This is a genomic window from Microbispora sp. NPDC046933 (assembly GCF_040644635.1).
Lineage (GTDB): Bacteria > Actinomycetota > Actinomycetes > Streptosporangiales > Streptosporangiaceae > Microbispora.
The window spans coordinates 1-114,457 of record NZ_JBEYWW010000025.1 but is presented as its reverse complement, the minus strand read 5'-3'; the positions used below and the strand labels follow the sequence as shown (position 1 = coordinate 114,457).

Below are 114,457 nucleotides of genomic sequence, written 5' to 3'. Positions count from 1 at the left end.
CCACGGCCCTGCGGGACGCCGGGTACAACTGCGGGCTCATCGGCAAGTGGCACGTCGGGCACCACCGGCGGGCGGCCGACTTCGGGTTCGACGGGCCGGACCTGCCGGGGTGGCACAACCCCGTGGACCACCCCGACTACCTGGACTACCTCAAGGCGAACGACCTGCCGCCTTACGAGATCCACGACCGCATCCGCGGCACGCTGCCGAACGGCGGGCCGGGCAACCTGCTCGCCGCGCGGCTGCGCCAGCCGGTCGAGGCGACGTTCGAGCACTACCTCGCCACCCGGGCGATCGAGATGCTGGAGCGGTACGCCGCCGAGCCGAAGCCGTTCTTCCTGCAGCTCAACTTCTTCGGCCCGCACCTGCCGTACATCGTGCCGGACGAGTACTTCGACATGTTCGACCCCGAGCTGGTCGAGCTGCCCAAGTCGATCGCCGAGACCTTCGCCGGCAAGCCGCCGGTGCAGGCCAACTACAGCGCGCACTGGACGTTCGACACCATGCCGCTGGAGGTGACGCGCAAGCTCATCGCGGTCTACTGGGGCTACGTCGCGCTCATCGACATGGAGATCGGCCGGGTCATGGACGCCATGCGGCGCCTCGGCCTGAACGACGACACGGCCGTGTTCTTCACCTGCGACCACGGCGAGTTCACCGGTGCCCACCGGCTGCACGACAAGGGCCCGGCGATGTACGAGGACATCTACCGCACGCCCGGCCTGCTGCGGATCCCCGGCCAGGAGCCCGGGGTCGTCCGGACGGAGTTCGTCAGCCTGCTGGACTGCACGGCGACCATCCTGGAGCTGGCCGGGATCGACCCCGCGCCCGCGGTCGACTCGCGCAGCCTCGTGCCGCTCGCCTCCACCCACGAGGTGCCGTGGGAGCAGGACATCGTCTGCGAGTTCCACGGGCACCACTTCCCGTACCCGCAGCGGATGATCAGGACGGACCGCTACAAGCTGGTCGTCAACCCCGACTCGACCAACGAGCTGTACGACCTGTTCACCGACCCGGACGAGCTGCTCAACGTCTACGGCCACCCCGAGATGGCGGAGGTGCGCGGACGGCTGATGCGGCGGCTCTACCAGGTGCTTCGCGACCGGGGCGACAACTTCTACCACTGGATGACCTCGATGTACGACGTCGGCGACGTGTCGTACGACCCGACGCTGAGCGGACTGGACGAGGCGACCTACCGGTGAGCAGGCGTCCGAACATCGTCATGATCCTGACCGACGACCACGCGTCGCACGCGGTCGGCGCGTACGGCTCGGTCGTCAACCGGACGCCGCGGATCGACGAGATCGCGGACCTCGGCGTCCGGTTCGACAACTGCTTCGCCACCAACGCGCTGTGCTCGCCCAGCAGGGCCAGCATCCTGACCGGCACGTACTCGCACGTGAACGGCGTGTCGACGCTGGTCACGCCGATCGACGCGGCGCAGCCGACGTTCGTGAGCCAGTTGAAGGCGGCCGGATATCGCACCGCGATCGTCGGCAAGTGGCACATGGGGGACGGCCCGGGGCACGACCCTCAGGGGTTCGACTACTGGGACGTGCTGATCGAGCAGGGGGAGTACTTCGACCCCTCGTTCCTGTCGGAGGAGGGCCTTCGCACCGTCCCCGGCTACGCCACCGACCTCATCACGGACATGGCGCTGAGCTGGGCCGACTCGCTCGACGGCGACGATCCGTACTGCCTGCTGATCTATCACAAGGCGCCGCACCGCCCGTGGGAGCCGGACGACAAGCACGCGGGGATGTACACCGACCCCATCCCCGTTCCCTCGACGTTCGACGACGACTACGCCACGCGCTCGTCGTCGGCCCGGCGGGCCGCCATGCGGATCGCCGAGCACCTCAACGCCGAGGACCTCAAGCAGGACCCGCCCGAGGGGCTGTCGTACGAGGAACTGGCGCTGTGGAAGTACCAGCGCTACATGGAGGACTACCTGGCCGTCGTGGCGTCGGTGGACGACAACGTCGGCCGGGTGGTCGACTGGCTGCGCGACCGTGGGGACCTCGACGACACGTTGCTGATGTACTGCTCCGACCAGGGCTTCTTCCTGGGCGACCACGGGTGGTTCGACAAGCGGTTCATGTACGAGGAGTCGCTGCGGATGCCGCTCGTGCTGAGCTATCCGCGGCGCATCCCGCCCGGTCAGGTGCACACCGGGATCGTCACGAACGTCGACTTCGCGCAGACCGTGCTGGACGCGGCCGGGGTGCCGCACCACCCCCGGATGCAGGGCCGCAGCTTCCTGGGCGACCTGACCGGCGAGCCGGGCCCGCCCCCGGCCGAGGGCATGTACTACCGCTACTGGGAGCACGACGACGTCTTCCACAAGGCGCCGGCCCACTACGGCTACCGGACGTCGCGCTACAAGATCATTTACTTCTACAACGACGGCATGGGCATCCCCGGCACGGGCGCGTTCACCTACCCGGGCGAGTGGGAGCTGTACGACCTGGAGGCCGACCCGGAGGAGCTGCGCAACGTCTACGACGACCCGGCCTACCGCGAGGTCCGCGAGGAGATGAAGGTCCGCATGTGGCGCGCGCAGGCGGCCCTCGGTGACGAGCCGCACCCGAGCCAGCCGGTGCCCCGATCGCTGGAAAGCACGGGAATCTGACCATGTCGGGGAGCTGCTGCACGCCCGCTTCGCCGGGAGAGCCGCTGGAGCCCGTGCGCTTCACCGCGCACGGTGTCCACGGGATCGAGCAGGTGCGCCTGCCCGGCGGGGAGTTCCGGATGGGCGACGCCACCGGCGACGGTAACCCGGGCGACGGCGAGACGCCCGTCCACGCCGTCACCGTGGCGCCGTTCTCGATCGACGCCACGACCGTGACGGTCGCGGACTTCGCCGCCTTCGCCGAGGCGACCGGCTACCGCACCGAGGCGGAGGAGTACGGCTTCTCCGCCGTCTTCCACCTGGTGATGCGCGCCCACCCCGACGACGTGATGGGGCCGGTGCCCGGCACCCCCTGGTGGGTGGGCGTGCGCGGCGCCGACTGGCGCCACCCCGCCGGGCGGCTGTCGGAGGCCGAGCCCGACCACCCGGTGGTCCATGTGAGCTGGAACGACGCGATGGCGTACTGCTCGTGGGCGGGCCGGCGGCTGCCCACCGAGGCCGAGTGGGAGTACGCGTCCCGGGGCGGCCTCGACGGCGCCCGCTACCCCTGGGGAGACGACCTGCACGGTGACCTTCCCGGGGACGAGTGGCGGGTGAACATCTGGCAGGGCGTGTTCCCCACGGAGAACACCCTGGACGACGGCTATCTCACGACCGCCCCGGTTCGCACGTTCGCGCCCAACGCGTACGGGCTGTGGCAGACGGTGGGGAACGTCTGGGAGTGGTGCGCGGACTGGTACGCGCCCGACTACTACGTCTACTCGCCCTCGGACAACCCGCGCGGTCCGCTGCGCGGCAGGGCCCGCGTGCTGCGCGGCGGCTCGTTCCTGTGCCACGACTCCTACTGCAACCGCTACCGCAACTCGGCGCGGTCGTCGAACACCCCCGACTCCTCCATGGCCAACGCCGGGTTCCGCACCGTCGCCCTGTGATCAGGGGTTCGTGAACCTTTCAGCGGCGTCCCGACAGGCGGGCAGGTGGGGACCGGTGCCTCCCGGCGCTCTCTGGCCGCCGCCGGTCCCCGATGCGATAGTGCGGGTGCCGCTCGCCCTGTGGGCGTCTATCCCGGGAGGATCGCATGCGTACGGTACGGGCTCTACTCGTCTCCGCGGCCCTGGCCGCCGGCCTGGTGTCCGTCGGCACGGCGCCGGCGCACGCGGAAAGCATCCGGTACGCCTACTACTACCAGGCGGACTGCTACAACGGCGGCAACCTCGGCATCCAGTGGGGGTGGTGGACCTCCTTCCGCTGCGAATGGGGAACCGGCGGGGGCAACTTCTGGTTCCTCTACGCCTGACGACTCGGTGGACGCCCCGCACCCCCGAGTGCGGGGCGTCCACGCGTTCCCGGAGGCGTCAGGGCAGGGTGGCGAGGAACGGCTTGACGGCCCTGGAGAAGTTCCAGTTGTTCGCGGCGTCCCAGTTGATCGACCAGGTCATCGCGCCTCGGATGTCCGGGTAGGTCCGCGAGGGGACGTACGAGCCGCAGTTGGTGCGCCGCGCCAGGCAGTTGAGCGCGCTGGTGACCGCGCTCGGGGAGACGACGCCGCCGCCCGCCGCGCCGGGGCCCGCCGGCAGGCCGAGGCCGACCTGGTCGGGCCGCAGGCCGTTCTCCAGCTGGATGCAGGCCAGTGCGGTCATGAAGTCCACCGACCCCTGGCTGTAGACCTTCTGGTCGCAGCCGAGCATCGCGCCGGAGTTGTAGTACTGCATGTTGACGACGGTGAGGATGTCCTTGACGCTCAGCGCGAGCTTGAAATACTCCATGCCGGTCGACTGCATGTCGATGGTCTGCGGGGCCATCATGATGATCAACCCGGAGCCCGCCTTCGCCCGCAGGTCGCGCAGGGCCTGGGCCATGTAGGTGGCGTTGAGGCCGTTCTCCAGGTCGATGTCGACGCCGTCGAACCCGTAGGTCTGCATGATCGAGTAGACCGAGTTCGCGAACGCCGTGGCCGCCCCTGAGCTCGCCACCTGCACGTGGCCCGCCTCGCCGCCGACGCTCAGGATGACCTTCTGGCCGCGCTGCCTGAGCGCCTGCACGTCGGCCTTGAACTGGGCCTCGGTGTATCCGCCCAGAGCGGTGGACAGGCCGGAGTCGAGGGCGAACGTCACCTGGCCCGGCGTGGTGGTCGCCTCTCCGAACGCGATCGCGACCACGTCGTAGTCCTGCGGCACCTGCGACAGCTTGAGCTCGACGGCGGGGTTGACGAAGTTGTGCCAGTAGCCGGTGAGGATGTGCTTGGGCAGCCCGCCGCCGGAGGAGCACCCGGTGGTCGTGCCGGTGACCGCGGCGCTCGCCGCGGACTCGCCCGCGGAGTTGTACGCCCTGACGGTGTAGGTGTGGGTGGTGCAGGCGCCGAGCGAGCCGATGGTCGCGGTGGTGCCGGTGACCTGGGCCCGCTGGGTCGTGCCCTCGTAGACGCGGTAGCCGGTCACGGTGCCGCTGGAGGCGGTCCATGACAGCGAGATCGACGTGTCGGTGCCGCCGGTCACCCGCAGGCCGGCCGGGACGCCGGGGGCCGCCGGGTCGCCGCCCCCGCTCCCGAGCGCCTTCCACAGCGCGGGGACGTTGGGCGGCTCCCACCCCGTCAGCGACGTGTGCGCCTGGATGCACTCGTAGTCGACGCCGTTGTAGGTCACCCGCGTCCCTGTGGCGTAGTAGGTGTTGGGCGCCCAGGCCGCGTACGCGAGCACCGCGCCGGCCTCCGTCCTCGCCGCCGACGCGGGGGCGACCCCCGACAGACAGAGACCCAGCGCGAGCAACAGCGCGCCGAGGAGCCGTTTCTTCATCAATGCCGTCCTTCCGGGGTGCCGATCGGCGTCCGCGAGGAGGCGTCGGGTGACACGACGGCCGGTCGCGTGGCCTTCCTTCCTTAGGAAAGTTTCCTAATAGTTTTGGCGTGAGCGTAGCCCCCGAAAGACGGCCGTACAAGACCCAAGTTCACCCGCGGTCGTGCTCTCCGGGGCGGACGAGCCCGCTCTCGTAGGCGAAGACGACCGCCTGGACGCGTGTGGTCAGACCGAGCTTCGTGAGGACCCGGGACAGGTGGGTTTTGACCGTCGCCTCCGCCAGGTGAAGCCGCGCTGCGATCTGCGTCTTGGACCCTGGGCGAGCATCCTCAGCACATCGGTCTCCCGGCCGGTGAGTGAGGCCAGCTCGGCGGTCCTGCCCCCGGTGCTCGCGAGATCCGGCTGGTCGGCGAACGAGGCGATCACCCGCAGGGTCACCGCCGGATCGAACCGCCAGGACCACCGAGATCGTCACGCTGCTCTTCCTGTCATGTGCGGGGGATGGGGAACCGGGCGCGGACCGCGAATCCGCCGTCCGGCTCGGGACCGGCCTGCAGGCTGCCGCGCACCATCGCCAGCCGTTCCCGCATGCCGACCAGCCCGTGGCCGCCGGGCCGGACGGGCGGGACCACGGTCCGCCCCCCCGGCTTCCCGTTGCGTACGTCCAGCGTGAGCGCGTGTTCGGTGCAGCCGATGGCGACCGAGGTGGGCACCTTGCCGGCGTGCCGCAGCACGTTGGTCAGGGCTTCCTGGAGCACCCGGTAGGCGGTGAGGTCCAGGATCGGCGGGAGCTTCGGCATCTCGGCGGGGGCGTCCACGGTGACCTCCAGACCCGCGGCGCGGACATCGGAGATCAGCTCACCGACCTGGGCCAGCGAGGGCGCCGGCGCGGGCCGCTCGCCGTCGACGCGCTCGCGCAGGAGGCCGACCAGGCCGCGCATCCCCTCCACCGTCTGCCGGCCGAGACGTTCGAGCCCGGCCACGACCTCCTGCTCGGCCGGCCGGTCGGCCAGCAACCGGCGCAGGCCCCCGAGCTGCAGGGTCATCACGCTGACTGAGTGGGCGACAGCGTCGTGCACCTCGCGGGCGATCCGCGTGCGCTCCTGGGCCACCGCGGTCTGGGCGTTCGCCTCGCGTTCCGCGTCGAGGGCCGCGGCCAGCTCGGCGAGCTCGACCGCCCGTTCGCCGCTGCGCCGGGCCAGCACTCCCATGAACCAGCCCGGCAGCAGGATCGCCGCGACGAAGAACAACTCCCACGGCGTCTGGCCGCTTGCCAGCGAGGTGCCCGCGAAGGACACCCCCGCGACGCACAAGGCCACGGCCGAACGCCGCGGCGGCTCGCGCCAGCCGGCCCAGGCGACCACGGCGATCAGCCCGATCAGCGCGGCACCGCCGATGCTCGGCACTCCGAACACCACCACGGGCAGCGATAGGCAGGCGGCCGCGACGACCGCGCCGGCCAGCGGGTGCCAGGCGGCGATCAGCACGCCCAGGCCCAGCATCACCCCGGAGATCCAGATGATCGTGGCATCGGCGCCGAAGAAGTCGTCGAGCCAGGTCTCCAGAACGGCCATGGCGCCGATCAGCGGCCCGAAGAGCAGTGGAACGAGGCGCACATCCCTCAGCCGCGTGGTCGTCATGGTCACTGATCGTAAGTAAAAGGGACGCCGCGGACATCCGCTGAACGACGGACCTTCGCCGTGTGCGGCTCCACTGCGAGGCGGAGTCGAGCCGGGTGTCGCGTCCGCCGAATCGGGGAGCCGTCACGATATGCGATGGCGGACGTCGTGAAGGGTGGCACGGCGCGAGACTTCCGGGCGACCGATCGCTCCCCGGACCTGTGGGAGCACCGACAACGACATGGAGCCAGGAGATGACCTCCCTCGCACCCGACACGACCGCCGGCGCGGGCGCGCCCGTCGACCGCCCCCTGTGGCGCGCGGCGGGCGTCGCCCTGATCGTCGGCCCTCTGCAGCCGTGCGCGACGACCTGACCTACCTCGCGGGTGCCGTGTTCGCCGTCCTGTTCCTCCCACTCGCGATCGCCGGTGTGCTCATTTGCCGAAACCGGCGGTCAGGCCGCTGAGCAGCTGGCGGCGGCCGACCGTGTAGAGGATCAGCATCGGCAGGATGGTCAGCACGACGGAGGCCAGTACGGCGGGCACGTTCACGCCGTACGGCCCGCCCTGGAACGCCGCCAGCGCCAGCGGGAGCGTGCGCTTGTCGGGGCTCTGGGTGAGGATCAGCGGCAGCAGGAAGCCGTTCCAGACCTGCAACGCGTTGTAGATCGACACCGTCACCACGGCCGGCCGCGTGAGCGGGAAGGCCAGGCCCCACAGCGTCTTCCACTCGGTCGCGCCGTCCATCCGCATCGACTCGAACAGTTCCTTGGGCACGTCCCTGATGAAGTTGGCCAGCACCAGCACCGACAGCGGGATCGCGAAGGCGACCGACGGCAGGATCAGCGCCGTCAGCGAGTCGTAGAGGTGCAGCTTGATGATCAGCAGGTAGACCGGGATGACGGTCGCCTGCAGCGGGATGGCCAGGCCCATGAGGAACAGCGAGTTCACCCCGCGGAGGAAGCGGCTGGCGCCGCCGCTCCGGACGATCGCGTACGCCGCCATGAACGCGAACAGGACCGACGGGATGACCGTGCCGACGGCGACGAGGAGGCTGTTCAGGAAGTACAGCGGGAAGTCCAGGTCGAGCACGAGCCGGTAGTTGTCCAGGGTCGGATCGCTGGGCGGCAGCAGCGGGTTGGTGATGTAGTAGTTGGACTGGGTCTTGAAGCTGGTGATCACGATCCAGTAGATCGGGATGATCACCACGGCCAGCCACAGCCAGCCCATCAGCCCGGCCACCCAGTTGGGGCGCTGGGAGGTCGATTTCGGCCGACGGCGTCCGTGCGCCCCTGGCGCCGCGGTGCGCTGGGCCGCCCTCGAGGTGTGGGTCGCGGTCACGGTCAGGCCCCTTCCAGCTGGCTGGCGTTGGGGTTGCGGCCGCCCAGCCGGCGCAGCAGCAGCGCCAGAGCGAGGCCCACGATGACGAGGATGACACCGATCACACAGGCCGCTCCCATGAGGTTCGCCTGGAAACCACGCTTGTACATGTCCAGGGCGAGCGCGCGGGTGGCGTCGCCGGGACCGCCCTCGGTCAGCACGAAGATCAGGTCGAAGAAGGTCAGGGAGCCGACGACCATCAGCGTGGACGACGTGATGGCGGTGTACTTGAGCTGCGGCAACGTGATGTTGAAGAACATGCGGACCCGCCCCGCGCCGTCCAGCTCCGCGGCCTCGTAGAGCGAGCGCGGGATCTGCCGAACACCGCCCTGGTAGAGCAGCGCGTGGAACGGGATGAACTGCCAGGACACGATGAAGATCACGACGCCCATGGCGAGACCGGGCTCGCCGAGCCAGTCCTGGTTGAGCAGGTCGATGTGCAGCCCCGCGCCGAGCCCGAAGTTCGGGTCGAGCAGCGCCTTGAAGGTGATCGCGATGGCCGCCGAGCTGAGCAGCAGCGGGATGAAGTACAGCACCGCGAGCAGTTCCCGGTAGCGCTGACGGCCCGCCAGGAACACCCCGATCAGGATGCTGGCCGGTGTCTGGACCGCCCAGGAGAGCGCCGTGATCAGGAACGTCACCCACAGCGCGTGCGGCAGGCCGGGGTCGGTGAGCACCGACCGCCAGCTTTCGAACCCGGTCAGCTTGATCTCGCCCAGCGTGTCCCAGGACGTGAAGCTGAGCAGCAGGACCCCGATCAGCGGAATCAGCGCGAAGGCCACGAAGGCCAGCAGCGCCGGCGTGGCCAGCCACGGCAGGACGGCGCCGCCGCGCGCCTTGGGCGCGACGGCGGGCGACGTCCTTCTTGCGTTGATAGCGGACATGCTCACTTACCGATGACCGCGTTCATGTTCGTCGCGAACTGCTGCGGCGAGATCGACAGCTGGAACAGCTTGGCGATGTTGTCCAGCAGCACCTCGGCCGCGGTCGGGCTGAGCGCCTGGTCCCACGACTGGGCGAACACCTTGGCGCTGCTGGCGACGCCGTAGATGAAGTTCAGGAACTCGGCGTCCTTGGAGCCGGCGAACAGCTTGTCGGAGCCCTTGACGATCGGCACGCCACCGGTGCCGACCCAGTCCTTCTGCTCCTGGTCGTCGAGCACGCCGGTGGCGAAGAACTTCTTGGCGATCTCCTTCTGCTCGGGCGTCGCCTTGGAGGAGATCGACAGGTACTGGCCGGGGTTGCCGACGGTGTCGCTCGGGTCGCCCTTGCCGCCGTCGACCCCCGGGAAGTTCATCCAGCCGAGACCGCCGCTGGGAACGATGTCGCCGCCCTGCGCCTGCTGGATGCCGTACGACCAGCTGCCGTGCAGCATCATCGCGGCCTTGCCGGTGTAGAGCAGCGCCTGGTCGGCGTTGGAGTCGGCGGTGACGGAGGAGAAGCCCTTGATGAACGCGTTGGCCTTGATGAGCTCCTGCATCTTGGTCAGGGCCTCGATGGAGGCGGGGTTGTTCCAGGCGTCCTTCTCGCCGTCGAAGACGGCCTGGAACACCTCGGGACCGCCGATGCGGTCGAAGAGGAACTCCAGCCACATCATGTTCGTCCAGCGCGACTGGCCGGCCAGGGAGAACGGCGCGATCCCCGCCGCGTTGAACTTCTTGACCAGGTCGAGGATGTCGCCGTACGACTGCGGAGGCTGGGCCCCGACCTTCTCGAAGACCTTCTTGTTGTAGAACAGGACGATCGGCTGCACGGTCTCGCACGGCATCGCGTAGATCTTGCCGTCGATCGTCGCGGCGCCGAAGGAGGAGGGGAACAGCCGGTCCTTCACGGCGGCGTTCTGCTCGAACCACGAGGTGAGGTCCTCGACCTGGCCGGCCTGCACGTAGCTGCGCAGGCCGCCGCCGCCCCAGCCCCAGATGATGGTGGGCGCCTGGTTCGCGCCGATCGCTGTCTTGATCTTCGTCTTGTACGCGTCGTTCTGGATGGTGGTGATCGCGATCTGGCCGTTGGCGTTGGCCTTGTTGAACCGCTCCACCGCCGCGGTGCGGGGGGCCTCGCCGGGCGGGCCCTGGAGGAACCAGTAGGTGGCCTTGCCCCCGCCGCCGCCGTTGCCGCCTGCGGCGCCGCCGCTCGCGCCCCCGCCGGACGGGGCCGGGCCGGATGTGCCGCAGGCCGCCAACGCGGCACCCAGGGGGAGGCCCATGGAAAGGCTGAGGAAAGTGCGGCGGGATGGTGTCCTGGACTCCACGCTGATCTCCGTACGTCGAATGCCGAGGCTGGCCGCGGCTCGTTGAAAACATCGGATGCGGCGGGGGCGACGTGGATCGGCACCCCGGTGCCACTGTCACTCCGTTCTTGAAGTCAGCTCGTTCGAAACATTTCGAGACAAGCCGCGTGGCACGCCAATTTAGATTTGCGTTACCTGACTGTCAAGAGCGCTCTCACGACCCCTCCAGCTCCGCGTGAGGCGTGTGTAAAGTACCGACGAGCAGGCGTCTACCTGGTGGTCTGGGTCGGCAGAAAGGTTTACGACGAAACTGCCACAGACGCCGAAATGTTTCGAAACTTTTTGAGGAGAGCAGATGACGGCCCCAGATCGGACGCACACGGCGGACGGGACGCTCCGGGCGTGGCAGGACCCGGCACTCCCCGTGGCCGACCGGGTCGAGGCCCTCCTCGCGGAGATGACGCTTGAGGAGAAGATCGGCCAGCTCGGCAGCCGGTGGATCGGCAACGACATGCAGGCCCCCGAGGAGGTGGAGCCCGACAACGCGCACAACGTGGCCCCCATGCAGGACGTCTTCGCCGCCTCGGGGACGGTGCCCATCGAGGAGGCCGTGCGCCATGGGCTCGGCCACCTGACGCGGGTGTTCGGCAGCGCTCCGGTGACGGCGGTGGAGGGCGCGGCGGAGGTGGTACGGCTGCAGCGCGAGGTGGTGAAGCACTCCCGGCTCGGCATCCCCGCGCTGGTCCACGAGGAATGCCTGACCGGTTTCACCACCTACGGCGCGACCGTCTACCCGGCGGCCATCGCCTGGGGGGCGACGTTCGACCCCGAGCTGGTGGAGCGGATGGCCGCCGCCATCGGCAGGGACATGCGCGCCGTGGGCGCCCACCAGGGCCTGTCGCCGGTGCTGGACGTGGTGCGCGACTACCGCTGGGGCCGGGTCGAGGAGACCATGGGCGAGGACCCGTACCTCGTCGCGACGCTCGGCGCCGCCTACGTGCGGGGCCTGGAGAACGCCGGGGTCATCGCCACGCTCAAGCACTTCGCCGGCTACTCCGCGTCGCGGGCGGCCCGCAACCACGGCCCGGTCCCGATGGGCCGGCGCGAGCTGATGGACGTGATCCTGCCGACGTTCGAGACCGCCATCGCCGAAGGCGGCGCGCGCTCGGTCATGAACTCCTACTCCGACGTGGACGGCGTGCCCGCCGCCGCCGACCCGTGGCTGCTGACCGAGCTGCTGCGCGACGAATGGGGGTTCACCGGGACGGTCGTGTCGGACTACTGGGCGGTTCCGTTCCTCGCGACCATGCACCAGGTCGCGGCCGACACCGACGAGGCCGGGGTGCAGGCGCTGACCGCCGGCATCGACGTCGAGCTGCCCGACACGCTCGGCTTCGGCCAGCACCTGGCCGAGCGGGTGCGGCGGGGCGAGCTGCCCGAGGAACTGGTGGACCGGGCCGCGCGCCGCCTGCTCACCCAGAAGGTGCAGCTCGGGCTGCTGGACCCGGACTGGACGCCGGAGGGGGCGGTGGCCGGCGCGGACACCGTCGACCTCGACTCTCCCGGCAACCGGGCGCTGGCCCGCGAGCTGGCCGAGCGGTCGATCGTGCTGCTCGACGCGGGCGACGCGCTGCCGCTGCTCCGGGAGGGGCGTCCGGGACCACGCCGGGTCGCGGTGGTCGGGCCCTGCGCGGACGACCCGCGCACGTTCATGGGCTGCTACGCCTTCCCCAACCACGTGCTGCCCCGCCACCCGAAGCTCGGGCTCGGCGTGGAGGCGCCCGCCCTGCTCGACGCGCTGCGGGCCGAGCTGCCGGACGCCGAGATCGTCCACGAACGGGGCTGCGACTGGCGGGACGAGGACCGCTCCGGGTTCGCCGCCGCGCTCGCCGCCGCCCGCGAGTCCGACCTGTGCGTGGCCGTCGTCGGCGACCTGGCCGGGCTGTTCGGGCAGGGCACCTCGGGCGAGGGCTGCGACGCCGAGGACCTGCGGCTGCCCGGGGTCCAGGAGGACCTGCTGGTCGCACTGGCCTCCACCGGCACGCCGGTCGTGGTGGTCGTGGTGTCGGGCCGGCCGTACGCGCTGGGGCGGGTGCGTGACCGGGCCGCCGCGCTCGTCCAGGCGTTCATGCCGGGCGAGGAGGGCGGGGCGGCCATCGCCGGCGTCCTGTCCGGCCGGGTGCAGCCCAGCGGGAAGCTGCCGGTGCAGATCCCGCGGACCCCGGGCGGGCAGCCGGGCACCTACCTGCAGCCGCCGCTGGGCTCCGACAGCCACGGCATCAGCAACCTCGACCCGACCCCGCTGTTCCCGTTCGGCCACGGCGCGTCCTACACCACCTTCGAGGTCGGCGACCTGGAGATCAGCGACTCGGAGGTGCCCACCGACGGGGAGTTCACCGTGTCGGTGCGCGTGCGCAACACCGGGGGCCGGACGGGCGAGGAGGTCGTCCAGCTCTACCTGCACGACGTGCTGGCCCAGGTGACCAGGCCGGTGCGGCAGCTCGCCGGGTTCGCCCGGGTGCGGCTGGAGCCCGGCGAGAGCGCGCGGGCGACCTTCGCCGTGCACGCGGACAGGACCGCTTTCACCGGCCGCGACCTGCGGCGGATCGTCGAGCCGGGAGACATCGAGGTGTTCGTCGGCACCTCCGCGTCGGACCTGCCGTGCCGGGGCCGCGTACGGCTGACCGGCCCGCTGCGTCACGTCGGCCGCGGCCGGCGGCTGGTCACCCCTGTGGAGGTGCGACCTGCGGCGGGCCCCGAGCGGGGAGGAACAGATGCCGCCCAGTCGTAGGCGGGCCACTCTCGCCACGGTCGCGGCGTCGGCGGGGGTGTCGGTCGCGACCGTGTCGAAGGTGCTCAACGGCCGCAGCGACGTCGCGCCGGAGACGCGTTCCCTGGTGCTGTCGCTGCTGGAGCAGCACGACTACGTCGCGCCGCCGCAGCGCCGCGGCGAGGCGGCGCCCGACACGATCGAGGTGGAGTTCGACGCGGACCTCAACGCGTACTCCACCGAGATCGTCCAGGGCGCGGTGCAGGCCGGCGCCGATCTCGACGTGGCGGTCGTGGTGAGCATCCGGCGCGACGCCGACCGCACCGCGGGGTGGGCGCGCGAGCTGGTCGCGGCCGGGCGGCGGGCGCTGGTCGCCGTCACCGGCGAACTGACCTCCGGGCAGCTCACCGCCCTGGCCCGGGCGCGGCTGCCCCTGGTCGTGATCGACCCGCTGAACCTGCCGCGGGCCCGGGTGACCAGCGTCGGCTCGACGAACTTCGCCGGTGGCATGGCCGCGACGCAGCACCTGCTCGCGCTCGGCCACCGGCGCGTCGCCTACCTCGGCGGCCCGGCCACCGCGGCCTGCAACCAGGCCCGGCTGCACGGCTACCGGGCCGCCATGGAGACGGGGGAGGCTCCCGTCCTGCCCGGGTACGTGCGGACCGGGCACTTCCACTACCACGATGGTGTGGCGGGCGGGGCGGCCCTGCTCGACCTGCCCGAGGCGCCGACGGCGATCTTCGCGGGCTGCGACGACATCGCGCTCGGCGTGCTGGAGGCGGCCAGGGCGCGGGGGTTGCGCGTGCCCGAGGACCTCAGCGTCGTGGGCTTCGACGACACTCAGGTCGCCCGGATGGCCTCGCCGCCCCTGACCACCGTGCGGCAGCCGCTGCGGGAGATGGGCGCCGTCGCGGTGCGTACGGCGCTGCGCCTGGCGGCCGGGGAGCGGGTCGAGTCCCACCACGTCGAACTCGCCACCGAGCTCGTGGTGCGCGGGTCGACCGCCCCCGTCGCGCACACTGGATGGTGAGGCCCCTCGCGGGGAAGCGATCCGCCGGGAAAAACGTTGCATAATGCAATGGTCCGGCGAAAGGCGGTGGTCCCGATGACCGTCCGAGCAAAGGCACTGATCACGCTCCTGCCCTCCGACCAGGGCGGTTTGCCGCACGAACTGCCCTTCCGTACGCAGTCGCTGGTGGTCTGCGCCTGCGCGGGGGAGCACGGAGTGGGGCCCAGCCGGCCGTTCCAGGTGGCGATCACCGCGGACGACGAGGAGCCGCTGGTCCCCGGAGACTGGCTGCACGTGGTGACCATCGCGACCACTGACGACGACGCGGTCGCGTATCTGCGCCCCGGGGAGCGCTTCCGCCTCTGGTGCGGCCACGACGTCGGCAGCGGCATCGTCTCCCGCCGCCTGATCTGACCCGTCCGGCCCGGTCCTCGCGGTGGCCGTGTTCCGCCCGCAGGGCCGCGCGCATAGGCTTGTGTCGCGCCCGCTACCTGCGGGAACGGGGGGCCTGCCCGCGTGGGGAGGCGATGATGGCCGAAGAACCGCTACCACTGGCCGCGTATCGGCGGCTGCGTACGAACGACGTCGACGAGGCTCGTACGAGGGTCGGGGACGCCCTCGGCGACCACGGGCTGCGCCCGGTGAACTCGGAGATCCGGCTCGACGTCCGGATGAACGGGACGACGTTCGACGGAGTCGGGCTGTACTCGCTCGGTTACGGCACGGAGGTGCTGATCACGCCGCAGCCGCTGGACAGCTACCTGCTCGTCGAGATCCCGCTGACCGGCGCCGCGGAGGTGTCCCACGGCCGCGAACGGATCGTGGCGACGCCCGAGCTCGCCTCCGTGCTGTCGCTGACGCGGCCCATGTCCATGCGGTGGGTCCCCGGGCACGCGTCGCTGATCGCCCGCTTCGACCGCGCCGCGCTCGAAGCCCACCTCGCCAAGCTCATGGGGCGCACGCCGCGCAGGCCGCTCACCTTCTCCCTCGGCATGGACCTGACCCGGCCCCCCGTCCGATCGTGGCTGTCGGTCGTCGACCTGCTCAGGCGGGAGGCGGAGACCGGCGGCGCCCTGCTGGAGCAGCCCATCGCGCTCAGGCAGCTGGAGGGGCTGCTGATGACGCAGTTGCTGCTGGCCCAGCCCAGCAACTACAGCGACGCGCTGTCCGGCGGGCAGCCGCGTGTCGCGCCGACGGCGGTGGAACGGGCCGTGGACCTGATCGAGGCGCACGCGGCGGAACCGCTCACCGTGGAGGAGATCGCCGAGGGAGTGGGCGTCGGCGCGCGGGCGCTTCAGGAGGGGTTCCGGCGTCAGCTGGACACGACGCCCATGAGCTACCTGCGGGAGGTACGCCTCGACCGGGTGCGCGCCGAACTCACGGTCCGCGATCCGGGCGCCACCACGGTCACCGACGTCGCCTACCGCTGGGGGTTCGTCCATCTGGGGCGGTTCGCCCTCGCCTACCGCCGGCGTTTCGGGGAGTCCCCGTCGGAGACCCTGCGCCGCTGAGCCCGGGCGTACGGCTGCCCCTGTCGTGGTCAGCGGGCCGGCAGGTCCGCCCACCAGGTGGTCAAGCCCGAAGGACGGCTCAGGGAGCCGTGCCGCATGGCGAGGGCCTCGACGACGGCGGCGCCGCGCCCGCTCTCGTCCGGGCACGTCCCGGTCCCCGGCCACACCGGTGCCGCCCCGGCGTCGGTGACCTCGACCCGGATGATGTCGTGATCTCCCTCCGAGCACAGGAGGAGCCGTAGCTCGGCCGGCGGCAGGGCGTGGAGCACGGCGTTGGTAACCATCTCGGAGATCACCAGCACGGCCTCCTGCGCGGCGGCTCCCGGCGTTCCCCAGGACGCCAGCACACCGAGCGCGCGGTGTCGTACGCCGCTGACCGCCTGAGGAGAGTGCGGCACCGGACACGTGTATACGGCGATGACCGCTTCTGCCGTGCAGACGTCGGCGCGGTCCATGGTCTGCGAGTTCATGGTGTCGTGCTCCTTGGTCACCAGCGGGCGGGACTCACGTGGAGAAGCGCCCCGGACGCCCCGTACACGGCGCGTCATACGGTCGGAAAGAGCGTCACTTATCGCAGATTAGGCAGGCCATACGAAGGCGTGCTATCCCCAAGGCGAGGGCGGGTATCCGCATAACGAACCATTACCCGTACGCCGGAGCGGGCGGCGGTTCTGCCGGGGCGACCGGGGCGAGTGAGGCGGATGGGTCGGCGAGTTCGTGGGCGGACCGGGCCAGCCAGATCACCCACAGGGCGATCGAGCGCTCACCCTAACGAGCCGTCACCATAAAAGGAAACAGACCTATGCTTTTCCCGCTATGGTGCGAGTTCTGGTATTGGGCCACATCGGCGCGGAGGTGGCGGGCCGTCCTGTCGAGCTCGGCACGTCACTCCACCGGGCCGTGCTGGCCCGGCTGGTCTGCGCACAGGGCCACATCGTGTCCACCGACCGGTTCATCGACGACCTGTGGAAGGGCCAGCCGCCGCCGAAGGCGCTCGGCGCCCTGCAGGTGTACGTCTCGAACCTGCGCCGCGTCCTGGAGCCCGAGCGGGCGCCGCGGGCCGCCGCCCGGGTGCTGGTGAGCGCGCCGCCCGGATATCGTCTCGCGCTCGGCACCGAGGACGTGGACGCCTGGCGCTTCCCCAAGCTGGTCGACGCCGCGGCCGGCCTCCTCGCGCGGCGCGCACCCGCCGACGCCTTCGAGACGATCGGCGAGGCGCTGTCGCTGTGGACGGGCCAGGCGTACGCGGAGTTCGCCGACCAGGAGTGGGCCGCGCCCGAGGTGGGCCACCTGCTGGAGCTGCGGGCGGTCGCGGTCGAGTACCGCGCGGAGGCGGGCCTGGCGCTCGGCCGCCACGCCGAACTGGTCCCCGAGCTGGAACGGCATGTCACCGCCCACCCGCTGCGGGAGAACGCCGTCCGGTTGCTCGCGCTCTCGCACTATCGGGCCGGTCGTCAGGGGGACGCTCTGGCGGTCCTGCGCCGGACTCGTGCCCTGCTGGCGGAAGAGCTCGGCGTTGACCCCGGGCCCGCGCTGCGCAGCCTGGAGTCGGACATCCTCGCCCAGGCCCCCTCCCTCGACCTGATCGCCGGCGAGCCCGCGCCCGCGCCGCTGGTCGTGCCGCCCGACCGGCCGCGCCCGCCCGCGCCCGGCAGGATGGTCGGCCGTACGAGGGAGTTGTCCCGCCTCGTGGCGGCCGCCGAGCAGGCCGGGGGCGGGTTCCGGATCGCGTGGCTCGGCGGGGAGGCCGGGCTGGGCAAGAGCACCCTGGCCGACGCCCTGGTGCGGCACCTGTCGTCGCAGGGCTGGCGGACCGTCGTCGGCCGGTGCCCGGAGACGACGGGAGGAGTGCCGCCCGCGTGGGCGTGGAGCGAGGTGCTGCGCGACCTCGCGGCGACCGCGCCGCCCCCGCCGGAGATCGCCGCGCGGCTTGCGCCGCTGCTGACCGACGACGCCGCGCCGGTCGGCCAGTTCTGGCTGGCCAGGGCCGTGGGCGACTATCTGGACGGCGTGCCGGGGCCGCTGCTGATCGTGATCGAGGACGTCCACCGGGCCGACGAGGAGACGCTTCAGCTGCTGCGCCATCTGGCCGTCCGGCTGGCCGCGACACCTGTCCTCGTCCTGCTCACGCACCGGCCCGGGGAGTCGGGCGCCGACCTGATGGCGACCGCCGCGGCACTCGCCGTCCAGACCGTGGAGAATCTGGAACTGAGCGGTCTCGGACCGGACGAGGTCGCCCGGCTGCTCGCCGAGCGGTCCGGCATGGACGTGGATCAGGCCACCGTACGGAAGGTCAGCGAGCGCACCGGCGGCAACCCGTTGTTCGTGAGCGAGACGGCGCGGCTGCTCGCGGTCGACGGCCCCTCGGCGGTGAACGTGCTGCCGCCCGGGGTGCGGGACCTGATCAGGCGGCGGGTGGCCCGCCTCCCCGGCGCGGTCCAGGTGACGTTGCGCAACGCCGCGGTGCTCGGCAGAGAGGTCGACGCCGACGTGCTCATCGCGATGCCGGGAGGCGACGAGGAGACCGTGCTCGACGGGCTGGAGGCGGGGGTGCTGGCCGGGCTGCTGGACGAGCCCCGGCCGGGCCGGGTCCGCTTCGCCCACGTGCTGGTCCGCGAGACCCTCTACGAGGACATCCCCCGGCTGCGCCGCGCCCGGATGCACCGCAAGGTCGTGACGGCCCTGGAGACCGTGCGGCCCGGGGACGTCGGAGCCCTGGGGCACCACGCCCTCGCCGCCGCGACCACGGCCACCGCGCCGACCGCGGCGGAGTACGCGTCGCGGGCGGCGGCCCAGGCGTCCGCGCTGTACGCCCACCGGGACGCGGCGGCCTTCCTGGAGGGCGCGCTGGGCGCGCTCGATCTGGCGTCCGACCCGCCCGAGGCGCTGCGACTCGACCTGACGTGCCGCCTGGTGTCCGCGCTGGCGCACGCGGGCGAGGTGGAAAGGGCGCTCGACGCCCGGGCGAAGGCGCTGGCCGCCGCACGGAGAACCGCCGATCCGAAGGCCGTCGCCCGGGCCGCGGTGGCCTTCGACGCGCCCGTCATCTGGACCATCCAGCCGGAGCGGAGGCTCGATCGCGATCTGGTGCACGCCATCGAGGACGCGCTCCCCCGGGAGACGGGCGAGCTGCGCTGCCGTCTCCTGGTCACGCTGTGCCACGTCGTCGAGGGACACGACCCCGCCCGGGTGGAGACGGCGAGCACGGAGGCGGTGGCCATCGCCCGCGGCATCGATGACCCGCACCTGCTGTGCATGGCGCTGAACGCCCGATACTGGGCCTGTCACGCCCCGGACAGGCGCGAGGAGCTGGAGAGCCTGGGGCAGGAGCTGGTGCGGGTCTCCACGGCGGCCGGGTTGCTCGGCTACCAGACGCTCGGTCACGCGGCGCTCTGCATGGTCGCGCTGGGCCGCAACGACTGGGCCGCCGCCCGGCGCCACGCCGACCAGGCGGCGGAGCACTCGACGAGCGGCCAGCTCGGCCACGCCCTCGGCATCCTCGCGTTCCTCGACGCCCTGCACCTGCTCGTGCGGGGAGAGTTCGACGAGGCGGAGAGGGCGTACACGACGCTGGGCGACCGGATGGCGGAGTCAGGGGCGTCGATATCGTCCCTCATGGGCGCCGTAGGCAGTTTTGTGGTCCGTCTCGTGACGGGACGCGTCGACGAGTGCCTGGAGGCGATCACCCCGCTGTGGGAGCGGATTCCCGGTGACGCCGGAGAGGCGTACGCCCTCGCCCTCGCGCTGTCCGGCCGCCTGGAGGAGGCCAGGGCCGTGTGGCCGGCGGCCCTTCCACGCCGTGACTACTCCTGGCTGTTCATGATGGCGGCGCGGTCGGCGACCGCGATCGCGTTGGCCGACCGCGAGGCGGCCGGGGAGTGCTACCGCCTGCTCCTTCCCGTGGAGGGGGAGATGGCCGGGCTCAACAGCGCCTCCGTCACGCTCGGGCCGATCGCCCACACGCTCGGCGACCTCGCGGTGTTCCTCGGCAGGCCGGAGGCGGCGGCCGGACACTACGGCCGGGCGGTGGAGGTCGCCCGGCAGGTCGGCTCTCCCCACTGGGAGAAGGCGGCCCGTGACGCGCTCGCGCGCCTGTGATCGGCGAGGACGCCGGGGCACGGGAACGGGCTGCCGCGCCGCGCGGCCTCCCGTTCGAGCCGCGGCGCCAGAGCGCGCGCGGTCCGCGACATCCGGCTCCGGCCATCCCGGAGCGCCGGTTCCCGTGGGGGCGGGGTCCGACGGCGGCGCGGTCACGTCCGGGGCCGCGTTCCATCGCAGGGGAGGCGCGTCGAGCCGCCCATGCGGCCACCACAGCACGCGCAGCGGGGTGACCTCGATCCATATCCGCCCGGGGATCGCGTCCGGCCCGTTCGGCCTCGGACGGATAGGTCAGGCCCGTTATCCGGGGGGAACCTCGGAATTCCTTACGCCGGTGAATTTAGGCGGCCCGGCTTAGGCGGCACTTGGGATGAACTTGTCCGCGCGAGGCCGATCAGTAGGTGCTGGGCCCTGGTTTCTCCACGTTCCACGTCACCGTGCCGTCCGGCTGGACGCACCGTCGGCGGACCCGGGTGACCAGTTGCGTCGGCAGCTGGAGCGCCGCCACCCAGGATCCGTTCCTGCTCCGCTCGAAACAGATGTTCTCGCCGTTGACGACGACGCGGTCGGCGGTGAGGGTGCGCTGGAACCCGCTGTACATCCTGACGCGGTAGACGGACATCGTCCTCCTCTCCACGTGCGGTCTCCGGTGTCGGCGGGCCCGCCGCGGAGGAGTCTCCCGTGCGGGCCGGCCCTCGTGGGCGGCGGGGCCGCCCTGGATCCCTGGTTTCCCGGCGGTCGCGACGCGGGGTGCGGGGATGTCGCGGGACGGCTGCGCGTCGGCCGGGAGAACCACGTGAACAGAATCACCCTACTCTGACGTCAGGGGAGGCGGATCTCGAGGGTGACCCCTGTGACCGATGCCGGGGCACGCCTCAGGGGTCCGAATCGGTGGCTCCGCTACCGCTTCCGGCCGACCGCGTCCGCGGGCGTTCGGCCCTCCAAGGCGTCCGTCATCCGCTCCAGGTGGCCCAGCAGGAGGTCGGCCTGCTCCACGTCAAGGTGGGCGGTCATCCGCTGTTCGATCTCGAGCACGTCGCCCCGCGCGGCGACGAGCCGGGCCCTGCCCTCCGCCGTCAGGGTGGTGGGCAGCGCTCTGCCCTGCGGCGCCGACGCCGGCCGCTCGACCAGCCCGGCGTCCTCGAGATTGCGGAGCAACACGTTCATCGACTGGCGGGTCACGAAGGCGCCCCTGGCCAGTTCGGCGTTGGACAGCCCCGGCCGCTGGTCGAGCAGTTCCAGGCACACGTACTGCGGAGTGGTCAGGTCGTGGCGGCGCAGCGTGGCGTCCATGGCCGAGCGCAGGGCCGCCTGGACTCTCTTCAGCTGGTAGCCCACCAGGCGGCCGAGGTCCGCGCCGGTGCTCAGTTGCTTCATGTCAACATTCTGACATACGATCCCTCATGTCAAAGCTCTGACATAGGAGGAAATCGTGACCGTCACCGGAGTGGATTTCGTGGCGTTGCAGGTGCGTGACCTGGAGGCAGCGGCCGCGTTCTACGAGAAGCGCCTCGGGCTGCGGCGGGACCCGGCCGGGCCGCCGCACGCCGTGGTGTTCGCCACCGCGCCCATCCCGTTCGCGGTCCGCGAGCCGCTGCCCGGCGTCGACCTGGGGGCGGCCCCGCGTCCGGGCCTCGGGGTGGCGCTGTGGTTCAAGGCCGACGACGCCCAGCGGCTCCACGACGAGCTCGCCGCGGCCGGGGTGCCGATCCTGTCCGAGCCGGTCGACGGGCCGTTCGGCCGGACGTTCTCCTTCAGCGACCCCGACGGGTACGTGGTCACCGTCCACGACAGGTGAGCGGGGCCCGTGCGGGGGTGACGGACGACCTGTCCGCCGCCGCCCCGCACGGGCCCCGTGGCGCACTCTCCCGCTTGCGCGTACCCCGGGAATCCGGCCTCATGCGGGAACCGTCGAAGGTCAGTCGGTCAGCAGGCCGACGCCGAGAGTCAGCACGCCCGCCGCCAGGCAGAGCGCGCCGATCCAGAGCAGGACGATCAGCCGGTTCGGCCGGGTCACGTCCCGTCCGAGGGACGACAGGAAGAATCCGGCCGACATCAGCGCGGCGGCGGCCGGCACGCCGAGCCGGGCGGTCCACAGGGCGACGCCGTCGAGGCCGGTGGCGTCGACGAAAAGGAGGCACACCAGCCCGAGGGTGACCAGCACCCCCGCGTGCGCGTGCCCGGCGCGGGCGAACGTCTGCTGGAAGGGCGTCATCGGCACCTGACCGCGGACGATCCGGGTGAGGAACCACCCGCCGAACTCGATGGTCACGACGGTCAGCAGAACGGCTCCGGCGATCAACTGGGTCGGCTGGCTGAGCTGCAGGGGGGTCATCGGGCACTCCTGTGAGGTAGCGGTGGGGGGACGTCAGCGGCCGGTGCTCAGGGCGGCCTCGGGAAGGCCGAGCATCCGCGCGAGGTCGGCCAGCTCAGCCTCGAACAACTCGCCCGTCTCGTCGCCGATCACCCGCGGGAGGCCGAGTGACTCCAGGCAGACCATTCCGTACAGCCGCGTCCAGCAGCGGGTGAAGGCGACCGCGGCGGGGGCGGAGGGCATCACGATCTCCAGCATCCGGACGAGCCGCTCGGCCAGTGGCTCGATCCGCGGCTCGCCGGGCCAGGGAGCGGGGGAGGCGCTGCCGTGGTCGCGCCAGACCTCGGCGAAGATCTCCCCGAACAGCTTGCCCACCTGGCGTCGCGCCTGGCCGACCGCCTGGCTCTCCTCCTCCGGCGGGGACACGACCAGGGAGAGGTGGAACTCCCGGGGATGCTCGACCCCCCAGCACCGCAGTGCCCTGCTGGCGACGACGAGCCTGCCCGCCGTGTCCGTCTCGTCCACCTCGCCGACCCTGGCGGAGATGTGTTCGGTCAGCTCGTCCAGGATCGCCACGATCACCGCGTCGAGGAGGGCGCGGTGGCTGTCGAAGTAGCGGTAGACCCCGGGCGGGGTCATCCCCATCTCCCGGGCGACCGCCCGGATCGTCAGCGCTTCGACACCCTGGCTCGTCAGGATTTCGCGGCTCACCGCGATCAGCTCGCGCAGCGTCGCGTCACGCACCCTCTGGCGTCGTGAAGGACCGGTCGCCGAGGACCCCTCCATCGGTCTGTCTCCCCTCTCAGTTGTCACATGTTAACTTTAGCGTATTGCATTAGCTGACGCGCTCATGCGATGCTGAAGTTATCCGCGTTCGCGCGGTCGTCGTCCGCCCGACCCTGGAGGCCCCCCGTGAACATCGACTCCGGCGCCGCGCCGGGCTCCAGGCCCGCCGACGCCCCGGCCACAGCGCCCCGCGTCGGCGCCGCCGAGCGCGACCGTGCCGTCGAGCTGCTCGGCGACGCGTTCGGCGCCGGCTACCTGACCAAAGAGGAGTTCGACGAGCGCCTCGACGTCGCCACGCGAGCGCGGCACCGCACCGAGCTCGACGCCCTCCTCGCCGACCTGCCGGCCAGGCTGCGTACGTCGAGGGACCGGGCGCTGCGCCGGGCCCGCAAGGCCAGGGCGGCCAGGCTCGGAGTGCGCATCCATGCCGGCGTCTACGCGGGCACGTCACTTCTCCTGGTGGCCGTCTGGCTCGTCGTCGGGCGGGCGACGGGCTTCTGGTATCCGTGGCCGATCTGGCCCATCCTGGGCTGGGGAGCCGGAGTCCTGGGCCACGCCGTACCCGTGACCCTGGCGGTCCGCGCCCGCGAGCACCGGGAGATTCGTCACAGGACCTTTGAATCAGTCGCTTGACTTGGTTGATCGGCGCGGGTTCAGTGAACCCGACCGCCACGGCGCCGAAGGCGCCCCCACGCCCAGGCCCAGCTGGCCCGGCACGGCGACCGGGCTGATCGACGCGCTCGTCGGGCTGTGGCTGGCACCCGTCACCCACGACTCGTGAGTGTTCACCCTGCCGGACGTATGCCGGCCTCGTCCTCACCGCAGCCGAGGACGCCGCGCAACCACTGCCCGGCCGCGGCCAGCCGGGCCCGGACCCCGTCGCGCAGCAGCAGCCAGGAGACCCAGCCGACGGCGAGCCGGCTCCCTCCTGATCCGCGGCGCGGACGCCTGTGCCGAGAGCCACCGGCGGGTGACCGCCCAGGTCGTACGGGTGCTCCGGACCCCTGTCGTCGCGGCCCGGTCCGCTCCTTGGACCGGCCGGAACGGCCGTCCCCACATGGGCAGGACGGTGGCGGCCTCCGGGCACCAGGCAGGGGACCGGCTGGCCCTCTGGGTCGGCGCCGGGGAGGAACCCGGCCCAGGCCCTGCGCCTCAGCACCCCAGCGGGCCATCACATCCAGGTCGGCCGATCACAATCTATAGTGATCGGCTTCATGACAGGAACCTACTCCTCTGGACTGAAGAGGCGCTCTTGGCGTGCGCGGCGATAGCGCACATGCATACTCTTGGGGCTGTCGCCGAGAAATTCGATGGTGCCTTCTTCGCGCATGATCTTCAGCCATCGTCGGACGGTTTGGTCGCTCAGGCCGGTTCGTGCGACCAACTCGGCACGCGACAGGCTCTCGTCGCTCAGGGCGGCGAGCAACTGTGGTCTGCGGTCCGCGCGGGAGACTGAGCCTTTGGCCGTGGGATGTCGCTGGGACAGTTCGTATCTGGCCCAGCGGCGGGTTCCGGCCTGTGTGATGAGTTCGCGTGCGACGAGATCCTGGAGTTCGTTGGTGGCTACGCGAGAGTCGACGCCGGTCGCATTGCGGTAGGCGCGGTTGTCGAGGGCTCCTTCGTCGCGCAAGAGGGCGAGGGCGATGCATTGGCTGTCTGTCAGCCCGTGCTCGCCCAGGCTCTGGATCCAGTTGACGGTTTCTCCGCTCAGGAGAGTGTGATTGGGGAAGGTGACGAGGAACGAGGAGATCTTGTCGGCGAACTGAGGCGGGCTCATGCCGGCGGTGAGTAGCGAGTCGAGCATCGCGCGGATACCTGAGCCGCGGTTCTCGCAGACGGTGCGAGTTTCGCCGGGAAGCGAGACGTCTTCGAGGAGTTTGATGAGGGTGGCGTTGCGGGCCGAGGAAATGCCTTCCTCGCCGAGGCTGTCGACGGTGACGGGGCCGAACAGGCCGCCGGGGTTTCGGATGACAAGCCGATCAGGATACATCTCGACCTGGACCTGAGTGCCTCGGGCGCCGCTGGATAGATCACGATGGGCCAGAGCGTTGACGACCGCTTCACGCAGAGCGGTCTCGGGATACTCCCAAACGTCCTGTCGGCCCGCACCACCGATGATCGCTCGCCGGGACATGTTCCGGCGGATGGCCGCCAACGTGTCCCGGACCATGACCGGGATAGGCCCCTCCAACGTCACGTTGTCCAGGAACCTCTCGGTGGACTGGGGACCGGTCTCGGTGGGGTAGTGGACAAAGGTGACCATGAGTTGGGGAAAGTGCTCCTGCGGAAATCTGCCCAGCGTCAGCAGCCCTGCCAGCGAGACCGCGTCCTCGCCGTCTTTCCCGCGTACCAGCACCTTGGCACGGCGCAGTACCGCAAGGCGGTCCAGATCCTTGAATGCGTACGGCCTGTTGGTTCTCAACCGGGCAATCAGCGCGTCGACACTGGCCGTATCAAGGTCGTCCAGTCCGATGCCGTGGACGGCTTGTTCGTCCTCGCGGGGCTGTCCGCGTGACGAGAGCATGACCTGGACCTCGTAGGCGGAAAGCCTGCGATCGCCGTCGCTGACTCTGATGTAGCTGCCTTTGGTGATGCCGGCACCGCGTGAGTGGCAGGGCCTCTGGGCGGGGTCGATCTCGGGGAGCTCGGCTACCAGGACCTGGACGCCCTCGAAGTTGTGGATCTTGATAAACGGCCGCAGTGGGGGTTCCATGTCCTCGGCACACATGGAACCTAGATCCGCCGCAACCTTCGCCGGATCGGGGAGTCCTGTGGCATTGAAGCCCTGCGTTTCGTCCAGACCCAGGATAATGACTCCGCCACGCGTGTTGGCGAACGCCGAGAGGGTCTCGCGCAGCGACTTGGGCAGGCCGCCCTGGGCTTTCCTCACCTCGACGTCGGCGATGTCCGCACCGATAGTACGTAGGTTTGCGACGATCTCTGCGAGTTCCGCGTCGAACATCTGATCTCCTCAATCGCAACCATGCTAGCTGGCATGCTAGTTGGCATGGTTGTGAGCAAGGTGGTATTCGGGCAGGTCGTTTCCTGCGCGACGCCTACGTGTTCGTTCCAGCCCGCTGGCGGTGCTACGCCTGGCCCGGTGACCGTCCTGCGGCGTCGCTATCGCAGACCTCGGAATCCGTCGCGCATCCGGCGGACGTCCTTCAGCCGAGCCTCGTAGGTGGCCCCGATCAGGACCAGCGCCATGCCTCCCGCCGCCACCGGAACCCAGCGAGGCACCGCCGTCACAAGCTGCGCGATCCATGGCGCGAGCTCGTGCACGGCGACGGCGGCCAGCGTGAACCCACCGAGCGCCACGGGCGCCTGGAGCCGTGATCTCGCACCAAGCAACAGGACCACGAACGACGCGACTCCCAGTGTCAATGGGCGGATCCAGCCCCCGAGCTGCGCATAGACCGCCAGGAGGCTCGGAAGGAAGGAGAAGGACAGGCCCGCGCCGTAGGCCGGCCACGACGATGACTCTCGTGCCCGCCGCCAGCCGATCGCGAGCAGCACCAGGGAGAACGGCACCGTGTAGGCCTCCACCAGCTCGACCCGCTCCGCCAGGAGCCGGGTCCAGCCGGCCAACAGCAGAAAGGCGGTTCCGACGTACCCGGCCACCCGCCGGTCCGGCCGTAGAGCCGTACCGGTCGCCAGGACGCCGGCCACAGCGCAGGCCAGGCTGAACATCGGCAGATCCACAGCCAGAAGCAGACCGGCCGACCCGAGCGCGTATCCCGTGATCTCCACCGCCACCCGCGGCCCGGCCTTGAGCAGCGCCGCGACGATCATGGCTACGCCGGCCATTCCGAGGAGGACGAAGGTGACGAATCGCGGCTGAAGGTCGGTGGCGACCCACAGCGCGACCGCTTCACCACCGATCAGCAGCGTCGCCGTCGCGGCGGCCCCGGTGCGTACGGCCGGCGCACGGGCGACGGGGGCGGTAACCGCGGCCGTGACGGCGAGGACCCCCAGCACGATCAACGTGGCCGGCTCGGACACGAGCGCCCACGCGCATGCTTCCAGCGCCGCCGCGAGCGCCAGAACGCTCACCAGGGCGGTCCTGGCCGAGATCGCGGCGAGACTGACAGCCGGCACCAGTTGTACGGCTATCGCCGCCGGATACGGCAGGCCGAGCGCGACAGGGCAGACGGCCACCGTCACCGAGGCGAAAGCCGACGCGACGACGACCAGCATACGAAGCCGGGCGCGCGAAACGGCGTCGTCCGTCCTGCCATGCCGCACGACGAGGAGCGCGAGGAACGCACAGACGAGTGCGAGCGCCGCGAGCACGACCAGGTCGGGCGGCCCGGCGATCGACTGCGCACCCAGTGCTTCACGGACTCCCGTCGTCCCGATGCCGCTCCAGACCCCGCCCTGGTCCGGTGATCCAGCCAGTGGTCCAGCCAGTGCGACGATCGCCGGCGTCGCCACGGGCGTCGAGAGCAGAGCTGTCGCGATCGCAGCCGTGACAGCGGCCGTGGCCGCCGCCTCGACGACCGCCGCCCTGAGCGGGGCCGCCCTGACCGCTGAAGCCGTACGGGGGGCCAGAACGGCGAGCACGGTCACGGCCAGCCCGGCGAGAGGCGCGGGCACGACCGCCCAAGGGCTCTCCAAAGCCATGCGCGTGGGGACCGCGAGCGCCGTGATCAGCGTGATCGACGACAACGCGGTGAGCGCCACCGACCACGGCCTCGTCGCGCGAACGGCGATGACCAGCCCTGCCGCCACGGCGACGATCAGAGCACCGGACAGTGGCCAGGCACTACGCGGTTCGTACGTTTCCAGCGACTCCGCGAGCCCGATCGCCACGGCGAGCGACCACGTGCACCCGAAGCAGACAGCCACCATTCCCCGCCGCTTGACCAGCCAGGCCGTCGCGTCGGCGCAAGCGGTGGCGAGCAAGGCCGCGACGAGCCAGATGGCGTCCTCGTCGAACGCCAGCACCGCGAGCGGAAGCTGCGCCAGCCCGACAGCCACAGGGATCGGCAACCTGAGCCGGGCAAGCCGGCCATAGGTCGCGAAGGCCACGGCGACGACCCCGGTGAGTCCGGCAGCGTAAGGCTGAGGACGGATCGCGTCGAGACCGGCCAGCCCGACCTGCCAGGCGGCGTAGCCGTCGAGGAACAGCAGCGCCAGACCGAGCATGGCCAGGGTCTCCGCCGTCGCGGCCAGGCCACGTCGCCGTAACGGGATCGGGGCCGCGAGGACGAGCCCGGTCAACCCGAGCAGAATCGCCGCCCGCCCCCCGATGCCGAGGTGCCCCCAGCTCACCGCCGTGAACACGATCGCGGAGACGACCAGCAGGAGCCCGCCGAGTGCCAGCAGCAGGTTCTGTACTGCCTTCACCGGCAGATCCCTCGGCCGTCCGGGGCTGAGCGCCGCTGACGACACGGCCCCGGAGTAATCCTCGGCCTGGTTGGTCCCGATGCGGGCGGCCCGCAACGCCGCGACGAGCTCGTTCCGCCTGGCCGTCAGCTGCGCCTCACGCGTCCTGAGGTCGGCGAGTGCCAGGTCGACCCGCCACAGTTCGCCCGCGACAGCGCCGCGCAGCGGCAGCGCGCAGGCCGGGCAGGTCGCGGGGGGACCGGTGAGAGGCTCAGCGCAGTCCGGACAGCGGGGATGTCCACCGGGTTGCATTCCAGCAGGATTTCCCATCCCGATCACCGCCGCCATGCGCCGGACTACTCAGTTACTCATAGGTAGGTGACACTGCCACCCAGCTCGTCGGCGCCTGACGACGGCCGAGTCGGTGAGAGGCTGAGTGCATGGCGCGGGTGCTTGTGGTGGAGGACGATCCGGTGATCGGGCCGGAGCTGGAGGCGGCGCTGACCGTCGCGGGCTATCGGACCGACCTCGCGACCACGGGGGCGAAGGCGATCGATCTGGGCAGGGCGGTCATGCCCGATCTGGTGCTGCTGGACTTGGGGCTGCCGGACGATGACGGTGTCACCGTGTGCCGCCGGTTGCGTGCGGTTGTGCCGCAGTCGGTGATCGTGGTGCTGACGGCGCGCACCGAGGAGTTCGAGGTGGTCGTGGCGCTCGACGCGGGAGCGGACGATTATCTGACCAAGCCGTTCCGGCTGACCGAGCTGCTGGCCAGGATTCGAGCCCACTTGCGTCGGCAGGCGACGCCCCGGGACGACGACCGGACCTTGAAGGTGGGGCGGCTCAGTCTCGACCTGCCGGCTCGCAGGGCGTACGTCGCGGGCGACGAGGTGGCGCTGCGGCCCAAGGAGTTCGACCTGCTGGCCGCGCTGGCGGCCCGCGCCGGTGAGGTCGTCTCCCGCGAGGAGTTGATGGACGAGGTGTGGGACGTCAACTGGTTCGGGCCGACCAAGACGCTCGACGTGCACGTGTTCGCGCTCCGCCGCAAACTCATCGATCACGGCGAGGATCCGCAGCGGATCGCTACGGTACGGGGACGGGGCTACCGTTACGAGCTGCCGGAGACAGCAGAAGGCTGAAGACCGGCGGAACGGTCCTGCGCAGGACCAGGCGGCCCGCCTCGGCCTCGGCCAGCGAGCGGGCCAGCGCCAGGCCGATGCCGTGCCCGTCGGCCGCGCGCCGCGCGAACACGTCCACACCCTCGGGGACTCCCGGCCCGCGGTCGGCGACCTCGATCGCGATGCCGTCGGCGAGGTCCGCCGCCTCGACGGTGACCTCGCCCTCACCGTGGACCAAGGCGTTGTCGAGCAGCACGCGCAGGATCTGCCGCACCGCCGCGGCGGAGGCGGCGACGGGGGGCAGGTCATCCGGCACGCTGACCGTCAGCCGGCGTCCCTGGGCGGCGAGCGGGCCCTGCCAGCACTCCCTGACTTCGTCGAGCACGGCGGGTACGTCGAGCGGCGCCGACCCGGTCCGGTTGTCACGAGTGAGCCGTACGAGGTCGTCGATCACGGTCTGCAGCCGCTCGCCTCGCCCGAGTGCGGTGTGAACGGCGTCGGCGAGGGCGGCGTCCGGGCGGGCCAGGGCCGCCTCCAGCCCGAGCATCATCCCGGTGAGCTGGGTGCGGAGCTGGTGGGAGACGTTGGCGCTGAAGGCGCGCTCGCGATCGAGTACGTCACCCAGCCTGCGGGCGGTGGCTTCCAGCGCGAGCCCGGCCTGGTCGGCCTCCCGCACATTGGATCGCGCTGCCCGGATGGTGAAGTCGCCGTCGCCGAGGGCCTGTGCGGAGCGCGTCAGATCCTCCAGCGGCGCGGCGAGCCTCGCCGACTGACGACGTGCGAAAGCGGCGGCCAACCCGATCACGAGTACGGCCAGCCCGGCCATGATGAGCCAAGCGATGTGCGTCTTGCCGGCCACCGTGTCGTACGAGGTGGCGATCCTCACCACTCTCGGCGTCTCGTCGGATGGGATGGGCGCGGTGGCGGTGAGGACGTCCCCCTCGACACCCTCCCTGAGCGGCGAGCGGGCAGGGCCCGATCCGAGGAGCCGCCGTCCGTCTGTGGTGTAGACGCCGATGGTCATATCGCGGGGAAGACCGGTGGGGAGCGAAACCGGGGCGGGGCCGGAGAAGGTGGAGGCCACCCACGTCGCCTCCATTTCCAGTGACTCGATCGCTCCGTCGTGGTAGAGCCGGGTGACGGCCACGGCCAGCGGCACCGCGAACAGGGAGACGGCCAGCACGGCCACGCCCGTGATCGTGGTGAGCAGACGGCTGCGCAACGACCTCATCCGCCCATGGTGGCCCCGCGAAGGTAAGCGGGACGCTAACCGAGCAATGAGTAGCCTGCTCGTCACCATGAGTGACATCAATCTCGTCCGGCTCCTGCTGACCAGCCAGTTCTCGATCAAGTTCGGCTTCACCCTGCTGATGCCCTACCTCGCGGGGCACCTCACGCACGGCCTCGGCCTGACCGCGTCGGCGGTGGGACTGATCCTCGGGATCCGCAACGCGAGCCAGCGCGGGCTGGCGCTGGTCGGCGGGCATCTGGCCGACCGGTTCGGGTGCCGAGCCGCCGTCGTGACCGGGTGCGCGCTGAGGTCCGCGGGGTTCGGGCTGCTCGCGTTCGCCGACAGGGTGCCGGCGCTGGTGCTGGCCTCGGCGGCGACCGGTTTCGCGGGCGCGCTGTTCGACCCGGGGATACGCACCATGCTGGCGACGGTCGCCGGTGACCGCAGGACCATCCTGTTCGGCCGTTTCAACGTGGCCGGGCAGGCCGGGCTGCTGCTCGGCCCGCTGGCCGGGCTGGCGCTGGCCGCGCTGGACTTCCGCCTGGTCGCGCTCGTCGCCGCCGCGGTGTTCGCCGTCCTCGCCATGGTCCAGGCGGTCGCGCTTCCCGCCGTCGCCGCCACGGCCCCCAGGGAGGACCGCGCCGGATGGCGGCGGGTCCTGCGGGACCGCCACTTCGTCGTGTTCTCCCTCGCCATGGCCGGGTCGTACCTGCTGCCGTTCCAGATCTACGTCACGGTGCCGCTGGTCATGGGCCGCACGCTCGGGCCCGAACAGGACTTCGGGATGGGCGAACTGTTCGCGCTGTCGGCGGTGCTGGCGATCGCGTTGCAGGAACGGGTGGGTGTGTGGGCGGCGAAGCGGTGGTCGCCGCCGCGCTGCCTGGCGGCCGGTCTCGTGGTGATGGCGCTGGCGTTCGTGCCTCTGGTCGCGTTTCCGCAGCCCGTCGTGCCCTCCGTCCTCAACGAGGAGGTGGCCGAACATCTCGCGATGCTGCCGATGTTGGCCGGCGCGGCCCTGCTGGCCGTGGGGACGATGCTGATCTGCCCGTTCGAGATGGACGTCATCGTACGGCTGTCGCGTGGACGTCTCGTCGCCACGCACTACGGCCTCTATTCGACCGTGTCCGGTGTCGCGACCGCCCTGGGCAACCTGCTCACCGGTCTGATGTGGGAATCCACGTACAGGTGGCTGCCGTGGACGGCCTTCGTGGCGCTGGGGTGCGGGTGTGCCCTGGGAGTGGCTCTCCTCGACCGCCGGCGACTGCCGGCGCCGGCCTGAACGGCACCCTTCGGGTAAGAACTCGGCTTATCTCGCGCTAAGCGGGCGTTAATCATCGCCCTCCTACCGTTGCCTCACCGGAGAAACACGAGGGGCTTCCACTCACTGGTCCCCTTTTCCTGTCTGGAGCGTGCGCATGGTAGCCACCTCTGCTCCCCGTCGGCTGCGACAAATGACGAACAAGGTGCCCCTGGTCACCGCGACCTTCTGGGTCATCAAGATCCTTTCGACGACGGTCGGGGAGACGTTCGCGGACTACCTGTCGGTCAATGTCGGGCTGGGCCCGGTGGTGACCGATGGTTTGGTGTTCGTCGTCCTGGCAGCGGCCCTGGTGCTGCAGGCCTCCACCCGCCGGTACACCCCGTGGATCTACTGGCTGTCCGTGGTGCTGGTGAGCATCTCGGGAACGCAGATCACCGACTTCCTCACCGACACCCTCGGGGTCAGTCTGTACGTCAGCACGGCGCTGTTCGCGGCGCTCCTCGCCGTGGTTTTCACCGTCTGGTACCGGCAGGAGATGACTCTGTCGATCACGGCGATCAACACGCCCCGGCGGGAGGCGTTCTACTGGGGCGCCATCCTGACCACCTTCGCGTTGGGCACCGCGGCCGGCGACCTGTCCACCGAGGCGTTGAGCCTCGGGTTCCGCAACGGTGCGCTGATCTTCGGCGGCGCCTTCCTCGTCACGCTGGTGCTGTGGCGGATCGAGGCCTGGCAGGTGGCCGCGTTCTGGGCCGCCTACATCCTGACCCGCCCGCTGGGCGCCGCGGTCGGTGATCTGCTCACCCAGGACCACTCGCTCGGTGGTGCGGGTCTCGGCGCCACCCGGACCAGCGTGTTGTTCTTCGCCGTCATCGTCGTGCTTGTCGCGCGCGAGCAGGCGGCCACAACCAGGGCCCGCCGCGCGGGCGCACACTCTGCGGATGCCGGGGGCAAGTCGGGCCGGGCGAGCCTGGGCCGGCCGTCGGACCTGATGTGGGCTGCCGCCGGCATCGCCGCCGTCGTCGGGATCGGCAGCTGGTTGTCGGTCGGAGCCGCCGGCCAGACTCCCGGGTCAGGCGTGGCGGTGACCGGATCCGCTGACTCCCCTGGCACGGCAGCAGGGGACTCGACAGCGGCGGGGGCTACGAAGGCACGGCAGGTGGTGTCGGCCACGCTTGGGGATCTGTCCTCTTTCGCGGTCATCATCGACGACGTCAACGCGTTGACCGTCAAGGGCGACCTCGTCGGCGCGAAAACGCGGATCAAAGACCTTGAGGTGGCCTGGGACGCCGCAGAGGCAGGCCTCAAGCCTCGCTCCCCGCGGGACTGGCACGCCTTGGACAACGCGATCGACGGGGCGCTGACCGCGCTGCGCGCCGGAAACCCGACCCGGGCACAGTGTGTCGCGGCGCTGCGAACCCTTGAGAAGACCTTGAACCAACAGCAGGGCTGAACCGCGCCGCCGCACTCAACCGGGCAGCGCCAGGTGGGGGAGGACGCCGGCCCGCCGGACAACGGTTCACCGGGCGACGGCCCGCCGCGGGCCGGCGAGTGGGCGCCGGCGTGGCTGGTGTGGTCACGCTGATAGCCATAAGGTGATGAATCGGCTGTGAGGAACCCTATACGATGATGAATCATTAGTAGAAAGCTGGCCCTGCAGAGGAATCGAGCGTTGGAGCTGTCGCGTCCTGCCGTCACGGCTCGCGAAGCGAACGTGGTCGCGAGGGACCTGTTCGGCATCGAAGGGCGCGCAACCGAGCTCGGCAGCCGACAGGACCAGAACTTCCATGGGTGGGAGAAGAAGGCGTGCTCGACCAGTTCGCAACCCGACCCGGCGACGCCGGCCCAGACCCCTGGGCGGAGCGTCCCGCCATGTCGTCAACCTTGATGCGAATGGAATAGAACATGATCGACACCATCGTGGTAGGTGCCGGTATCGCAGGTGTCGCCACGGCGCGCCTGCTGCACGGCGCGGGTCGGCGTGTGGTCGTCCTCGAGGCGCGTGATCGCGTCGGCGGACGGATGTGGACCGACCGGACTGCGGGCTTCTCGGTGGATCGCGGCGCGTCGTGGATCCACGGTCTGGTCGGAAATCCCCTGACGGAGCTCGTCGCCGCGGTCGGCATGAGGACGGTCGAGTCCACCGTCGGAAGCTTCCAGGCAGGCGGGCGTCCGATGGCGAACTACGACGAGCAGTACGGCTTGCTTGACGAGCAGGCCGCGAGCCGCTGGGTAGCCGATGTCGAAGCGGCTGACCGGCGGCTTCAGGCGGCTGTTGCGGCATCGGAACGTGGCGCGAACTACGCGCAGGCCACTGAGCGCGCACTCTCGGCACTCGAATGGGACCCGGAGCGCAAGGCGCGTGTCCGGGAGTTCTACCGGCATCGCATTGAGGAGCAGTGCGGAGCATTCATCGACGACGTCGCCGCCCACGGCCTCGACGAGGACACCATCGATGGGGACGAAGTCCTCTTCCCGGACGGGTACGACGCGCTCCCGCGTGCCCTTGCCGAGGGCCTGGACATACGCCTCGGGCATGCCGTGAAGGCCGTCAGCTGGTCGGCCTCAGGCGTGCGCGTCGAGACGGAAACCGAGTCGTTCGAAGCGGCGAACGCCGTGGTCACAGTGCCGCTGGGGGTGCTCAAGGCGGGGGCGATCACCTTTACGCCCGAGTTGCCAGAACCCGTGTCCTCCTCCGTCGACCGTATCGGGATGGGAGTGTTCAACAAGGTCTTCCTGCAGTTCCCCGAGCGGTTCTGGCCGGACGGTGTCTACGCGATTCGCCAGCTCGGCGCGGCGAGCGTTCCCTGGCACTCTTGGTACGACGTGTCCGCCCTCAGCGGCAGGCCCATGCTGTTGACGTTCGCCGGCGGCCGGTGGGGCCGGCGGATCGAGACGATGAGCGACGAGGAGATCGTCACCTCAGTGCTTGCGTCTCTTCGGCGGATCTACGGAGATGCGGTCCCCGAACCGGTCGGCCACTGGATCACTCGTTGGGGATCGGATGAGTTCGCTCGTGGCTCCTACTCCTACATCGCGGCGGGCGCCTCACACGCGGACCACGATGCGATGGCGACCCCGGTCGGGGGAGTGCTGCACCTCGCGGGGGAAGCGACCTGGAGCGTCGATCCGGCAACGGTGCACGGGGCACTTCTTTCCGGTCACCGCGCGGCTGAGCGGGTACTCGGCAGGCGCATGGCCCTCGGGAGCCTGCTCGACGTCGTTGCCCCGAGCGCAACGCCGGAATGAGTGCTCAGTCGGGTACGACGCCCCACGCGAAGCGGTGGGTGTGAATGCGGTAGTACATGAACGTCTCGACGGTCCGCACTCCGGGGATCGTCCGGAGCCGGCGGTTGATGATCTCGTAGAGCTCGTCTGAGCTGGTGGCGATCACTTCGACGAGCAGATCCACCGACCCTGCCGCCAGGATGACGTAGATGACCCCGTCGACCTCGCCGATCGCATCGGCTGTCGCGTCGATGTCACCCTCGACGTTGATCGCAAGCATCGCCATGTTCCGGTAGCCGAGCCGGAGCGGGTCGGTCACGCCGACGACCTGGAGGATGCCGTCTTCTTGCAACCTCAACACGCGTGCCCTCACGGCGCCGGCCGACAGCCCGGTTGTGTTCCCGAGCTCTGAGTACGCAAGGCGTCCGTCCTTCTGCAGCAGGGTCAGCAGTTGCCGATCGATCTCGTCGAGAACGTATTCGTGATCACGGGCGCCCGCGCGCTCAGCACTCATGGTGACCAGTATGAACCCTTGAGCGCGGGTGGGTGATGAATCAGCTGTAACGGACCATTTATGATGCTGAATCCGTAGTGTGGAACGGGGTTTGCAAATGAATCAAGCGTGGGAGCTTCCGCGTCCTGCCGTCACGGCCTCCGAAGCAAACATGATCGCGAGGGACCTGTTCGGCATCGAAGGGCACGCGACCGAGCTCGGCAGCCAACAGGACCGGAACTTCCTCATCGATGACGGCCATGGCGGGCGCTGGCTGCTCAAAGTCAGCAACTCGGCCTTCAGCGAGGCGGTGGTCGACGCCCAGAACGCAATCATGCGACGCCTCCGCGAACGTGGACTGAACGTTCCTCACCCCGTGCGGACCGCTGACGGCGGATACAAGGCACCGGTGGAGCTTCGGGACGGTCGGCATTTCGCGCGGCTTCTCACCTGGGTCGAAGGAAGGCCGTTGATCGAGAGGGCGCACCTGTCGGAGCGGACCCTCGAGAGCATCGGTGAGCTCGTCGCTGACGTCAGCCTCGCACTCGCGGGGTTCGCTCACCCGGGGTTGAACCGGTCCATCCAGTGGGACCTGCGCCGAGCCGGTGAAGTGATCTTCGGGCTGCTCGGCTTCGTACGCGACCACTCTCGGCGAACGACAGTCGAGAACGCGACGCTGCGCTCGCTCCAAGCGGTCAACGCAGTCGCCGACAAGCTTCCGGTGCAGACCGTGCATGGAGACTTGACGGACGACAACATCGTGATCGATGACGAGGGCCGAGTGAGCGGCATCATCGACTTCGGAGATGCCGTCGAGAGCTGGCGCATCGGTGAATTGGTGATCGCATGCAGTTTCGTCCTGCATCACGACCCGTCTCGACCGCTCGCCATCCTGCCGCTCATCGCCGCATTCGATCGGAAGATCAATCTCACGGAAGAGGAGATCGGAGTCATCTGGCCGCTGCTCGTGCTCCGAGGGGCGGCACTTGTCGTGAGCGGGCTGCAGCAGGTGAGTATCGACCCTGAGAACGACTACGCCCGCAACGCGCTGGAGCGCGAGTGGGCCGTGTTCGCGACAGCCTCCCATCACGACGCTGACGTGATGACGGCGGCCATCCGTGCCGCGATCCGCGCCGACTCCGCACCACGTGCGGGATGGCGCGACGCCTTGCCGTTCATCCACGATGTCCGCGAAATCCAGGAAGTGGTGCTCGGTTACGACAGCCGAACGCTTGAGAACGGCGAATGGCTGGGCGACGCCGAGCTTGTCGAGACCGCGCAACTCGAGGCCGCAAGCCGGAAGGGGATTGCTGTCACTCGATTCGCCGAGCCTCGCCTTACTCGCGCCGGCGTTCCCGGCCCGGAAGAACCGGTCAACGTCCCACTGTTCGTTGATGTCGCCTCGTCTTCACCGATCGAACTCATTGCTCCCGTATCGGGGCGCGTCGACGCAGACGGACGGGTCATCACACTCACAGCAGGCGACCTCGCACTCGTTATCGAGGGGGAGCCGCGGGGGATGATCCACCACGGCGAAGTCGAGGCCGGCCGGCGAATCGCGACCTTCGATGGACGGATCAAGGTCTGGTACGTCACCGCCGACCGAGCCGGATCGCCGCAGCGGCTTCCACGGTTCGTACGCTCGAGCGAAGCACCAGGATGGCGTAGCGTCTTCCTCGACCCGGCACAGCTCCTCACCCGAAGCAGCGAGCATCGGGAAGTCGACCCGAACGCCGAACTCGAGCGACGAGGCCGCGCGTACGCGCCGCTCCAGGGGCACTACTACCTGCGGCCGCCGCAGATTGAGCGGGGCTGGCGCGAGTACCTGATCGACACCAACGGCCGCCACTACCTCGACATGGTCAACAACGTGACCGCGCTCGGCCACGGTCACCCCAGGCTCGCGGCAGCGGTCGCGGACCAATGGCGCATGCTGAACACGAATTCGCGGTTCCACTATCGCTCCGTCGCCGAGTTCAGCGAGCGGCTGCTCGAGACGGTGCCGGCCCCGCTCGACACGGTGCTCCTGGTCAACAGCGGCACGGAGGCTGTCGACCTCGCCCTTCGCCTTGCCCGCGCGCACACGGGCCGGAAGGACGTGGCCTGCGTGAGCGAGTCCTACCACGGGTGGTCCGTCGCCGCCGACGCCGTCTCGACGAGCGTGTCGGACAACCCGCTTGCCGAACAGACAAGGCCGTCATGGGTCCACGTGCTCGAGGCGCCGAACGCCTACCGGGGGCGGTACCGTGGCGCCGGCGCGGGGATGCGCTACGCCCGCGACGCCGTTCGCCAGATCGAGGCGTGGTCGGCGGAGGGAACGCCCATCGGGGCGTTCATCGCGGAGCCCCGACACGGCAACGCGGGAGCCATCGAGGTGCCCGACGGCTATCTTCTCCATGTTTACGCGGCGATTCGAGCCAACGGTGGTCTGTGCATCGCCGACGAAGTGCAGGTCGGGTACGGCCGCCAGGGCGACGTCTTCTGGGGATTCGAACAGCATCCCGGAGTGGTCCCCGACATCATCACCGTGGCGAAGGCGATGGGCAACGGCCACCCGCTCGGGGCGGTGATCACACGCTCCGAGATCGCCCAGTCGCTCGCGGCGCAGGGAACCTTCTTCTCCTCCGCAGGCGGGAGCACCCTGAGCGCGAAGCTCGGCACCACTGTTCTGGACATCATCAGGGACGAAGGGCTCCAAGAAAACGCCCGCGTCATGGGGCAGCGACTCCTCGAAGGATTCGCCCGCCTTTCTGAACGCCACAGTCTCATCGGCGCAGCACACGGGCGCGGCCTCTATCTCGGGCTGGAACTCGTGCGCGACCGCATCACGCTGGAACCGGCCACAGCAGAGACCCGGGCACTGTGCGATCGGCTGCTCCAACTCGGCGTCATCGTGCAACCCACCGGTGACCGGCAGAACGTGCTGAAGATCAAACCGCCCCTGTGTGTGAGCACTGCCAGCGTCGATTACTTCCTCGATGCGCTCGACACGGCGCTTTCCGACGTGATCTAGTGCCCCGCCACGCGACCGTGGCCGGGTAACCGGTCCGGCTTCTGATCCGTCTTGGGGCTCCGCTCGGGCGCTGCGCCGGGTTCACTCACCTGGGCGCACCAGGCCCGTCTCGTACGCGTGGACGATCGCCTGGGCCCGATCGCGGAGGCCGAGTTTCGCCAGGATGCGGCCCACGTGGGTCTTCACCGTCTGCTCGGACAGGACGAGCCGTTCGGCGATCTCCTGGTTGGACAGGCCGTGGGCGACCAGGGTGAGCACCTCCGCCTCGCGTTCGGTGACCCCGTCCAGCGTGGCGCGGGGACGGCTCGGGCCGAGCCGGGCGAACTCGGAGATCAGCCGCCGGGTGACGGAGGGCGCGAGCAGGGCCTCGCCGGCCGCGACCACCCGGACCGCCTCGGCGAGCTGCCCGGCGGAGGCGTCCTTCAGCAGGAAGCCGCTGGCACCCGCCCGGAGCGCCTCGTACACGTAGTCGTCCAGGTCGAACGTGGTCAGGATCAGCACCTTGGGGGGATGGCCGCCCGAGGACAGGATCCGCCGGGTGGCCTGCAGGCCGTCCAGCACCGGCATCCTGACGTCCATGAGCACCACGTCGGGCGAGAGTTCCGCGACGCGGCGAACGGCCTCCTCGCCGTCGGCCGCCTCGCCCACCACCTCGATGTCCGGCTGCGCGCCCAGGAACACGGTGAACCCGGTCCGCACCATGCCCTGGTCGTCGGCGACGAGCACCCTGATCGTCATCCGGCGCCCCCTCCGATCGGCAGGGTCGCGGTCACCACGAACTCCGCGCCGACCCGGTCCGCCCGGAACGTGCCGCCGAGCATCTCCACCCGCTCCCGCATCCCGTCCAGCCCGTGGCCCGGCCGCTTTTCGGGGAGGCCCACCGGCGTGGCTCCGGGATCGGCGGGCACGTCGTTGACCACCCGGATTCGCAGCTCGTCGCCGTCGCGGACCAGCTCCGCGGTGACGTCCGATCCCGACCCGTGCCGCATCGCGTTGCTCAATGACTCCTGCACGATCCGATATGCCGTCAGCCCCACGGTGCCCGGCAGGTCGCGCAGCTCGCCCGAGCCGGACACCCTCAAGGACACCCCGGCGCGGGACGCGGTCGCGACCAGCTCGTCGAGCCGGTGGAGTCCGGGCTGGGGCGCGGTGTCCGCGTCCTCCGCGCCGCGCAGCACGCCGACCACCTGGCGCATCTCGGCCAGCGTTTTCAGCGACAGCGCGCGGATCTCGGCGAGCCCCTGCGTCAGCAGGCCCGCGTCGCCCCCCGCCCGCAGCGGGACCGCCTCGGCCTGAATGGCGATCACCGACATGTGGTGGGCGACCAGGTCGTGCAGCTCGCGGGCGATCCTGGCCCGTTCGGCCAGCGCCGCCCGTTCGGCCAGGGCGTCCTCCGCCCGCCGCTCCTCCTCGGCCAGCTTCCCGGTCGCCAGCCGCCGCGCCCGTACGTTGTGGCCGAACAGCACGGCGACGGTGATCCCGGTCACCGCGGGGAGCGCGGTGCCGACGTCGACGGCCACCGCCGCGAGGCAGGAGACCAGCCACACCCCCGCCGTGACCGCGCCGTCGCAGCGGACCGCGACGGAGTAGGCCACAAGCAGGCAGGAGATCGCCGCGCCCGGCGGGTACGGCGGGCTGAGGAACGCGCCGACGACCGCCGCGCCGGCCGGGAGCGCCAGCAGCGCGTACCGCCAGGCCGCCAGCGGCCACCGGTGGCGCAGCACCAGCGGCAGCGAGAAGGCCGCTGACATGATCACGAGGTACGCCTCGTCGTGCGGCCACCGCGCGGCGGCCGCGGGGCCCTCCATGTACGCGACTCCGCCCGCGAACGCCACGAACGCCAGGGCCGCGTCGCCGATCCGGACGAGGTCCAGGGTGGCGCCCCGCCTGCCGCGCGGCCACGGCACCCGCACCTGCCCACGCCGTGGCCCGGGCGGCGGCGGGTCGGCCGTACCGGTGACCACCGCCCGCAGCAGCGCTCGCGCCACGGCCCGCAGGAGCGGCGCCGGCTTCGCGATCGGCCCCTGATGGATCATTTCCCCAACCTATGGGCGTGCCGGGCGGGTCACATCGTCCTCATGGGCGACCTTCGCGTCCACTTGGACGGGAGGCAGCCGCGTACCGGACGGCGCGCGAGGCGGGTCACCGGCCGGATCCCCCGGCCGTGCGCAGGTAGGCGAGCGCCCGGTCGAAGGCGGCGTCGCGGCCGGCCGCGAGCTCCTCGTCGCTGAGCGTGTCGGCGATCCTGTCCTGGGGCGGGATGCCGGTGACGTCGAAGCTGGTCCCCCGCCGGGTGAGGAACCGCTCGTTGGGCAGGGCGAAGGTCCAGCCGTTGGGCAGCGTGCGCCAGAGGAAGTCCGAGAACGCGCCCTGGGTGGCGTCGCCGATCCGCCGAGGGGTCGGGGTGCGGGCCGTCATGGCCTGGCTGAACGTCTCCCCGGCGCTGATGGTCAACGGGCTGGTCAGCAGGGCGATCGGCCCGGTGTAGCGAGAACCCGCGGCCGGACGCACCCAGGTCGGCAGCGCCCGCGTGAACCGGGTGGGGTCGGAGGGGGAGTTGCGCGCCTGCTTGGCGTAGGCCGCGTACGGCCGGCCGGTGAGGTGGGAGGCGAGCTGGATGCCGAGGGCGTCGTACCCGCCGAAGTTGAGGCGGACGTCGAGGACGAGGCCCTTCAGGCGCGAGGTCCGGTCGGGGGTGAAGATCTCGTCCAGCGCGCGGTCCAGCTCTTTCGCGTTGGCCGCGAAGCCGCCGTCGGCGTACCCGTCGAAGGCGGCCAGCCTCAGGTAGCCGAACCCGCCCGGCAGGTCGGCGTACCCGATCACGCCCCGGCCCCATGTCGTCAGCGGCTTCCTGACGTCGTGCTTCTCCACGAGATCGAGGACCCGCTTGTTCAGGGCCATGAAGGCCGGCAGGCCGTCCAGCGGCCTCGTGCCGGGACGCAGCGGCCGGGCGAACTCGTCCTTTCCGGCGCGCAGCGCGGTGTGGGCGTCGCCGAGATCCTTCAGGATGTCCCTCAGCACGCCGAACAGCTCGGCGTCGGTGGTGTTCGGGCCGATCCGGGGACGGTACCGGTCGCGCACCGCCTGTCAGTCGACGCCCTTGGTCGCGAAGAACGGGTAGTTCTCCGCGAACGTGGTCCAGAAGACGTCGAACACCGTGACCGGGTCCGCCGCGGGGGCCTTCACCGAGCAGCGAGTGGGAAGGGCGGGCAGCCGGCGCAGGCCGATCTCCCCGACGGCGCCCACGTAGCGGAGCCGTGCCCACTCCCGGCCCCGGAGCTTGATCGTCATCTGGCGGGAGCCGTCGTCGGCGACGAACGACCCCGGGGCGCCCTGCCGTCTGGCCGACATGACGCCCGGCAGGCAGCTGATCGCCGTCGTGTCGAAGTACCGGAGCCGGTCCCCCTGGACGGTGATGATCGTGCTGTAGCCGTCGGTCTGCCACACGCCGTCCAGGGCGGTGTCCCCCGCGCTCGCGGCCGCCGTCGCGGCGGGCGCCGCCGTCATGACCGTGACGGCCGCCAGAGCCGCGACCATGATCCGTGTTCCGCTCTTTCTCATGGCGCCGACAGTATGAACGCGGTCCCGTAACCGGCGTCACCCTGGAGGACCGTCCCGCGGCTCCCTCCTGAGAGTGACCCCATCCGCGGGCCGACGCTGGATCGTCACTCGGGACGCCGGCGGCTGGGCCTCGACCGAGATCGTGGACGAGAGTTAGCTGAACGGGTCTACTCTTGCTCGGCTTCGCCCAGGAGCGCCGCAGCTGCGTGAGGGTCCATGAGATTGGACCAGACTACCTCGCCCGATTCGAAATCTCGGTGGGCACGACATCGGGATACCAGCTGTCGCGATCGCAGCCGGGCACCACTTGGCCGATGATGCGGATGCCTACGTAGGTTTTTTTGCATCCGGGGGCCGGTCCGGTTCTGGTCATTGGACGGCGGGATGAGGTCGCGCTCGATGCGCTGGCCGAGCGCCGGTTTGACCGGCTCTGCCCTGTGGTGCCGGATGCTGGAGATGAACGCGCTCAACTGGTCGAGGAACTCCGAATGGCGCTGAGTCATCTGCGTGCCGTCCATGCCAGGTATTGGGATACCGAGTGGCGCCGTGATCACCGGGGGTCCGGCCGCTACCTGGAGCACCACCTTTGGGGGGCCGTTCAGGGTGTTCAAGCTGTTTCGCTTTAGGAGGCGCCGGGGAGGACGGCGGACCAGCCGCCGTCGATGACGAGGTTCGCACCGGTGACGTAGGAGGCATCGTCGCTGACCAGGAACAGGGCACACCGTACTACCTCCTCCGGAGCACCGATCCGGCCGAGGGGGATATGACGGGCGATGGTGCGCATGGGATGGTCGTCGGCCAGGAGGGTGTTCGCGCTGGCGGGCGTTTGGATCATGCCCGGACTGACGCAGTTGACACGGATGCCGTGGGCGGCGCCCTCGGCGGCCAGCTGTCTGGTCATGGCCACGATGCCGCCCTTGCCGGTGGTGTGGGCGACGCGGTGGTTGGTGATCGAGCCGGTGATGCCTGCGGTGGAACCGACGAGCAGGACGCTGCCACCACCGCGGGCGATCAGGTGCGACCAGGCATGCTTGGTGGCCAGGAACACCGTGTCCAGCTCGTTGCGCAGAGTGAACGACCAGTCCTTGTAGCTGGTCTCGGTCAGGGGCGAGAAGCGGGTGGCGGCGGCGTTGTTGTAGAGGATGTCGATGCCGCCATGCCGGGCGGCGGCCTCGTCGATCCACGCCTTGACCGCCGCCTCGTCGGACAGGTCGAGGGGGTGGGTGCTGTCCATGCGGCCCCCGGCCGCGCGGACCATCTCCACTGTTCCGGCGGCGCCGTCGGCGTCCAGATCAGTGCCTACCACGGTGGCGCCCTCAGCGGCGAAGAGGAGGGCTGCGGCGCGCCCCTGCCCACTCGCGGTGCCGGTGATGAGGGCGATCTTGCCCGTCAGGCGGCTCATATCTCCTCCTTGAAGACTGCGTCACGGATGGATTTGACGCCGCCGTGGGCGGTCATGCCGCCATCGACGGGGATCTCCGCGCCGGAGATGAAGGACGCCTCGTCGCTGAGCAGGAAGGCGACCAGCGGTGCGACCTCGTCCACCGTCCCGGCGCGCCCCAGTGGGGTCTCGGCGACGTTCGCATCCCGGAACGCAGGTGCCGCCGAGGCGGTCATCGGCGTTTCGATGTAGCCCGGATGCACGGTGTTGACCCGGATACCCCGCGGTCCCAGCTCCAGGCAGGCGGTCTTGGCCAGGCCGCGCAGCGCCCATTTGCTGGTGGTGTAGGCGGTGGGGAAGTGGCCGGTCAGCGCCGCCACCGAACCGACGCACACGATCGAGCCGCCCGCCGTCATCAAGGGGGCGAGGGCCTGGATGCCCAGCAGTACGCCCGTGACGTTGACATCCAGGACGCGCGCCAGATCGGCGGGCTCCAGCTCGGTGACCCGGGCGCGCCAGGTGATGGCGGCGTTGGCCACCAGCCCGTCCACCCGGCCGTGCGATGAACGGAGCTCCTCGGCGAGAGCCGTCCAGCCCGACGGGTCGGTGACGTCCAGTCGCCGGTAGTGCACCCCGGACAGGTCCTCGGCCGGCGCCCGGCCCACGTCCACGCCGATGGTGGTCGCGCCCTCGGCGGACAGCAGTCTGGCCTCGGCCGCCCCCTGCCCCCGGCCGGCGCCGGTGACCACGATCACCTTTCCGTTCAGCCGGCCGCTCATACGACTGGCTTTCCCGGACGGGTGCGGGGACGTTCGCGGGCGAACGGAATCGGGGGCGGTTCGGGGAGGCCGGGGGCGACGGTGTTGGATATCGTGCCGATGCCTTCGACGGTGAGGGTGACGACGTCGCCGGGCTTGAGCGGCGGAGGGTCCCGGCGGTCGCACCGTCCCCACAGTTCGGCCAGGCATCCGCCGTTGCCGCAGGTGCCCGAGCCCAGCACATCACCGGGGCGGACCTCGGTGCCGCGCGAGGCGTAGGCGACCATGTCTTCGAATGTCCAGCCCATGTTGGACAGCAGATCGGCGCCGACCACCTTTCCGTTGACCTCCGCGGTCAGGGCCAGGCGCAGGAAACCATCGGGGTCGCGGTAGGGCTCCAGTTCGTCGGCGGTGACCAGCCATGGGCCGAGCGTGGTGGCGAAGTCCTTGCCTTTGCAGGGGCCGAGCCCGACCTGCATCTCCCGAGACTGCAGGTCGCGGGCCGACCAGTCGTTGAAGATGGTGTACCCGAAGATGTGGTCGCGGGCCTGCTCGGGGGACAGGTCACCACCTTGGCGCCCGATGACGACGGCGACCTCCAACTCGAAGTCCAACGCGGCGCAGCCCGGCGGTATCGCCACCTCCTCATGCGCACCGATCATGGCGTATGGGTTGGTGAAGTAGAAGGTCGGCGCCTCGTACCAGGCGTCCGGGACGCCCGCCGCACCGCTCACGCTGCGGCGGACGCCCTCGACGTGCTCCTCGAAGGCGACGAAGTCACGCACCGAGCGTGGCTCGATCGGCGGCAGCAGCCGTACCTCGGCCAGCGGCACGGCGGCACCGGTGGCGGGGATGGCGCCGCCGGAGACGAGGTCGAGCAGATCCGTGCCCTCGGGGAACGGATGGAGCCGGTCACCCTCGACGATCCCGCCGCGGCGATGACCCTGGTGTTCAAAGGTGGCCAAACGCATGACGGCTCCTGATCAGACGGGACGGGTGCGGAAACGATCGGCGGAGAGCGGGTTGTCTGCCATGGCCATGGAAGTCCTCACTTGACGGCGATGGGGTTGACGGGGGAGCCGACCGCTCCGGTGACCGGCAGCGGGGCGGCGGTGAGCCAGAACTCGTAGACGCCGTCGGTCGCGCAGTGCTCGGCGAGGGCCTCGAAGTTCCACATTTCGCCGATGAGCAGACCCATGTTGGGGATGACGACCTGATGCAGCGGCTGGAAGGCGTCTTCGAACTCGTTGGGGCGCACCTCGAAGCCCCAGGTGTCGGTGGCGATCGCGGCGATCTCGGTGCGGTGCAGCCAGCCGGCGGTGGTGAACGACAAGCCGGGCGCGGGGCCGCCGGCGTAGTCGCCCCAGCCGTCCCGGCGGGCGCGGGCGAGCTGGCCGGTGCGCACGCAGACGATGTCGCCGGTGCCGAGGGTGACGCCGTGGGCCTCGACGGTGGCCGTCAGGTGCTGCTCGGTGATGGCGAAGCCGTCGGGGAGCTCGCCATCGGTACCGATGACGCGACCGACGTCCAGCAGCACGCCGCGGCCCGCGATGTGCGGCGCCATGTGCTCGATGCCGGTGACCAGGTCGCCTTCGCTGGTGACGACCCGGTCGGCGCGGCGGCCGTTCCAGGCGTTGCCGTGGTCGAAGATGTGGCCGAGGCCGTCCCACTGCGTGGAGCACTGCAACGGCATCGCGATCACATCGTCGGCACCGCCGAATCCATGCGGGAAACCCTGGCCTCCGTGCACCGCGTCCAAACCGGTGTCCGTCATGGTGTGCACCGGGTTGGTACGCCGCCGCCAGCCCTTCTGGGGGCCATTGGTGTCGAAGGACTGCGACAGGGAGAACGAGACGCCCTGCCTGACCAGCGCCGCGCCTTCGCGGCGCTTGGCTTCGTCGATGAAGTTGACCGTGCCGAGCACATCGTCTTCGCCCCAGCGTCCCCAGTTGGAGTACGCGGCGGCGGCCTTCGTGATCTCGCCTTCGGGATCGCTGCGGTCCAGCATCACGTACCCTCTCCTGTTCACTGGGTGGGATTGCGGCCGATGAAGAACTCGCGGAAGGGATCCATACTGGGCTCCAGCCCGGCGTCGATCAGGCCCTTCCGCAGTGCGTGCATCTGGGCGTCGTGAATCCGCTGGGTGGGCAGGCGGAGAGGGCCGCCGTTGTAGCCCTGCAGCCAGCCTTGGAACTTCCATGCCTGCCGGTTGATGAACGCGCCGCCGTGCAGCGTGGCCGCCAGGGCCGACTTGACTTTGCGGGCTGGGTGCAGTTGCCAGTAGACCTCGGCGGCCGCGTCGAACTTGCCGTCACGCAGCAGGTCGAACACGTGAGGGATCATGGGGCCGTAGTACTCATGGTCGCTGGTGGCCGAGAACTGAATCGGCATGATCTGTGAAAGGGGGATGAGCTCGCCCTCGATGGGCATCGAGATGACGACCTCCTCGCCGAAGTGCCGCTGGCATTCGATGACGCTCTGAATGCTGGGGAAGCCGCCTTCGGCCTTGATCGCGGCGATGTTGGGGCAGTCGTCGATCAGTCTGCGCAGCAGTCGCACTGGCATGTCGGAGGGGTGGATGCGCGGGCTGAAGCCCCACAGGTACATGGGGAAGAGCATCACGGCCAGGTCGGTCGCGTCGCAGACCGCCTTGGTGTAGTCGTAAATCTCCTCTTCGGTCTCCGGATAGAAGTTCGGCGGGTAGGAGAGCAAGACGAGTTCGGCTCCGGCCTCCTCGGCGCCGCGTACCGCCTCGAGGTTCTGTTCGAGGTTGCTCCAGCTCCCATGGTGCACCAGCAGCAGGTCGTCGCCCGCCTCGTCCTTGATGATGCGCAGGAAGTCCAGGTACTCGGGAAGCGTGATCGCGACCTCGGAGACCCCGAGCGTGCCGGCGAAACCGTGCTCGATCGCCAGCCGGGTGTCGTGCCGGATCGCCTTCTCGTTGATGTTCTTCAGGTCGCTGCTGAAGGACGGGATCGTGCAGTTGACGACTCCGACCAAGTGCTCACGTGCCCATTCGCGAGCCTCGGATCGGTTGTATCTGGCCATGGAAACACTTCCTTGATCTGGTGGGAGAGAATTCGATGGGGTGCGGGGCGCGGTCAGAGGGCCGCCGCGTTCTCCCAGGCGAGGTACTTGGATTCGAGGAACTCCTCGATGCCGTAGATGGAGCCTTCCCGGCCCAGTCCCGACTGTTTGACTCCGCCGAACGGTGCCACCTCGTTGGAGATCAGGCCGGTGTTGACGCCGACCATCCCCGCCTCCAGCGCGGCGCTGACCCGCCAGATGCGTTCGGCGTCACGTGTGTAGAGGTAGGCGGCCAGGCCGAACTCGGTGTCGTTGGCCATGCGGACGGCTTCGCTCTCGTCGCTGAACCGCAGGAGCGGGATCACCGGGCCGAAGGTCTCTTCCCGGGTGATGGTCATCCCTGCCGTGACGTCTCCCAGTACCGTCGGACTGTAGTAGTTGCCTCCATTCGGATGTCTTGTGCCGCCGAGCAGCACGGTCGCTCCCTTCTGGACGGCGTCCACGACATGGGACTCGGCTTTCTCCACGGCGTCCGCGTCGATGAGGGGGCCTTGCTGGACACCTGCGTCGAAGCCGTCTCCGACGACGAGGCGCCCGACGCGCTCGGCGAGGCGGTGGGCGAACTCGTCGTACACGCCGTCCTGAACATAGGCGCGGTTGGCGCTGATACAGGCCTGCCCGGTGTTGCGGTACTTGGTCGCGACCAGCCCTTCGACGGCGGCGTCGAGGTCGGCGTCGTCGAACACCAGGAACGGCGCGTTTCCCCCGAGTTCCATCGAGGTGTTCTTCACCGTGGCGGCCGACTGCGCGAGCAGCAGCCTGCCGACCTCCGTGGACCCCGTGAACGTCACCTTGCGGACCAGCGGGTTGCCCGTGAGCTCAGGGCCGATCTCACGTGGATCGCCTACGACTACGTTGAACACACCGGCCGGAACGCCCGCCCGCTCGGCCAGTTCGGCGAGGGCGAGCGCCGTGAGCGGCGTCTGCTCCGCGGGCTTGAGCACCATCGTGCATCCCGCGGCCAGCGCGGGACCCGCCTTGCGGGTGATCATCGCGGCCGGGAAGTTCCACGGAGTGATCGCGGCGACGACGCCGACGGGCTCCTTCAGGACGACGATCCGCCGCGTGCGCTCCGGAGCGGCCATGACGTCGCCGCGGATCCGCTTGGCCTCTTCGGCGAACCACTCCAGGAAGGACGCGGCGTAGTGCACCTCGCCCATGGCCTCGGCGAACGGCTTGCCCTCCTCCAGCACGATCAGCGTGGCCAGGTCCTTGGCGTGCTCGTTCATCAGATCGAACCAGCGGCGCAGGACCGCGGCCCGCTCCTTGCCGGACAGCGCCCGCCACCGGGGGAACGCTCGGTTCGCCGCCTCGATCGCCGCAGTGGTCTGCCGGCGGCTCATCTTGGGCAGCGTGGCCATCGCCTCACCGGTGGATGGATCGTCCACGGTCAGCGTTCCGTTCTCGCCCTCTCCGACCCACTGTCCGTCGATGTAGGCGGCGCTCTTCAACAGGGACGCGTCGGTGAGCTGTCTGCGCATGGTCTGCTCCTGAGAGATCACTTGGCGACCGGGTTGATGCCGACCGGCAGCACGGTGCCGATCGACAGCTCGACGGCGCGACGGACGCACATCGCGGCGACCGCCAGGTCCTGGACCGCGCCGCCGACGGACTTGTAGACCACGATGTCCTCGGCCGACCTCCGCCCGGGCACCCGTCCCGAGACCACGTCGCCGAGCGAGCGGAGCCTGTCGGCGAAGACGATCCCGGTCTGCTTTGCGGCGATCATGTCGCCGGTGTCGTTGACGACCTCGTCCATCTGGTCGGCGACGATGAGACCCGCCCGCGCGATCACCTCGGTGTCCACCTCCCGCTGTTCAGGCAGGGTCGAGCCGATCGAGACCACGGTCATCCCCGCCTCCAGCCACTCGGCGCGCAGCGTGGGCCGCTCGTCGCTCGAACGCGCCGCGCACACCACGAGATCCGCGCCGGCGACCGCGGCTGGAGCGCTGTCGGCCGCTCTCATCGAAAGGCCGAGATCGGCCAGGTGCTCCAGGAATCTGGTCCGGCTGTTCGGATTGGGGCTGAACACCGTCACCGACGACAGCTCGCGCACCGCCGCGAGCGCGCGGACATGATGCCGGGCTTCGAATCCCGAACCGATCACCCCGACGTTCAGCGGGCCTGCGGGAGCGAGCACGTCGGCCGCCAGCGCCGAGGTCGACGCGGTGCGGAAGCCGGTGATCGCGTTGCCGTCCAGAAGGGCCACCAGTTCGACGGTCTCCTGGTCGAACAACTGGATCAGGTAGGAGGCACGGCGATGGCGCACGGAGGCGGCGATCGTTTTGCCGCCCATCAGGCTGCCGTCGCCCATGACACCGCTCAGGGTACGCAGCCACAGGCCGTCGCTTCGCGCCATGACCCGCGGGGGGAATCCTGCCTCATCCATCGGCGCGGCGTACGCCGCGCGCAGTGCCGCGATCGAGGTCGCCCAGTCGAAAGCGGCCCTGACGTCGGCGTCGGTGAGAAAGAGAGTCACTTGGGGTCCTTGTCATGGGAGGCTGCGCGGATGAGCCGGTAGACCTGGCTGCGGAGCTCGACGAACTCCGGGCGTGCCTTGGTGTCGACCTGGTCGCGGCGTCGGCCGAGATCGACGGGCACAACGGCGGTGACGGTGGTCGGTGCGCCGGAGAGCACCACGACGCGATCGGCAAGGTAGACCGCCTCGTCGATATCGTGAGTGACCAGGAGGAACGTGATGCCCAGCCGGTCACGCAGGTCGAGCACGAGGTCCTCCAAATCGGCCCTGGTCTGCGCGTCGACGGAGGCGAACGGCTCGTCCATCACCAAGATCTGCGGCTCGTAGGCCAGCGCCCGCGCGATGGCGACCCGCTGCTGCATGCCACCGGAGATCTGCCACGGATATAGCCGAGCCGAGGATGCGAGACCGACCGCGGCCAGGGCTTCGCGGGCCCTGCTCTCGCGTTCGGCTGCTCGCAGTCCCTTGCTGCGTAGGGGAAAGGTGACGTTGCCGAGAACCGACATCCACGGAAGCAAAGAGCGGCTGTAGTCCTGGAACACCAGCGCCATTCCGGCCGGGGGTGCATCCACAGGCGTCCCCGACAGTCGGATGTCTCCGGTATCGGGCTTCAGCAGGCCGGAAAGGCAGCGCAGCAGAGTGGTCTTGCCGGCTCCTGACGGACCGACGATGGTGAGAAAATCGCCGGTGCCCACGGTGAACTCGACGTCGGCGAGGATCTGCCTGCGGTCGGGGCCGGTTCCGTAGGACTTGGCGAGGCGGGTGACCGAGAGCAAGGGCGTCGCCGCGGTGGCGGAGGTTGGGCTAGTCAACGGCGGACTCCTTCTTGGTCTGTGAACGCGCCTCTGGACGGTTCTTCCGGCGACTGGCGAGGTGCCAGGACAGGACGCGGCGCTCGATCGCCTGCAACCCCAGATTCAGCAGGTAGCCGAGGACGCCGAGCAGGACCATCCCGGCCCACATGTCGGTGATGTTGAACTGGCGCTGGGCCTGCAGCACGAAGAAACCGATGCCGGATGTGGAGCCGACCAGCTCACTGGCCAGCAGCAGGATGACGGCCACCGAGAGGCTGGCCCGCAGCCCGACGAAGATCTGCGGGCCGGCGGCGGGCAGGACGATGCGCAGCACCTGCTGACGGCGGGTGATGCGATAGGAGCGGGCCACCTCGTTGACGAGCGGGTCGATGGAACGGACGCCGTCGATGGTGTTGAGCAGGATGGGCCACAGCGAGCCGAAAAAGATGACGCCCGCCTTCATCGACCAGCCGATGCCCAGCAACTGGATGGCCAGGGGCAGCAGAGCCACGGCCGGCAGCGCCCTCAGGAACTGCACGGCTGGGTTGACCGTCTCCCTCAGCCAGGGGGTGAGGCCCATGGCCACCCCGAGCCCGATGCCGATGGTCGCGGCGGAGAGGTATCCGACCGCCAGGTTCGTCACGCTGGGCAGGGCGTCTGTGGTGAACCGCTCGAACAACCACAACTCATGGAACCGGGTGAGAATGCGTGACAACGGCGGGTAATACAGCGAACCGCTGGCCCCGGAGAGCATCCACCACAGCACGATCAGCACCAGGGGAACGCTGAACTCCCACGCCAGCGTCCGGAGGATGCGCATTATCCGGGTCATCGCCCGCCTCCTTGCCGCTGGGACGGGTGCCAGCGCAGAGCCCGGCGCTCGACCCGGGCGAACAGAAAGTTGATCACGATGCCGAGCACACCGGCCGCGACGATCCAGGCGTACATGGTGGGGACCGCGCCGCCGAGCTGGGCCATGGTGATCTCCTGACCGATGCCGGGAGCCGGTATGATGATCTCCGCGCTGAGCGACAGCAGGAGACTGACCCCGGCCGCGATGCGCAGTCCGGTCGCCAGGTAGCCGGCGGCGCTGGGAAGGATCAGGAACAGTGCCCGCTGGACCGGACGGATCCGATAAGAACGGCAGGTCTCCTCCGCCACCGGATCGATGTCGCGGACGCCGTAGACGGTTTGCAGCATGATCGGCCAGACGCAGGCGAAGGTGATCAGTAGCGTCTTGCTGGCCAGGCCGGATCCGTACAGCAGCACGGCCAGCGGCACCAACGCCAGCGACGGGATGGTCCGCAGGAAGTCCAGCAGGAAACGGCAGAGCCTATAGATGCTGGTGCTGACCCCCAGGACGAGCCCGACTGGTACGCCGATCGCCGCCGACACCAGCAGACCCAGCGCCCACGAAGTCAGTGTGTCCAGCACCGGAGCGGCGATCCTGCCCTCGGCGATCAGATCGACCAGGGCCTTGCCCAGCACGGTGGGCGCCGGAATCGCCCCGAAGTCCCCGAGCCGGATGCCGATCTCCCACACCGCGAGAACGGCCACGACGAACCCCGCCTTGGCGCCCCAGGCTCCGGTCGGCATGCTCCGGGCACGTGGAGTGGGGACGGCCACCCGCTCACGGGTACCGGTGACCGTCATGCACGCACCAGCCCGTTGAGATCGGGCTCCTTGGTGATGAACTTCTCGGTCACCATGGCTTTCGCGATCTTTTCCACCTGGGCCGTCTCGAGCCGTGGGTCGAAGATCGGCAGCCGTATACCGGCGAGGGCCTTGGCAGGGATCGTGGTGAACGTGCCAGCCACGGCCCTCACCTCGTCGGGATGCTCCGCCGCGTACTGGACCGACTTGGTCATCGCTCTCACGAAGCGCTGCGCGACGTCGGAGTGCTCCTGAAGATAAGGCCCTGCGCCGATCCAGGTCAGCCCCGTCACCTTCGGCAGCGCCTCCGAGTACGGCGCACAGGCCTGGCGCAGGCCTTGGTCGAGGCCCTGCTGAAGGAAGGGGTCGGCCGACAGGACGGCGTCCACCCGTCCCTGCTTCACCGCGGAGTTCATCTCCGGGTACGGCAGTTCGACGAACTGGGCGGAGCCGGGGTCGGCGCCCGCCTGCCGCATCGCCAGCCGGACGGCCAGCTCCGGCATGGACTTGAGCCCGACGACGCCGATGGTCGCCCCGGCCAGGTCCGCCGATTTCTTGATGCGGCTGTCAGCGCGGACCAGGATCGCCGCGCCGTCGTCCTTGGCTTCCTGAGCGTAGACATCGTTGCCGAGGACCATGTTGATCTGCAGCCCCTGTACCCGGGCGTTGATGGCCGGCACGGTCGAGACAAGGGCGTACTGCAACTCGCCCTTGAGCATCGACGGGATGGCCGTCGCCGCCGTCTGGATCGTCTTCGCGGTGACGGCGAGCCCTTCCGACGTGAAGAAACCCTTCTTGATGCCCAGATAGAGCGGCGCCGCGTTCAGGAGGGGGGTGACGCCCACGTTGGTCACCACCCGCCCGTCGGCGGTGGTGCCCCCATCTCGTGCCTGGTTACCGCCGCATGCGGCAACCAGGCCGGTGGCACTCAGACCCGCGGCCAACAGAAAACTCCTGCGGTCCATACATCCTCCTCGGCGATCGGCTAAGCCGATGTCCGGGACATTAAACATTGGATATTCTTTGGGGACAAGAGGTCCCGACGTGCCAAGATCCGTGGTCGGGGGCTAAGTTGTGCACGGGACGACGCGGCTTCAAGTAGGTTCCCTGCCATACCCTGGGAAGAGAGAGCATGACCAGCATTCAGCGGCGCGCCGCCGACCTGGTGTTCGAACGACTCCAGGAGCGTATTGTCTCGGGTGAGCTGGCCCCCGGGGACCGGCTCGACCCTGCCGAGATCGCCGCTGACCTGGGTTTGAGTCGCACGCCGGTACGGGAGGCCATCCTCCGCCTCGACAGCGAGGGCCTGGTGAACCGGCTTCCCTACCGCGGAGTCGTGGTGGCCGGGATCGACCATCGCGTCGCCGAAGAGGTCGCCGCGCTGCGTATCCACCTGGAAACCCTGGCCGTGCGCCTCGCCGTCCCCCGCCTGCGCGAGGAGGACCTCGTCGAGATGCGCGAGGCGCACGAGCAGCTCAACAGGTCACTCGAAGGAGAGAACCCGCAGCGGGAGTTCAACGAACTGAACCGCCGCTTCCACATGACCCTCTACCGCCGAGCCGACAGCGCGGTGCTGCTGCGCACCATCGAGAACCTGGCCAGTCAGGCCGAACGCATCCGCATGCACTTCGACCTGCGACAGAGCCCGGCAGGGCGCCACCACGAAGAGATCCTGGCGGCCTGCGAGAACCGCGACATCGAGGTGGCTGCCGCCACCACGCGCGACCACATCCTGGCGGCTCACCGCCTGATGATGCCCGACGACTACCGCATCGAGGCCGGCTCCATGCTCGCGGCCGTCCTGGCCACCGCGGCACTCGAAAATCAGTCCGCTCCAGCTGATGAGAGCACCTAACGCGATGAGGTGAGGCGTCGCCGGCAGATGAGTGCGCGAGCCAAGCCGAGGAAGGCTTCGTGGATGCCGGCATGGATCTCCCACCGGACTCACCCTGCACCCGGTTGAGGGGCCAGCCCGACGCCTTGGCCGGTGCGGGCGTCACGTGGATCTTCACGGAGAAGATCTCCACCCGCGCCACGAGGCGGCCCGAACTCGAGTGCGGTCGCCTTGGCCCACGAGCTGCGGGCCACAGGTGGTTCACGCGGCTGGGCCGTGGTCTGGAGTCGGCGGTGCTGGCCGAGCAGCCTGGTGGCCGACGGCTGTGACAGGGACTCGCTGGCCGACGCGGCACATACCGTATGCACGCCCGGTCACCGTACTCGGCATCGACGACATCGATCCGTCCAGCGCGCTCGTGGGGGCTTCACCACTCGTCCCGGCGAGGTCTGGTTGATCCGGCCGGACGCGCACATCGCCGCGGTCCTGCCCGACGCCAACTTGGCGCGGGTGGCGGACGCCCTACATCGCGCGCTGGCGATGATGTCACCACCCTCCTGAACGCGGATGGCCGGTTACGCGCAGGTCTGCGTGTTGCGCGTCCGGTTCTCAGGATCCGGAGGTGCGGTCAGCGAACCAGTCGGCGACGAGCGCGTCCCGCTCGGCGGCGTTCTCGGCGTGCCGGAGGAAGGACGAGCAGACACCCGCATAGCCGAGCGTCAAAGTTTCCCGGTCGACCTGGACGGGGCGGTCGCGCAGCGGGCGGACGAGGTCGTCGGCGGCGTCCTGGAGGGCGAACAGGTCGCAGCCGTGATCTCGTCGAGCTGCAGGACCCGCGCGAGTGATTCGAGGACCTGCGGTGAGGGGTTCTTGTCACGGCCCCGTTCCAGGCGTAGGGCGGGACTGATTCCGGCGAGCAGGGCGACTTCCTCACGGCGCAGGCCGGGCACGCGACGGTTGCCGCCGGGCGGGAGTCCTGCCTGCGCCGGGGAGACCAGCTCACGCCGGGCACGAAGGTAGCTGCCGAGCTGGTTACCGGCTTCCTCGTCCTTCACACCGACACCGTAATGCGGTGCGCGTGTTTCAGAGGGGGCCCTGCCAGGACCAGGGAAGACGGGAGCCCTGCCACACCCGGCGGATGCCGTCAAGACTTGCGGCATCACTGTTTGAAAGAGACAGAGAACACCACTGTCTGTGCCGCGAGCCTGAACGCCGTCGGCGCCCTGGACTGAAGGGAAGATCTCGTGGATCTCTCCAACCGCACCGTTCTCATCGTCGGCGGGACCTCGGGTATCGGGCGGGAGCTGGCCCGGCGGTTCGCTGCGGCGGGCAGCACCGTGGCCGTTGGCGGCCGCAGTCCGAAGGCTCTCGCGGAACTCGCCGGGGAAGGTTTCGGCACGTTCGGCATCGACGTCACCGACAGTTCCTCCGTCACATCTGTCCGTGACGCCGTGCTCGCCCGGTACCCCGAGCTGGACACCGTGGTGACGATGTCAGGCGTCATGCTCCTGGAGGACCTGCGCGACCCCGCGCACTTCGAAGCGGCAGAGATGACGATCGACACCAATTTGCTCGGCACCATCCGGGTCATCGACGCCTTCACCCCGCACCTGGTCCGGCGGGGCGCCGGCACCTTCATCACCGTCACCTCCGGCATCGCCTTCCTGCCGTTCCCGCCCATGCCCAGCTACGCCGCGTCGAAGGCCGCGGTGCACGCTTACTCCGAGGCACTGCGCGCGCAGCTCGACGGCACCGGTGTCGGCGTCGTCGAGCTCGTCCCCCCGGCCGTCGCCACAGCAGGCCAGGAAAAGGTGAACCCGCACGCGCTGCCGCTCGACGACTTCGCCACCGAGGTCATGCAACTGCTTTCAAAGGACCCCACCCCCCACGAAATCCTCGTGAAGGGCGTCCTCGTGCACCGCTGGGCCGAGCGCGACGGCACTTACGACGACCTCGTCGCACAGCGCTCCCAGGCCCTGGCCATGCTCCCCAGCCGCGAAGGCTGACACCCTTCCACCGATCGGCGGCCTCCTCGCTCATCGCTGGCGGGCGGCCAACGAGCAGCCACCCGAACGGCCCCGCCTGCGCCGCCCACCCTGCCGGGCGGGGGACAGACCCGTTCCCACCAGCGCGGCGGCGTCCTCGACCGTGCCCAAGGCCTCATCCTTGCGCAGCCAGTCCGGGAACGGCTTCCCGGTGCGCTACCGCCACGACGACGACCCGGACGTCGTCCTGCTCACCGAGACGCTGGTGCCCGAACTCGTCGCCGCGACGCTCTGGGGGCGCGCGGTCGCCTGACGGTCCCCGCCGCCGCCGTAGGCCGGGGCGGTTTGACGACGTCCTCGGTGATCTCCGACTCGTTCCTCGCCCTGGTAGAGGTAGACCGAGCCGGGGAGCGCGAGGTTGAGCAGCAGGGCGGCGCGCGCGACGGGTTCCGAGAGCCAGGTCGGCCTCGTTCAGCACGCTCATCCTCGCGGCCTTGGTAGTGATCGTCAGCGTCCTCGGCAACGCAGTGATCACGCCAAGGCCGTCTCGCTGTCGCGTGGACGGCTGAATCTCCCTCGAACTCGGCGAACCGGCAACGAGCGAGGTTAAAGATCAAGCTTTGTCGGGATCTACAAAGTTCCCTGCGGGGGCTTGACGGCTTCCACGCTGACAGAGATGTGTAACAGGTGTTTCATCATTGGCATGCTGGAACAGGAGATATACGCGCTCGACGACCCCGAGACACTGCGGGGGCTGATCCGCGACCACGGCTGGGCGACGCTCGTGACCGTCTCGGCGGAGGGCGAGCCCATCGTCACGCATCTGCCGGTGATCCCCGATCCGGAGACGCCTGGACCCGCCGTCGTCGGGCATCTCGCCCGTACGGACCCGGCCGCGCACGGGCTGGGGGAGCGGCCGGTCGCGCTGGTGGTCCAGGGACCGCACGGATATGTCTCGCCCACGTTCTACCAGGCGGGGCCGTTCGTCCCGACCTGGAACCACGTCACCGTTCACCTGCATGGAACGCCGCGCCTGCTCGGTCCTGAGGAGACGTACGAGGTGCTCTCGGCCACGGTCGACCACTTCGAGTCCGCGCGACCCGAACCGTTCCGGATGGACGACGTGGCGGGGTATGCCCGGAGGATCGCCCCCGGGACCATGGGTTTCCGCCTGGTGCCGTCGAGGGTCGTGGGCAAGGCCAAGCTGAGCCAGGACAAGCCGGCGGAGATCGTCGAACGGGTGATCCGCGCCCTGGACACCGACGACGTCCACTACAACCCGGCGCTCGCCGACGCGATGCGCGCTCTGACGACCGGTGTCGCGGGCGGCTGACCGTGTGCATGGCGCCCGCGAGGACGGCACAGGGTGTCGTGCGCGGTGTCGTAGGGTGATTTACTCCCGCGCGTTGAGGAAGGGGCGCTTATGTCCCAAACCGACCTGATTCCCGACGGCACCATGGCGCGCCCGTACCGGCCCTCGCTCGGTCAGGTGCTGGAGACGCTCGGCTCGCACGTGCTCTCCGCCGTCCACGCCCCCGACGTTTGCCTGCCGATCGCCGAGCCCGTCGTGCACGACCCGGACGACCAGCTCGACGACCGCCCCGGGGGCGTGCTGCTCGCCGTCGGCGCGCGGCCGTCGGCTCCGGAGACCCGCGATCTCGTACGGCTGGCGGGGGCCCATGACTACCATGCGGTCGTCATCAAGGATCGGGGCGGTGAGCTCGGCGAGCTCATCGACACCGCCCGTGAGGCGAGGGTGGCGCTTCTCGTGGCGTCGGCGCGGATCCCGTGGCGCCAGCTTGACGCGCTGCTGACCGCGGCGATCTCGGGGCCGGGAGCGGCCACCGCCACCTTCTCCTCCATCGGCATCGGGGACCTGTTCGCCCTGGCCAACGCGATCGCCACCACGATCGGCGGGGCGACCTGCATCGAGGACGCCGAGGGCAACGTGCTCGCGTACTCCAACGTGCCGGGGCAGGAGATCGACGAGATACGCAAGCAGGGCATCCTGGGACGCAAGACACCGCAGCGGCCGACCAACCGGCTCGAGTACAGCCGGGTGTTCCGCGCGGACGGGCCGGTACGCTTCCCCAGCCTCGGGCCGGGGCACATGCGGCGGCTGGCCACGGCGGTGCGCGCCGGAGCCCAGCTCCTGGGCTTCATCTGGGTGCTGGACGGCGCGCCGCCCGTCGTCCCGGGGGCTATGCGGCTGCTCGGTGACGCGGGGCGGATCGCGGCGGCGCACATGCTGCGCTCGCGCGACCCCGGTGACCCGTGGCGCTGGCAACGCGCGGAGACGCTGCGCCTCCTGCTCGACGGCGACGTCTCCGAGTCCGTCGCGGCCGCGCGGCTGGGTCTGCCCGCGGACTCGTCCGTGTCGATCATGGCTCTCGCCCCCGCGCGGCCGGTTCCCGAACCGGGAGCCGCCGAGGCCTCCGTCATGACCGTCGTCGACCTGGTCAGCCTCGCGTGTGAGGCGTGGCACCACGAGGCCGTCTGCACCACGAGCCGCAGCGTGCTCTACACTCTGGTGCCCGTGCCGGAGGGCACGCCGCCCGCCCGGCTGGTCCGGTTCGCCACCGACACCGCGGCCTCCGTGCGCAAGGCCACCGGAATGGATCTGCACGTCGGCATCGGCCCTCTCGCGGCGAGGCTGGAGGAGGTGCCCCTGTCCCGCCGCCTCGCCGACCGCGTCGTCCGCGTACTGGCCGAGACGGCAGGCGGCGCCACGCGCGTCGCCACCGACGAGCAGGTGCGCAGCCGGATCGCCCTGCTCGACCTCGTCGACAGAGGCGACACCGCGGCCGAGCGGCTGCTCGAACCGGTGCGGCGGATGCTGGAGTACGACGCCGCGCACTCCAGTGTGCACGCGGTGACGCTGTTGGCCTACCTGGACGCGTTCGGCGAGGCCGCCAGGGCCGCGGCCGAGCTGTCGATCCATGAGAACACGCTGCGCTACCGCATCCGCCGCCTGCAGGAGCTGTTCGGAGTGGATCTCGCCGATCCGACCGAGCGGCTCGTCATCTGGCTCCAGCTCCGACTGCTCCACATGCGTGCCGAGTTCTCGTCGACGCCCACAAGAGTCCCGGGATGGAACGTCCGTTCTCAACGATGAGTGATCGCGAGGACACCGCCTAGCGTCTGCCGTATGTCCTCTCCTTCGGCGTCGTCGACGCCTTCCGTTCCCCCGTCGGTTTCCTCGGCCGCCTCCCCGCCCGCGCCTTCAGGATCCGAGGAGCGTTCCGGCCTGGTGCTGCGCAATGCCAGGGTCGGGCTCCGCGGTCCGCTCCGGCACATCCTGATCACAGCGGGGCGGGTGACCGCGGTGCTCGACGAGCCGCCCGGCCCCGCCGAGATCGGCGATCTGACGGCCGGTCACACGCGGGCCGAGGCGGTCGAGGACGTCGACCTGGAAGGGGCGACCGTCCTGCCCGGGCTGTGGGATGCGCACGTGCACTCCGTGCAGTGGGCGCAGGCCCGCCGCCGGATCGACCTCAGCGGCGCGCGTTCCGCGCGAGAGGCCGCCGAGCTGGTCCTGCCGCACCTGCGGCCGTCCGGGCCGCCCTCGGAAGTGATCACGGGGTACGGCTTCCGCGACGCCCTCTGGCCGGACGTGCCGGATAGGTCGCTGCTTCCCGAGGCCCACCCGGTCGTACTGATCAGCAACGACCTCCACATGGCCTGGTTCAGCGGGGCCGCGCTTGCCCTCATCGGCAGGGCCGACCACCCGACCGGGATCCTTCGCGAAGCGGAATGCTACAACGCGCTGGTCGCTCTGCCGCCGCCCCCTCGCGAGCTGCTGGACAGGTGGGTGGCCGAGTCGACCGTCGCCGCCGCCAGGATCGGGGTGACCGGCATGCTGGACTTCGAGATGGCCGACAACGTCACGGATTGGCTGCGGCGGCTCCGTGAGCAGGAGGTCGCCGTACGCGTCGCCTGCTCCATCCCGCGCAACGCGCTCGACGACGCGATCGCCAGGGGATTGCGCACCGGCGACACGGTGGAGGGCTCGGGGGGATGGCTTGAAGTCGGTCCGGTCAAGATGTTCGTCGACGGCTCGCTCAACACCCGCAGCGCCTACTGCGACGACCCGTACCCCGGCTCCGACGACCGCGGGCGGCTGGAGACGCCGCCGGATGAGCTGGCCGCGATCATGGAGCACGCCGCCCGTCACGGCCTGCACCCCGCGGTGCACGCGATCGGCGACCTCGCCTCCTCCATCGCGCTCGACGCCTTCGAACGCGTCGGCTGCCCTGGGCGCATCGAGCACGCGCAGCTCGTCCGCGCGGCCGACTTCGCCAGGTTCGCGCGGGCGGGCCTGGTCGCCGGAGTGCAGCCCGCGCACGCCCCGGACGACCGCGAGGTCGCCGACACCCACTGGTGCGGCCGGACCTCCAGGGCCTTCGCGTACGCCGACCTGCTCGCAGCGGGCGCGACCCTCGAACTCGGCTCCGACGCGCCCGTCGCACCGCTCGACCCCTGGGACGGTATCGCCTCGGCGGTCATCAGGACGGACGACGAGCGCCCGCCGTGGCATCCCGAGCAGGCCATCTCACTCCAGGACGCTCTCGCCGCCGCGTCCAGGGGACGCTCCGCCGTACGGGAAGGGGAGCAGGCCGACCTGATGATCGTGGAGCGCGACCCGTCGCTCCTCACGCCCGAGGAGCTGCGCCACCCGACCGTGCTCGGCACGCTGGTGGGCGGCCGGTGGACCCACCGGACAGCAGGCTGATCACTGGGCTGAGACGCCAGGCCCGCGGAACATTTACAAAGAGTCCAAACTGTTGACTAAGAGTCCAAGGCTTGGATAGCCTCGGGCTTCACGGCTCGCGAGGCGAGCCTCGTGAGGCGCCCAGGAGGTCGGCATGGAAACCGGATTTCTCGCACTACCTGAGCCGCTGGCGCCCTTCGCGCGCTACGTGCCGTGTCGGTGGAGCGGTGACGAGCTGCACGTTTCAGGGCAGGTCGCGGCGCGCGAGGGGGAGTTCCTGCTGTGTGGCCGCGTCGGCGCGGAACTCACGCTGGAGCAGGGCCGGGCGGCTGCGCGGCAGTGCGCGCTCAACGTCCTCGCCGCGTTGCAGCGCGAGCTGAACGATCTGTCCAGGATCCGCGCGCTCGTCAAGGTGACGGTGTTCGTCGCGACCGGGCCGGACTTCCTGGAACACCACCTGGTGGCCGACGGCGCCTCCGAGGCGTTCATCGAGGCGCTCGGTGACGTCGGCGAGCACGCGCGGTCCGCGGTGGGCGTCGCGCGGCTGCCGATGGACTCCCCGGTGGAGATCGAGGCCATCGCTCTGGTCGGCTGACCGCCCGGCGCCGTTAGGAGGAATGATGGGCACCATCCCCAAGCATCTGACCATCATCAACGGCCGCCTGTTCCTGCCCGGCGCGTCGACGGGACCCCGGCCCGAAGACGCGCCCACCGCCCTGATGATCGAGGACGGCAGGATCTCCGCCATCGGCTCCGACGCCGAGGCGCTGCGCCTGCGCGATCCCCGCACCGAGGTCATCGACGCCGCGGGCGGGTCGGTCCTCCCGGGGTTCGACGACGCCCACATCCACGTGATCCCCGGCGGCCAGTGGGACGGCCTGCTCGCCCTGAGAGGTGCCGCCACGATCCCGGAGTTGCAGGCGCGCATCGCGGAGTACGCCGCAGCGCACCCGGAGCTGCCGTGGATCTGGGGCGGAGGGTGGCACTACGCCGCCTGGGGGGACGCCAGACCCGCCAAGGAACTGCTCGACGCGGTCCTTCCTGATCGCCCAGCCATGATGACCTGCATGGACGGCCACAGCTACTGGGTGAACTCCGCCGCGCTGCGAGCCGCGGGCATCGACCGCCACACCCCGGATCCCGTGAACGGCACGATCGTGCGCGATCCGGCGACCGGTGAGCCCACCGGCTGGTTGAAGGAGAAGGCGGGCCGGCTCGTCTACCGGGTGATGCCCGAGCCGACCCACCAGGACCTGAAGCGCGCCCTGCGCCGGGCCGTACAGGCGCTGAACGCGTCCGGGTTCACCGCCGTCCAGGATGCCCGGACCGATCCTGCCGAGGTGCCGGTATGGCGGGAGGTGCTGGCCGAGGGCGGACTGACGCTGCGTTCGAGGATTGCCCTGCCCATGGCGCCCGAGCAGTCGCTCGCGGACTGGCGGACGACATTGGACGAGCACGAGGAACTGGTGGCGCCGCTCCGCGGCGGTGACTGGCTGACGGGCGGGATCGTCAAAGGCTTCGTCGACGGAGTGATCGAGAGCCGGACGGCCGCGATGCTGGCGCCGTACGAAGGCGAGGAGAGCAGGGGCGTGCCCGCCTTCGAGCCGGAACAGCTCACCGCGTTCACCGTGGAGGCGCACCGGCGCGGATGGCAGGTCCAACTGCACGCCGTTGGCGACCGCGCCGTCCGAATGGCCCTGGACGCCTTCGAGGCGGCGGGGCGGCGCCGGCATCGCGTCGAGCACGTGGAGGTCATCCATCCGGACGACGTCAAGCGCTTCGCGGCACTGGACGTCGTGGCGAGCATGCAACCCGCGCACGCCTTCTCCGCTCCTGACCGGGCGCACGACTGGCACGGCGTGATCGGGCCGGAGCGCGCCGCGGCGAACTGGCCGATGTCCGCGATCCACACCTCGGGAGGGGTCATCGCCCTCGGGTCCGACTGGCCCGTGGTGGACTTCGACCCGTTCATGACACTGCACGCGGCCTTGTCCGCGGACCACGCGCTCACCCTGCCGCAGGCGCTCACCGCGTACGGGCGCGGGTCGGCCTACGCGGCGCACGCCGAACACCGGCGGGGCGGCATCGCTGTGGGAATGGACGCCGACCTCGTCGTGCTCGACCGAGACCTGCTCGACGCCGGGGACGTCCGGGGGACCGGAGTCATGGCGACGATCGTCGACGGCGTCGTGGTCCATCGCGCCGCCCGTTGAGGAGTGGATCCGAACGCAGGCGTCTCTCGTCGAGGCGTTCTGCCACATCAGTCTTGTGGAGTTGGCATGGAGTACGACATTCTGCTGCGCGGCGGTCGGGTGATCGACCCGGCCGCGGACATCGACCAGGTCGCCGACGTGGCGATCGCCGGGGGAAAGGTGGAGGCGGTCGGCCCCGATCTGGCCGGGCACGCCGCCACGGTCATCGACGTCACCGGCCGATACGTCATCCCCGGTCTGGTGGATCTGCACGTTCACATCCCCGACCATGCCGGCGGCGGTGCCGGGCACGCCATGCTGGCCCGCGCGGGCGTGACGACCGCCCTCGACCTGTCGGGCCCGGTCACGGGCGTCCTCACCGCCGCCGCGAAGTCGGGTGTCGGGCTGCACATCGCGGCGGTCGAGGCGTTCCGTCCGGGACAGCAGCTGCCCGCGCGACCGACCAGGGCCGAGATCCGGCGGGCCGTCGAGCGGGTGCTCGCCGCGGGCGGCATCGGGGTGAAGCTGCACGTCGACAAGGGCTGGGAACCCGAACCGACCGGGATGATCATCGACGAGTGCAACCGCGCGGGTGTGTGGATCGCCAGCCACTGCGGCACCACCGCGACCGGGAGCGACATCATCGGCCTGCGCGAGACCCTGGAGCTCGCCGGGGGCAACCGGCTGCACGTCGCCCACGTCAACAGCTACTGCCGGGGCGACGTCGAGGACGCCGGGGCCGAGGCGTACACCGCTGTCGAGCTGCTCCGCAAGTCGTCGCACGTCTTCGCCGAGTCGTACCTGGCGGAGATCAACGGGTCCAACGGCACCTGTGTCGACGGCCTGCCCAAGAACAGGCGGGTCCGCTCCTGGCTGGAGGGAGCCGGCTATCCCGGCACCGAGGACGGCCTGCGCCGCGCGATCCGCGAGGGCTGGGCCCACGTCACCCGGATGGAGCCGGACAACGTGCTCCTGCTCTCCGGAGACGAGGGCGTCGCCCTCTGGGAGGAGGCGGAGACGCGGATGCCCATCTGCCTGCCCGTCAACCCGGCGATCTCCCGGCTGGTGCTCGGCTCGTCCAGGAAGGCCGACGGAAACTTCGACGTCCACGCGCTGGCCACCGACGGCGGCGCCTATCCCCGCAACGTCACAGTGTCCGCAGGCCTGTCGATGGTCGAGTGGGGCCTGCTCACCCTGCGGGAGTTCGTCACCAAGGCGTCCTGGACGCCGGCGCGGATCCTCGGGCTGCCCGGCAAGGGACGCCTCGTGGACGCCGACATCGCGGTGATCGACCCGGTGAGCCGTACGGTCACGAGTACGGTCAGCGCCGGGTGCCTCATCTGGCACCAGGGCGCCATCCTCGGCCGCGGCACCCGCTTCCTCTGCACCGAACGCGGCGCAGCCGCCGCGCGTGAGGCGTGCGGCGCCCATGAGCTCCTCGAACCGGCGGGCAGCGGCCTCTACACCGGCGACGGGCTCGCCGCCTGAGCCTGCCGGAGATCAAGACAGACAGGGCTTGAGACAGACAGAAAGGGAACGCAGCGCATGACGACCGCCTCCGAACTGCTCGCCTCGCTTACCGAGACCACCGAGAAGCACCGCCTCGACATCGGGGTGCCGGGCGTCGCACTCGGCGTGGCTGCCGGTGGTGAGGTCGCCTCGACCGGGCTCGGGGTCACCAGCGTGGCCGATCCGCTCCCGGTCACGACGAACACGCTGTTCCGCCTGTGCTCCATCACCAAGATCTTCGCTGCCACGCTCGCCATGACCCTGGTCGAAGAGGGCGTGCTGGACCTCGACGTGCCGGTGGTCGCCTACTATCCGGAGCTGCCCCTCGCCGACGCGGGTGCCCGGGCGTCGGTCACCATGCGCCACCTGCTCACGCACGCCAGCGGCCTCGAAAGCGAGTTGCGCGGCGATCTGGAGACGTTCGGGCGCGACGCCGACGCTCTCGACCGCGTGGTGTCGGCGTACGGCTCGCTCCGCCAGTTCGCCCCGCCCGGTGAGATCTGGGGATACTGCAACACTGGGTACTGGCTCGCCGGTGCCGTGCTCGCGAGGCTCGCGGGGACATCGTTCGAAGACGCGGTGTCGCGGCGCGTCCTCGAACCGCTCGGGATGACGGGGAGCTGCTTCCTGGCTGAGGACGCCGTGCTCGGCCGGGTCGCGCTGCCCCACCGCCGCGCCTCGGCGGGTTCTCCGGAGCACGTCCCCATCCAGTCCTTCGCCTTCCCGCGAGCGCGCGTGCCCTCCGGGGGCGTGATCGCGGGCGTGGACGACCTGCTCAAGTTCGCCGGTCTCCACCTCGGGAACGGCCCCGCCGTCATCTCCGAGGCCGGCCGCGCGGCGATGCGCGAACCCCTGATCCCGGGCGACTCCGCCGGGGATCACCAGGGCCTCGGCTGGATGACCTCCACTCCGGGCGGCACGCGGGTGGCCGAACACAGCGGGTCGTACAAGGGGTACTGCACCAGGCTGACCCTCCTGCCGGATCTGGGGGTCGCCGTGGCCGTGCTCACCAACAGCGACGACGGCGGCCGCCTGTGCCGAGCGGTCAAGGAGGCCGCCCTGGAACTCCTGACCGGGTGGCGGCCCGACGAGGTCGAGTATGCCGATCTCGGTCCCGGCGTCCTCGCCTCGTACGCGGGCGACTACGCGATTCCGGGCGTGGACAGGATCCGGGTGTCTCCGCACGAGGGCGGTCTCCGTCTTGAGCTGGTCAAGAACGCGGCGCCGGCCGGGGAGTCGCTGTGCCGGGCCACGTCCGAGACCGAATTCGAGATCGTCCACGGGCCGAGCCTCGGATCGCGGCTGGTCTTCTTCCCCGGGTCCCCCCTGATCAGGCTGGGCCTCCGGCTCGGGGCCAGGCTGTCGTGACGCCGCCGGCGTCCCGGGTCGGGCCGGGCTTCGGCGTCCGGCCGGCTTCCGCGCTCGCGGCCGCGTTCGCCGACGTCAGGACACCGGCGCTCGTCGTGGACGAGGCGGCGGTGGAGCTGAATCTCCGGCTCATGACGAAGCTCGCCCACTCCCCGGACAGGTGGCGGGCCCATGTGAAGACGGCCAAGGCGCGCTGGGCCATGGAGCGGCTGGTCGCGCACGGGGTGACCAGGTTCAAGGCGTCCACCACCGCCGAGCTGGCCACCCTGCTCTCTCTCGACGTGGCCGACGTGCTCCTCGCCTATCCGGCGGTCGGGCCGACACAGTGGCGGGTGGCCGAGCTCGCCTCCGCCCATCCGGGCGCGGCGGTCTCCGTGCTGGCCGACAGCGTGGCGGGCATCCGCACCTGGCGGCGGGGACCGGTCGGGGCGTTCATCGACGTCGACACCGGGATGGGCCGCACCGGCGTGCCCGTGGGCGATCACGCCGCCGCCTTCGCCGTGGCCGACGAGCTGGCGCGACGCGGGATCCGGCTGCGCGGCCTGCACGGTTATGACGGGCATCTGGCCGACCTGCCAACGCCCGAGCGGGCGCGGAAGGCGGCCGACGGCTTGGCCGCGATCACGGATCTGGCCGAGGCGCTCCAGGCCGTCGGGCACGCGGTCGGAGAGCTGGTCGTGGGCGGAAGCCACACGTTCCGAGAGATCCTGGCCACGCCCACGGCGTGGAGCGAACGGGTGACCGTGGGCGCCGGCACGGTGGTCTACAACGACGCCCGCAGCCTGGCCAGGTTCGGCGACATAGGGTTCACGGCCGCGGCGGCCGTGCTCGCCCGGGTGGTGAGCCGTCCAGCGGCGGGACGGGTGACCGTCGACGCGGGGCTCACCGCCATCCAGGTGGATGCCGGGCGGCCCCACGCGGAGAGCGCGGGCAGCGCGGGCCTGGTGGCGGCCTCGGCGGCGCAGGAACACCTCGTGCTTTCCTGCGCCCCGGGGACCGAGCCCGAGATCGGCGAGTTGGTCACCCTGGTGCCGCGTCACGTGGACACGGCGGTCAGCCAGTTCGGCGAGATGCACGTGATCGGCCCGGACGGCCGTGTCAGGGTGGAGCCCGTCACCGCGCGCCACCACGAGTCCGTGGCCGCCCGATGAGAGCGAGGCCGTCCGTGTCAAGGGTGAGGCCGCGCCCCCGATCGCACGCGCCGTGCCAGGCCCCCGACCTTCTGGTCAGGTTTCCGAGGGCTCCTCCTTGAGGCGGGTGATGTAGTTGTAGACCGACTGTCGTGACATCCCGAGCCGCTCCGCGACGATGGGGACGGCCCGGCGCAGCTGGAACAGACCCCGCTGGTCGAGCTGGCGGAACACCTCCGTCCGCTCCGCCACGGTGAGCCGGGTGAGCGGGTGGCCCAGGGCGTCCTCCACCTCGGCGAGCACCCCGTCGACGACGGACTCGATGTCGGTGCCGAACGTGGTGGAAGGGGAGCCCAGCGGGTCGAGATCGCCGGCCATCTCGGTGAGGAGCCGACCGGCCACGCGTATCTCGGTGACGTCCAGGTTGACGCAGACGGCGCCCACGACGTGGCCGTCGGACGTGCGCAGCAGGATGGTCGACGATTTGATCACGCGGCCGTCGGGAAGCCGCGTCACATAGTTGAGGTCGTCCTTGGCGTCGTCGCCCTGCCGCAGCATGCTGAGGCCGATCTGGCTCATGGCCGACCCCACGCGGCGGCCGGTGACATCGCCGGCGACGGCGATGACCGAATGCTCCACGCGCCGGTAGTCGTGGAGAACGACCTCGCACTTGCGGCCGAACGTGGCCTGGATCCCGTCGACTACCGGGCGCATGGCGGCGAACAGCGCGTCGGCTTCCGCCGACGAGGCGACGGCCGGAGATTTCTGGCTGATCGGATTGTCCTTTCTCCCTGGAACCTCGTTGGAATCTTGTGGGAACCTCGCTGCTCAACACCGGGATCGCGATCCAGTCGGCGGAGCGCGGCCGGGCGGGCCGTGCGGGCCCGGCAACGAGAATTTTACGATTAGTCGAACCCATTGACAACAGGTCCAAATCCAGCCTACTTTGCGGGCTACCAACCGAATCCCCCCACCTCGCGCGAGCTGTCTTACCTCGTCAGCCCCCTGACGGCGGCCGACGATGAGAAAGGCGGAACAATGTCGGGTCCCTTGGTCGCCGAACGACTGAGCGTCGGTCACGACGGCCGCACCATCTTGAGCAATGTCGACTTCATCCTTCCCGCGGGCGCGGTCACCGTGCTCGTCGGCCCCAACGGCTGCGGTAAATCCACCATGCTTCGTACGCTCGCCGGCCTCCAGCGGCCGACCGGCGGGCAGGTCCGCGTCCTGGGCGATCCTCTGGACAAGCTGAGCAGAAGGGAGCTGTCCCGGCGGCTGGCCTTCCTGCCGCAGACCCCCCTCGTCCCGGCCGGGATCACCGTGCGCGAGCTGGCCAGGAACGGCCGCTACGCACATCGCGGCGCGTTCTCACGGCATACGGCCGAGGACCTGGAAGCCGTCGAGTGGGCGCTGCGCGTTACCAACGCGCTTCCCCTCGCCGACAAGAGGATGAACGAGCTGTCGGGCGGCGAGCGGCAACGCGCGTGGCTCGCCGCGGTCCTCGCGCAGAAGGCGGACATCCTCCTGCTCGACGAGCCCACCACCTATCTCGACCTGCGCTATCAGATCGAGGTGCTGGAGGTGGTGCGCGCACTCGCCCATGAGTACGGCATGGCCTGCGGCCTCGTCCTTCACGATCTGGGACAGGCCTCGTCCTACGGCGACCGGGTGATGCTGACCGCCGGCGGCGAGATCCTCGGCCACGGCGAACCGGCCGACGTGCTCACGTCCGAGAGCATCGCCCGCGCCTTCGGCCTCGACGTCAAGGTCGTCCACGACCCCGAGACCGGTGGGATCGCCTGCTTCCCCCGCACCTCACCCAACTGATACCCAACTGATCCGCACGCCCCGCCCCCACGGCCGACCACACGGAATGACCCCCCACCAGCTAAGGCAGACGACGATGCGCAGATCCGCCATCCTTCTCGGCACCGTGCTCGCGGTGCTCGCCCTCGCCTCGTGTGGCTCCCCAGCCGCCACCACCGGCCAGCCCACCGCCGCCCCCGGGGCGGCGAAGATCACCATACAGGACGGCTTCGGCTCCGTGGAGCTCGCCGCCGCCGCCACCCGCGTCGTCTCCCTCGAATGGACCTACACCGAAGAGCTGCTCGCGCTCGGCGTGACCCCGGTCGGCGTCGCCGACAAGGCCCTCTACAACGACTGGGTGACCGCGGGCCCGCGAATCGCCGAGTCCACGGTCGACGTCGGCACCCGCCAGGAACCGAACCTGGAGACCATCGCCTCGCTCAAGCCCGACCTGATCGTGGGCAACGCCGACCGGCTCGCCAACAACATCGAGAGCCTCAAGGCCATCGCTCCGGTCGTCGCCTTCCGCTGGAACGATCCGGCCAAGGCGCAGCTCGCGGTCATGAAGGAGTCCTTCACGTCGCTGGGTGAGGCCGTCGGGAAGGACGCCGAGGCGGCCAAGGCGCTCGCGGGGCTCGACGCGACCGTGGCGTCGGCGAAGGAGAAGCTCACCGCCGTGGACGGGGCGTTCGCCCTGGCCTACCCCGCGGGGGGTGCAGGCGCAGCGACCGTGACGATCTTCGCCAAGACCTCCCTGGCCTCCCAGATCCTGGAGGAGGCCGGCATGACCAACGCGTGGACCGGCAACGCCGATTCCGACGGGCTCAGCACGGTGGGCGTCGAGGCGCTGACCAGGTTGCCCGCCGACGTGAACTTCCTCTACGTCTCCCCGTCCTCCGACGACACCTTCGCCAAGCTGGCGGACAACAAGGTGTGGACGGGGCTGCCCTTCGTCAAGGCGGCCCGCACCTACAAGCTCGACCCGACTCCCTGGTTCTACGGCGGTCCCACCTCGGCCGAGCAGCTGCTCAACCAGACTGTGGCGACGCTGGTCAAATGAGCGCCGTCCTCGCATCCTCCGCCCCCGCCCCGATGCGCCCCGCCCGGCGGCCAGCCGCCCCGGTCGCCTGCGGCCTCGCCCTCGTCCTGCTGGCTCTCGTCTTCCTCTGGCACCTGGGCCAGGGCGCCTCCCACCTCGGTGTCGGCGACGTGCTCAAGGTGCTCACCGGCGGCGGAGACCAACTGGCGGACGACATCGTCTTCAGCGGACGACTGCCCCGGACGCTCGCGGGGCTGGTGGCGGGACTCGCCCTGGGCCTCGCGGGAGGTCTGATCCAGGGCGGCACGCGCAACCCGCTCGCGGCCCCCGACACGCTGGGCGTGAACGCGGGCGCCTACCTGGCGGTCACGGCCGCCAGCGCGACCGGACTGAGCGTCGGCGTGCTCGGCACCGGGGCCGCCGCCCTTGCCGGAGCCGTCGGTGCCGCAGCCCTCGTGTACGCGCTGGCGGGGCGGTCACTGTATGTCCCCGGGCGGGTGCTCCTGGCCGGTACGGCCGTCGCGCTCGCGGCCACATCCCTCGCGCTGATGCTGCAAATGCTCGACGAGCAGACCGCGCGGGGCACGTTCTTCTGGGGCAACGGGTCGCTGATCCAGACCGGGCTGACCGTCCCTGTCTGGACCGGTGCGGCGACCCTCGTTCTCGCTGTGGCCCTGCCCGGGCTCGTCCGCCCGCTCGACCTGCTCTCCCTGGGCGACGACACGGCGGAGGCCATGGGGGTGAACGCGGGACGCATGCGCCTTTACGTCCTGCTGCTTTCCGTCGCCTTCGCCGCAGTCGCGGTGACCGTCGCGGGACCGATCGGCTTCGTCGGCCTGGTGGCCCCGATCGCGGTGCGGATGGCGGGCATCCACAGGCACGCCTGGCTGCTTCCCCTCTCCGGCTCGGTGGGCGCGCTGCTCGTGCTGCTCGCCGACGGCGCGGGGCAGGCGCTCCAGACCGCCGCGGGCGGCGAGATCCCCGTGGGCGTCGTCACCGCGCTGGTGGGCGGTCCCGTCTTCCTGGTGCTGGTCCGCCGCCTGACCACGGGCGACGCCGAGACCGGGGCCTCGGTCACCGAGGCCAGGCCGCTGACCGGCAGGCGCTACACCACGGTTGTGGCGGTCGCGGTGGTCCTGCTCGTCGCCTCGATGCTCGTCGGACTCTCCGTCGGCACGTTGACCATCGACCTGTCGCAGATGTTCAACCCCGATCCGCTGATCCAGAGTGTCCTCTCCCAACGGTTCACGCGGGTGCTGGCCGCGGCCGGCGGCGGAGCCTGCCTCGCGGTGGCGGGTGGCGCCGTACAGGCCGTCATCCGCAATCCGCTCGCCGAGCCGTCCCTGCTGGGGGTCACCGGCGGTGCGGCCATCGGCGCCGTCACAGTGATCACGATGGCGTCCACCGCCCCGCACTGGATGATCCCAGGGGCGGCGTCGCTGGGCGGCTTCCTCTCTCTACTACTGGTGATGGCGGTGGCCCGGCGGAAGGGCACCCTGGATCCCACCCGTGTCGTGCTCGTCGGCATCGGCTTGGCCGCGGCCACCTCGGCGGTCGTCCAGGTGCTGGCCCTGCGCTCCACCATGACGATCGGTGCGGTGCTGACCTGGCTGGCGGGCTCCACCTACGGCCGTGCAGGCGAAGATCTGCTCTGGTTGATCGTCCCGCTGGTCGTCACGGTCTTCCTCGTCATCGGCACGCGGCCGCTGGACATGCTGGCGCTGGGGGAGGACCTGCCGCGCGCGTTCGGACTCGGCCTGGGCAGGGTCCGCCTCCTCGTCCTCATGGGCGCGGTGGCCCTCGCCGCGGGAACCGCCGCGACGATCGGCGCGGTCGGCTTCGTCGGCCTGATCGCGCCGCACCTCGCGCGGGGGTTCGTCGGCTCCTCACACCGGCGGATGCTGCCCGTGGCCGCGCTGCTGGGGGCCGCTCTGGTGGTCGTCGCCGACACCATCGGCCGTCTGGTCATCGACCCGAGGCAGATCCCCGTTGGTGTGATGACCGCGCTGGTCGGCACCCCGTACATGATCTGGCTGCTCCGCTCGAACCGGAAGGTGAACCGTTGAGTCTCGACCTCGGCGAGTTCCTCGCCGTCGCCTGCCAGATGGACACCGTGGACGGCGCCGTCGGCCAGAACCTCAAGCAGATGGTCACGATGATCGACTGGGCGATGGAGGGCTACTCGGCCCTCGGCGTCCCGGTCCGGCTGATCGTCTTTCCCGAGCTGGCGATCCACGGCTCGGTCGGCGCGACCTACGCGGACAAGCGGCGTCATGCGATCGAGCTTCCGGGCCCGGAGATCGAGGAACTCGCCGAGAAGGCCAGGACCCACGGCGTCTATCTCGTGGCGGGCACGGTCTTCGAGTACGAGCCCGAGTACGACGCGGTCTTCAACACGCTGGTGATGCTCGCGCCGTCCGGCAAGATCGTGCTCCGCTACCGCAAGGTCAACGTCTGGTATCCGCTGGAGACGACCCAGTCGCCGATCGACCTGCTCGGCGAGGGGTACGACACCGCCAGGTTCCCGCTGTTCCCGGTCGCCCACACCGAGATAGGCACCATCGGCGGGCTCATCTGCTACGACGGTTTCTTTCCCGAGGTCACGCGGCAGCTGGCGGCCGAAGGCGCCGAGATCTTCGTGCGGGCCTCGGCGATCATGGACCCCTGGGGGTCCGGGCCTACCGGCGCGAGCGTCATGACCGACCGGATGCGCTCCCTGGAGAACCTCGCCTACACGGTGAGTGCCCAGCGCGGGTCCAGCCCGCGGACGGGCCCGCCGTTCTCATGGCCGGGCCGCAGTTCGATCGTGGACTTCGAAGGCCGCGTGCTCAGCGAGGCGGAGCGGGGCGAGGAGATCATCATGGCCAGGATCGACGCCAACAGAGTGCGCGCGTACCGCGAGTCCGTACTCGGCGGCAACATGCTGGCGCACAACCGCACCGAAGCCTACGACTACCTGACGCGGCCCGGCCCCGGGCCGCGCCCGCGGCTCTCCACGGGCCGCACGGTGTCCGAGACGGAGCACTTCGCCACCGCCCGCGAGCAGAACGACGCCTACTGGGCCGGCTACTACGAGCGGGATCCCTTCTGGAGACGCCGGCGCGATATGGCCGCCCGAGAGAGGGACGCCTAGCGGCGGCGTTGTCCCACCCGGATCAGACGAAGGAGTTGCGATGGGGCCACACGGCACGCCATCGGGCGCGATGCGAGAGATCACCGATCGAGCGCTCGACACCGCCGTGAGCGCGGGCGCCGACTACGCGGACGTGCGCGTCGTACGGCGGGTGGAGGAGTCGGTGACGGTGCGCACCGGCCGGGTGGAGTCCATCGCCTCGGACGAGAGCGAGGGCGTCGGCGTCCGGGTGTTCGCGTACGGGGCGTGGGGCTTCGCGGCGACACACCGGTACGACGCGGACGCGATCGACCGGGCCGCGGCCGAGGCGGTACGGCTCGCGAAGGGCGCGGCGCCCTCTCTCAGGCGCCGCGTCAGCCTGGCGGAGCGCCCCCGCGCCTACGGCACGTACGCCACGCCCGTGCGTGAGGATCCCTTCGCGCTCCCGCTCGAGGCAAAGGTCACCGACCTGATCGACGCCGACGCCGCGCTGGCCGTCCCCGGAGTCGTGTCGACCGCGTCGACGTACGCCGCCCAGCGGGAGTGGAAGACCTTCGCGGCGACGGACGGCAGCCTCACCGAGCAGGTGCTCACGCACGTGGGGGCGGGCATCGAGGCGCACGCCGTGATGGGAAGCGAGCACCAGCGGCGCAGCTACCCAGAGGCGCGGGGCGGCCGCTGGCAGCAGGCGGGATACGAGTTCATCCGCGAGCTCGACCTGAAAGGGAACGCGGCCCGATACGGAGAGGAGGCCGTCGCCCTACTGTCGGCCCCGCTGTGCCCTGAGGGCCCAGCCACCGTCGTCATCGACCCCAGCCAGCTCTACCTGCAGATCCACGAGTCGTGCGGACACGCGACCGAGCTGGACCGGGTCTTCGGCGCGGAGGCGAGTTACGCGGGGACCAGCTTCCTGACCGCGGACCTGCTGGACTCGCGCTTCAGGTACGGCTCCGACCTGGTCACCCTGGTCGCCGACGCGACCGTGCCCGGCGGCCCGGGATCGTTCGGCTGGGACGACGAGGGGGTGGCGGCGCAGCGGACCACCCTGGTGGAGAACGGGATCCTCACCGGCTATCTGACCTCGCGGGACACGGCTCCCCGCATCGGCAGGGAGTCCGGTGGAACCGTGCGCGCCGAGAGCTGGAACCGGCTTCCGCTGGTCCGCATGACCAACGTCAATCTCATGCCGGTGCCCGGCATGAGCCTCCAGGACATCGTGGCCGACACCGACGACGGCCTCTACCTGACTCAGAATCGCAGCTGGTCGATCGACGACCGCCGGTGGAACTTCCAGTTCGGCACCGAGATCGCCTACGAGATCAAGGGCGGCAGGCTGGGGCGCATCCTGAAGAACCCCGTCTACTCGGGGATCACCCCGGAGTTCTGGCGCTCCTGCGACGCGGTCGCCGACGAGCGGAGCTATGTCATGTACGGCAATCCCAACTGCGCCAAGGGCCTTCCGCCGCAATGCGTGCAGGTCGGCCACGGCACTTCGGGCGCACGGTTCCGAGGCGTGCGGATGGGGGCGGGACGATGAACCTCGAACGGTACGCCGAGCGGGTACTGGACACGGCGCGCCGGCACGGCGCGACCGACGCCGAGGTAAGCGTGGAGGCCCGGTGCGCCGCGCTGACCAGGTTCGCCAACTCCGAGATTCACCAGAGCGTCGCCGAGGACACCGTGCGGGTCGGTCTCCGCTTCATCCACGGCAGGCGGTACGGCATGGCCGCCACAGGACGCCTGGACGACGCCGCACTCGAATCCCTCGTCGAGCGCGCGTCGGTGAACGCACGCAGCACAGCCGAGAGCGACGACTGGCCCGGCCTTCCGGAGCCGGGGCCGATCCCGGAGGTGACGGGGGCCTATGCCGCTTCGACCGGCGAGGCCACAGCCGAGCGCCGGATCGGGACCGTACGCGAGGTCGTCGCCGCTGCGGACGCCGCCGGCGTGGCCGCGTTCGGTTCCTTCACGACCGGCGCCGTCACCACTGCGGTGATCAGTACCCGGGGCGTGCGGGCCGTCCAGACCAGGAGCGACGCGTGGCTGGTCACCGTGCACATGTCGCCCGGCGGCGGCACCGGCTACGCCGAGACCTGCGCGGTGGACGTGGCGGATGTCGACGGCGCGGCCCTCGGCCGGGAGGCGGCCGGCAAGGCGCGCGCCGACGATCACGCGGTCGTTCTCCCGGCGGGGGAGTATCCCGTGGTCCTGGAGGAGTACGCCGTAGTGGACCTGCTGGCCAAGCTCGGCAGGTGCGGCTTCAACGCGCTCGCCGCGCAGGAGGGGCAGTCTTTCGCGGCCCCCGGCCTCCGCGTGGCCAGCGACCTCGTCACCGTCTGGGATGACGGCACCGACCCCGCGGGGCTTCCCACCGCGTTCGACCACGAGGGCGTCGGGAAGGAACGCGTCAGCCTCATCGATCGCGGCAGATGCGTGGGGCTGGTCCACGACACCCGCACCGCGGCCAGGGCCGGGATCCGGTCCACCGGGCACGCGTTGCCCGCGCCCAATCCGGTCGGGCCCCTGCCGACGAACATGTTCATGGCGCCGGGCACGTTGTCACGGGAGGAACTGGTCGGGCGGCTGGACCGGGGGCTTCTCGTCACGCGCTTCTACTACACCAACCCCGTGAACCCGAAGCGCGGGATCGTCACCGGGGTTACCCGGGACGGCGTCTTCCTCGTCGAAGACGGCGAGATCGTCACCCCCGTCCGCGATCTGCGCTTCAGCGTGAGCTACCTGGACGTGCTGCGGGGCGTCTCGGCGGTCGGCAAGGAGCGCAAGACGCTGCGCGGCTGGTACGGAGGGGTGCCGGTGCTCGGCGACATCACCGTTCCCGCCGTCCTGGTGGACGGTTTCCGTTTCTCCGGCTAGCCGTGATGCCGGGGAGGGACGGCTCATCGGGCTCCCTGAGATTCCCGTACGGCACGAGCCCACCGGTCGCGGCGCGCGCCGGGGTCGTCCAGCGCGCAGTCGCCGCACTTGCGGCCGTCCTGCGCCCGGTAGTACAGGCAGCAGCTGCGGCGGACGAAGAACGGGTGACCGGGCGCAGGTTCCGCCAGCTCGCCCTTGTCCCGGAGGTGGCCCAGGTCCAGCAGCTCGCGAACCAGCCCGAGGGTCGCTCCGGCGAGGTCGGGGCGTATGCGGGCGAGGGCGCGGGCGGTCCCGGCCAGCGAGGAGGCCACATTGCCCCACAGCAGGCCAGGAGCGATCTTCACGACCCCCTGGACCGCCTCGGCGAGCGGTTCCAGCAGCCCCGGCATCACGGTGTGGTACAGCCACTCGGCTGTCCGTTCCGGGTCACGGATCTCCCAGCCTGCGAGATCGGTGGTGCGCAGCGGCAGCACGCCGTCGGGCGCGGGCTGCCAGTGGACGCGTCCCGGGTCCAGCTCGACGAGCAGGCCGTGGGCGACCGCCGCGCCGAAGAGGGGCGAGCACAGCCGGGAGGCGAGCTTCTGGAACAGGATCGAGGCGGCCACCCGGGCCTCCGCGGTGCCCAGGCGTTCGGCCACGTCCCCGATCCTCTGTTCCAGGACGTCTGCATCGGTGAGCAGATCGGTGAACGGATGCCATCCCACCTCGACCCGGCCGACGCCGAGCTCGAACCGGTCGCCCATGGAGGAGACGTTCGCGATCGCCTGGAAGACGGCCGGGGAAGGGGCGAGCGGCGGGCCTGTGTGGAGTCGTGTCGGGCGGGAACTGCGCTGGTTCATTGTCACACCGCCGGTCAGGTCCGGGCCGCGCGTTCGCGCGGCGGTAGGGCGATCACTACGGGAGCGCCGAGGATGACGGCCACGGCGTCGAGCGGTGGCACGGCTTCGCTCGCCGGTTGGGAGCTCCCGGCGGCGGCCGCGACTCGCGGGGCCGCCGCCGAGGGGGCTGTGGTGCCGCGGACGGTGGCGGATCACCGGCCCGCCGGGTTAGCCGATGAACGTTCCCACCAGGCTGCCCACCCCGTAGGTCACCGCTGTGGCGAGGGCGCCGAGTGCGAGCTGGCGGACTCCGCCGTACAGGGGAGACCTGGCGGTGAGCACGGCGACCAGCGCGCCGGTGACGAAGAGGGCGGTCGCGGTGAGCACGACCACCGCGAGCACCGACGACATCCCGATGAGGAACGGCAGCACCGGGATCAGCGCTCCGAGGGCGAAGGCCAGGAAGGAGGACCCTGCGGCGACCCAGGGCGAGGGCAGGTCGTCGGGGTCGATGCCGAGCTCCTCGCGGGCATGCACCCGCCAGGCCACCTCGTCGTCATGGTGGAGCTGCCTCGCGACCTCCGTGGCGAGCTCGGGTGTCAGGCCCCGGGACTGGTACAGCAGCGCGAGCTCCCGTTCCTCCGCCTCCGGGTTACGTGCCAGTTCACGGCGCTCGATGGCGATCTCGGCCTGGGTGAGCTCCCGCTGGGAGGCGACCGAGGTGTACTCGCCCGTCGCCATCGAGAAGGCGCCGGCGGCGAGCCCGGCGAGCCCGGCGATCACGACGCCGGTGCCGGTGGCCCCGCCGCCGATGACCCCGGCGAGGAGCGCGGCATTGGAGACCAGCCCGTCCATCACCCCGAACACGGCGGGACGCAGCCACCCCCCGGTGACGTCTCGATGGTGGTTGTGCAGTTCTGCGGCCTGCGCGGTCATCGGCTAGCTCCTCACGTCGATCAACACACTGGCCACGAAGAACAGGAGCAGCAGCGCGCCGCCCGCGATCGCCGCTCCGGCGGCGGACACGCCCGCGAGCACGACTGCGAGCGTCACCGCGAGCGCCGCGACGACCGCTGCGGCGATCTTCCAGTCGTCGCCGATGATGAAGTCGTACCAGAACTGTCCGAATCCCTTGACGAACCTCATCGGGCGACCTCCGGCTTGAGACGGGGCAGGAACTTGACCAGCACGCGCGAGGTCAGGAGCCAGCAGGCGAGCAGGGCGAGGATGGCCCAGTCGCCACCCGGCCATTCGAGGCTCTCGCCGCTCCGCGTGAAGACGCCCAGGCCCTCCACGGCCCAGTACGCGCCGAAACTGGCGAGCAGCAGGCCCACACCGTACTTCAGGGCGTTCTCGGGGATCGCCGCGAGCGGACGGTGCAGGATCACGCCGGCGATCAGGACGAGGACGCCGGCGCTGGCCGCGCCGCCGATCGCCGCGGGCATGTTCGCCGCGCTGAGCCCGAACGTGATCACGATGAAGACGACCTCGACGCCCTCGAGGAACACGCCCTTGAACGACACCACGAACGCGAACGTGTCGACGCCGAAGCGGCTCTGGCGGGCGGCCCGCCGCGCCGCCTCGGTCTGGGCGGCGTACTCCTCCTCCTCGTCATGCATGGCCTTCAGCCCGGAGGACCGCAGGACCGCCTTGCGCAGCCACTGGAGGCCGAAGATCAGCAAAAGCGTGCCGACCACCAGTTGGAGGAGCGACTCGGGCAGCCAGGTGCTCAGGGCGTACCCGGCGGCGGCGGTGAACGCGGTCAGCGCCACCAGCGCCGCCACGGTGCCCGCGATGGCGGAGCGCCAGCCGCGTGTCACGCCCATGGCCAGAACGATGGTCAGTGCCTCGACGAACTCGACGAACGAGGCGGCGAAGGTCGAGGCCACCAGGCCCCATGTTGCGCCTGTCACGGCGGCTCCTTCTGTGTAACAGATGCTTCAATGAAACACATGCTTCATTACGTATATCCGACATGTCAACTGGGTAGCCTTGGATGCCGTGACGATCGACGAGCGATTCCTGCAGCTCGTGTACCGCGTGCCCACGACGACCTCACGCGCTCGGGTGGCCGTGTGGCGCGAGCTGAAGCGCCTGGGCGCCCTCTACATCCAGCAGGCCGTGTGCGTTCTGCCGGACCGTCCCGGCGTACGGGAACGTCTCGACAAGGTCCGCGAGCGCATCGACGAACTCGGCGGCGAGAGCATGATCTTCCTGCTCACCGCGGTCGAGGAAAGCGAGTACCACACGCTGGTCGAGTCGTTCCGCGAGAACTCGGCGAAGGAATACGCCGAGATCGTGGAGGAGTGTGAGACGAAGTTCTTCAAGGAGATCGAGTTCGAGCGGTACCGCGAGAACTACACGTTCGAGGAGACCGAGGAGATCCGCCAGGACCTCGAGAAGCTGCGGCGCTGGCTCCGCAAGGTCGAGGGGCGCGACTGGATGGGCGCCCCGGGCAGGGAACTCGCCCGTGAGAAGGTCGCGGAGTGCGAACGGCTCCTCGACCAGTTCGAGGCCGATGTCTACGAGCGTGTCGGCGACCCCGGGAAGCTCTGACGGGGCGGCGCGGGCGCTGTGACCTCAACGGCGACCGGGGCAGAAGCACGGGAGCGGCGGCGACCGAATCGACCGCCGCGCCGCTGCCTGGTCGTGGCCGCCAGCCTGACACGGCGCATCTGGCTTCAGACCGCCGTCCTCGACGGCCTCCCGCCGCACCGCGTGCTCACCCACCATGTCCTGCCGGGCGCCCTGCCGACCGTCGCGACCGGCCTCGCCACCTCCTCCGGGGTACTGCTGGGCGGTGCCGTCGTCGTGGAGACCATCTTCAACTACCCCGGGATCGGCGCCGTGCCGGCGTCCGCCGTCGCCGACCGTGACACCCCGGTCATCGCCGGAGTGACCGCGCTCGCGGGCGCGTGCATAATGTGCGCGCTGCTGGCGGCGGATCTGGTGCGGGGCCTGGTCACAGGGGGCCGCCGATGATGTCGCTCGCAGACAACCGGTATGGGACCCCAAGGCCGCCCATCCCCGGACTTCCGTCCTCCTTCACGTCCTCCCCGCCCTCCTGCTCGTGTGCCTCGCCCTCGTCGGCCCCCTGGCTCGCGCCGCACGCCGTAGGACGACCCGGTCACCTGCGACGGCTCGGTCACATGACCAAGCAGCGCTGGAACACGCGCGACCAATGGGTCTGGTCGGACCGGCTCACCCACGAACCGCCGGTGAGCCCCGAGGACTTCGAACAGGCCCAGGCGATCCTCGCCGGCCGGGGACGCGGTCCCACCGCCCATAAGCCACACCGACCCGCAGGCCCTACGCCCTGCGCGGCGTGCTGTTCTGCGGCTACTGCGACCGCCGCACGCAGGGCAACTGGAACAACGACCAGGCCTACTACCGCTGCCGATACCCGGCTGAGTACGCCCTGGCCAACGACGTCGATCACCCCAAGGTCGTCTACCTACGCGAGGCCGACGTGCTCGATCACCTCGATGCCTGGCTGAGACTGGCGTTCGCACCCAAGCGGCGTGAGCAGACGATTCAGACACTCGCCGACCACGGCCAGGACGCCCCCGACAGCGTGAGCGAAGCGGCTCGAATGAAGATCGCCGAATGTGACCGCAAGCTTGCTCAGCACCGAGCGGCGCTCGAAGCAGGTGCCGACCCGGTGCTGGTCACCCAATGGATCGCCGAGATCCAGACGCAGCGCGTCGCCGCACAGGCACAACTGCGCCAGGCAGAGTGGGCGACGCCGCATGAGCAAGGAGGAGATCGACGCGGTGGTGACAGCGCTCGGGGACCTTGCGAAGGTGCTCCAAGAAGCCGATCCGGTCGACAAGGCCGACATCTACTCACAGATAGGGCTCAGATCGACGTACCGACCCCAGAAACGACTTGTGGAGGCTCAGGTGATCCCTGGCCTCCACATGTGCAAAAGGTTTGTGTCCGAGGGGGGACTTGAACCCCCATGCCCATCACTGGGCACTAGCACCTCAAGCTAGCGCGTCTGCCTATTCCGCCACCCGGACGTGGTGCCTCACGCGGGATCGTCATCCCGCGTCGGCTGATACAGGTTAGCACTCTCCCGGCCCTGCTTCATACCGGGAATCGGCCCCGTGCGGATCGCCGGAGCCCCGGGGGTGAACGTCACCCCTGTACGGCGGCAGGATGGAGGCGCGAGCCGTACGACGTAGAGGGCGGGGGCCGCTGACGGGCCCGCCCGGCAGGAGGAGGCGTAATGACCCCACGCTACGGGGAGGACGAGGTCGCCGAGCTGTGCCGCGACCTGATCCGCATCGACTCGGTCAACGCTGGGGACAACGCGGGACCCGGGGAACGCGAGGCCGCGGAGTACGTGGCCGGCAAGCTGTCGGAGGTCGGCCTGGAGCCGCGGATCCTCGAGTCCGACCCAGGACGGGCGAACGTGGTCGCCCGGGTCGAGGGCGCCGACCCGAGCAGGGACGCCCTGGTCCTCCATGGTCATCTGGACGTCGTGCCGTTCGACGCCGCCGACTGGACCCACCACCCGCTGAGCGGCGAGATCGCCGACGGCTGCGTCTGGGGCCGCGGGGCGGTCGACATGAAGGACATGGACGCGATGATCCTCGCCGTCGTGCGGCGGCGGCTGAGCGAGGGGCGCAGGCCGCCCAGGGACGTCGTCCTCGTCTTCACCGCGGACGAGGAGGCCGGGGGCCACTACGGCGCCCAGTGGCTGGCCCAGCGGCATCCAGAGGTCTTCGAAGGCTGCACGGAGGCCATCGGCGAGGTCGGCGGCTTCAGCGTGACCACCGACAAGGGCCGGCTGTACCTGATCGAGGCGGCGGAGAAGGGCATCGCCTGGATGCGCCTGACCGCCAAGGGCAGGGCCGGGCACGGCTCGATGCTCAACGACGACAACGCCGTGACCGAGCTCGCCGAGGCGGTCGGCCGGCTCGGCCGCCACAAGTGGCCGGTACGGCTCACGCCCACCGTGCAGGCGTTCTTCGAGGAGGTCTTCGGCACGGAGGTCAAGGCGGAGGACGCGGAGGCGGCGGTGGCCGCCCTCGGGCCGCTCGCCCGGATGATCGGCGCCACGCTGCGCAACACGACCAACCCGACCATGCTCCAGGCCGGTTACAAGGCGAACGTCATCCCCCAGATCGCGACCGCGCACGTGGACGGCAGGTTCCTGCCGGGGTACGAGGACGAGTTCTTCCAGACCGTGGACGAGCTGCTCGGGCCGAACGTGACCAGGGAGTTCGTCTACCACGACGTGGCGGTCGAGACCCCCTTCAAGGGCCCGCTGGTCAAGGCGATGGCGGACGCGCTGCAGGAGGAGGACCCGGGCTCGCGGGCCGTCCCGTACACGCTCAGCGGCGGCACCGACCTGAAGGCGTTCAGCCGTCTCGGCATCAGCGGGTACGGCTTCGCGCCGCTGCGGCTTCCCGAAGACTTGGACTTCTCCGGGATGTTCCATGGCGTCGACGAGCGAGTTCCGGTTGATTCGCTCCGGTTTGGCGTCCGGGTCCTTGACCGTTTCCTCGATTACTGCTGAGAAAGCCCTTGCGATCACGTGCCGTGCCGCTACAGTAACTCTGCGTTGGGGGTCGGATCCGCACCGGGTGGACCCAGCGGACTGTGAAATCAGCGGTTTGGGGAGGTCGCGTGACGCGCACGTCGCAGGAGCAGCGGAGGGCGAGTTCGCCCGCCGCCGTTCCCGGCGTGCGCGTCACGTCTCCCGGCTCTGCGGAGCGGGGCCGGATGGCGCGGTTCGCGGCCGGCTCCCGTCCGGGCCGTCTGCTGGTCATCGGCGGGCTGATCGCCGCCGGATGGCTGCTCGGCGTGATCTTCGGCGTCTTCGGCACGGCGACGTCCGTGGCCGGGGCAGCCGGGGCCGCACCCTCACATGACGTCGCCGGGTCGGTTCTTCCCGACCGTTCCCCAGGTCTGGACCTCGACCTGTCGCCCACGCCGGGCGCGGCCGAGTCCCACGGGAAGAGCATCGACGGTTTCCCCACGGCGGCGGACGACGTCTCGGTGAACGCCGAGGCGATGGCGGGGCGCACGGTCGACGGGCTCACCAGCCAGTCGAAGCCTCTGCTCCCTCCGCCCTCCACCGCGGACCACGCGCCCGCAGACCAGGGCCTGGTCCCGCAGTCGAGCGGTGGAAACATCCTCTTCGGGGATGTCGCGCGGGATGTGTTCGAACCGCGCTTCACCAAGCTGCCCGCCCCACTGGCGGCGGTTGTTCCCCCGGTGGTCCGCACAGCGGCGGACGACCCGTCTTTCTCTCCTGACTGATCCCGCCTTCGCGCCGGTCCCCGTCGTACGGCGACCGGTGCCACCGCCTGCCCTCGCTCGTGGTGCCCGGGCGGCAGGCTCCCGCGGGTGACGCGGAATTTCCCATCCTCGTGACCGTCCACGGCTCCGCTGTGCTCATACAGCCTGGACATGCGTCGCGAGCTGTCAGGTAACCCCCTAGAAGAACCACTAGGAGCATTCATCATGCGAACGTGGGCGAAGGGCTCGACCTCCGCGGCGTTTCTGGCCGCCGGCGTCATGGCTCTTGGCAGCGGTACGGCTTTCGCCGACACCGACGGCAGCCACTCGGTGCTCGGCGGCAACCAGGTCGGTATCCCGGTGACCCTGCCGATCGACATCAGCGGCAACGCGGTGGCGGTCGCCGGCGACTCCCGGGCCTCCTCCCTGGGCGGCGCGGCCGCGCAGGGCGCGGGCGTGGGCGCCGGACAGAACAAGACCTCCGGCGTGGGCAGCATCCTCGGCGGCAACCAGGTGGTCGCGCCGATCAACGCGCCGATCAACGCCTGCGGCAACGCGGTGTCCGTCTTCGGCCGGTCCGACGCGGGCTGCCGGGGCGGCGCGGAGGTCAAGGGCTCGGGACGGCGCGGGAACGTGGGCGGCAACCGCACCAGCGGGGTGCACAGCGTCGGCGGCGGCAACCAGGTGGTCGCGCCGATCACCGCGCCGATCAACCTGTGCGGCAACTCGATCGCCGTCTTCGGCGACGCCACCGCCGGGTGCCGTGGCGGCGCCTTCGTCGGCGGCGGCCGTGACGGCGTCCGCGCCGGTGGCAACCGCACCAGCGGCCGTGGCTCGATCCTGGGCGGCAACCAGGTGGTCGCGCCGATCACCGCGCCGATCAACGTCTGCGGCAACTCGGTCGCGGTCCTTGGCAAGGCGTTCTCGGGCTGCCGTGGAGGTTCGTCGGTGGGCGGCCCCGGAGGGCACGGCGGCCACGGCCACGGCGGGCACGGCGGCCACGGCCACGGCGGGCACGGTCACGGCGGGTACGGCGGTCACCACGGAGGCGGTCACTGGCACCGTCCCGGGTCGACCGGCCACGACACCGACGGCCGCTACTCGGTGGGCAGCGGCACCCAGGTGGTCTCGCCGATCACCACGCCGGCCAACGTGTGCGGCAACGGCTCGGGCAGCTGCCACGGCGGCTCCACACCCGGCCACGGCGGCCACGGCGGGCACGGTGGGCACGGCGGGCACGGCGGGCACGGCGGCTGGTCCGGTGGCTGGTCCGGCGGCGGCGCGGGCGGCAACCGCACCAGCGGGGTGCACAGCGTCGGCGGCGGCAACCAGGTGGTCGCGCCTATCACGGCGCCGATCAACGTCTGCGGCAACGCCATCGCGATCGTCGGCGACGCCTTCGCGGGCTGCCGCGGCGGCGCGACCGTGATCGGCGGCTGGAGCAAGCACGGCGGCCGCTGGGGCGCCGGCGGGAACGTCACGTCCGGCCGCGGCTCGATCCTCGGAGGCAACCAGGTGGTCGCCCCGATCACGGCTCCGATCAACGTCTGCGGCAACGCGGTGAGCGTCATCGGCCGGTCCCACGCGGGCTGCCGGGGCGGCGCCTCGGTCCTCGGCGGCGGCGCCGGTGCGGGCGGCAACATCACCTCGGGCAGGCACGGGATCCTCGCGGGCAACCAGATCGTCGCCCCGATCAACGCGCCGATCAATGTCTGCGGCAACGCGGTCGCCGTGCTCGGCGACGCCGCCGCGGGGTGCCTGGGCGGCGCCCAGGTGGGCGGCGGCTGGAAGCGTCACGGCTACTGGGCTCACCCCGAGCACAAGGCCGCCCGCGGCGCGGTGATGCCCGCCATGCCGGGCGCGTCGGTGCTGTCGGGCAAGCACACGGTGCAGCCGATGAGCGCCGCCGCCACTCCCTCCGCTCCGGTCGTCGGCGACCTGCCGAACATGCTGGGCCTGCCGGAGACGCCGAGCCTGCCCGCCGTCCCCGCCGGGAAGGGCAAGAAGGGTGGCAGCACTCCCGCGGCCGTCTCCCAGGCCGGGGGCACGCTCAACGACGCCACTCGCTCGCTGCCCACCAACCAGACGCTGGAGGACGCGACCGCCTCGCTGCCCGTCGCCGACACGGCGCGCAACCTCCCGACCGGCGACCTCGGGAAGACCACCGACGTGCTGCCCCTGGGCAAGCTGAGCGGCCTCAAGCTGATGAGCGCCGAGCAGCCCGTCGGCCTGACCGGGATGAACCCGGCTTCGTTCCTCGCCCTGGCCCTCGGCGCCATGTTCGCCGCTTCGGCGAGCCTGTTCGCCGTCACCCGCCGCTTCCGGTTCGGCCGCAAGTAGCCGTACGGCCGCGCGTGACGGCACGGCGACACCTCCGGCGGCGACGGCCGTACGGATGTGATCCGGCGGCGCGCGGCTGACGGAGGCGAGGGATATCACTCGCCCGCGCCAGGGAGTGCCCGACATGTGCTGCCCGGCGCGGGCGACCAGGACGCCCCCCACCGCCAGTGGAGGGAGGCACGAACGCTTTGCCCGTTCCGGGGGCGCGGCCCGGGGCGGGCAAAGCCCATTTGCCCGGTAGTGTTTTCGCCAGACGTGCGGAGCACTTTGGGCAAAGCCCTTTTGACCGTGGCGTCCGCGCCCCGGCGGCTCACATGGTCCGGGCGGCACGTATGATCTTCCGACGCAGCCGGACGCGCCTGCTGCCGTCGGGATAAAGGCGTAGCCGCTCCAGCTCCCAATCTCCGTGCTCGGCATGCTCCGTGAGCATCTGCCTCGCCACCTCACGAGGGGTGTCCCGAGGGAGATACAGGTCCAGATAGGAGTAGTCGAGCACAGCCATTGGTCTCCGGGGCGTGCTAGGGAACTCGATGGGCTCTATTCTGCGTCTCCGTGGATAACAGCGCCAGGCGGGTTACATTCCCGGACATAACCGGGTAGCCCGAGGGGGAGGAACGTGCGGCGGCAGGTACCTTCAAAGCGGCGCCTCGTCGGCGCCCGAAGGGGGTAAGCGCCCCCGGCCCGGACGACGAGGGTGTCTTGAGCCGGGAAGCACGAAGCCCGGCAGCACGGGGAATGACAGCGGACAGCGAGGTAGGAAGCAGCGTGCCAGCCAACAACGGCAACGCCGGCGGAACCCGCCTGGTGATCGTGGAATCGCCCGCGAAGGCGAAGACGATCGCCGGGTACCTCGGGCGCGGCTACATCGTCGAGTCGAGCATCGGCCACATCCGCGATCTTCCGGAGAAGGCCGATGACATCCCGGAGAAGTACAAGAGCGAGGCCTGGGCCCGCCTCGGGGTGAACGTCGATCACGAGTTCGAGCCGCTCTATGTCGTGAACCCGGACAAGAAATCGCAGGTGTCCAAGCTCAAGCAGCTTCTCAAGGAAGCCGACGAGCTCTACCTCGCGACCGACGAGGACCGGGAGGGCGAGGCCATCGCCTGGCACCTGCGCGAGGTGCTCAAGCCCAAGATTCCCGTGCACCGCATGGTGTTCCACGAGATCACCCCGCACGCCATCAGGGACGCGGTCTCCAACCCGCGTGACCTCAACCTCCGCCTGGTCGACGCCCAGGAGACCCGGCGCATCCTCGACCGTCTGTACGGCTACGAGGTCAGCCCGGTCCTGTGGAAGAAGGTCAAGCCGAGGCTTTCCGCCGGTCGCGTCCAGTCGGTCGCCACCAGGCTCGTGGTGGAGCGCGAGCGGGAGCGGATGGCGTTCACCGCCGCGAACTACTGGGACCTGCAGGCGCTGTTCGACACCGGCCGGGCGGGCGACGACCCGCGGACGTTCTCCGCCACGCTGACCGGTGTGAACGGCAGGCGCGTGGCCCAGGGCCGCGACTTCGCCTCCACGGGCAGGCTGAAGGGCTCCGACGTCCTCCACCTCGACGAGGCCGCCGCGACAGCCCTCGCCGCCCGTCTGGAGGGCGTGTCCTACGAGGTGCGCTCGGTCGAGCGCAAGCCGTACACGCGCAAGCCGTACGCGCCGTTCCGGACGACCACCCTGCAGCAGGAGGCGAGCCGCAAGCTGGGCTTCTCCGCCAAGTACACGATGCAGGTGGCCCAGCGGCTCTACGAGAACGGCTACATCACCTACATGCGTACCGACAGCATCACGCTGTCGGAGACCGCCGTCGCCGCCGCCCGCAGCCAGGCGATCAAGCTGTACGGCTCGGCGTACGTGCCGGACAAGCCGCGCGTCTACACCAGCAAGGTGAAGAACGCCCAGGAGGCGCACGAGGCGATCCGGCCGTCCGGTGAGGAGTTCCGCACGCCGGGCGAGACCGGCCTGTCCGGGGACATGTTCCGGCTGTACGAGCTGATCTGGCAGCGCACGGTCGCCTCCCAGATGAAGGACGCGGTCGGCGAGTCCGTGTCGGTCAAGGTCGGCGGCACGTCCGGCGCCGGCGGCAGTGTCCCCCCGGGGACGACCCCGGACCCCGTGAGTGTCGAGTTCAGCGCCACCGGCCGGACGATCACCTTCCACGGCTTCCTCAAGGCGTACGTGGAGGGTGCGGACGACCCCTCGACCGACCGGGACGACTCGGAGAAGCGCCTGCCCACGCTGGCCGAGGGCGACCGGCTCACCGCGGCCGAGCTGACCGCGCTCGGGCACTCGACCAAGCCGCCCGCGCGCTACACAGAGGCGTCGCTGGTCAAGGAGCTGGAGGACCGGGAGATCGGGCGGCCGTCGACGTACGCGTCGATCATCGGGACGATCCTCGACCGGGGCTACGTGTTCAAGAAGGGCACCGCCCTGGTGCCGTCGTTCCTCGCGTTCGCCGTGGTCAACCTGCTCGAACAGCACTTCGGCAACCTGGTCGACTACGACTTCACGGCCGAGATGGAGAAGGTCCTCGACGACATCGCCAACGACCGCGCCGAGCGGGTGCCCGAGCTGCGCCGGTTCTACTTCGGCGGCGGGGACGGCGACGAGGGCCTGAAGGAGATGGTCACCGACCTCGGCGAGATCGACGCCAAGGAGATCAGCTCGTTCCCGATCAAGGGGACGGACATCGTGATCAGGGTCGGCCGCTACGGGCCGTACCTCGACCGCGACGGCGCCCGGGTGAACATCCCCGAGGACATGGCGCCCGACGAGCTGACCGCCGAGAAGGCCGAGGAGCTGTTCTCGCGCCCGAGCGGCGACCGCGAGCTGGGCGTCGACCCGGCGACCGGCCGGAGGATCGTGGCCAAGGACGGCCGTTTCGGCCCGTACGTCACGGAGATCCTGCCCGAGGAGCCGGCGCAGGCCGACGGCAAGAAGCGGACGAAGAAGGCCGACGCGCCCAAGCCGCGGACCAGCTCGCTGTTCAAGACGATGTCCCTCGACACGATCACGCTGGAGCAGGCCCTGAAGCTGCTCCAGTTGCCCAGGGTCGTCGGCGAGATCGACGGCGAGGAGGTGACCGCGCAGAATGGCAGGTTCGGGCCCTACATCAAGAAGGGCACCGACTCGCGCTCGCTGGCCTCGGAGGAGGACCTGCTGACGGTCACGATCGAGCAGGCCAAGGAGCTGTTCGCGCAGCCGAAGGCCCGTGGGCGCGGCCGTGCCGCCGCCGCGCCGCCCCTTCGTGAGCTGGGTGACGACCCGAACTCCAAGAAGCCGATCGTGGTGAAGGAGGGCCGCTTCGGCCCGTACGTCACCGACGGCGAGACCAACGCGTCCCTGCGCAAGGGCGACACGGTCGAGGACATCACGCTGGAGCGGGCGGCGGAGCTGCTGGCCGAGCGGCGGGAGCGGGCGCCCGCCCCCAAGCGCACGACCCGGACCAGGACCGCCCCGAAGAAGCCCGCCGGGAAGTCCTGACCCGGCGGATGCCGGGCCTTCGCGTAGGCCCGGCACGGTGCTCCGCGCCGGTGCCCGTACGTGAGTGCCGGCGGTTGTCCACAGCCGTCGGCGGGCTGTGGACAACGGACGGGCCTGTCGCCGGCAGCACGTAGCATCGTCGTCAGCCGGCCCTTGATCGCCCAGCCGGTCGAGGGGAGTTGTCGTGGGGTTCGTGGCCATGATGCTGACGGCCGTCGTCGTCGTGCACCTCTATTTGTGGCGACGGCTGGTCAGGGCGTCGACGATCCGGGGTTCGCGTCCGCGCCGGGTGCTGACGTGGGTGCTTCTGGCCCCGGCCGTCGTGATGGTGGTGGCCTTCCTCGGGGGCCGGCTCGGCATCGGCATGGACGTCGAGCGGGTCGTGGCCTGGCCCGGTTACCTGTGGCTGGCCGTGATGTTCTACCTGTTCGTGTTCGGCCTGGTCATGGAGGTGCCCCGGGCGGTCGCGACGTTCGTCGTGTCCAGACGCCGCCGTACGGCCGAGCCCGCAGCGGCGGCCGAGCCCGTGGACGGTGAGTCGGCGCCTGTGGACGAGGTGGTCCTCGCCGGCGCGGCGGCCGGGGGAGGCGCCACCGCGCACGGCACGGCCACGACCGGCCGTCCGGTGGCGGAGGGGGTCGCGGCGGCCGTGCCGGCGATCGACCGCCGGCTGTTCATCTCCCGTACGGCCTCGGCGGTCGTGGCCGCGGGAGCGCTGGCGACCGTGGGCTACGGCGTGAGCCGGGCCCTCGGTGATCCGGTGATCGAGCGGGTGCCGGTCCGCCTGCCCCGGCTCGACCCCCGGATGAGCGGGCTGCGCATCGCGGTCGTCAGCGACATCCACCTCGGCCCGCTGACCGGCCGGGGCCACACCGAGCGCATCGTCCGGATGATCAACGGCCTGGAGGCCGACGCGGTGACGATCGTGGGCGACCTGGTGGACGGCACGGTCGCCGAGCTCGGTCGTCTCGCCGCGCCGCTCAGGTCCCTCGAATCCCGCTATGGCGCATATTTCGTGACCGGCAACCACGAGTACTACACCGCCGCGGGCCCTCAGGAATGGATCGAGGAGCTGCGCTCGCTGGGCGTCCGGCCGCTGCGCAACGAGCGGGTCGAGATCCGGCACGCGGGAGCCGTGCTGGATCTCGCGGGCGTCAACGACCTCAACGGCGTTCCGTCGGGCGACGGCCCGGACTTCGACAAGGCCCTCGGGGGCCGCGACGCGAACCGGCCCGTCGTGCTCATGGCCCATCAGCCCGTCCAGGTGACGCAGGCCGCCGCGCACGGCGTCGATCTCCAGCTGTCCGGGCACACCCACGGCGGGCAGATGGCGCCGATCAACCTGTTCGTGCCGCTGCAGCAGCCCGTGGTCGCGGGGCTGGCGAGCGTGCCGCGTACGGGCGGCGGCGACACCCAGGTCTACGTGACGCGAGGCGCGGGCTTCTGGGGGCCGCCGGTCCGCGTGGGCGCCCCGCCCGAGATCACCCTCATCGAGCTGCGCACCTGACCCCGCCGGGCCCTCGCGAGTGGAACCGGGCAAAGCATTGGCGCCATCTCGACAGCGAGGACGAGGCGGACGTAATACCCTCAGGCGACGGGCAGGCCCCAGTGGCCCGCTCGTCCGTCTCCCAAGCCCAGCGAGCACCTGGATACGCTGACATCATGAGCACCCCTGGCCGGGCCGCCGCGCGACGCAAGCAGCCGCACGTGCTGGCGAACGCGCCGTTCCGCAGGCTCTGGACGGCGATGGCGACCTGCAGCCTCGGCGACTGGCTCAACATCATCGCGCTGACCGCCCTGGCGGGAAACCTGACCGCACGGTCCGGCTTCCAGGCGCAGAGCCTCGCCATCGGCGGCGTCTTCGTCGCCAAGATGCTCCCCGCGATCCTGCTCGGCCCGCTCGCCGGAGCGGTGGCCGACCGGTTCGACCGCAGGCTGACGATGGTCGTCGCCGACCTCGCCAGGTTCGCGGTGGTGCTGTCGATCCCGCTGGTCGGCAGCTACCAGTGGGTGATCGTCGCGACGTTCCTTGTCGAGTGCGTGAACCTCTTCTGGGTGCCCGCCAAGGACGCCACCGTGCCCAACCTCGTGCCCAAGGAGCGGCTCGAGGAGGCCAACCAGCTCAACCTCCTCGTCACGTACGGCACCGCCCCCGTGGCCGCGGCGCTGTTCGCGATCGTGTCGGGAGTGGTCACGACGATCTCTGCGGCCGCCCCGTCGTTCGACGTCGCGGCCACCAGCGTGGCGCTGTACGTCAACGCGCTGGCCTACCTCGCCTCCGCCGTGATGGTCTTCACGCTGCGGGCCATCCCGAAGAACCACATCAGGCACGTGTCCACGCCCTCGGTGCTCCGGCAGATCACCGAGGGCTGGCGGTTCGTCGGCGGCAACCGCGTCGTGCGCGGCCTGATCATCGGCATGCTCGGGGCGTTCGCCGCCGGGGGCGCCGTCATCGGCGTCGCGAAGGCGTACGTGCAGGCCCTGGGCGGCGGTGACGCGGGGTACGGCACCGTGTTCTGCGCCGTCTTCCTCGGCATGGCGTTCGGCATGTTCTTCGGCCTGCGGCTGCTGAAGGGCCTGTCCAGGCGGCGGCTGTTCGGGCTGTCGATCGTGCTCGCGGGGCTGACGCTGGCCGCCGTCTCGCTCATCCAGAACCTGGTCGTCGTGGTCGTGCTGACCGTGGTGCTGGGCGCCTGCGCCGGCATCGCCTGGATCATCGGCTACACGGTGATCGGCCTGGAAGTGGAGGACGGGCTGCGCGGCCGTACGTTCTCCTTCCTGCAGTCGCTGGCCCGGGTGGTGCTGCTGCTCGTCGTGGCGGTGGCCTCCACGCTGGCCGCGCTGTTCGGCGCGCACGCCCTCCAAATCGCCGGGATCAGCTACCGCTTCGACGGCACGAACCTCGTGCTGCTCCTGGGCGCGCTGCTGGCGATCGCCGTCGGGGTGGTCGCGCTGCGGCACATGGACGACCGTCCGGGGGTTCCCATCGCGGTCGACCTGCTGACCGCCCTGCGCGGGCGGCGGTTCGTCCCGGAGGAGGTGGACCCCGAGCGCGGGCTGTTCATCGCCTTCGAGGGCGGCGAGGGCTCGGGCAAGACCACCCAGTCGCGGCTGCTCGCGATCTGGCTGCGCGACCAGGGCTTCGACGTCGTGCAGACCCGCGAGCCGGGCTCGACCAAGGTCGGCATGCGGTTGCGGGCGATCCTGCTCGACGCCGCCCACCAGGGCCTGTCCCCGCGGGCCGAGGCGATGCTGTACGCCGCGGACCGGGCAGAGCATGTGGAGAAGGTCATCAGGCCCGCGCTGCAGCGCGGCTCGACGGTGATCTCCGACAGGTACGTGGACTCGTCGCTGGCCTACCAGGGCGCCGGGCGGTCGCTCGACCCGGAGGACGTCGCGAGGATCAACAGGTGGGCGACGGGCGGGCTCGTCCCCGACCTGACCGTGCTCATCGACGTGCCGCCCGCGGTCGGGCTGCGGCGGATGGCCTCGCCTGCCGACCGCATCGAGGCCGAGCCGCTGGAGTTCCACGAGCGGGTGCGGCGGGAGTTCCGGGCGCTGGCGGCGGCCGACCCCGACCGCTACCTCCTGGTGGACGGCACGCTGGACCAGCGAGAGGTGACGCGCCTGATCCAGGACCGGGTGCGTGAGATCCTGCCCGACCCGGTGCCGCAGGAGGCCGAGGAGGCCACCGGCACGATGCCCGCCATCCGCGACTTCGGGTAGCGGCATGAGCGTTTTCGGGGATCTGATCGGGCAGGACCGGGCGATCGACGTGATGCGGCGGGCCGCGTCGGCCGCCGCGGAGGTCGTCGCCGGGGGGCGCGGCGCGGGCATGACCCACGCCTGGCTGTTCACTGGGCCGGCCCTGCGGTCCGCGGCCGCCACGGCGTTCGCGGCCTCGCTGCTCTGCCCCGACCAGGGGTGCGGCCACTGTGACGACTGCCATCAGGTCGAGGTCGGCTCGCACCCTGACGTCACGTTCGTACGGCCCGAGGGTCTGTCGTACAGCGTGCGGCAGACACGTGAACTCGTGCTGAAGGCGGCGGGGGCGCCCACGCTCGGCCGCTGGCGGATCGTGCTGTTCGAGGACGCCGACCGGGTGACAGAGGCGGCGGCCAACGCGCTGCTCAAGGCCATCGAGGAGCCGCCGCCGCGGACCGTGTGGCTGCTGTGCGCGCCCTCTCCGGACGACATGATCATCACGATCCGCTCGCGCTGCCGGGTCGTGACGCTGGGCACGCCCTCCACCGAGGCGGTCGCGAACGTGCTGGTGACCCGCGACGGGGTGCCTCACGACGTGGCGCTCGACGCCGCGCGGGCGGCCCAGGGGGACATCGGCCGGGCGCGGCGGCTCGCGCTGGACGAGGAGGCGCGGCGCCGGCGCGACGACGTGCTGTCGATCCCCCGGTCGCTGACCGGTGTGGCGGAGTGCATCACCGCCGCCGAGCGGCTGGTGAAGACCTCCACCGAGGACGCCGACGCGGCCACGACCGCGCTGAACGAGGTGGAGACCGCCGAGCTGCGCAAGGTCTACGGCGAGGGCTCCACCGGCAAAGGCCTCAACAAGGGCCTCGTGCGGGGCGGCGCGGGGGCGCTCAAGGAGCTCGAGACCATGCAGAAGTCACGGGCGACCCGCATCAAGCGCGACTCCCTCGACCTCGCGCTGCTCGAACTCGTGGCGTTCTACCGCGACGTGCTTGCCGTACAGTTCGGGGCCTCGGTCGAGCTGGCCAACGAGGACCGCAGGCACGAGGTGGAGGCGGTCGCGCGCGCGTCCACTCCCGAGCAGACGCTCCGCCGTACGGACGCGATCATGAAGTGCCGGGAGCGGCTGGCGGCCAACGTGAACCCGCAGATCGCGGTCGAGGCCATGACCCTCGCCCTCCGCTCGCCCGCATAGGACACAAGCAACCCCGGCGGGCGTACGGCGTCTCTGGTACATGAAGGCCGAAACGCTCGATCTCGATCAGCAACCCGGGGGGTCCGTGAGCGTCCCGCCCCTGTCGGCGGGCGCCGACGACACGATCAGCGGTCTCTACGCCGAGCACGCCCTCGGCCTCACCCGGCTGGCCCTGATCATGCTCGGCGACCGGGAAAGCGCCGAGGACGTGGTGCAAGAGGCGTTCCTCGGCCTGCACCGGCGCTTCGACGGCCTGCGTGACCGGGACAAGGCGCTCGTCTACGTGCGCGCCGCGGTGCTGAACAACGCCCGCTCCGTGCTGCGCAGGCGGCGGCTGCCGTCCTGGTTCGCCGGCACGTACGACCCGCCCGTCTGGTCGGCCGAGTCGGCCGCGATCCTCGGCGTGGAGCGGCGGGAGGTCATGGAGGCCCTTCATCGCCTGCCCCGGCGCCAGCGGGAGGCACTGGTCCTGCGTTACTACGCCGAGCTGTCCGAAGAGGAGACGGCCCGGGTCATGAAGATCAGCCGGGGCACCGTCAAGTCCACCACCTCCCGGGCGCTCGACGCGCTCGGCCGCCTCCTGGGAGAGACCCGATGAACGACGACGTCATCCGCCGGTTGCAGGACGCCACCCGCGCGGTGGGGGAGACCGTCGAGGCCGTCCCGCCCTTCGACCCGGCCGCAGCCCCGGCCCGCCGTACAGGTGTGGGTGGCGGCCGGGTGAGGACCTGGTTGATGCCGGTCGCGACGGCGGCCGCCGTGACGGTCGCGGTCGCGGGCGGGGTGGCCGTCGCCCGCCATGGCGGCGGGATCGCGGACACGGCCGCCGGCACGGTGGCGGGCCCCGCCGCCGAGCCGTCCTTCTTCGCACAGATCACCGATGCCGCAGGCGGCATCACCATCAGAAGCGTCCTTGACGGGCACGTCACCGCCGTGGTGCCGCGTCCCGCCGGCGGCGAGCAGTTCGCGGCGGTCCAGGCGGCCCGCGACAACAGGCTCTTCTACGCGGCCACCGCGACGGATGGCTGCGGATCCCGCCTCTATCGGTTCACGCTCGACGACGACGGGAAAGTCCGTTCGCGCGCGGCGCTTTCCTTCACGCCGCCGGATGGCACCAGGATCACCTCGCTCGCCGTGGACGGGGACGGTTCCACCCTCGCCTACAGCCTGTCCCCCTGCGAGGCCCACCGGGACGCGTCCCTGGTCGTGACGGACGTGGAGACGGGCCGGAGCCGCACCTGGAGGTCCACGGACGCGCGGGCCCTCCAGGACGTCTCGATGAGCGAGGACGGGCGCTACGTGCTCTTCCGCAGACGCTCGGGAGTGGTCACGGGGGTCTCCGAGGCGCCGGTGTCCTCGGTGCCGGTGCTGTCGCCGCCTCCGTTCGTGTCGGCACAGCCGGCGACGAGCGCGGAGGCGGCGCCTGGAGACGGCTCGCCGTCGTCGGTGCCGACCGAGGCCCCCCCACGGTCCGTCGCACCTGTCGTTCCGGGGGCCGAGCCGCCCGTGGCGGCCCAGATGCCGGTGCCGGAGCAGTGGGGCTGTGTGTGGCAGTCCGTACGCGTGGAGCCCGGCCGTTCCCCGGACGCCGATCCCTCTCCCCGTCCCCCCGCCGAGGCCGTCCCCCTGAAGGTGGCCTGGTCCTGCTCGGCCGCCCGGGACGCCATGGTGCTCGACACCACCAGCGCCGGCACTCTTGACGACGCCAGGGTGGTGAAACTGGCCGCTGACTCCGGGACGGGTCCGGCCGTGATCCTCGGCCTCGCGATCACACCGGACGGCTCGCGGGTGATCGCGGCACAGGCGACGGCCGGGACGAGCGCGGCCGGCGACTCCGCCGCAAGGAACGAGAGCGTGGACGAGCTCGTCGCCTACGACATCTCCGACGGGCACCAGGTGGAGGTCCTCTATCGCGGCGAGAGCGGCAAGACCGTGGCGCAGAGGATCGACGTGGACGGCACCGGCCGCAACATCCTGGTGAGCAGGCCCGGTGAGGTGGGCGTGGTGGGCGGATCCGGATACCGGACCTTGTTCACCTACGGCGACGTCTTCCGCAGCGCCTTCTTCGACCGCTCGGCCTGGTAGGCGGACGTCCTCCGGCGGGCCGGGTCTCCTGGCCCGCCGGAGGTTGTCCACAGGTGATGACTGCTGGTGCCGTACGGCACGTATGGTGGGTTCGGACGCCTGAGGCTTTTGGGGCGCGACAGCCGTACAGGACCGAGGAGGGCCGGCTCTTGGGGATGATCATGGCTGTGAGCTTCACTCGCTACGGACGGCTCTACTACCTCGATCCGGGCGGCCACTCTCCGAAGGTGGGCGACAAGGTCCTCGTGCCGACGGACTCGGGCCCGGAGGTCGCCGAGTGCGTGTGGGCGCCGCAGTACGTGAGTGAGGACGTCGAGGGCCTGCCCGTCTGCCAGGGCATCGCGGCCGAGGAGCACCTGACCAGGGACGAGACCAACCGCCGCCGCAGGGCGGAGGCCCGCAGCGTGTCCAAGCGCCTGATCAAGCGCCATGAGCTGCCGATGAAGGTGGTCGGCGTCGACTACCTGGACGCCGACAACGTCTACACGGTGTACTTCTCCGCACCCCACCGGGTCGACTTCCGCGCGCTCGTGCGCGACCTGGCCCGCAACCTGCGGGCCCGGGTCGAGCTGCGGCAGATCGGCCCGCGTGACGAGGCCAGACTCCAGGGCGGCATCGGCCCCTGCGGACGCGACCTGTGCTGCGCGACGTTCCTCAAGGACTTCGAGCCGGTCTCCGTGCGGATGGCCAAGGACCAGGACCTGCCGGTCAACCCGCTCAGGATCGCGGGCGCCTGCGGCCGGCTGATGTGCTGCCTGAAGTACGAGCACCCGCTCTACCAGGAGTTCCGGGCATCGGCGCCGCGCACGGGCCTCGCGGTGGACACCCCGCAGGGCCCGGGCACGGTGGTGGGGCACAACGTGCCGTCCGACTCGGTCATCGTCCGCCTCAACGAGGGCGGCCGCCGCTGCGCCTGCTCCAAAGCGAGCGTCTGCGCCCCGCGGAAGCAGCACGACGCGATGTACGGCGAAGCACAGGCGGTAGCCGCGAGCGACCCCGAGGGGTAGGCGGGGTTCCGCTCCTGTGCGCCGCGGACTCGGCGCGCATGGATCGTGCCGCCTGCGGGACTCGGCGCGCACGGGTCGTGCCGCCTGCGGGACTCGGCGCGCACGGGTCGTGCCGCCTGCGGGACTTGGTGCGCACGGGTCGTGCCGCCTGCACCGGCGGGTCCCGCGGCCCACGTCGCGGAGAAGCGCAGCCGGGGGGTCGAAGCGGCGGCCTCGCCCGGTGCCACACGCAGCGGCTTGCATCGGGGCGTGACACCGGCAATCGGTCTGGCCGCCGTATGCCGTCGTAATACGCTGCCGTGGTGAGCACCCAGCGGCGCCTGGCGGCATGGTTGAAGACGAAGAAGTCGCCGGAGGACCGGCGGCTGATCCTCGCCCAGGTCGGTTTCACCTCCGACGACGAGATAACCCCGCAGGACCTCGCCCGGCTGCTGCTCCAGCCGCGCGCGGCGCTCTCGCTCGCGCGGTTCTGCACCCTTCCTCAGCACCAGGCGCTGTCGGCCGTCGCATGGCTGGCGGCGCAGCGGCACGGGCCGCTGCTCGACCTCTGGCATGGCGGAGACCCGGCCAGAAGGGCCGTGCCCCGCGCCGACGTGATCGACCTGCTGGCCGGGAGCGATCCCGTCCTGCGGGCGCACGCCGCCGCCACTCTGGACGCGCTCGCCGACGCGGCGCTGGTGCTTCCGCCGCACGACGACCAGGTGATCGTGTCCACGGGCGTCCACGCGGACCTCGCCGAGCAGGCGGGGCTGGGCCGCCCGGCGGCCGAGCTCATCGGGCTCCACTTCAACGCTCCCGAGGTCCACGCGATCGCCGAGACCCTGGGATTCCCGAAGGCCAGGGGACGGGAGGCCGCGGAGCGGAACGTGCTCGGCCTGCTCACCGATCAGGAGCGGGTGCGGGCCCTGCTCGCGCAGGCCCCCGCGGACGCCCGGGAGTGGCTGCTCGACATCATCGGGCACGGATCGCAGGTGCTCACCCACGCCTATCAGGCGCGTGGCGGCTTCTACCAGCAGGCGCCGAAGTACGCCTTCCGGCCCGGAGGTTCCGGCGACCCGAACACCGACTGGCTGGCCGCGCGTGGGCTCCTCCTGCCCGCCGGTCCGTACGACATGGCGGAGGTGCCGATCGAGGTCGCCGTGGCGGCCCTCGGCGAGCTGCGCGTCCCGTTCGCCCCGGAGCCGCCGCGGCCCCCGGCCGACCTGCCCGACGCCGTCGGGGCCGACGGTTCGGCGCAGGCCGGGGCCACCACCGCGCTCTCCCAGATCGAACACGTGCTCGCCGCGTGCGCCGACCAGCCTCCCGTCCTGCGCAAGGCCGGCGGCCTGGCGGTCCGGGACACCAAGCGGATCGCCAAATCGGCCGGCGTGGCCGAGGACATCACGCGGTTCTGGCTCGACCTGGCCATGCAGTCCGGACTGCTCGGCCTGCACGCCGAGCCCGTGCAGCGGCCCAAGGGCCATCGCGGCAAGCTGCCGGAGCCCGTCGTGAGCCTGCTGCCCACGGCGGAGTACGACGACTGGCTGAAACGGTCCCCCGTCGAGCGGCTGGCGACGATCATCGCCACCTGGGCTACTGTGGCGGCCGTCTACACGTACTGGCCGGAGGAGGCCGGGACGCCGGTCGCCCTCACCGAGGCCGACGATCCGTACGCGGTCGGCATCAGATACGCCGTCTTCGAGGCGCTCGCCGCGCTGCCCCCGGGCAGGGGCGTCTCCGCCGCCGGCCTGCCGTACGTGACGGAGCGGGCGGCCTGGCACCGCCCGCACCACTTCGGCGAGTCGGGGGCGGACGACGATCTGGTCGGGGCCGTCGTACGTGAGGCCGAGTCGCTCGGCCTGGTCGCCGGGGGCGCCCTCACCGGCGTCGGCCGTGTCGTACGCGATCTGCTGCTCAGTGGCGAGGCGTGGACGTCGCCGGAGCCCGCGCTGACCGCCGCACTGGCGGCGATGCTCCCGCCCGCGCAGGCCACCGCCTTCTTCCAGGCCGACCTGACGGCCGTGGTCCGGGGGATGCCCGGCCCGGAGCTCGCCGAGTTGCTCGACGACGTCGCCGATCGCGAGTCGGAGGGGCACGCCGTGGTCTGGCGCTTCACCGGTTCGACCGTGCGCCGCGCCTTCGATCGGGGGCATGAGGCCCACGCCCTGCTCGCGCGGCTCGCCGAGGTGGCCGAGGCGCCGCTGCCGCAACCGCTGGAATATCTGATCAAGGACACCGCCCGTACGCACGGGCGGGTCCGGGTGGTGCGCTCGGGGTGCTGCATCCGATGCGACGACGAAGCGCTCGTCGAGGAGCTCGCCCGCTCTCAGGCGCTGCGCACGCTGGGCCTGCGCAAGATCGCCCCGACTGTGCTGATCAGCGCGGCGGGCGAGGAGGAGACCCTGAGCCGGTTGCGTGCCGCCGGCTACACCCCGGCACTGGAGTCGGAGACCGGGGCGACGATCATCGAAAGAGTCGCCCGGCGGCGCGCGTAACGTGCGGCCGGCCGGTCCGAGAGCCGAGGTGTGCGCGTTGGCGTCGTCCCCTCGGCCACGAACGGCCTGTCCGCGGCGTGCGCGTCTTCGGGCGGCCCTGCGGGCGGCGAAGGCGGCGAACCCACTCGGCGCGCGGCGCCCGGTGCTCGCCCAGGGTGCCGTGGGATCGCCGCTCATCCTTTTGAGGTTGTGCGCTGCCGCCCGCACACCAGGAACAGTGCTCAGCGCGCTCTGGCAGCCAGGGTGACCGGGGACAGCGTCGGGTGCGGGTCCACTTCTGGTTGTTCTGCCCGTTGCAGTCCCAGACGATCACCGCCGTGCCGTCCGCCGTGCCCGCGCCGTCTGAGGAGAGTTAACGTACGGGCACGTGGTCGATCCCGAAAGGCCCGGCGTCGAAGGTCACGCTCGTGACGCCGGTCTCCGCGCCGAGGTCCCTCGGGCCGAGGTTGACGATGTCGAACACCACGACAAGGCAGGCGCCGTCGCGGCTCGTCCGAAAAAGGAGTTGAGGAGGACTCTGTAATCCTCTGTACGGTTGGGCGCGAGGAGGACGCCCTTCATGAATGATCGGGTCAGGGTCGGGTTCGTCGGGCTGGGGATCATCGCCCGCAGCCATTTCGAGGTGCTCGCCGAGCGGCCCGAGGTCGTCGCGGAGTTCGCCGTCGATCCCAAGGTCACGGAGCCGCCCGCGTTCCGCGGGACAACGCCCGCGCACTACCACGACCTCGCCGAGGCGCTGGGCACGCACCAGCCGGACCTGATCGTGATCGCCACTCCGACGCGGACGCATGAGGATCTGACGACGCAGGCGCTGACGCTGTCCTCGGCGAGAGTGCTGGTGGAAAAGCCGCTCGTCCACGATCTCGCCGCGCTCGCCCGGCTCCGCGAGCTGGACGGGAAGGCCGACGTCCGCGGCCGGGTGTTCACCGCGCACCACTTCGCGTTCGCACCCGAGGTCCGCTGGGCGGCGGAGCAGATCGCCCGGCATCCCGAGTGGGGTCCCATCACCCGGGTCACCTCGGCCTTCTACGACCCGTACATCCTGCGGGGCGAGCAGGCGTTCGCGTCATACGTGTCGAGCTGGATGGACTCGGGGGTGAACCAGCTCAGCATGCTCGCCCGCTTCGTCGAGCCGGCCGCGCTGACCTCGCTCCGCCAGATGGACGGCGGTGCGAGCGCCTGGGCCACCTGCGAGTACCGCTCTCGCGGCAGGACCGGTCTGGCCTCGCTCCGATCGAGCTGGCTCACAGGCGAAAGCAGCAAGGGGACGACCTTCACCCTCGGCGAGACCGACGTGGAGGTGGTCATCGACCACACCGCGAACACCGGCTTCGCCGCACGGGCGGGCACCCTGCTCGCGTCGTACGGCCACGACGGCCGCACCCCCAGGAAGGCGGCGCGCCACAGGCCGCTGTACGAGAGCCTGCTGTCCGACGCGCCCGATCCCGTGCTCGGCTTCGACACGACCGTGACGATCACCGAGCTGCACCATGCGAAGCCCTGAGTGCTGGGTGGTTCGCGCCTTTCAGCCCGTCTTCGGGCAGACGGTGCCGTTCTTGGGTGCGCGCAGGGCGAGCAGGTAGTCGTCCACCGCGTTGTCCACACACGTGGAGCCGCTGCGGTAGGCCGTGTGCCCGTCGCCGTCGTACCCCAGGAGCACGCCCGAGGTCAGCTCCGAGGCGAGCCCCTGTGCCCACTCGTACGGCGTGGCGGGGTCGCGCAGGGTGCCGACGACGAGGATCGGCGGCGCGCCGGCGGCCTTGAGCGGCTTGTCGGTTCCGACGGGCTTCGCGGGCCAGTAGGCGCAGGGCAGCGAACCCCACATCACGAACGGCCCGAAGTGCGGCGCCGCCTTCGCGGCCTCGCCCGCGGCCTGCTGGTACGTGCCGAGCGCCTTGGGGTACGGGTGGTCCACGCAGTTGACGGCCATGTTCGCCTCGGTCTGGTTCGAGTACGAGCCGTCGGGCCGCCGGTCGACCAGCAGGTCGGCCATCCGGAGCAGGTCCGTCCCGTTGCCCTCGTTCATCGCCTTGCCCAGGGCCTCCCGCAGCCGGGGCCAGGCCGCGCGCTCGTACAGCGGGGTGGCGATGCCGATCACCGTCCACGCCTCGTTGATCACCCGGCCGTCGCCCAGGTCGTTCTTCAGCGGCTGCCGGTCGGCCTTCACCAGCAGGTCGCTGATCTCCTTCATCGCGCCGTCCACCGTACGGCTCTTGAAGGGGGATGAGCCGTTGAGGAAGCAGTCCTCGACGAAGGCCTTCAGTGCCACCTCGAAGCCCTTCGCCTGCACCTCGTTGGACTTCAGCGCCGGCACGGCCGGGTCCACCGCGCCGTCGAGCACGAGTGCCCGCACGTGCTTGGGGAACAGGTCGGCGTACATCGCGCCGAGGAAGGTGCCGTACGACTTGCCGAGGTAGGTGAGACCGGGGTCGCCGAGGACGCCGCGCAGGACGTCCATGTCCCTGGCCGCGTCGGCCGTGCCGACGTGAGGGAGCAGACGGGCCGCCTTCGCTCCGCAGCTGTCGGCGAACTGCTTGGACGCCTTGTCGAGCGCCGTCACCTCCGCCGGCGTGTCCGGGCTCGAGTCCATCCCGATGTACGCGTCGAGCTGGGAGGCCGTCATGCACGCGACGGGGGTCGACTCGCCCACGCCGCGCGGGTCGAACCCCACGATGTCGAACTGGGCGCGCACCCTGTCACTGACCACGGACTGGGCCGCCCGCGCGTACTGGATGCCCGAACCTCCGGGCCCGCCGGGGTTGATGAGCAGGGAGCCTGCCCGCTTGCCGGTGGCCGGCAGGCGGATCACGCTGAGCTCGATGCGCTCGCCGGAGGGCTTCGCGTAGTCGAGGGGCACCTGGATCTTGGCGCACTGGAAGCCGTCGCCGCAGCCGCGCCACGTGGGCCGCTGCGCGTAGAACGGGCGCAGCTCGGGTGTGGGCGCCTCGACCGCCGGCTGTGCCTTCGCGCCTGTGCCCCGTTGCTCCGAGGTGGCCGGGCCATGGCTGGAACACGCGGTGAACGGCAGCAGTGCGGCCAGCGCCGCGACCGCCATTCGCCGGCTCGAACCGCCGCTGTACCGCGTACGAAGCGGTGTGACCTTCGCTTTCTGCCCGGCCGATCGCATACCCGTCGTTTCCCCTGCCGTCGCCTGCGTGACGAGGACCAGCATGCCGCCTGCCGAGGGCGGGCGGCGACCTGCCGACAACGGCCGCGAACGATGAGGTCGATTGTCTGGCGCCCCGTGGGCGCCGTCAGGCGAGACGGGGCGCTTTTCCTGTGACGGATGCGCCTCGTATGCCCTGTTCCTGCTGGTCGTCAGGTAAAGGGAGACCCTGCGGGCGGCTCGGGAAGTTTTACCGATCTCCGTGGAGCGCGCCGGGCTCCCCGAGCGCGCTCAGAGGGGCGCGGCGCTCCCGGCGGCGACGGGTGCACGAGAACCGCGATGACCCTGTAGACTGTGCGAAGCCGTTCGCGGCGTGCCGCCTTAGCTCAGTCGGCCAGAGCACTTCACTCGTAATGAAGGGGTCAAGGGTTCGATTCCCTTAGGCGGCTCCACCTCAGAGGCCCTCCCGGAGAACCGGCGAGGGCCTCTGCGTGTCTATCTGCGCGTGATCCCACGTAAGCGCTCGCAGCTCCTCCGTACGCGCTCCCGTGAGCAGAGACAGCACGAGGTAGGCATGCATCCGAGTGCCTTCGGCGGCAGTCAGCACGGCTTCCGCTTGCGCCAGGTCAGAGCCTTCGGCCGGCCCCCCTTGCCGGTCGGAGTCGAGCAGCGTTCCACGATGCTGCGCTTCACCAGGTCGCGCGCCATTGCCCGCTTGACCGCTCGATTCAGGTAGGACCGTACGAGCCGTAGCGTGGGCGATGGCCGAGGCGGGGATGAGGAGCCCGGCTCCTTCAGGTCAAGCCCAGCCGTGCCGTCACGACAACCAGCAGGTCGCCGGGCACAGGTACACGCAAGGCCGGGCTTGACCCTCCGTCCCCGGCCCGCTGTCGCTCCGCCATGGGTCGACGGCAGACGAGAGTTCAGGACGGACGAGTTGTACGCGCGGGACAATCGGGTGGTGACTAGCACCATGAACCGAGATCGCTCCTTGGAGGAGCTTGAGCGCGACTACTGGCCGGATCCACCAGATGATGCGACCCGCCTTATTTTGACCGTGCACGCTCTACGACATCGACCAATAGGCACACTGGCCGTGGAGGACCTGCGCTTGTTGATCGGGCAGAATGTCGGACTGCCCCACCTTCTCCCGCTGGCGCTGGAGATATTGCGGGAAAGCCCGCTGGCAGAAGGAGACATGTACGAAGGCGATCTATTATCGGCGGTCGTCACCAGGAATCCGGCGACCTGGAGCCGGTTCCCCGACCTTGAACGCAAACTTCGCGCGATCCTTCTGGAACTGGCCGACCTGCCATCCAGCCTCCGGGAGAAGGTCGAGCAGTTCCTCGGTTCCACAGCTCGCTCCTGACGCTTTTGCTTAGCCGGGGCATATTTGGGGCACGCGCCCTCGGGAAAACGCTGGAAAGCGATGGCAACGAACGCAAGCGTTTTCGCACGTCGCTGGGGATGCTGAGATTATCCGCCCAGACCACGAGCACGCGAGATTAGAACCCTGCCTACAGGCCGGCGTCCACCTCCGGCCCGCAGAGCTGGGCCTATTCTCGCCTCATTCGGAAGAGCCGGCAGCACGGATCCCTCCGGCATCTAGTGACCAGGCGACACGTTCCTATAGGGCCTACTCGTTGCGTGTGCACAGGAGGCGATACCTCGCCAGAGGCGTGCCCGGCGGCTACCGGATCTGGGACAACAAGGCCCGTCGCTGGTGGGGTGACCTCTACGAGCTATGCCCCGACGACACCACCTGCACCAACCTCTTGACGGCCCACCAGGGTTCCTCGGGTTGCTGAGTGGTGCAGTTGGAACACGACGGTGAAGACGTCATCTGGCTGAGCTTGGACCCTACCGCGACGGCGATCACGGACATCGAGGTTCTCGATGGACGTGACCTCGGTCCGGCGAGCCGCCGGCAGAGCCCCTCTGCGTGACGAACTGCGTGACAACGCTCATGGACGATGGTGGACACCCGTGGACGACGATGGACGGCCTCGGGAGGTCAGGCACCAACGCAAGCAGGACGAGGATCGTTTCAGCATTGCTCGTGATGAAGGGATCAAGGGTTCGATTCCCTTAGGCGGCTCCACCTCAGAGGCCCTCCCGGTTCATCCGGGAGGGCCTTCTGCTAACACCTCCGCTAACAGCCGGGCCGGGGCGTAGTCGTAGTGGACCGGCGCCTGCTGGCGGAACGGCTTGAAACACGCATTCGGCAGCAACTTGTCGGACTGTTCAGACGCAAGCGACGCCGATCTCGCCCGAGTGCACGACTTGAGACAAGGGTCACGGCCCGCCGCAGCGGAGGTCCAGCAGACATCGACGTGCGCGCAGCCGCCAGGTCCATTCCCTCTGTGCGGCGCTGGCGGGACGGCGAGTCTTCTCCGGGCCCTTCGCGTGTATTTGGGTCGTTTCCTTGACGGCTTCAGAGGGTGTCTTCGACCTTGATCTGGCCGCGCTGGGTGACGAATTTCTGGTTGGTGTTGGTGGCGCCGCACTGGTAGAGGAAGACCTGGTCATTGGTGTTGCGGGTGGTGCCGACGTCGATGCACATCTCACGGGCGGTGCCAATGGTGTTCTTGATCACGATGGATCCGTCGCGGATCACCCAGAACTGGTTCTGGTTGGGCACGCACTCCCAGATGCGGACTCTGTCGTAGTCGTTGCGGCTGGTGCCTGCGTCGATGCACATCTCGCTGGCGGTGCCGACGGTGTCGGCCACCTTGATGAGGCCGCCGTCGATGACGAACTTCTGGTTGGCGTGGTCGACACACCCTCGGATCCGGATGGGGCCGCTGTTGACGCGTCTGGGGGAGTCCAGACACAGCGGCCTACGGGGCGCAGCGGGAGTGGCGACGTTCAGGGTGCCGTCGTTGATGGCGTAGTCGGTGCCGTTACTGGGGTCGGTGTAGTGGAAGCTGCCTGCGCCGGGGGGGAGGGTGGCGCCTGCCGGGGCCGAGGCGGCAACGGTGATCTGCGGGGAGAAGCGGAAGTAGCCGCCGGAGGGCCAGCTGCTGCGGCTTCCGTTGATGCCATAGCCTTCACAGGCCAGGGTGGTGTTGCCGGCGCTGAGGGTGCAGTTGCGCAGGCCGACGTTATTGTTCCGCCAGTTCGAGCCGTCGTCGCTGTACTGGGAGGGGACGGTGGCCTGCGGGGTGAAAACGGTGTTGCCCGGCGCGGTGAAGACCACCCGGATGCCAGAGGAGGGCAGCAGGCCGGAGCCGCCCGTGTTCTGGTACGTCCACGGCACGGCCCCGGTGGCGCCGGGCGCGATCGTCACGGTGGTCGGCACGTCCCGGCCGATGAAAGCCACCGCGGCAGCGGCTGGGGAGGCGATGATCCCGGCGAGCGCCAGCGACATGGTCGCCATGGCGGCCGGACGGGTCAGGCCTGTTACGGACATTCTCATAACCGTCAGCTCCAGTCGTTCACTTACAGTGACCAGGTCACGGTATGCGGGCGCGCTCTGTTCCACCGTTGATCAGCGGAGTGTTGCGGAGTCGACGATCAGTAAAGATTTCCCTGGTCGGGACCGAAGGAGCGATGGTGTCAACATCTAAGATCCACGGGTTTAGCGCAGTCTGTCCGTAACACATGTGCCGTCGTGCCGCACCGCTGGGTGGTGCCTGCTGAGGGCTCGAATACGAACATTGCTATCTACTGACGTCCTTTTGGTCATATAACGGGCTCATCAGCCCCAACGCGTCTGATTACGTATCGTAGTTATGGTGATACTCTCTGATATCTCCGTCAGAGAGGCTCAGCATGAGCGGACAGAACGAACAGCAGATCGCGGAAGCGCTCAAGGCCGCGCCGCCCATCATCCTGGCTCCCGGCCCCAAAGAGCCTCCCACCCAGCTCCTACCGGCGCCCAGCGATGTCTGGGCTCTCCCCGGTGGCACCGCCTGGGTGTACTACGGGGAGCGCAACCGCGGGCTGACCAGGCCCGTGATCATGGCCGACGGCTTCAACACCGGGCCCAGCACGCCCGAGTTCTCCTGGAACGCCCTGGAGTTCAGCGCCGGCTTCCCACTCCTCAGCGAACTTCGCAGGCGCGGTAGAGATGTCGTCCTGCTCGGTTTCACCGAACGCAGCGCATCGATCCTGGACAACGCCGAAACCGCCATCGCCGCGATCCGCGAAGCGATCGCGCGGCGAGTGGGCAGCCACCCGCTCACGGTCGGCGGCTTCAGCATGGGCGGCCTGGTCACCCGGTACGCGCTGGCCAAGATGGAAAGCCAGGGGAGGGCGGAGGATTCCCACCAGACGGCGCTGTACTTCTCCTACGACAGCCCGCACCGTGGTGCGTGGATGCCTATCGCCCTGCAAGGGTTCGCGCACTACATTCGCAGGCTCGACAGTCGGTTCTCCGATCAGATGAACAGCCCGGCCTCACGGCAACTGCTGTGGCAGCACATCGCAGGCTGGCAGGACGAGCCCGACATCGCCAGGGAGCGCAAGGATTTCCTCGCCGCACTGGAACGCGTCGGCAACTGGCCGCAGATTCCCCGGCTGATCGGCGTCGCCAACGGCGTCGGCTCAGGCCGGGGCAACGGCATCAGGCCCGGCCAGACCGCCCTGCGCGGTACGGGCGCGGCCGTCACCGGCACCGACCTGCGCAGCCAGTCGGCAGGCGACGACTCGCTGGTCGCCACTCTTCGGGTCGTGACCTTGCAGCGGCCGGAGATCCGCACCACGGGCATGCCCGACATCGACGGCGCCCCCGGCGGCACGCTGGAGGGCTTCGGCATCCTCGCCGACGCACTCAACAAGTTCACCCTCCTCGGCTTGGGCGTGGACAACCCGATCCGCTCGCACTGCTTCGTTCCGGCGGTCAGCGCCGTCGCTATCCGCGACATCGCCACCAACGACGATCTGTACGTCCGCATCGACAGCCTCTCCCCCGACACGAGCGAACTGGACGAATTCAAGCTCGCGTCCCAGAACGAGGGGCACACGGCGATCACCGAAGAGCTCAGCACCTGGATCATCGAGCGGCTTCCTTAGCCCGGCAAGCTGACGGCCCCCTGCATCAGGGGCTGTGCCGCTTCGAAAAGCAGTGTGGGTATCCGCCAGCAACAGCGAGGGGTGAGGCATGTCAGCGAAAGTACGTGTGGACAACCTGAGCAAGAAAACGGACGATGACACGATGCGGTGGGCGTTCTCCGAATTCGGGACTGTGCTGGATTCCATCGTCTTGAGGGACCGGGACACGGGCGAGTCAAGAGGGTTCGGCTTCGTCACCTTCGGCAGCCCTCAGGAGGCGGAAGCCGCCATCGCAGGACTGAACGAGCAAGAAATCGACGGATCCCGCATTCGTGTGGTGCACGCGAACAGCCGGTGACCAGCACGTCCAAGGAGTGCCTAGCGAAGCGGACCACCAACAAAAGCCGCAGCCGGATCGCGGCGAGGGTCACCGTGCCGTGGAAGTACGCCGCTCCTTCGGCGTCGGGCTGGCGCGGCGATCTTCACGCTCGCTTCGGCCGCCTGCGGCTTGGGGCCGAACTTCTCCACCAGGCCGGCTATCCGCACCGGGAGATGTTCTTCGCCCAGGTCCGCGAGCACTTCGACCTTTCCGAGCCAGTCGGGGTTCGGGGACGGGAGGAGGCTCGAAGTCGCACCATCCCGGGTGCGGTGCTCGGGCGCCTCCGGCTGTGGCGGTGCCGGGCGCCCCGCCCCGGGTGCGGTGCGGGCCCCGGAGAGCTCCGGCTTCGGGCCCGGACCGCACACACATCCCATTCCCGGTCGTCAAAGCGATCCTTGATTTCATGTCCCCCTCTGGGGTGATTCTCCGCGGTCGGGACATCCTCCTCCTGGGAGACGTCGCCCTCGGCCGGTGGCCGCCATCACTCCCACCACCGCACCTTCCTGGAGGACGGGGCGCTGCCGGGGCGATCTGTCGTGACCGAATCCCGATTGCCCTCGGCTGACCTCCGTTCCTAGGGTGGGTGGCCGTGATCAACGGAACGGTGGAACCGGGTTTCGAACAGGTACGGGACGTTTTCGCCGATGTGCTGAAGCGGCAGGCTGGAGGAGCGGGGGCGGCGGTCGCCGCCCAGCTGGACGGCCGATGGATCGTCGACCTGTGGGGCGGGCCCGGCTGGTCACGCGACAGCATCGTCATGCCGTACTCCGTGACCAAACCGTTCGCGGCAGTCTGTGCGTTGCTCCTCGTGGATCGGGGCGTGCTGGAGTTGGACGCCCCGATGCAGCGCTACTGGCCCGAGTTCACCGCGCCGGCGACCGTACGCCATGTCCTGTCGCACCAGGCCGGAGTGGTGGCACTGGACCAGATGGTGCCCACCGAGACCTTCTACGACTGGGACCGGATGTGCGCGCTTCTCGCCGCGCAGGAGCCGTCGTGGGAGCCGGGCACCGCCCACGGCGAGTCGGCGTTGTTCTACGGCCACCTGGTCGGCGAACTGGTCCGGCGCACCGATGGGCGGACGCTTGGCCGCTTTCTCGCCGAGGAGGTCTGCGGCCCGCACGAGCTGGACTTTCACATCGGCCTCGGCCCCGCCGAACAGGCACGGGCGATCGGGCTGACCGGCTTGACCTCGGCCTTCCGAGCTGCCGCGCTGGACGGCAAGCCCGACCTCTACCACCGGGCGATCGGCAATCCGCCCGGTGCCCAGGACCCGGCTGTGGTCAACTCCGCCGCCTGGCGGGCCGCCGAGATCCCCGCTGTCAACGGCCACGGCACCGCCCGCGCGGCCGCCGGGTTCTACTCCGCGTTGCCGCGGCTGCTGTCAGCCGACCTGCTCGCCGAGGCCACCACCGCCCAGTGCTCGGGGACGGACGCGGTTCTAGGGACACAGGCGACCTGGGGCCTGGGTTTCGGCATCGAAGGTGACGACTACGGTATGGGCGGCCTGGGCGGCAACTATGCCGGAGCCGCCGGCTACACCTTCGCCTTCCTCACTGGCCATGCCGGCGATTTCGACCGCGCCACCGACCTGGAGAACGCTCTGCGCGCCGTTCTCGGGCTGGGCCCGATCCCCGACTAGGCCGGCGCCCGGTCCTCAGCTCAGCGCCTGCCTCAGGAGCGCCCCGATCCTCGCCTCGACGTCGGCGGTGATCTCGGTCAGGGCGTACGAGGCCGGCCACATGGCGCCTTCGTCGAGGGCCGCCTCGTCGCTGAAGCCGAGTGTCGCGTAGCGGGCCTTGAACTTCGCCGCAGACTGGAAGAAGCAGATCATCTTGCCGTCGCGGGCGTACGCGGGCATCCCGTACCACAGCTTCGCCGTGAGCTCGGGCGCGCTGGCCTTGATCAGGGCGTGCAACCGCTCGGCGATCACCCGGTCGGGCTCCGCCATTTCGGCGATCTTCGCGAGCACCTCGCTCTCCGTGTCGGCCTTGGCGCCCCGCCGAGCGCTCGTCTTCAGCTCCTTGGCGCGCTGCTTCATCGCGTCGCGCTCTTCCTCGGTGAACCCGTCGTACTTCTGGCCCTTGGCGGTGGTGGTCTTCGTGGTGTTCGACATGACGACTTCCTCTCTCTGTGACGTGTGGCTCGGGTCGGCGCTGGTCGGGGGTGGTGTCACCACTGGCCCGCCTGCTGGCGGGTCGGCACGTTGAGCCGGTTGAAGGCGTTGGCGATCGCGATGTTGAGCAGCAGCGCGGCCAGCTCCTTCTGGTCGAAGTGCTTGGCGGCCACGTCCCACACCTGGTCAGGCACCGGGTCCTCCCGGTCGGCGAGCCGGGTCACGGCTTCGGTGAGGGCCAGCGTGGCGCGCTCCTCGTCGCTGAACCACGGCGTCTCCCGCCACGCGGCGACGGCGTGCACCTGCTCCGCGGTCACGCCGTGCCGCTGGGCCTGGTGGACGCCCCCGGCCACACACGGAGCGCAGCCGTTGATCTGGCTGGCCCGCAGGTGGCTCAGCGCCAGCAGCTTGCCGTCCACTCCGGCACCCGCGATGGCCCTGTTGACCGCCATCAGGGCCTCCATCGCCTCGGGGATCAAAGCCGCCGGGTTCGGCATGCGCTCGGTCGACATCGCTTCTCCTTCGTCGCGGGTGTTTCCGACAGGAGCTATCCGACCATCGGCACGGCGGGGCCCGCCTGGTCCGTGGGACACCGTGGGACAGGGAGAACCCGGTTGAGCAGCGCGAACGCATCGCCGATCCGTCTGCGCGGGCCGGGACGGGTACGGTGTTCCACGTGTCCAGCCCCCAGGAGCGACTGGTGGCTCAGCTCGCCCGGATCAAGGAGCTGAGCGGGCTCAGCCTGCGCGCGCTCGCCCGTCAGACGGGTCTGAGCAGCTCGTCGTTGTCCCGCTACCTGACCGGTCGGCTCGTGCCGCCGTGGGAGGCCGTCGTGGCGCTGTGCCGGGCCGTGGGACGCGATCCCCGGCCACTGCGCGCGCTGTGGGCCGAGGCGGCCGAAGCCGGCGCCCAGCCCGCCCGGCGCCGCAACGACCTGCCGGCCGACCTGTTCGACTTCACCGGCAGGGAAGCGGAGTCCGCGCTGGTCGAAGAGCTGCTGCGCACCACTGGCGCGGCCGCGATCGACGGCATGGCGGGCGTGGGCAAGACCAGCCTGGCCGTGCATGTGGCCCATCGGCTCGTCCCTGCGTATCCGGATGGCGGGCTCTATCTCGACCTGCAGGGCTTCACCCCGGGTCAGGAGCCGTTGGAGCCGCACACCGCGCTGGGCCGGCTGCTGGGCGCGTTGGACGTCACGCACCCCCCGGCCGGCACCGCCGAACGCGCGGCGCTCTGGCGGTCGGAGCTGTCCCGCCTGCGGGTTCTCGTCGTGCTCGACAACGCGGTCGACGCGGAGCAGGTGCGCCCGCTGCTCCCCGGCGCGGGGAAGTCCGCGGTCCTGGTCACCAGCCGCCACCGGCTGGTCAGCCTGGACGGAGTGCCGCCGGTGTCCCTGGAGCCGCTGGCCGACGACGACGCGGTGCACCTGTTCGGCCGGGCGGCCGGGCTCTCGCTCACCGAAGAGGAAGCGGTCGGCCAGGTGCTGCGGCAGTGCGGCGGGCTCCCGCTGGCGCTGCGGATGGCGGGCGCGCGGCTTCGCCACCGCCCGGGCTGGACGGTGGCGGTGCTGGCCGAGCGGCTGCGCGCCACCCCCAGCCGTTTCGACTCCGCCTTCGGCATGTCGCTGCAGCAGCTCGACGCGGTCCAGCGCCGCATGTTCCGGCTGCTGGGCGTGCTGCCGGGCGCCGACTTCGACGCGGCGGTGGCGGGCGCGCTCACCGACATGCCGCCCGACCGGGCCGGCGCCGCGCTGGAGGAGCTGGTCGACGCCCACCTGGTCCAGGAGCCATCGCCCGGGCGCTACCGGATGCACGACCTGATCCGGCAGTACGCGGCGGACATCGCCGCAGAGGAGGAGCCACGGGCCGAAGCCGCCCTGCGCCGGGTCCTGACGCACTATCTGGAGCAGGCCGTCGCCCACGATCGGACGCTGCCCTCGCCGCACCGCAAGGAACCCTCGCCGGGAGATCCGGCCAAGGCGATGGCCTGGTTCGACCTCGAGTACGTCAACCTGGTGGCCTGCTTCGACGCGGCCGTACGGCTCGGCATGGACGAGGTGGTGGCCGAGCTGCCGCAGGCCATGCGGGTCTGGTTCTTCCGGCACCGCGGAACCGACGACCAGGCACGCCTGCTCGAAGCCGCCGCGGACGCCGCGGCACGTCTCGGCCGCGATCGGCAGCGGGCCTCGCTGCTCGCGGACCTCGGCTACGCCCGCGCCGCCGCCGGACGCCTCACCGAGGCGCTGTCCGCCTACGAACTGGCCGAGCGGTCGGGGCCGGACGACGACACCGCGGCCGCTCTGGCACTGCGCATCGGCTTCGTGCGCCGGGATCTCGGTGACCTCGAAGCGGCACAGGCGCATTTCCGGCGGGCACGCGAGCTGTTCGAGAAACTCGGGCGTCCCATGGGGCAGTCCCAGGCGCTGGCCTTCGACGGATGGGTGACACTTCACCTCGGGCGGCGCGGTGAAGCCGTCGAACTCGCCCGGGCGTCCGTCGCCCTGGCGGACGGGCCCGCACGGGTCACCGGACTGGTCACCCTCGGTCTCGCACTGGCACCGGACGACCCGGCGGAGTCACTGCGAACGCTGCATGACGCGTTGCAACTGTCCGAGCAGAACAATCTCCAACACAACCAGGCGTTGTGCCACAACTATCTCGGTGTCGCGCTGCGGATCACGGGTTCACCCGAGGAGGCGCTCGAACACCACCGGCGGGCCTTCGAGCTGCTGGAACCGCTGGCCGAGGTGCAGCTTGAGATGGACTTCCTGCACGCCTACGCCGAGACCTGCCGCGTGGCGGGCCGCCATGACGAGGCGCTGGCGCTGCTCGACCGGACCATCGAGCTCGCGCGTGAGCTGGGCCGGCCGTACGACGAGAAGCTCGCCCGCGCGGCGCGGGAGATCGTGCTCTCCGCCTGCTGAGCCGCCGCCGGTGACGCGGCCGCGACCGGGTCGATCCGCCGGATTTCCCCTGTGACGAGTGATCGGTAAGGTGCCGCCCAGACGGACGAAAGGATCACCGTGCCGCAGGGTAGCCGCTTGTCGTTGCCGGCCGTTTCGGCCTGGGTGGCCGCGGCAGCCCTGGCCGCCGTTCCGACGTGGGAGCTGTGGCGGGAGCGGTGGGAACTGGAGAACGGCGAAGGATCCTTCGAGATTCACGGGTGCGTAGGCATGCTGGGCGGCGAGGAATGGCCGCTTTCCACGCTGCGCGATGACCTGTCGAGGGTGGTGGAGACCGCCGAGGGCTGGGCGGTTCCCGCTCTGGCCGTGCTCCTGGGGCTCCTCGCGTACGTACGCGGGAAAGACCACGAGGTCGTCGGCCGACGGGTGGCGGTGCTTCTCGTCCTGACCGCCGTCGTCGAGCCCCTCGTCCCGATGTACAGCGAGCCGGGAAGCTGCGGCCAGACGATCCCGCTGCTCAGCGCCGACTGGTTCCGCGCGGTGCTCCACGGCTGGGGATCGAACCAGCTGTGCCTCCTGCTGGCGGCGGCGCTGGTGTACGCCGCGTCGCGTACGGCGACCCGGGAGAAGCCGGTCGAGGAGGGGACCGGGACGGCATGGCGTCGTGCGGTGGCGGCTCTGATCGACTACCTGGTCGTCGTCGCGGCTCTTCGCGCCGTCGTGGAACCGGCCTGGTCCCTGATCGATCAGGGCTACATCTGGGTCTTCTGGTTCCGTCAGGGGCTCCTGGGCCGGCTCGGCGATGTGCTCGACAGCAGGGTGAAGCCCGAGGAACTGCTCGCCCTGTCCGCGCTGCTCCTCTATTTCTGGGCGCAGCACACCTTGTGGGGGCGGACGCTCGGCAAGCGGCTGCTGCGCCTGCGCGTTGCCGACGCGCGGACGGGTGAACGGCTGGGAGCGGGTAGGACGGCCCTTCGCACGCTGGCCTTCCCCTTCCTCGCCTTCGTCCCCGACGTCGGGCTGGTGCTCCTGCTCGCCGCCGGGCTGGGGGCGTTCCTGGACGCCGGCGGGCAGGTCCTGCACGACCGGCTGCTGGGCGTGGCGGTCGTACGTCACCGGCCCCGCCACACCGCGCCGGAAGGGGCACACGCGGGCGGATGACGAGGCGGATCCGCGGGAGCGGTTCCTGGTCCGGTTCCGGCCGTGGGGCGCCTCGACCTAGATCTGGATCTTCCCTGTGCAGGGTCGGGAGAGAACAAGATCCGGCCAACTGTTGGCACGGCCGCACGTGTCGTGCCGCACCTGTCCTCTCCGCCGGACGAATCTTCCCTGCGGTGCCAGCGCCGGTCGTTACGGCCTGGTGAATCGCCACGACGAGAGGACCTTCATGATGAGGCACATCCGCAGGATGTGTTACCCCGTCGCCGCCCTGGTGGCGGTGGCTGTCCCGCTGACGCTGTCCGACGCGGTGCTGGCCGCGGGCGCGCCCGCCGGCGCCGAGGCCGCGGCCACGGCGGC

At 70.4% G+C, this 114,457-nt stretch carries 98 protein-coding genes, 2 tRNA genes and 2 pseudogenes (1 of these 102 cut by a window edge); 57 read left to right on the top strand and 45 right to left on the bottom strand.

Features of this window, described 5'->3' with window-relative positions; all coding sequences use genetic code 11:
* The 4 genes from ABZ857_RS29765 to ABZ857_RS29750 form a co-directional block, all read left to right on the top strand.
* Positions 1-1,205 carry the 3' portion of a sulfatase-like hydrolase/transferase gene (locus tag ABZ857_RS29765; RefSeq protein WP_357049092.1) on the top strand. The gene continues 265 nt to the left of window position 1, outside the view, so the window shows 1,205 of its 1,470 coding nt (coding positions 266-1,470); its start codon lies beyond the left edge, outside the window; it ends in the stop codon at positions 1,203-1,205.
* Complete coding sequence (locus ABZ857_RS29760) at positions 1,202-2,635, top strand: sulfatase (protein ID WP_357049089.1); 1,434 nt, start codon at positions 1,202-1,204, stop codon at positions 2,633-2,635. The genes ABZ857_RS29765 and ABZ857_RS29760 overlap by 4 nt, the downstream gene beginning before the upstream one ends.
* Before the next feature lie 2 nt (positions 2,636-2,637).
* Positions 2,638-3,567, top strand: a complete 930-nt coding sequence (locus ABZ857_RS29755; RefSeq protein WP_357049086.1) for a formylglycine-generating enzyme family protein — start codon at positions 2,638-2,640, stop codon at positions 3,565-3,567.
* 146 nt (positions 3,568-3,713) lie between these two features.
* A complete protein-coding gene (locus tag ABZ857_RS29750; protein ID WP_357049083.1) occupies positions 3,714-3,932 on the top strand; it encodes a hypothetical protein in 219 nt (72 codons plus the stop codon).
* 58 nt (positions 3,933-3,990) lie between these two features.
* On the opposite strand, the gene ABZ857_RS29745 is transcribed toward ABZ857_RS29750, so the two are convergent.
* From ABZ857_RS29745 to ABZ857_RS29720, 6 genes and pseudogenes are all read right to left on the bottom strand, one after another.
* Positions 3,991-5,427, bottom strand: a complete 1,437-nt coding sequence (locus tag ABZ857_RS29745) for a glycosyl hydrolase family 18 protein (protein WP_357049080.1) — start codon at positions 5,425-5,427, stop codon at positions 3,991-3,993.
* 151 nt (positions 5,428-5,578) lie between these two features.
* A pseudogene (locus ABZ857_RS29740) lies at positions 5,579-5,793 on the bottom strand (LuxR C-terminal-related transcriptional regulator); the annotation flags it as partial.
* 122 nt (positions 5,794-5,915) lie between these two features.
* Positions 5,916-7,067, bottom strand: coding sequence for a histidine kinase (locus ABZ857_RS29735; protein ID WP_357049077.1), 1,152 nt, complete (start codon positions 7,065-7,067; stop codon positions 5,916-5,918).
* A 413-nt stretch (positions 7,068-7,480) separates the two neighbouring features.
* On the bottom strand, positions 7,481-8,275 hold the full coding sequence (locus tag ABZ857_RS29730; RefSeq protein WP_357049201.1) for a carbohydrate ABC transporter permease: 795 nt from the start codon (positions 8,273-8,275) through the stop codon (positions 7,481-7,483).
* 113 nt (positions 8,276-8,388) lie between these two features.
* Complete coding sequence (locus ABZ857_RS29725; protein WP_357049074.1) at positions 8,389-9,309, bottom strand: sugar ABC transporter permease; 921 nt, start codon at positions 9,307-9,309, stop codon at positions 8,389-8,391.
* A 2-nt stretch (positions 9,310-9,311) separates the two neighbouring features.
* Positions 9,312-10,631: an extracellular solute-binding protein gene (locus ABZ857_RS29720; protein ID WP_357049071.1), complete on the bottom strand. Its 1,320-nt coding sequence runs from the start codon at positions 10,629-10,631 to the stop codon at positions 9,312-9,314.
* A gap of 379 nt (positions 10,632-11,010) precedes the next feature.
* Between ABZ857_RS29720 and ABZ857_RS29715 the strand changes: the two genes are divergently transcribed.
* From ABZ857_RS29715 to ABZ857_RS29700, 4 genes are all read left to right on the top strand, one after another.
* On the top strand, positions 11,011-13,446 hold the full coding sequence (locus ABZ857_RS29715) for a glycoside hydrolase family 3 N-terminal domain-containing protein (protein ID WP_357049068.1): 2,436 nt from the start codon (positions 11,011-11,013) through the stop codon (positions 13,444-13,446).
* Positions 13,430-14,455, top strand: coding sequence for a LacI family DNA-binding transcriptional regulator (locus ABZ857_RS29710; RefSeq protein WP_357049065.1), 1,026 nt, complete (start codon positions 13,430-13,432; stop codon positions 14,453-14,455). Before ABZ857_RS29715 ends, ABZ857_RS29710 begins: the two co-directional genes overlap by 17 nt.
* Positions 14,456-14,530: 75 nt before the next feature.
* Positions 14,531-14,848 carry a hypothetical protein gene (locus ABZ857_RS29705; protein WP_357049063.1) on the top strand — a complete coding sequence of 106 codons (318 nt, stop codon included), beginning with the start codon at positions 14,531-14,533 and terminating at the stop codon, positions 14,846-14,848.
* Between the two features lie 116 nt (positions 14,849-14,964).
* Entirely contained in the window at positions 14,965-15,945 is a 981-nt protein-coding gene (locus tag ABZ857_RS29700) for an AraC family transcriptional regulator (RefSeq protein ID WP_357049060.1), read from the top strand.
* Between the two features lie 29 nt (positions 15,946-15,974).
* Here the strand turns inward: ABZ857_RS29700 and ABZ857_RS29695 are convergent, their stop codons facing one another.
* A complete protein-coding gene (locus ABZ857_RS29695; protein WP_357049057.1) occupies positions 15,975-16,415 on the bottom strand; it encodes an ATP-binding protein in 441 nt (146 codons plus the stop codon).
* 346 nt (positions 16,416-16,761) lie between these two features.
* Here ABZ857_RS29695 and ABZ857_RS29690 point away from each other — a divergent pair, with 346 nt between their 5' ends.
* On the top strand, positions 16,762-20,043 hold the full coding sequence (locus ABZ857_RS29690; protein ID WP_357049054.1) for a BTAD domain-containing putative transcriptional regulator: 3,282 nt from the start codon (positions 16,762-16,764) through the stop codon (positions 20,041-20,043).
* Between the two features lie 394 nt (positions 20,044-20,437).
* Here the strand turns inward: ABZ857_RS29690 and ABZ857_RS29685 are convergent, their stop codons facing one another.
* Positions 20,438-20,665: a hypothetical protein gene (locus ABZ857_RS29685; RefSeq protein ID WP_357049051.1), complete on the bottom strand. Its 228-nt coding sequence runs from the start codon at positions 20,663-20,665 to the stop codon at positions 20,438-20,440.
* A 278-nt stretch (positions 20,666-20,943) separates the two neighbouring features.
* Entirely contained in the window at positions 20,944-21,420 is a 477-nt protein-coding gene (locus tag ABZ857_RS29680) for a MarR family transcriptional regulator (RefSeq protein WP_357049048.1), read from the bottom strand.
* Positions 21,421-21,475: 55 nt separating this feature from the next.
* Here ABZ857_RS29680 and ABZ857_RS29675 point away from each other — a divergent pair, with 55 nt between their 5' ends.
* Positions 21,476-21,841 (top strand): VOC family protein, encoded by a 366-nt coding sequence (locus ABZ857_RS29675; RefSeq protein ID WP_357049045.1) that lies wholly within the window; start codon positions 21,476-21,478, stop codon positions 21,839-21,841.
* A 120-nt stretch (positions 21,842-21,961) separates the two neighbouring features.
* Here the strand turns inward: ABZ857_RS29675 and ABZ857_RS29670 are convergent, their stop codons facing one another.
* Together ABZ857_RS29670 and ABZ857_RS29665 are read right to left on the bottom strand one after the other, a co-directional pair.
* Positions 21,962-22,378 (bottom strand): hypothetical protein, encoded by a 417-nt coding sequence (locus tag ABZ857_RS29670; RefSeq protein WP_357049043.1) that lies wholly within the window; start codon positions 22,376-22,378, stop codon positions 21,962-21,964.
* 33 nt (positions 22,379-22,411) lie between these two features.
* Positions 22,412-23,101, bottom strand: coding sequence for a TetR/AcrR family transcriptional regulator (locus ABZ857_RS29665; RefSeq protein ID WP_357049040.1), 690 nt, complete (start codon positions 23,099-23,101; stop codon positions 22,412-22,414).
* A gap of 168 nt (positions 23,102-23,269) precedes the next feature.
* Between ABZ857_RS29665 and ABZ857_RS29660 the strand changes: the two genes are divergently transcribed.
* On the top strand, positions 23,270-23,776 hold the full coding sequence (locus tag ABZ857_RS29660; protein ID WP_357049037.1) for a DUF1707 domain-containing protein: 507 nt from the start codon (positions 23,270-23,272) through the stop codon (positions 23,774-23,776).
* A 1-nt stretch (position 23,777) separates the two neighbouring features.
* Positions 23,778-23,924 (top strand): hypothetical protein, encoded by a 147-nt coding sequence (locus tag ABZ857_RS29655; RefSeq protein WP_357049035.1) that lies wholly within the window; start codon positions 23,778-23,780, stop codon positions 23,922-23,924.
* 444 nt (positions 23,925-24,368) lie between these two features.
* On the opposite strand, the gene ABZ857_RS29650 is transcribed toward ABZ857_RS29655, so the two are convergent.
* Together ABZ857_RS29650 and ABZ857_RS29645 are read right to left on the bottom strand one after the other, a co-directional pair.
* Positions 24,369-26,105 carry an ATP-binding protein gene (locus tag ABZ857_RS29650; RefSeq protein WP_357049032.1) on the bottom strand — a complete coding sequence of 579 codons (1,737 nt, stop codon included), beginning with the start codon at positions 26,103-26,105 and terminating at the stop codon, positions 24,369-24,371.
* A gap of 158 nt (positions 26,106-26,263) precedes the next feature.
* Positions 26,264-28,783: a hypothetical protein gene (locus ABZ857_RS29645; RefSeq protein WP_357049029.1), complete on the bottom strand. Its 2,520-nt coding sequence runs from the start codon at positions 28,781-28,783 to the stop codon at positions 26,264-26,266.
* A 128-nt stretch (positions 28,784-28,911) separates the two neighbouring features.
* Here ABZ857_RS29645 and ABZ857_RS29640 point away from each other — a divergent pair, with 128 nt between their 5' ends.
* Positions 28,912-29,610 (top strand): response regulator transcription factor, encoded by a 699-nt coding sequence (locus ABZ857_RS29640; RefSeq protein WP_357049026.1) that lies wholly within the window; start codon positions 28,912-28,914, stop codon positions 29,608-29,610.
* Here the strand turns inward: ABZ857_RS29640 and ABZ857_RS29635 are convergent.
* The gene (locus tag ABZ857_RS29635; RefSeq protein ID WP_357049023.1) at positions 29,555-30,820 is read right to left on the bottom strand and encodes a HAMP domain-containing sensor histidine kinase; all 1,266 of its coding nucleotides are present in this window, start codon (positions 30,818-30,820) and stop codon (positions 29,555-29,557) included. The genes ABZ857_RS29640 and ABZ857_RS29635 overlap by 56 nt on opposite strands.
* A gap of 67 nt (positions 30,821-30,887) precedes the next feature.
* Between ABZ857_RS29635 and ABZ857_RS29630 the strand changes: the two genes are divergently transcribed.
* From ABZ857_RS29630 to ABZ857_RS29620, 3 genes are all read left to right on the top strand, one after another.
* Entirely contained in the window at positions 30,888-32,099 is a 1,212-nt protein-coding gene (locus tag ABZ857_RS29630) for an MFS transporter (RefSeq protein ID WP_357049020.1), read from the top strand.
* A 184-nt stretch (positions 32,100-32,283) separates the two neighbouring features.
* Positions 32,284-33,534: a hypothetical protein gene (locus ABZ857_RS29625; protein ID WP_357049017.1), complete on the top strand. Its 1,251-nt coding sequence runs from the start codon at positions 32,284-32,286 to the stop codon at positions 33,532-33,534.
* A 452-nt stretch (positions 33,535-33,986) separates the two neighbouring features.
* Complete coding sequence (locus tag ABZ857_RS29620; RefSeq protein ID WP_357049014.1) at positions 33,987-35,330, top strand: FAD-dependent oxidoreductase; 1,344 nt, start codon at positions 33,987-33,989, stop codon at positions 35,328-35,330.
* Between the two features lie 4 nt (positions 35,331-35,334).
* On the opposite strand, the gene ABZ857_RS29615 is transcribed toward ABZ857_RS29620, so the two are convergent.
* Complete coding sequence (locus ABZ857_RS29615; RefSeq protein WP_357049011.1) at positions 35,335-35,823, bottom strand: Lrp/AsnC family transcriptional regulator; 489 nt, start codon at positions 35,821-35,823, stop codon at positions 35,335-35,337.
* 97 nt (positions 35,824-35,920) lie between these two features.
* Here ABZ857_RS29615 and ABZ857_RS29610 point away from each other — a divergent pair, with 97 nt between their 5' ends.
* Positions 35,921-38,815 (top strand): aminotransferase, encoded by a 2,895-nt coding sequence (locus ABZ857_RS29610; protein WP_357049008.1) that lies wholly within the window; start codon positions 35,921-35,923, stop codon positions 38,813-38,815.
* 81 nt (positions 38,816-38,896) lie between these two features.
* On the opposite strand, the gene ABZ857_RS29605 is transcribed toward ABZ857_RS29610, so the two are convergent.
* From ABZ857_RS29605 to ABZ857_RS29530, 16 genes are all read right to left on the bottom strand, one after another.
* Complete coding sequence (locus ABZ857_RS29605; protein WP_357049004.1) at positions 38,897-39,553, bottom strand: response regulator transcription factor; 657 nt, start codon at positions 39,551-39,553, stop codon at positions 38,897-38,899.
* Positions 39,550-40,851 carry a histidine kinase gene (locus ABZ857_RS29600; protein WP_357049001.1) on the bottom strand — a complete coding sequence of 434 codons (1,302 nt, stop codon included), beginning with the start codon at positions 40,849-40,851 and terminating at the stop codon, positions 39,550-39,552. Before ABZ857_RS29600 ends, ABZ857_RS29605 begins: the two co-directional genes overlap by 4 nt.
* Before the next feature lie 106 nt (positions 40,852-40,957).
* A complete protein-coding gene (locus ABZ857_RS29595; RefSeq protein ID WP_357048998.1) occupies positions 40,958-41,896 on the bottom strand; it encodes a S41 family peptidase in 939 nt (312 codons plus the stop codon).
* A 6-nt stretch (positions 41,897-41,902) separates the two neighbouring features.
* Positions 41,903-42,376: a hypothetical protein gene (locus ABZ857_RS29590; RefSeq protein WP_357048995.1), complete on the bottom strand. Its 474-nt coding sequence runs from the start codon at positions 42,374-42,376 to the stop codon at positions 41,903-41,905.
* A gap of 167 nt (positions 42,377-42,543) precedes the next feature.
* The gene (locus ABZ857_RS29585) at positions 42,544-42,894 is read right to left on the bottom strand and encodes a hypothetical protein (RefSeq protein ID WP_357048992.1); all 351 of its coding nucleotides are present in this window, start codon (positions 42,892-42,894) and stop codon (positions 42,544-42,546) included.
* A 104-nt stretch (positions 42,895-42,998) separates the two neighbouring features.
* The gene (locus ABZ857_RS29580; protein ID WP_357048990.1) at positions 42,999-43,778 is read right to left on the bottom strand and encodes an SDR family NAD(P)-dependent oxidoreductase; all 780 of its coding nucleotides are present in this window, start codon (positions 43,776-43,778) and stop codon (positions 42,999-43,001) included.
* A complete protein-coding gene (locus tag ABZ857_RS29575) occupies positions 43,775-44,536 on the bottom strand; it encodes an SDR family NAD(P)-dependent oxidoreductase (RefSeq protein WP_357048987.1) in 762 nt (253 codons plus the stop codon). Before ABZ857_RS29575 ends, ABZ857_RS29580 begins: the two co-directional genes overlap by 4 nt.
* Complete coding sequence (locus tag ABZ857_RS29570; RefSeq protein ID WP_357048984.1) at positions 44,533-45,486, bottom strand: fumarylacetoacetate hydrolase family protein; 954 nt, start codon at positions 45,484-45,486, stop codon at positions 44,533-44,535. The genes ABZ857_RS29575 and ABZ857_RS29570 overlap by 4 nt, the downstream gene beginning before the upstream one ends.
* A 77-nt stretch (positions 45,487-45,563) precedes the next feature.
* Positions 45,564-46,523: a cyclase family protein gene (locus tag ABZ857_RS29565; RefSeq protein WP_357048981.1), complete on the bottom strand. Its 960-nt coding sequence runs from the start codon at positions 46,521-46,523 to the stop codon at positions 45,564-45,566.
* A gap of 17 nt (positions 46,524-46,540) precedes the next feature.
* Positions 46,541-47,563 carry a dihydrodipicolinate synthase family protein gene (locus ABZ857_RS29560; protein ID WP_357048978.1) on the bottom strand — a complete coding sequence of 341 codons (1,023 nt, stop codon included), beginning with the start codon at positions 47,561-47,563 and terminating at the stop codon, positions 46,541-46,543.
* 53 nt (positions 47,564-47,616) lie between these two features.
* Complete coding sequence (locus ABZ857_RS29555) at positions 47,617-49,083, bottom strand: NAD-dependent succinate-semialdehyde dehydrogenase (protein ID WP_357048975.1); 1,467 nt, start codon at positions 49,081-49,083, stop codon at positions 47,617-47,619.
* A gap of 17 nt (positions 49,084-49,100) precedes the next feature.
* On the bottom strand, positions 49,101-50,081 hold the full coding sequence (locus ABZ857_RS29550) for an ornithine cyclodeaminase family protein (RefSeq protein ID WP_357048973.1): 981 nt from the start codon (positions 50,079-50,081) through the stop codon (positions 49,101-49,103).
* Complete coding sequence (locus ABZ857_RS29545; protein ID WP_357048970.1) at positions 50,078-50,857, bottom strand: ABC transporter ATP-binding protein; 780 nt, start codon at positions 50,855-50,857, stop codon at positions 50,078-50,080. Before ABZ857_RS29545 ends, ABZ857_RS29550 begins: the two co-directional genes overlap by 4 nt.
* Positions 50,858-50,885: 28 nt before the next feature.
* Positions 50,886-51,707 (bottom strand): ABC transporter permease, encoded by an 822-nt coding sequence (locus tag ABZ857_RS29540; RefSeq protein ID WP_357048967.1) that lies wholly within the window; start codon positions 51,705-51,707, stop codon positions 50,886-50,888.
* On the bottom strand, positions 51,704-52,528 hold the full coding sequence (locus ABZ857_RS29535; protein WP_357048964.1) for an ABC transporter permease subunit: 825 nt from the start codon (positions 52,526-52,528) through the stop codon (positions 51,704-51,706). Before ABZ857_RS29535 ends, ABZ857_RS29540 begins: the two co-directional genes overlap by 4 nt.
* On the bottom strand, positions 52,525-53,493 hold the full coding sequence (locus ABZ857_RS29530; RefSeq protein WP_357048961.1) for an MqnA/MqnD/SBP family protein: 969 nt from the start codon (positions 53,491-53,493) through the stop codon (positions 52,525-52,527). Before ABZ857_RS29530 ends, ABZ857_RS29535 begins: the two co-directional genes overlap by 4 nt.
* 167 nt (positions 53,494-53,660) lie before the next feature.
* Here ABZ857_RS29530 and ABZ857_RS29525 point away from each other — a divergent pair, with 167 nt between their 5' ends.
* On the top strand, positions 53,661-54,383 hold the full coding sequence (locus ABZ857_RS29525; protein WP_357048959.1) for a GntR family transcriptional regulator: 723 nt from the start codon (positions 53,661-53,663) through the stop codon (positions 54,381-54,383).
* A gap of 588 nt (positions 54,384-54,971) precedes the next feature.
* Here the strand turns inward: ABZ857_RS29525 and ABZ857_RS29520 are convergent.
* Together ABZ857_RS29520 and ABZ857_RS29515 are read right to left on the bottom strand one after the other, a co-directional pair.
* Positions 54,972-55,085, bottom strand: coding sequence for a hypothetical protein (locus ABZ857_RS29520; protein ID WP_357048956.1), 114 nt, complete (start codon positions 55,083-55,085; stop codon positions 54,972-54,974).
* Positions 55,082-55,417, bottom strand: a complete 336-nt coding sequence (locus tag ABZ857_RS29515; RefSeq protein WP_357048953.1) for a helix-turn-helix transcriptional regulator — start codon at positions 55,415-55,417, stop codon at positions 55,082-55,084. Before ABZ857_RS29515 ends, ABZ857_RS29520 begins: the two co-directional genes overlap by 4 nt.
* A 189-nt stretch (positions 55,418-55,606) precedes the next feature.
* Here ABZ857_RS29515 and ABZ857_RS29510 point away from each other — a divergent pair, with 189 nt between their 5' ends.
* The 10 genes from ABZ857_RS29510 (at position 55,607) to ABZ857_RS29465 (ending at position 67,278) form a co-directional block, all read left to right on the top strand.
* Positions 55,607-56,368 (top strand): SDR family NAD(P)-dependent oxidoreductase, encoded by a 762-nt coding sequence (locus tag ABZ857_RS29510; RefSeq protein WP_357048949.1) that lies wholly within the window; start codon positions 55,607-55,609, stop codon positions 56,366-56,368.
* A gap of 160 nt (positions 56,369-56,528) precedes the next feature.
* Positions 56,529-56,660 (top strand): hypothetical protein, encoded by a 132-nt coding sequence (locus ABZ857_RS29505; RefSeq protein ID WP_357048946.1) that lies wholly within the window; start codon positions 56,529-56,531, stop codon positions 56,658-56,660.
* Positions 56,661-57,050: 390 nt separating this feature from the next.
* On the top strand, positions 57,051-57,680 hold the full coding sequence (locus ABZ857_RS29500) for an FMN-binding negative transcriptional regulator (RefSeq protein ID WP_357048943.1): 630 nt from the start codon (positions 57,051-57,053) through the stop codon (positions 57,678-57,680).
* A 90-nt stretch (positions 57,681-57,770) separates the two neighbouring features.
* Positions 57,771-59,462 carry a helix-turn-helix domain-containing protein gene (locus tag ABZ857_RS29495; protein ID WP_357048940.1) on the top strand — a complete coding sequence of 564 codons (1,692 nt, stop codon included), beginning with the start codon at positions 57,771-57,773 and terminating at the stop codon, positions 59,460-59,462.
* A 33-nt stretch (positions 59,463-59,495) separates the two neighbouring features.
* Positions 59,496-61,079, top strand: coding sequence for an amidohydrolase family protein (locus ABZ857_RS29490; protein WP_357048937.1), 1,584 nt, complete (start codon positions 59,496-59,498; stop codon positions 61,077-61,079).
* Positions 61,080-61,212: 133 nt separating this feature from the next.
* On the top strand, positions 61,213-61,653 hold the full coding sequence (locus tag ABZ857_RS29485; RefSeq protein WP_357048934.1) for a RidA family protein: 441 nt from the start codon (positions 61,213-61,215) through the stop codon (positions 61,651-61,653).
* Between the two features lie 22 nt (positions 61,654-61,675).
* Positions 61,676-63,271 carry an amidohydrolase family protein gene (locus ABZ857_RS29480; RefSeq protein ID WP_357048931.1) on the top strand — a complete coding sequence of 532 codons (1,596 nt, stop codon included), beginning with the start codon at positions 61,676-61,678 and terminating at the stop codon, positions 63,269-63,271.
* 66 nt (positions 63,272-63,337) lie between these two features.
* Positions 63,338-64,738, top strand: coding sequence for an amidohydrolase family protein (locus ABZ857_RS29475; protein WP_357048929.1), 1,401 nt, complete (start codon positions 63,338-63,340; stop codon positions 64,736-64,738).
* Between the two features lie 57 nt (positions 64,739-64,795).
* A complete protein-coding gene (locus ABZ857_RS29470; protein WP_357048926.1) occupies positions 64,796-66,127 on the top strand; it encodes a serine hydrolase domain-containing protein in 1,332 nt (443 codons plus the stop codon).
* Positions 66,124-67,278, top strand: coding sequence for an alanine racemase (locus tag ABZ857_RS29465; protein WP_357048923.1), 1,155 nt, complete (start codon positions 66,124-66,126; stop codon positions 67,276-67,278). Before ABZ857_RS29470 ends, ABZ857_RS29465 begins: the two co-directional genes overlap by 4 nt.
* 75 nt (positions 67,279-67,353) lie before the next feature.
* Here ABZ857_RS29465 and ABZ857_RS29460 read toward each other — a convergent pair whose 3' ends face one another.
* On the bottom strand, positions 67,354-67,971 hold the full coding sequence (locus ABZ857_RS29460; protein WP_357048920.1) for a PAS domain-containing protein: 618 nt from the start codon (positions 67,969-67,971) through the stop codon (positions 67,354-67,356).
* Positions 67,972-68,295: 324 nt separating this feature from the next.
* Here ABZ857_RS29460 and ABZ857_RS29455 point away from each other — a divergent pair, with 324 nt between their 5' ends.
* From ABZ857_RS29455 to ABZ857_RS29430, 6 genes are all read left to right on the top strand, one after another.
* The gene (locus ABZ857_RS29455; RefSeq protein WP_357048917.1) at positions 68,296-69,084 is read left to right on the top strand and encodes an ABC transporter ATP-binding protein; all 789 of its coding nucleotides are present in this window, start codon (positions 68,296-68,298) and stop codon (positions 69,082-69,084) included.
* Between the two features lie 76 nt (positions 69,085-69,160).
* Positions 69,161-70,123, top strand: a complete 963-nt coding sequence (locus tag ABZ857_RS29450; protein ID WP_357048914.1) for an iron-siderophore ABC transporter substrate-binding protein — start codon at positions 69,161-69,163, stop codon at positions 70,121-70,123.
* Positions 70,120-72,168 (top strand): iron ABC transporter permease, encoded by a 2,049-nt coding sequence (locus tag ABZ857_RS29445; protein ID WP_357048911.1) that lies wholly within the window; start codon positions 70,120-70,122, stop codon positions 72,166-72,168. Before ABZ857_RS29450 ends, ABZ857_RS29445 begins: the two co-directional genes overlap by 4 nt.
* Complete coding sequence (locus ABZ857_RS29440) at positions 72,165-73,235, top strand: nitrilase-related carbon-nitrogen hydrolase (RefSeq protein ID WP_357048908.1); 1,071 nt, start codon at positions 72,165-72,167, stop codon at positions 73,233-73,235. Before ABZ857_RS29445 ends, ABZ857_RS29440 begins: the two co-directional genes overlap by 4 nt.
* A 40-nt stretch (positions 73,236-73,275) precedes the next feature.
* Positions 73,276-74,751: a TldD/PmbA family protein gene (locus tag ABZ857_RS29435; protein WP_357048905.1), complete on the top strand. Its 1,476-nt coding sequence runs from the start codon at positions 73,276-73,278 to the stop codon at positions 74,749-74,751.
* Positions 74,748-76,088 (top strand): TldD/PmbA family protein, encoded by a 1,341-nt coding sequence (locus ABZ857_RS29430; RefSeq protein WP_357048902.1) that lies wholly within the window; start codon positions 74,748-74,750, stop codon positions 76,086-76,088. The genes ABZ857_RS29435 and ABZ857_RS29430 overlap by 4 nt, the downstream gene beginning before the upstream one ends.
* Before the next feature lie 23 nt (positions 76,089-76,111).
* On the opposite strand, the gene ABZ857_RS29425 is transcribed toward ABZ857_RS29430, so the two are convergent.
* The 4 genes from ABZ857_RS29425 to ABZ857_RS29410 form a co-directional block, all read right to left on the bottom strand.
* Positions 76,112-76,927 carry a (2Fe-2S)-binding protein gene (locus ABZ857_RS29425; protein WP_357048899.1) on the bottom strand — a complete coding sequence of 272 codons (816 nt, stop codon included), beginning with the start codon at positions 76,925-76,927 and terminating at the stop codon, positions 76,112-76,114.
* A 207-nt stretch (positions 76,928-77,134) separates the two neighbouring features.
* Positions 77,135-77,842, bottom strand: a complete 708-nt coding sequence (locus ABZ857_RS29420; protein ID WP_357048896.1) for a VIT1/CCC1 transporter family protein — start codon at positions 77,840-77,842, stop codon at positions 77,135-77,137.
* Positions 77,843-77,845: 3 nt separating this feature from the next.
* Complete coding sequence (locus ABZ857_RS29415) at positions 77,846-78,052, bottom strand: hypothetical protein (protein WP_357048893.1); 207 nt, start codon at positions 78,050-78,052, stop codon at positions 77,846-77,848.
* Positions 78,049-78,819, bottom strand: a complete 771-nt coding sequence (locus tag ABZ857_RS29410; RefSeq protein ID WP_357048891.1) for a hypothetical protein — start codon at positions 78,817-78,819, stop codon at positions 78,049-78,051. Before ABZ857_RS29410 ends, ABZ857_RS29415 begins: the two co-directional genes overlap by 4 nt.
* 88 nt (positions 78,820-78,907) lie before the next feature.
* Between ABZ857_RS29410 and ABZ857_RS29405 the strand changes: the two genes are divergently transcribed.
* From ABZ857_RS29405 to ABZ857_RS29395, 3 genes and pseudogenes are all read left to right on the top strand, one after another.
* A complete protein-coding gene (locus ABZ857_RS29405) occupies positions 78,908-79,462 on the top strand; it encodes a Chromate resistance protein ChrB (protein WP_357048888.1) in 555 nt (184 codons plus the stop codon).
* Between the two features lie 93 nt (positions 79,463-79,555).
* Entirely contained in the window at positions 79,556-79,888 is a 333-nt protein-coding gene (locus ABZ857_RS29400; RefSeq protein ID WP_357048885.1) for an ABC transporter permease subunit, read from the top strand.
* A 343-nt stretch (positions 79,889-80,231) separates the two neighbouring features.
* A pseudogene (locus tag ABZ857_RS29395) lies at positions 80,232-80,315 on the top strand (hypothetical protein); the annotation flags it as partial.
* Positions 80,316-80,360: 45 nt separating this feature from the next.
* Here ABZ857_RS29395 and ABZ857_RS29390 read toward each other — a convergent pair.
* Together ABZ857_RS29390 and ABZ857_RS29385 are read right to left on the bottom strand one after the other, a co-directional pair.
* Positions 80,361-80,657, bottom strand: a complete 297-nt coding sequence (locus ABZ857_RS29390) for a hypothetical protein (RefSeq protein ID WP_357049204.1) — start codon at positions 80,655-80,657, stop codon at positions 80,361-80,363.
* A gap of 185 nt (positions 80,658-80,842) precedes the next feature.
* Positions 80,843-80,928: transfer RNA gene (locus tag ABZ857_RS29385), tRNA-Leu, on the bottom strand.
* Positions 80,929-81,137: 209 nt separating this feature from the next.
* On the opposite strand from ABZ857_RS29385, the gene ABZ857_RS29380 reads away from it, so the two are divergent.
* The 3 genes from ABZ857_RS29380 to ABZ857_RS29370 all read left to right on the top strand — a co-directional run bounded on the left by ABZ857_RS29380 (position 81,138) and on the right by ABZ857_RS29370 (position 85,498).
* Complete coding sequence (locus ABZ857_RS29380) at positions 81,138-82,433, top strand: M20/M25/M40 family metallo-hydrolase (protein ID WP_357048882.1); 1,296 nt, start codon at positions 81,138-81,140, stop codon at positions 82,431-82,433.
* A 110-nt stretch (positions 82,434-82,543) separates the two neighbouring features.
* Entirely contained in the window at positions 82,544-83,179 is a 636-nt protein-coding gene (locus ABZ857_RS29375; protein ID WP_357048879.1) for a hypothetical protein, read from the top strand.
* A 204-nt stretch (positions 83,180-83,383) separates the two neighbouring features.
* Complete coding sequence (locus ABZ857_RS29370; RefSeq protein ID WP_357048876.1) at positions 83,384-85,498, top strand: chaplin family protein; 2,115 nt, start codon at positions 83,384-83,386, stop codon at positions 85,496-85,498.
* Positions 85,499-85,808: 310 nt separating this feature from the next.
* On the opposite strand, the gene ABZ857_RS29365 is transcribed toward ABZ857_RS29370, so the two are convergent.
* The gene (locus ABZ857_RS29365) at positions 85,809-85,994 is read right to left on the bottom strand and encodes a DUF5703 family protein (RefSeq protein WP_142624889.1); all 186 of its coding nucleotides are present in this window, start codon (positions 85,992-85,994) and stop codon (positions 85,809-85,811) included.
* Positions 85,995-86,263: 269 nt separating this feature from the next.
* Between ABZ857_RS29365 and topA the strand changes: the two genes are divergently transcribed.
* From topA to ABZ857_RS29320, 9 genes are all read left to right on the top strand, one after another.
* Positions 86,264-88,972 (top strand): type I DNA topoisomerase, encoded by a 2,709-nt coding sequence (topA, locus tag ABZ857_RS29360; protein WP_357048873.1) that lies wholly within the window; start codon positions 86,264-86,266, stop codon positions 88,970-88,972.
* 184 nt (positions 88,973-89,156) lie between these two features.
* Entirely contained in the window at positions 89,157-90,479 is a 1,323-nt protein-coding gene (locus tag ABZ857_RS29355) for a metallophosphoesterase (RefSeq protein ID WP_357048871.1), read from the top strand.
* 155 nt (positions 90,480-90,634) lie between these two features.
* The gene (gene tmk, locus ABZ857_RS29350) at positions 90,635-92,698 is read left to right on the top strand and encodes a dTMP kinase (RefSeq protein ID WP_357048868.1); all 2,064 of its coding nucleotides are present in this window, start codon (positions 90,635-90,637) and stop codon (positions 92,696-92,698) included.
* 4 nt (positions 92,699-92,702) lie between these two features.
* Positions 92,703-93,875 (top strand): DNA polymerase III subunit delta', encoded by a 1,173-nt coding sequence (locus ABZ857_RS29345; protein ID WP_357048865.1) that lies wholly within the window; start codon positions 92,703-92,705, stop codon positions 93,873-93,875.
* Between the two features lie 85 nt (positions 93,876-93,960).
* Positions 93,961-94,473: a SigE family RNA polymerase sigma factor gene (locus tag ABZ857_RS29340; protein WP_357048862.1), complete on the top strand. Its 513-nt coding sequence runs from the start codon at positions 93,961-93,963 to the stop codon at positions 94,471-94,473.
* Entirely contained in the window at positions 94,470-95,960 is a 1,491-nt protein-coding gene (locus ABZ857_RS29335; RefSeq protein WP_357048859.1) for a hypothetical protein, read from the top strand. Before ABZ857_RS29340 ends, ABZ857_RS29335 begins: the two co-directional genes overlap by 4 nt.
* Positions 95,961-96,115: 155 nt before the next feature.
* Positions 96,116-96,967 carry a regulatory iron-sulfur-containing complex subunit RicT gene (ricT, locus tag ABZ857_RS29330; protein WP_357049198.1) on the top strand — a complete coding sequence of 284 codons (852 nt, stop codon included), beginning with the start codon at positions 96,116-96,118 and terminating at the stop codon, positions 96,965-96,967.
* Positions 96,968-97,269: 302 nt separating this feature from the next.
* The gene (locus ABZ857_RS29325; protein WP_357048856.1) at positions 97,270-99,441 is read left to right on the top strand and encodes a helicase-associated domain-containing protein; all 2,172 of its coding nucleotides are present in this window, start codon (positions 97,270-97,272) and stop codon (positions 99,439-99,441) included.
* A 559-nt stretch (positions 99,442-100,000) separates the two neighbouring features.
* Positions 100,001-100,945 carry a Gfo/Idh/MocA family oxidoreductase gene (locus ABZ857_RS29320; protein ID WP_357048853.1) on the top strand — a complete coding sequence of 315 codons (945 nt, stop codon included), beginning with the start codon at positions 100,001-100,003 and terminating at the stop codon, positions 100,943-100,945.
* 21 nt (positions 100,946-100,966) lie between these two features.
* Here ABZ857_RS29320 and ABZ857_RS29315 read toward each other — a convergent pair whose 3' ends face one another.
* Positions 100,967-102,496 (bottom strand): alpha/beta hydrolase, encoded by a 1,530-nt coding sequence (locus tag ABZ857_RS29315; RefSeq protein ID WP_357048850.1) that lies wholly within the window; start codon positions 102,494-102,496, stop codon positions 100,967-100,969.
* A gap of 426 nt (positions 102,497-102,922) precedes the next feature.
* Between ABZ857_RS29315 and ABZ857_RS29310 the strand changes: the two genes are divergently transcribed.
* The 3 genes from ABZ857_RS29310 to ABZ857_RS29300 all read left to right on the top strand — a co-directional run bounded on the left by ABZ857_RS29310 (position 102,923) and on the right by ABZ857_RS29300 (position 104,355).
* Positions 102,923-102,999: transfer RNA gene (locus ABZ857_RS29310), tRNA-Thr, on the top strand.
* A 509-nt stretch (positions 103,000-103,508) separates the two neighbouring features.
* Positions 103,509-103,916: a contact-dependent growth inhibition system immunity protein gene (locus ABZ857_RS29305; protein ID WP_357048847.1), complete on the top strand. Its 408-nt coding sequence runs from the start codon at positions 103,509-103,511 to the stop codon at positions 103,914-103,916.
* A 280-nt stretch (positions 103,917-104,196) separates the two neighbouring features.
* Positions 104,197-104,355 carry a hypothetical protein gene (locus tag ABZ857_RS29300; protein WP_357048844.1) on the top strand — a complete coding sequence of 53 codons (159 nt, stop codon included), beginning with the start codon at positions 104,197-104,199 and terminating at the stop codon, positions 104,353-104,355.
* Positions 104,356-104,981: 626 nt separating this feature from the next.
* Here the strand turns inward: ABZ857_RS29300 and ABZ857_RS29295 are convergent.
* A complete protein-coding gene (locus tag ABZ857_RS29295) occupies positions 104,982-105,959 on the bottom strand; it encodes an RICIN domain-containing protein (protein ID WP_357048841.1) in 978 nt (325 codons plus the stop codon).
* Positions 105,960-106,321: 362 nt separating this feature from the next.
* On the opposite strand from ABZ857_RS29295, the gene ABZ857_RS29290 reads away from it, so the two are divergent.
* The 3 genes from ABZ857_RS29290 (at position 106,322) to ABZ857_RS29280 (ending at position 109,563) form a co-directional block, all read left to right on the top strand.
* Positions 106,322-107,563 (top strand): hypothetical protein, encoded by a 1,242-nt coding sequence (locus ABZ857_RS29290; protein ID WP_357048838.1) that lies wholly within the window; start codon positions 106,322-106,324, stop codon positions 107,561-107,563.
* An 88-nt stretch (positions 107,564-107,651) separates the two neighbouring features.
* Complete coding sequence (locus tag ABZ857_RS29285; protein ID WP_357048835.1) at positions 107,652-107,900, top strand: RNA-binding protein; 249 nt, start codon at positions 107,652-107,654, stop codon at positions 107,898-107,900.
* 610 nt (positions 107,901-108,510) lie between these two features.
* A complete protein-coding gene (locus ABZ857_RS29280) occupies positions 108,511-109,563 on the top strand; it encodes a serine hydrolase domain-containing protein (RefSeq protein ID WP_357048832.1) in 1,053 nt (350 codons plus the stop codon).
* Positions 109,564-109,578: 15 nt separating this feature from the next.
* Here ABZ857_RS29280 and ABZ857_RS29275 read toward each other — a convergent pair whose 3' ends face one another.
* Positions 109,579-110,037, bottom strand: coding sequence for a DUF1801 domain-containing protein (locus ABZ857_RS29275; protein ID WP_357048829.1), 459 nt, complete (start codon positions 110,035-110,037; stop codon positions 109,579-109,581).
* 56 nt (positions 110,038-110,093) lie between these two features.
* Positions 110,094-110,549 (bottom strand): carboxymuconolactone decarboxylase family protein, encoded by a 456-nt coding sequence (locus ABZ857_RS29270; protein WP_357048826.1) that lies wholly within the window; start codon positions 110,547-110,549, stop codon positions 110,094-110,096.
* Positions 110,550-110,713: 164 nt separating this feature from the next.
* Between ABZ857_RS29270 and ABZ857_RS29265 the strand changes: the two genes are divergently transcribed.
* Complete coding sequence (locus ABZ857_RS29265) at positions 110,714-112,960, top strand: helix-turn-helix domain-containing protein (protein ID WP_357048823.1); 2,247 nt, start codon at positions 110,714-110,716, stop codon at positions 112,958-112,960.
* A gap of 123 nt (positions 112,961-113,083) precedes the next feature.
* A complete protein-coding gene (locus ABZ857_RS29260; protein ID WP_357048820.1) occupies positions 113,084-114,100 on the top strand; it encodes an RDD family protein in 1,017 nt (338 codons plus the stop codon).
* The last annotated feature ends 357 nt before the right edge of the window (positions 114,101-114,457 follow it).

What these genes read in the sequence shown, in the direction of transcription:
- ABZ857_RS29755 (WP_357049086.1), top strand. Translation starts at nt 2,638, where the DNA reads ATGTCGGGGAGCTGCTGCACGCCCGCTTCGCCGGGAGAGCCGCTGGAG.
- ABZ857_RS29750 (WP_357049083.1), top strand. Translation starts at nt 3,714, where the DNA reads ATGCGTACGGTACGGGCTCTACTCGTCTCCGCGGCCCTGGCCGCCGGC.
- ABZ857_RS29745 (WP_357049080.1), bottom strand. Translation starts at nt 5,427, where the DNA reads ATGAAGAAACGGCTCCTCGGCGCGCTGTTGCTCGCGCTGGGTCTCTGT.
- ABZ857_RS29735 (WP_357049077.1), bottom strand. Translation starts at nt 7,067, where the DNA reads ATGACGACCACGCGGCTGAGGGATGTGCGCCTCGTTCCACTGCTCTTC.
- ABZ857_RS29730 (WP_357049201.1), bottom strand. Translation starts at nt 8,275, where the DNA reads ATGGGCTGGCTGTGGCTGGCCGTGGTGATCATCCCGATCTACTGGATC.
- ABZ857_RS29725 (WP_357049074.1), bottom strand. Translation starts at nt 9,309, where the DNA reads ATGTCCGCTATCAACGCAAGAAGGACGTCGCCCGCCGTCGCGCCCAAG.
- ABZ857_RS29720 (WP_357049071.1), bottom strand. Translation starts at nt 10,631, where the DNA reads ATGGGCCTCCCCCTGGGTGCCGCGTTGGCGGCCTGCGGCACATCCGGC.
- ABZ857_RS29715 (WP_357049068.1), top strand. Translation starts at nt 11,011, where the DNA reads ATGACGGCCCCAGATCGGACGCACACGGCGGACGGGACGCTCCGGGCG.
- ABZ857_RS29710 (WP_357049065.1), top strand. Translation starts at nt 13,430, where the DNA reads ATGCCGCCCAGTCGTAGGCGGGCCACTCTCGCCACGGTCGCGGCGTCG.
- ABZ857_RS29705 (WP_357049063.1), top strand. Translation starts at nt 14,531, where the DNA reads ATGACCGTCCGAGCAAAGGCACTGATCACGCTCCTGCCCTCCGACCAG.
- ABZ857_RS29700 (WP_357049060.1), top strand. Translation starts at nt 14,965, where the DNA reads ATGGCCGAAGAACCGCTACCACTGGCCGCGTATCGGCGGCTGCGTACG.
- ABZ857_RS29695 (WP_357049057.1), bottom strand. Translation starts at nt 16,415, where the DNA reads ATGAACTCGCAGACCATGGACCGCGCCGACGTCTGCACGGCAGAAGCG.
- ABZ857_RS29690 (WP_357049054.1), top strand. Translation starts at nt 16,762, where the DNA reads ATGGTGCGAGTTCTGGTATTGGGCCACATCGGCGCGGAGGTGGCGGGC.
- ABZ857_RS29685 (WP_357049051.1), bottom strand. Translation starts at nt 20,665, where the DNA reads ATGTCCGTCTACCGCGTCAGGATGTACAGCGGGTTCCAGCGCACCCTC.
- ABZ857_RS29680 (WP_357049048.1), bottom strand. Translation starts at nt 21,420, where the DNA reads ATGAAGCAACTGAGCACCGGCGCGGACCTCGGCCGCCTGGTGGGCTAC.
- ABZ857_RS29670 (WP_357049043.1), bottom strand. Translation starts at nt 22,378, where the DNA reads ATGACCCCCCTGCAGCTCAGCCAGCCGACCCAGTTGATCGCCGGAGCC.
- ABZ857_RS29650 (WP_357049032.1), bottom strand. Translation starts at nt 26,105, where the DNA reads ATGTTCGACGCGGAACTCGCAGAGATCGTCGCAAACCTACGTACTATC.
- ABZ857_RS29645 (WP_357049029.1), bottom strand. Translation starts at nt 28,783, where the DNA reads ATGCAACCCGGTGGACATCCCCGCTGTCCGGACTGCGCTGAGCCTCTC.
- ABZ857_RS29640 (WP_357049026.1), top strand. Translation starts at nt 28,912, where the DNA reads ATGGCGCGGGTGCTTGTGGTGGAGGACGATCCGGTGATCGGGCCGGAG.
- ABZ857_RS29635 (WP_357049023.1), bottom strand. Translation starts at nt 30,820, where the DNA reads ATGAGGTCGTTGCGCAGCCGTCTGCTCACCACGATCACGGGCGTGGCC.
- ABZ857_RS29630 (WP_357049020.1), top strand. Translation starts at nt 30,888, where the DNA reads ATGAGTGACATCAATCTCGTCCGGCTCCTGCTGACCAGCCAGTTCTCG.
- ABZ857_RS29620 (WP_357049014.1), top strand. Translation starts at nt 33,987, where the DNA reads ATGATCGACACCATCGTGGTAGGTGCCGGTATCGCAGGTGTCGCCACG.
- ABZ857_RS29615 (WP_357049011.1), bottom strand. Translation starts at nt 35,823, where the DNA reads ATGAGTGCTGAGCGCGCGGGCGCCCGTGATCACGAATACGTTCTCGAC.
- ABZ857_RS29610 (WP_357049008.1), top strand. Translation starts at nt 35,921, where the DNA reads ATGAATCAAGCGTGGGAGCTTCCGCGTCCTGCCGTCACGGCCTCCGAA.
- ABZ857_RS29605 (WP_357049004.1), bottom strand. Translation starts at nt 39,553, where the DNA reads ATGACGATCAGGGTGCTCGTCGCCGACGACCAGGGCATGGTGCGGACC.
- ABZ857_RS29600 (WP_357049001.1), bottom strand. Translation starts at nt 40,851, where the DNA reads ATGATCCATCAGGGGCCGATCGCGAAGCCGGCGCCGCTCCTGCGGGCC.
- ABZ857_RS29590 (WP_357048995.1), bottom strand. Translation starts at nt 42,376, where the DNA reads ATGAGAAAGAGCGGAACACGGATCATGGTCGCGGCTCTGGCGGCCGTC.
- ABZ857_RS29585 (WP_357048992.1), bottom strand. Translation starts at nt 42,894, where the DNA reads ATGGACGGCACGCAGATGACTCAGCGCCATTCGGAGTTCCTCGACCAG.
- ABZ857_RS29580 (WP_357048990.1), bottom strand. Translation starts at nt 43,778, where the DNA reads ATGAGCCGCCTGACGGGCAAGATCGCCCTCATCACCGGCACCGCGAGT.
- ABZ857_RS29575 (WP_357048987.1), bottom strand. Translation starts at nt 44,536, where the DNA reads ATGAGCGGCCGGCTGAACGGAAAGGTGATCGTGGTCACCGGCGCCGGC.
- ABZ857_RS29570 (WP_357048984.1), bottom strand. Translation starts at nt 45,486, where the DNA reads ATGCGTTTGGCCACCTTTGAACACCAGGGTCATCGCCGCGGCGGGATC.
- ABZ857_RS29565 (WP_357048981.1), bottom strand. Translation starts at nt 46,523, where the DNA reads ATGCTGGACCGCAGCGATCCCGAAGGCGAGATCACGAAGGCCGCCGCC.
- ABZ857_RS29560 (WP_357048978.1), bottom strand. Translation starts at nt 47,563, where the DNA reads ATGGCCAGATACAACCGATCCGAGGCTCGCGAATGGGCACGTGAGCAC.
- ABZ857_RS29555 (WP_357048975.1), bottom strand. Translation starts at nt 49,083, where the DNA reads ATGCGCAGACAGCTCACCGACGCGTCCCTGTTGAAGAGCGCCGCCTAC.
- ABZ857_RS29540 (WP_357048967.1), bottom strand. Translation starts at nt 51,707, where the DNA reads ATGACCCGGATAATGCGCATCCTCCGGACGCTGGCGTGGGAGTTCAGC.
- ABZ857_RS29535 (WP_357048964.1), bottom strand. Translation starts at nt 52,528, where the DNA reads ATGACGGTCACCGGTACCCGTGAGCGGGTGGCCGTCCCCACTCCACGT.
- ABZ857_RS29530 (WP_357048961.1), bottom strand. Translation starts at nt 53,493, where the DNA reads ATGGACCGCAGGAGTTTTCTGTTGGCCGCGGGTCTGAGTGCCACCGGC.
- ABZ857_RS29525 (WP_357048959.1), top strand. Translation starts at nt 53,661, where the DNA reads ATGACCAGCATTCAGCGGCGCGCCGCCGACCTGGTGTTCGAACGACTC.
- ABZ857_RS29500 (WP_357048943.1), top strand. Translation starts at nt 57,051, where the DNA reads ATGCTGGAACAGGAGATATACGCGCTCGACGACCCCGAGACACTGCGG.
- ABZ857_RS29495 (WP_357048940.1), top strand. Translation starts at nt 57,771, where the DNA reads ATGTCCCAAACCGACCTGATTCCCGACGGCACCATGGCGCGCCCGTAC.
- ABZ857_RS29490 (WP_357048937.1), top strand. Translation starts at nt 59,496, where the DNA reads ATGTCCTCTCCTTCGGCGTCGTCGACGCCTTCCGTTCCCCCGTCGGTT.
- ABZ857_RS29485 (WP_357048934.1), top strand. Translation starts at nt 61,213, where the DNA reads ATGGAAACCGGATTTCTCGCACTACCTGAGCCGCTGGCGCCCTTCGCG.
- ABZ857_RS29480 (WP_357048931.1), top strand. Translation starts at nt 61,676, where the DNA reads ATGATGGGCACCATCCCCAAGCATCTGACCATCATCAACGGCCGCCTG.
- ABZ857_RS29475 (WP_357048929.1), top strand. Translation starts at nt 63,338, where the DNA reads ATGGAGTACGACATTCTGCTGCGCGGCGGTCGGGTGATCGACCCGGCC.
- ABZ857_RS29470 (WP_357048926.1), top strand. Translation starts at nt 64,796, where the DNA reads ATGACGACCGCCTCCGAACTGCTCGCCTCGCTTACCGAGACCACCGAG.
- ABZ857_RS29460 (WP_357048920.1), bottom strand. Translation starts at nt 67,971, where the DNA reads ATGCGCCCGGTAGTCGACGGGATCCAGGCCACGTTCGGCCGCAAGTGC.
- ABZ857_RS29455 (WP_357048917.1), top strand. Translation starts at nt 68,296, where the DNA reads ATGTCGGGTCCCTTGGTCGCCGAACGACTGAGCGTCGGTCACGACGGC.
- ABZ857_RS29450 (WP_357048914.1), top strand. Translation starts at nt 69,161, where the DNA reads ATGCGCAGATCCGCCATCCTTCTCGGCACCGTGCTCGCGGTGCTCGCC.
- ABZ857_RS29445 (WP_357048911.1), top strand. Translation starts at nt 70,120, where the DNA reads ATGAGCGCCGTCCTCGCATCCTCCGCCCCCGCCCCGATGCGCCCCGCC.
- ABZ857_RS29435 (WP_357048905.1), top strand. Translation starts at nt 73,276, where the DNA reads ATGGGGCCACACGGCACGCCATCGGGCGCGATGCGAGAGATCACCGAT.
- ABZ857_RS29430 (WP_357048902.1), top strand. Translation starts at nt 74,748, where the DNA reads ATGAACCTCGAACGGTACGCCGAGCGGGTACTGGACACGGCGCGCCGG.
- ABZ857_RS29425 (WP_357048899.1), bottom strand. Translation starts at nt 76,927, where the DNA reads ATGAACCAGCGCAGTTCCCGCCCGACACGACTCCACACAGGCCCGCCG.
- ABZ857_RS29420 (WP_357048896.1), bottom strand. Translation starts at nt 77,842, where the DNA reads ATGACCGCGCAGGCCGCAGAACTGCACAACCACCATCGAGACGTCACC.
- ABZ857_RS29415 (WP_357048893.1), bottom strand. Translation starts at nt 78,052, where the DNA reads ATGAGGTTCGTCAAGGGATTCGGACAGTTCTGGTACGACTTCATCATC.
- ABZ857_RS29390 (WP_357049204.1), bottom strand. Translation starts at nt 80,657, where the DNA reads ATGCGGCGTCGCCCACTCTGCCTGGCGCAGTTGTGCCTGTGCGGCGAC.
- ABZ857_RS29380 (WP_357048882.1), top strand. Translation starts at nt 81,138, where the DNA reads ATGACCCCACGCTACGGGGAGGACGAGGTCGCCGAGCTGTGCCGCGAC.
- ABZ857_RS29370 (WP_357048876.1), top strand. Translation starts at nt 83,384, where the DNA reads ATGCGAACGTGGGCGAAGGGCTCGACCTCCGCGGCGTTTCTGGCCGCC.
- tmk (WP_357048868.1), top strand. Translation starts at nt 90,635, where the DNA reads ATGAGCACCCCTGGCCGGGCCGCCGCGCGACGCAAGCAGCCGCACGTG.
- ABZ857_RS29345 (WP_357048865.1), top strand. Translation starts at nt 92,703, where the DNA reads ATGAGCGTTTTCGGGGATCTGATCGGGCAGGACCGGGCGATCGACGTG.
- ABZ857_RS29335 (WP_357048859.1), top strand. Translation starts at nt 94,470, where the DNA reads ATGAACGACGACGTCATCCGCCGGTTGCAGGACGCCACCCGCGCGGTG.
- ricT (WP_357049198.1), top strand. Translation starts at nt 96,116, where the DNA reads ATGATCATGGCTGTGAGCTTCACTCGCTACGGACGGCTCTACTACCTC.
- ABZ857_RS29320 (WP_357048853.1), top strand. Translation starts at nt 100,001, where the DNA reads ATGAATGATCGGGTCAGGGTCGGGTTCGTCGGGCTGGGGATCATCGCC.
- ABZ857_RS29315 (WP_357048850.1), bottom strand. Translation starts at nt 102,496, where the DNA reads ATGGCGGTCGCGGCGCTGGCCGCACTGCTGCCGTTCACCGCGTGTTCC.
- ABZ857_RS29295 (WP_357048841.1), bottom strand. Translation starts at nt 105,959, where the DNA reads ATGTCCGTAACAGGCCTGACCCGTCCGGCCGCCATGGCGACCATGTCG.
- ABZ857_RS29290 (WP_357048838.1), top strand. Translation starts at nt 106,322, where the DNA reads ATGAGCGGACAGAACGAACAGCAGATCGCGGAAGCGCTCAAGGCCGCG.
- ABZ857_RS29285 (WP_357048835.1), top strand. Translation starts at nt 107,652, where the DNA reads ATGTCAGCGAAAGTACGTGTGGACAACCTGAGCAAGAAAACGGACGAT.
- ABZ857_RS29275 (WP_357048829.1), bottom strand. Translation starts at nt 110,037, where the DNA reads ATGTCGAACACCACGAAGACCACCACCGCCAAGGGCCAGAAGTACGAC.
- ABZ857_RS29270 (WP_357048826.1), bottom strand. Translation starts at nt 110,549, where the DNA reads ATGTCGACCGAGCGCATGCCGAACCCGGCGGCTTTGATCCCCGAGGCG.